At 45.1% G+C, this 115343-nt stretch carries 125 protein-coding genes and 2 riboswitches (1 of these 127 running past the window's edge); of the genes, 96 read left to right on the top strand and 29 right to left on the bottom strand.

Annotation, left to right across the window (positions count from 1 at the left end; all coding sequences use genetic code 11):
- Together NQ095_RS06205 and NQ095_RS06200 are read right to left on the bottom strand one after the other, a co-directional pair.
- On the bottom strand, nt 1-265 hold the 5' portion of the coding sequence (locus tag NQ095_RS06205) for a PTS sugar transporter subunit IIB (RefSeq protein ID WP_060671682.1). The gene continues 2 nt to the left of window position 1, outside the view; only the first 265 of its 267 coding nucleotides appear in the window; the start codon lies at nt 263-265; the stop codon is cut by the window's left edge — 1 of its three bases falls inside, at nt 1.
- A 19-nt stretch (nt 266-284) separates the two neighbouring features.
- Nucleotides 285-2384, bottom strand: a complete 2100-nt coding sequence (locus NQ095_RS06200; RefSeq protein WP_258262612.1) for a BglG family transcription antiterminator — start codon at nt 2382-2384, stop codon at nt 285-287.
- Between the two features lie 245 nt (nt 2385-2629).
- Here NQ095_RS06200 and NQ095_RS06195 point away from each other — a divergent pair, with 245 nt between their 5' ends.
- From NQ095_RS06195 to NQ095_RS06150, 10 genes are all read left to right on the top strand, one after another.
- Nucleotides 2630-2959, top strand: a complete 330-nt coding sequence (locus tag NQ095_RS06195) for an HIT domain-containing protein (RefSeq protein ID WP_258262611.1) — start codon at nt 2630-2632, stop codon at nt 2957-2959.
- A gap of 28 nt (nt 2960-2987) precedes the next feature.
- Nucleotides 2988-3407: an HIT family protein gene (locus tag NQ095_RS06190; RefSeq protein WP_258262610.1), complete on the top strand. Its 420-nt coding sequence runs from the start codon at nt 2988-2990 to the stop codon at nt 3405-3407.
- A 64-nt stretch (nt 3408-3471) separates the two neighbouring features.
- Complete coding sequence (locus NQ095_RS06185) at nt 3472-3732, top strand: PH domain-containing protein (RefSeq protein ID WP_258262609.1); 261 nt, start codon at nt 3472-3474, stop codon at nt 3730-3732.
- Nucleotides 3733-3897, top strand: a complete 165-nt coding sequence (locus tag NQ095_RS06180; RefSeq protein ID WP_258262608.1) for a hypothetical protein — start codon at nt 3733-3735, stop codon at nt 3895-3897. It abuts the gene before it with no gap.
- Nucleotides 3898-3922: 25 nt separating this feature from the next.
- On the top strand, nt 3923-4210 hold the full coding sequence (locus tag NQ095_RS06175; RefSeq protein WP_258262607.1) for a YesK-like family protein: 288 nt from the start codon (nt 3923-3925) through the stop codon (nt 4208-4210).
- 469 nt (nt 4211-4679) lie between these two features.
- Nucleotides 4680-5855, top strand: a complete 1176-nt coding sequence (locus tag NQ095_RS06170) for a beta-ketoacyl synthase N-terminal-like domain-containing protein (RefSeq protein WP_258262606.1) — start codon at nt 4680-4682, stop codon at nt 5853-5855.
- Nucleotides 5856-7586 (top strand): ATP-binding protein, encoded by a 1731-nt coding sequence (locus tag NQ095_RS06165; RefSeq protein ID WP_258262605.1) that lies wholly within the window; start codon nt 5856-5858, stop codon nt 7584-7586.
- A 129-nt stretch (nt 7587-7715) separates the two neighbouring features.
- A complete protein-coding gene (locus NQ095_RS06160) occupies nt 7716-8507 on the top strand; it encodes a phosphotransferase (RefSeq protein WP_258262604.1) in 792 nt (263 codons plus the stop codon).
- A 3-nt stretch (nt 8508-8510) separates the two neighbouring features.
- On the top strand, nt 8511-8981 hold the full coding sequence (locus NQ095_RS06155) for a GyrI-like domain-containing protein (RefSeq protein WP_258262603.1): 471 nt from the start codon (nt 8511-8513) through the stop codon (nt 8979-8981).
- Between the two features lie 12 nt (nt 8982-8993).
- Nucleotides 8994-9413 (top strand): YhfM domain-containing protein, encoded by a 420-nt coding sequence (locus tag NQ095_RS06150; RefSeq protein WP_258262602.1) that lies wholly within the window; start codon nt 8994-8996, stop codon nt 9411-9413.
- Nucleotides 9414-9494: 81 nt separating this feature from the next.
- Here NQ095_RS06150 and NQ095_RS06145 read toward each other — a convergent pair whose 3' ends face one another.
- Entirely contained in the window at nt 9495-9620 is a 126-nt protein-coding gene (locus NQ095_RS06145; protein WP_258262601.1) for a hypothetical protein, read from the bottom strand.
- Nucleotides 9621-9661: 41 nt separating this feature from the next.
- On the opposite strand from NQ095_RS06145, the gene NQ095_RS06140 reads away from it, so the two are divergent.
- From NQ095_RS06140 to NQ095_RS06130, 3 genes are all read left to right on the top strand, one after another.
- Nucleotides 9662-10249, top strand: a complete 588-nt coding sequence (locus NQ095_RS06140) for a histidine phosphatase family protein (RefSeq protein WP_258262600.1) — start codon at nt 9662-9664, stop codon at nt 10247-10249.
- Nucleotides 10246-10710: an NUDIX hydrolase gene (locus NQ095_RS06135; RefSeq protein WP_258262599.1), complete on the top strand. Its 465-nt coding sequence runs from the start codon at nt 10246-10248 to the stop codon at nt 10708-10710. The genes NQ095_RS06140 and NQ095_RS06135 overlap by 4 nt, the downstream gene beginning before the upstream one ends.
- Before the next feature lie 79 nt (nt 10711-10789).
- The gene (locus NQ095_RS06130; protein ID WP_258262598.1) at nt 10790-11263 is read left to right on the top strand and encodes a DinB family protein; all 474 of its coding nucleotides are present in this window, start codon (nt 10790-10792) and stop codon (nt 11261-11263) included.
- Nucleotides 11264-11364: 101 nt separating this feature from the next.
- Here the strand turns inward: NQ095_RS06130 and NQ095_RS06125 are convergent, their stop codons facing one another.
- Complete coding sequence (locus NQ095_RS06125; RefSeq protein ID WP_258262597.1) at nt 11365-11859, bottom strand: GNAT family N-acetyltransferase; 495 nt, start codon at nt 11857-11859, stop codon at nt 11365-11367.
- 87 nt (nt 11860-11946) lie between these two features.
- On the opposite strand from NQ095_RS06125, the gene NQ095_RS06120 reads away from it, so the two are divergent.
- Genes NQ095_RS06120 through arsC form a run of 3 tightly spaced genes read left to right on the top strand, consistent with a single transcriptional unit; the run spans nt 11947 to nt 14053 of the window.
- Entirely contained in the window at nt 11947-12300 is a 354-nt protein-coding gene (locus NQ095_RS06120) for an ArsR/SmtB family transcription factor (protein ID WP_258262596.1), read from the top strand.
- A gap of 19 nt (nt 12301-12319) precedes the next feature.
- Nucleotides 12320-13609 carry an arsenic transporter gene (locus tag NQ095_RS06115; RefSeq protein WP_258262595.1) on the top strand — a complete coding sequence of 430 codons (1290 nt, stop codon included), beginning with the start codon at nt 12320-12322 and terminating at the stop codon, nt 13607-13609.
- A 24-nt stretch (nt 13610-13633) separates the two neighbouring features.
- On the top strand, nt 13634-14053 hold the full coding sequence (gene arsC / locus NQ095_RS06110) for an arsenate reductase (thioredoxin) (RefSeq protein WP_258262594.1): 420 nt from the start codon (nt 13634-13636) through the stop codon (nt 14051-14053).
- A gap of 46 nt (nt 14054-14099) precedes the next feature.
- Here the strand turns inward: arsC and NQ095_RS06105 are convergent, their stop codons facing one another.
- From NQ095_RS06105 to NQ095_RS06095, 3 genes are all read right to left on the bottom strand, one after another.
- Nucleotides 14100-14966: a permease gene (locus NQ095_RS06105; protein ID WP_258262593.1), complete on the bottom strand. Its 867-nt coding sequence runs from the start codon at nt 14964-14966 to the stop codon at nt 14100-14102.
- A gap of 21 nt (nt 14967-14987) precedes the next feature.
- The gene (locus NQ095_RS06100) at nt 14988-15143 is read right to left on the bottom strand and encodes a hypothetical protein (RefSeq protein WP_258262592.1); all 156 of its coding nucleotides are present in this window, start codon (nt 15141-15143) and stop codon (nt 14988-14990) included.
- Nucleotides 15144-15213: 70 nt separating this feature from the next.
- On the bottom strand, nt 15214-15537 hold the full coding sequence (locus NQ095_RS06095) for an ArsR/SmtB family transcription factor (RefSeq protein ID WP_258262835.1): 324 nt from the start codon (nt 15535-15537) through the stop codon (nt 15214-15216).
- Between the two features lie 266 nt (nt 15538-15803).
- Here NQ095_RS06095 and NQ095_RS06090 point away from each other — a divergent pair, with 266 nt between their 5' ends.
- Complete coding sequence (locus tag NQ095_RS06090) at nt 15804-15935, top strand: hypothetical protein (protein WP_258262591.1); 132 nt, start codon at nt 15804-15806, stop codon at nt 15933-15935.
- Nucleotides 15936-16019: 84 nt separating this feature from the next.
- Here the strand turns inward: NQ095_RS06090 and NQ095_RS06085 are convergent, their stop codons facing one another.
- Complete coding sequence (locus NQ095_RS06085; protein WP_258262590.1) at nt 16020-16436, bottom strand: universal stress protein; 417 nt, start codon at nt 16434-16436, stop codon at nt 16020-16022.
- Nucleotides 16437-16715: 279 nt separating this feature from the next.
- Here NQ095_RS06085 and NQ095_RS06080 point away from each other — a divergent pair, with 279 nt between their 5' ends.
- The 6 genes from NQ095_RS06080 to NQ095_RS06055 all read left to right on the top strand — a co-directional run bounded on the left by NQ095_RS06080 (nt 16716) and on the right by NQ095_RS06055 (nt 21955).
- On the top strand, nt 16716-18194 hold the full coding sequence (locus tag NQ095_RS06080) for a SulP family inorganic anion transporter (protein ID WP_258262589.1): 1479 nt from the start codon (nt 16716-16718) through the stop codon (nt 18192-18194).
- A gap of 183 nt (nt 18195-18377) precedes the next feature.
- Entirely contained in the window at nt 18378-19652 is a 1275-nt protein-coding gene (locus tag NQ095_RS06075) for a neutral/alkaline non-lysosomal ceramidase N-terminal domain-containing protein (RefSeq protein ID WP_258262588.1), read from the top strand.
- Between the two features lie 177 nt (nt 19653-19829).
- Nucleotides 19830-20369, top strand: coding sequence for a GNAT family N-acetyltransferase (locus NQ095_RS06070; RefSeq protein ID WP_258262587.1), 540 nt, complete (start codon nt 19830-19832; stop codon nt 20367-20369).
- A gap of 17 nt (nt 20370-20386) precedes the next feature.
- Nucleotides 20387-20758, top strand: a complete 372-nt coding sequence (locus NQ095_RS06065) for an iron chaperone (RefSeq protein ID WP_258262586.1) — start codon at nt 20387-20389, stop codon at nt 20756-20758.
- Between the two features lie 18 nt (nt 20759-20776).
- Nucleotides 20777-21367: a YdeI/OmpD-associated family protein gene (locus NQ095_RS06060; RefSeq protein WP_375162814.1), complete on the top strand. Its 591-nt coding sequence runs from the start codon at nt 20777-20779 to the stop codon at nt 21365-21367.
- 24 nt (nt 21368-21391) lie between these two features.
- Nucleotides 21392-21955: a GNAT family N-acetyltransferase gene (locus NQ095_RS06055; RefSeq protein WP_258262585.1), complete on the top strand. Its 564-nt coding sequence runs from the start codon at nt 21392-21394 to the stop codon at nt 21953-21955.
- Between the two features lie 7 nt (nt 21956-21962).
- On the opposite strand, the gene NQ095_RS06050 is transcribed toward NQ095_RS06055, so the two are convergent.
- The gene (locus NQ095_RS06050) at nt 21963-23312 is read right to left on the bottom strand and encodes a polysaccharide deacetylase family protein (protein ID WP_258262584.1); all 1350 of its coding nucleotides are present in this window, start codon (nt 23310-23312) and stop codon (nt 21963-21965) included.
- A gap of 197 nt (nt 23313-23509) precedes the next feature.
- Between NQ095_RS06050 and NQ095_RS06045 the strand changes: the two genes are divergently transcribed.
- From NQ095_RS06045 to NQ095_RS06025, 5 genes are all read left to right on the top strand, one after another.
- Nucleotides 23510-24667 carry an FtsW/RodA/SpoVE family cell cycle protein gene (locus NQ095_RS06045; protein ID WP_258262583.1) on the top strand — a complete coding sequence of 386 codons (1158 nt, stop codon included), beginning with the start codon at nt 23510-23512 and terminating at the stop codon, nt 24665-24667.
- Between the two features lie 132 nt (nt 24668-24799).
- Nucleotides 24800-24976 (top strand): hypothetical protein, encoded by a 177-nt coding sequence (locus NQ095_RS06040; RefSeq protein WP_258262582.1) that lies wholly within the window; start codon nt 24800-24802, stop codon nt 24974-24976.
- 5 nt (nt 24977-24981) lie between these two features.
- Nucleotides 24982-25671, top strand: coding sequence for a zinc dependent phospholipase C family protein (locus tag NQ095_RS06035; protein ID WP_258262581.1), 690 nt, complete (start codon nt 24982-24984; stop codon nt 25669-25671).
- A 35-nt stretch (nt 25672-25706) separates the two neighbouring features.
- Nucleotides 25707-25967: a hypothetical protein gene (locus tag NQ095_RS06030; protein WP_258262580.1), complete on the top strand. Its 261-nt coding sequence runs from the start codon at nt 25707-25709 to the stop codon at nt 25965-25967.
- A 227-nt stretch (nt 25968-26194) separates the two neighbouring features.
- On the top strand, nt 26195-26557 hold the full coding sequence (locus NQ095_RS06025; protein ID WP_258262579.1) for a DUF4181 domain-containing protein: 363 nt from the start codon (nt 26195-26197) through the stop codon (nt 26555-26557).
- A gap of 45 nt (nt 26558-26602) precedes the next feature.
- On the opposite strand, the gene NQ095_RS06020 is transcribed toward NQ095_RS06025, so the two are convergent.
- Nucleotides 26603-28021, bottom strand: a complete 1419-nt coding sequence (locus tag NQ095_RS06020) for a DHA2 family efflux MFS transporter permease subunit (RefSeq protein ID WP_258262833.1) — start codon at nt 28019-28021, stop codon at nt 26603-26605.
- Nucleotides 28022-28275: 254 nt separating this feature from the next.
- On the opposite strand from NQ095_RS06020, the gene NQ095_RS06015 reads away from it, so the two are divergent.
- The 7 genes from NQ095_RS06015 to NQ095_RS05985 all read left to right on the top strand — a co-directional run bounded on the left by NQ095_RS06015 (nt 28276) and on the right by NQ095_RS05985 (nt 30840).
- Nucleotides 28276-28872 (top strand): TetR/AcrR family transcriptional regulator, encoded by a 597-nt coding sequence (locus tag NQ095_RS06015; RefSeq protein WP_258262578.1) that lies wholly within the window; start codon nt 28276-28278, stop codon nt 28870-28872.
- 21 nt (nt 28873-28893) lie between these two features.
- Complete coding sequence (locus tag NQ095_RS06010; protein WP_258262577.1) at nt 28894-29076, top strand: SE1832 family protein; 183 nt, start codon at nt 28894-28896, stop codon at nt 29074-29076.
- A gap of 93 nt (nt 29077-29169) precedes the next feature.
- Nucleotides 29170-29355: a hypothetical protein gene (locus NQ095_RS06005; RefSeq protein ID WP_258262576.1), complete on the top strand. Its 186-nt coding sequence runs from the start codon at nt 29170-29172 to the stop codon at nt 29353-29355.
- 118 nt (nt 29356-29473) lie between these two features.
- Nucleotides 29474-29674: a hypothetical protein gene (locus tag NQ095_RS06000; RefSeq protein ID WP_258262575.1), complete on the top strand. Its 201-nt coding sequence runs from the start codon at nt 29474-29476 to the stop codon at nt 29672-29674.
- A 32-nt stretch (nt 29675-29706) separates the two neighbouring features.
- Nucleotides 29707-30318, top strand: coding sequence for a YdcF family protein (locus NQ095_RS05995; protein WP_258262574.1), 612 nt, complete (start codon nt 29707-29709; stop codon nt 30316-30318).
- 18 nt (nt 30319-30336) lie between these two features.
- Nucleotides 30337-30561, top strand: coding sequence for a hypothetical protein (locus NQ095_RS05990; protein ID WP_258262573.1), 225 nt, complete (start codon nt 30337-30339; stop codon nt 30559-30561).
- Between the two features lie 42 nt (nt 30562-30603).
- Nucleotides 30604-30840, top strand: coding sequence for a DUF3953 domain-containing protein (locus tag NQ095_RS05985; protein ID WP_258262572.1), 237 nt, complete (start codon nt 30604-30606; stop codon nt 30838-30840).
- A gap of 10 nt (nt 30841-30850) precedes the next feature.
- On the opposite strand, the gene NQ095_RS05980 is transcribed toward NQ095_RS05985, so the two are convergent.
- On the bottom strand, nt 30851-31102 hold the full coding sequence (locus NQ095_RS05980; RefSeq protein ID WP_258262571.1) for a hypothetical protein: 252 nt from the start codon (nt 31100-31102) through the stop codon (nt 30851-30853).
- A 127-nt stretch (nt 31103-31229) separates the two neighbouring features.
- On the opposite strand from NQ095_RS05980, the gene NQ095_RS05975 reads away from it, so the two are divergent.
- Entirely contained in the window at nt 31230-31919 is a 690-nt protein-coding gene (locus tag NQ095_RS05975; RefSeq protein WP_258262570.1) for a hypothetical protein, read from the top strand.
- Nucleotides 31920-31952: 33 nt separating this feature from the next.
- Here the strand turns inward: NQ095_RS05975 and NQ095_RS05970 are convergent, their stop codons facing one another.
- Nucleotides 31953-32372, bottom strand: coding sequence for a VOC family protein (locus NQ095_RS05970; protein WP_258262569.1), 420 nt, complete (start codon nt 32370-32372; stop codon nt 31953-31955).
- Between the two features lie 82 nt (nt 32373-32454).
- Here NQ095_RS05970 and NQ095_RS05965 point away from each other — a divergent pair, with 82 nt between their 5' ends.
- From NQ095_RS05965 to NQ095_RS05820, 30 genes are all read left to right on the top strand, one after another.
- Complete coding sequence (locus NQ095_RS05965; protein WP_258262568.1) at nt 32455-33117, top strand: RNA polymerase sigma factor; 663 nt, start codon at nt 32455-32457, stop codon at nt 33115-33117.
- 143 nt (nt 33118-33260) lie between these two features.
- Complete coding sequence (locus NQ095_RS05960) at nt 33261-35222, top strand: PhoX family protein (protein WP_258262832.1); 1962 nt, start codon at nt 33261-33263, stop codon at nt 35220-35222.
- 142 nt (nt 35223-35364) lie between these two features.
- Nucleotides 35365-35874: a nucleoside deaminase gene (locus NQ095_RS05955; protein WP_258262567.1), complete on the top strand. Its 510-nt coding sequence runs from the start codon at nt 35365-35367 to the stop codon at nt 35872-35874.
- A gap of 127 nt (nt 35875-36001) precedes the next feature.
- Nucleotides 36002-36619, top strand: coding sequence for a kinase (locus tag NQ095_RS05950; RefSeq protein ID WP_258262566.1), 618 nt, complete (start codon nt 36002-36004; stop codon nt 36617-36619).
- Nucleotides 36620-36710: 91 nt separating this feature from the next.
- Entirely contained in the window at nt 36711-37964 is a 1254-nt protein-coding gene (locus NQ095_RS05945) for a HAMP domain-containing histidine kinase (RefSeq protein ID WP_258262565.1), read from the top strand.
- Between the two features lie 272 nt (nt 37965-38236).
- Nucleotides 38237-38659: a DUF4181 domain-containing protein gene (locus NQ095_RS05940; RefSeq protein ID WP_258262564.1), complete on the top strand. Its 423-nt coding sequence runs from the start codon at nt 38237-38239 to the stop codon at nt 38657-38659.
- 13 nt (nt 38660-38672) lie between these two features.
- Nucleotides 38673-39740, top strand: coding sequence for a DmpA family aminopeptidase (locus NQ095_RS05935; protein ID WP_258262563.1), 1068 nt, complete (start codon nt 38673-38675; stop codon nt 39738-39740).
- Between the two features lie 18 nt (nt 39741-39758).
- Complete coding sequence (locus tag NQ095_RS05930; protein ID WP_258262562.1) at nt 39759-40250, top strand: kinase; 492 nt, start codon at nt 39759-39761, stop codon at nt 40248-40250.
- A gap of 16 nt (nt 40251-40266) precedes the next feature.
- Complete coding sequence (locus tag NQ095_RS05925) at nt 40267-40698, top strand: cytidine deaminase (RefSeq protein WP_258262561.1); 432 nt, start codon at nt 40267-40269, stop codon at nt 40696-40698.
- 48 nt (nt 40699-40746) lie between these two features.
- A complete protein-coding gene (locus NQ095_RS05920) occupies nt 40747-41583 on the top strand; it encodes an MBL fold metallo-hydrolase (RefSeq protein WP_258262560.1) in 837 nt (278 codons plus the stop codon).
- 29 nt (nt 41584-41612) lie between these two features.
- The gene (locus tag NQ095_RS05915; protein ID WP_258262559.1) at nt 41613-42194 is read left to right on the top strand and encodes an AAA family ATPase; all 582 of its coding nucleotides are present in this window, start codon (nt 41613-41615) and stop codon (nt 42192-42194) included.
- A 22-nt stretch (nt 42195-42216) separates the two neighbouring features.
- Nucleotides 42217-42813, top strand: coding sequence for a GNAT family N-acetyltransferase (locus NQ095_RS05910; RefSeq protein WP_258262558.1), 597 nt, complete (start codon nt 42217-42219; stop codon nt 42811-42813).
- 60 nt (nt 42814-42873) lie between these two features.
- Entirely contained in the window at nt 42874-43443 is a 570-nt protein-coding gene (locus tag NQ095_RS05905; protein ID WP_258262557.1) for a class I SAM-dependent methyltransferase, read from the top strand.
- A 256-nt stretch (nt 43444-43699) separates the two neighbouring features.
- Entirely contained in the window at nt 43700-44986 is a 1287-nt protein-coding gene (locus NQ095_RS05900) for a histidine--tRNA ligase (protein WP_258262831.1), read from the top strand.
- A gap of 184 nt (nt 44987-45170) precedes the next feature.
- On the top strand, nt 45171-46001 hold the full coding sequence (locus NQ095_RS05895; RefSeq protein ID WP_258262556.1) for a glycerophosphodiester phosphodiesterase: 831 nt from the start codon (nt 45171-45173) through the stop codon (nt 45999-46001).
- A 111-nt stretch (nt 46002-46112) separates the two neighbouring features.
- Nucleotides 46113-47027, top strand: a complete 915-nt coding sequence (locus NQ095_RS05890) for a Nif3-like dinuclear metal center hexameric protein (protein ID WP_375162819.1) — start codon at nt 46113-46115, stop codon at nt 47025-47027.
- Nucleotides 47028-47289: 262 nt separating this feature from the next.
- Nucleotides 47290-47709 carry a MarR family winged helix-turn-helix transcriptional regulator gene (locus NQ095_RS05885; protein ID WP_258262554.1) on the top strand — a complete coding sequence of 140 codons (420 nt, stop codon included), beginning with the start codon at nt 47290-47292 and terminating at the stop codon, nt 47707-47709.
- Nucleotides 47710-47721: 12 nt separating this feature from the next.
- Entirely contained in the window at nt 47722-48915 is a 1194-nt protein-coding gene (locus NQ095_RS05880; protein WP_258262553.1) for an MFS transporter, read from the top strand.
- Nucleotides 48916-49141: 226 nt separating this feature from the next.
- Complete coding sequence (locus NQ095_RS05875) at nt 49142-49615, top strand: DUF2975 domain-containing protein (RefSeq protein WP_258262552.1); 474 nt, start codon at nt 49142-49144, stop codon at nt 49613-49615.
- Nucleotides 49616-49624: 9 nt separating this feature from the next.
- On the top strand, nt 49625-49846 hold the full coding sequence (locus tag NQ095_RS05870) for a helix-turn-helix domain-containing protein (RefSeq protein WP_258262551.1): 222 nt from the start codon (nt 49625-49627) through the stop codon (nt 49844-49846).
- A gap of 2 nt (nt 49847-49848) precedes the next feature.
- Nucleotides 49849-50676, top strand: a complete 828-nt coding sequence (locus NQ095_RS05865) for a DUF817 domain-containing protein (RefSeq protein WP_258262550.1) — start codon at nt 49849-49851, stop codon at nt 50674-50676.
- Nucleotides 50673-50927 carry a hypothetical protein gene (locus NQ095_RS05860; RefSeq protein WP_258262549.1) on the top strand — a complete coding sequence of 85 codons (255 nt, stop codon included), beginning with the start codon at nt 50673-50675 and terminating at the stop codon, nt 50925-50927. The genes NQ095_RS05865 and NQ095_RS05860 overlap by 4 nt, the downstream gene beginning before the upstream one ends.
- A gap of 26 nt (nt 50928-50953) precedes the next feature.
- Nucleotides 50954-51262: a hypothetical protein gene (locus NQ095_RS05855; RefSeq protein WP_258262548.1), complete on the top strand. Its 309-nt coding sequence runs from the start codon at nt 50954-50956 to the stop codon at nt 51260-51262.
- A 102-nt stretch (nt 51263-51364) separates the two neighbouring features.
- Nucleotides 51365-51649 (top strand): DUF3784 domain-containing protein, encoded by a 285-nt coding sequence (locus NQ095_RS05850; protein WP_258262547.1) that lies wholly within the window; start codon nt 51365-51367, stop codon nt 51647-51649.
- Nucleotides 51649-52515, top strand: coding sequence for an alpha/beta fold hydrolase (locus NQ095_RS05845; RefSeq protein ID WP_258262546.1), 867 nt, complete (start codon nt 51649-51651; stop codon nt 52513-52515). Before NQ095_RS05850 ends, NQ095_RS05845 begins: the two co-directional genes overlap by 1 nt.
- Before the next feature lie 109 nt (nt 52516-52624).
- Nucleotides 52625-53593 carry an ATP-binding cassette domain-containing protein gene (locus tag NQ095_RS05840; RefSeq protein WP_258262545.1) on the top strand — a complete coding sequence of 323 codons (969 nt, stop codon included), beginning with the start codon at nt 52625-52627 and terminating at the stop codon, nt 53591-53593.
- Nucleotides 53583-54362, top strand: a complete 780-nt coding sequence (locus NQ095_RS05835; protein ID WP_206853982.1) for an ABC transporter permease — start codon at nt 53583-53585, stop codon at nt 54360-54362. The genes NQ095_RS05840 and NQ095_RS05835 overlap by 11 nt, the downstream gene beginning before the upstream one ends.
- Before the next feature lie 162 nt (nt 54363-54524).
- Nucleotides 54525-54920 (top strand): transcriptional regulator SpxA, encoded by a 396-nt coding sequence (gene spxA, locus NQ095_RS05830; RefSeq protein WP_258262544.1) that lies wholly within the window; start codon nt 54525-54527, stop codon nt 54918-54920.
- 73 nt (nt 54921-54993) lie between these two features.
- Nucleotides 54994-55410, top strand: coding sequence for an RrF2 family transcriptional regulator (locus NQ095_RS05825; protein ID WP_034762217.1), 417 nt, complete (start codon nt 54994-54996; stop codon nt 55408-55410).
- A gap of 59 nt (nt 55411-55469) precedes the next feature.
- The gene (locus NQ095_RS05820; protein WP_034762219.1) at nt 55470-55802 is read left to right on the top strand and encodes an IDEAL domain-containing protein; all 333 of its coding nucleotides are present in this window, start codon (nt 55470-55472) and stop codon (nt 55800-55802) included.
- A gap of 59 nt (nt 55803-55861) precedes the next feature.
- On the opposite strand, the gene NQ095_RS05815 is transcribed toward NQ095_RS05820, so the two are convergent.
- Entirely contained in the window at nt 55862-56221 is a 360-nt protein-coding gene (locus NQ095_RS05815) for a hypothetical protein (RefSeq protein ID WP_258262543.1), read from the bottom strand.
- On the bottom strand, nt 56218-56445 hold the full coding sequence (locus NQ095_RS22555) for a DUF2651 family protein (RefSeq protein WP_371928716.1): 228 nt from the start codon (nt 56443-56445) through the stop codon (nt 56218-56220). Before NQ095_RS22555 ends, NQ095_RS05815 begins: the two co-directional genes overlap by 4 nt.
- Nucleotides 56446-56868: 423 nt before the next feature.
- Between NQ095_RS22555 and NQ095_RS05810 the strand changes: the two genes are divergently transcribed.
- From NQ095_RS05810 to NQ095_RS05800, 3 genes are all read left to right on the top strand, one after another.
- Nucleotides 56869-57882, top strand: a complete 1014-nt coding sequence (locus tag NQ095_RS05810; protein WP_258262542.1) for a C45 family autoproteolytic acyltransferase/hydrolase — start codon at nt 56869-56871, stop codon at nt 57880-57882.
- A 186-nt stretch (nt 57883-58068) separates the two neighbouring features.
- Complete coding sequence (locus NQ095_RS05805; protein WP_258262541.1) at nt 58069-59808, top strand: ABC transporter ATP-binding protein; 1740 nt, start codon at nt 58069-58071, stop codon at nt 59806-59808.
- Nucleotides 59805-61577, top strand: coding sequence for an ABC transporter ATP-binding protein (locus NQ095_RS05800; protein ID WP_258262540.1), 1773 nt, complete (start codon nt 59805-59807; stop codon nt 61575-61577). The genes NQ095_RS05805 and NQ095_RS05800 overlap by 4 nt, the downstream gene beginning before the upstream one ends.
- A gap of 117 nt (nt 61578-61694) precedes the next feature.
- Here the strand turns inward: NQ095_RS05800 and NQ095_RS05795 are convergent, their stop codons facing one another.
- From NQ095_RS05795 to asnB, 5 genes are all read right to left on the bottom strand, one after another.
- Entirely contained in the window at nt 61695-61898 is a 204-nt protein-coding gene (locus NQ095_RS05795) for an IDEAL domain-containing protein (protein WP_258262539.1), read from the bottom strand.
- Nucleotides 61899-62395: 497 nt separating this feature from the next.
- The gene (locus NQ095_RS05790; RefSeq protein ID WP_258262538.1) at nt 62396-64693 is read right to left on the bottom strand and encodes a transthyretin-like family protein; all 2298 of its coding nucleotides are present in this window, start codon (nt 64691-64693) and stop codon (nt 62396-62398) included.
- Between the two features lie 266 nt (nt 64694-64959).
- Nucleotides 64960-65202 (bottom strand): SdpI family protein, encoded by a 243-nt coding sequence (locus tag NQ095_RS22550; RefSeq protein ID WP_375162818.1) that lies wholly within the window; start codon nt 65200-65202, stop codon nt 64960-64962.
- 95 nt (nt 65203-65297) lie between these two features.
- The gene (locus NQ095_RS05780) at nt 65298-66950 is read right to left on the bottom strand and encodes an alpha/beta hydrolase family protein (protein WP_258262536.1); all 1653 of its coding nucleotides are present in this window, start codon (nt 66948-66950) and stop codon (nt 65298-65300) included.
- A gap of 394 nt (nt 66951-67344) precedes the next feature.
- Nucleotides 67345-69168, bottom strand: coding sequence for an asparagine synthase (glutamine-hydrolyzing) (asnB, locus tag NQ095_RS05775; RefSeq protein ID WP_258262830.1), 1824 nt, complete (start codon nt 69166-69168; stop codon nt 67345-67347).
- A gap of 396 nt (nt 69169-69564) precedes the next feature.
- On the opposite strand from asnB, the gene NQ095_RS05770 reads away from it, so the two are divergent.
- From NQ095_RS05770 to NQ095_RS05735, 8 genes are all read left to right on the top strand, one after another.
- Nucleotides 69565-70398 carry an STAS domain-containing protein gene (locus tag NQ095_RS05770; RefSeq protein ID WP_258262535.1) on the top strand — a complete coding sequence of 278 codons (834 nt, stop codon included), beginning with the start codon at nt 69565-69567 and terminating at the stop codon, nt 70396-70398.
- Between the two features lie 158 nt (nt 70399-70556).
- Nucleotides 70557-71105: a hypothetical protein gene (locus tag NQ095_RS05765; protein WP_258262534.1), complete on the top strand. Its 549-nt coding sequence runs from the start codon at nt 70557-70559 to the stop codon at nt 71103-71105.
- 129 nt (nt 71106-71234) lie between these two features.
- Nucleotides 71235-71567, top strand: a complete 333-nt coding sequence (locus tag NQ095_RS05760) for a hypothetical protein (RefSeq protein ID WP_258262533.1) — start codon at nt 71235-71237, stop codon at nt 71565-71567.
- A gap of 160 nt (nt 71568-71727) precedes the next feature.
- Nucleotides 71728-73764 carry a DUF4179 domain-containing protein gene (locus NQ095_RS05755; RefSeq protein ID WP_258262532.1) on the top strand — a complete coding sequence of 679 codons (2037 nt, stop codon included), beginning with the start codon at nt 71728-71730 and terminating at the stop codon, nt 73762-73764.
- Nucleotides 73765-73960: 196 nt separating this feature from the next.
- On the top strand, nt 73961-75868 hold the full coding sequence (locus tag NQ095_RS05750) for a PTS mannitol transporter subunit IICBA (RefSeq protein WP_309137616.1): 1908 nt from the start codon (nt 73961-73963) through the stop codon (nt 75866-75868).
- An 85-nt stretch (nt 75869-75953) separates the two neighbouring features.
- Nucleotides 75954-78023, top strand: a complete 2070-nt coding sequence (locus NQ095_RS05745) for a BglG family transcription antiterminator (RefSeq protein ID WP_258262531.1) — start codon at nt 75954-75956, stop codon at nt 78021-78023.
- Between the two features lie 5 nt (nt 78024-78028).
- Nucleotides 78029-79168 (top strand): mannitol-1-phosphate 5-dehydrogenase, encoded by a 1140-nt coding sequence (locus tag NQ095_RS05740; protein ID WP_258262530.1) that lies wholly within the window; start codon nt 78029-78031, stop codon nt 79166-79168.
- A 345-nt stretch (nt 79169-79513) separates the two neighbouring features.
- On the top strand, nt 79514-80161 hold the full coding sequence (locus NQ095_RS05735) for a 2OG-Fe(II) oxygenase (RefSeq protein ID WP_258262828.1): 648 nt from the start codon (nt 79514-79516) through the stop codon (nt 80159-80161).
- Nucleotides 80162-80203: 42 nt separating this feature from the next.
- On the opposite strand, the gene NQ095_RS05730 is transcribed toward NQ095_RS05735, so the two are convergent.
- Nucleotides 80204-81163 carry a DMT family transporter gene (locus tag NQ095_RS05730; RefSeq protein ID WP_258262827.1) on the bottom strand — a complete coding sequence of 320 codons (960 nt, stop codon included), beginning with the start codon at nt 81161-81163 and terminating at the stop codon, nt 80204-80206.
- Nucleotides 81164-81528: 365 nt separating this feature from the next.
- A riboswitch (Lysine riboswitch) is annotated at nt 81529-81705 on the top strand.
- A 114-nt stretch (nt 81706-81819) separates the two neighbouring features.
- Between NQ095_RS05730 and lysA the strand changes: the two genes are divergently transcribed.
- The 4 genes from lysA to NQ095_RS05710 all read left to right on the top strand — a co-directional run bounded on the left by lysA (nt 81820) and on the right by NQ095_RS05710 (nt 89374).
- Nucleotides 81820-83106 carry a diaminopimelate decarboxylase gene (gene lysA, locus NQ095_RS05725; protein ID WP_258262529.1) on the top strand — a complete coding sequence of 429 codons (1287 nt, stop codon included), beginning with the start codon at nt 81820-81822 and terminating at the stop codon, nt 83104-83106.
- Between the two features lie 108 nt (nt 83107-83214).
- Nucleotides 83215-84084, top strand: a complete 870-nt coding sequence (locus tag NQ095_RS05720; protein WP_258262528.1) for an ABC transporter permease subunit — start codon at nt 83215-83217, stop codon at nt 84082-84084.
- Nucleotides 84081-85139: an ABC transporter permease subunit gene (locus NQ095_RS05715; RefSeq protein ID WP_258262527.1), complete on the top strand. Its 1059-nt coding sequence runs from the start codon at nt 84081-84083 to the stop codon at nt 85137-85139. Before NQ095_RS05720 ends, NQ095_RS05715 begins: the two co-directional genes overlap by 4 nt.
- Before the next feature lie 521 nt (nt 85140-85660).
- Nucleotides 85661-89374 carry a S8 family peptidase gene (locus NQ095_RS05710; protein WP_258262526.1) on the top strand — a complete coding sequence of 1238 codons (3714 nt, stop codon included), beginning with the start codon at nt 85661-85663 and terminating at the stop codon, nt 89372-89374.
- 62 nt (nt 89375-89436) lie between these two features.
- On the opposite strand, the gene NQ095_RS22545 is transcribed toward NQ095_RS05710, so the two are convergent.
- Nucleotides 89437-89613 (bottom strand): ATP-binding protein DrrA1-3 family domain-containing protein, encoded by a 177-nt coding sequence (locus tag NQ095_RS22545; RefSeq protein ID WP_375162817.1) that lies wholly within the window; start codon nt 89611-89613, stop codon nt 89437-89439.
- A 115-nt stretch (nt 89614-89728) separates the two neighbouring features.
- Here NQ095_RS22545 and NQ095_RS05705 point away from each other — a divergent pair, with 115 nt between their 5' ends.
- Nucleotides 89729-89884: a hypothetical protein gene (locus NQ095_RS05705; protein ID WP_258262525.1), complete on the top strand. Its 156-nt coding sequence runs from the start codon at nt 89729-89731 to the stop codon at nt 89882-89884.
- Between the two features lie 383 nt (nt 89885-90267).
- Complete coding sequence (locus NQ095_RS05700; RefSeq protein WP_258262524.1) at nt 90268-90759, top strand: GyrI-like domain-containing protein; 492 nt, start codon at nt 90268-90270, stop codon at nt 90757-90759.
- 59 nt (nt 90760-90818) lie between these two features.
- On the opposite strand, the gene NQ095_RS05695 is transcribed toward NQ095_RS05700, so the two are convergent.
- Nucleotides 90819-91721 (bottom strand): LysR family transcriptional regulator, encoded by a 903-nt coding sequence (locus NQ095_RS05695; RefSeq protein WP_258262523.1) that lies wholly within the window; start codon nt 91719-91721, stop codon nt 90819-90821.
- A 118-nt stretch (nt 91722-91839) separates the two neighbouring features.
- Between NQ095_RS05695 and NQ095_RS05690 the strand changes: the two genes are divergently transcribed.
- Nucleotides 91840-93837: a YhgE/Pip family protein gene (locus NQ095_RS05690; protein WP_258262522.1), complete on the top strand. Its 1998-nt coding sequence runs from the start codon at nt 91840-91842 to the stop codon at nt 93835-93837.
- Nucleotides 93838-93882: 45 nt separating this feature from the next.
- Here the strand turns inward: NQ095_RS05690 and NQ095_RS05685 are convergent, their stop codons facing one another.
- Nucleotides 93883-94590, bottom strand: a complete 708-nt coding sequence (locus NQ095_RS05685) for a DUF1836 domain-containing protein (RefSeq protein ID WP_258262521.1) — start codon at nt 94588-94590, stop codon at nt 93883-93885.
- A 157-nt stretch (nt 94591-94747) separates the two neighbouring features.
- On the opposite strand from NQ095_RS05685, the gene htpX reads away from it, so the two are divergent.
- Nucleotides 94748-95629 (top strand): protease HtpX, encoded by an 882-nt coding sequence (gene htpX / locus NQ095_RS05680; protein WP_258262520.1) that lies wholly within the window; start codon nt 94748-94750, stop codon nt 95627-95629.
- 54 nt (nt 95630-95683) lie between these two features.
- On the opposite strand, the gene NQ095_RS05675 is transcribed toward htpX, so the two are convergent.
- The gene (locus NQ095_RS05675; RefSeq protein WP_258262519.1) at nt 95684-96955 is read right to left on the bottom strand and encodes a DUF5068 domain-containing protein; all 1272 of its coding nucleotides are present in this window, start codon (nt 96953-96955) and stop codon (nt 95684-95686) included.
- Between the two features lie 181 nt (nt 96956-97136).
- Between NQ095_RS05675 and NQ095_RS05670 the strand changes: the two genes are divergently transcribed.
- Both NQ095_RS05670 and rlmD read left to right on the top strand, forming a co-directional pair.
- Nucleotides 97137-98303, top strand: coding sequence for an N-acetylmuramoyl-L-alanine amidase family protein (locus NQ095_RS05670; RefSeq protein ID WP_258262518.1), 1167 nt, complete (start codon nt 97137-97139; stop codon nt 98301-98303).
- Nucleotides 98304-98461: 158 nt separating this feature from the next.
- Nucleotides 98462-99826, top strand: coding sequence for a 23S rRNA (uracil(1939)-C(5))-methyltransferase RlmD (rlmD, locus tag NQ095_RS05665; RefSeq protein ID WP_375162816.1), 1365 nt, complete (start codon nt 98462-98464; stop codon nt 99824-99826).
- Between the two features lie 142 nt (nt 99827-99968).
- On the opposite strand, the gene NQ095_RS05660 is transcribed toward rlmD, so the two are convergent.
- From NQ095_RS05660 to NQ095_RS05650, 3 genes are read right to left on the bottom strand one after another with little or no spacing between them, the layout of a single operon-like run.
- Nucleotides 99969-100562 carry a hypothetical protein gene (locus tag NQ095_RS05660; RefSeq protein WP_258262516.1) on the bottom strand — a complete coding sequence of 198 codons (594 nt, stop codon included), beginning with the start codon at nt 100560-100562 and terminating at the stop codon, nt 99969-99971.
- Nucleotides 100559-101584, bottom strand: a complete 1026-nt coding sequence (locus NQ095_RS05655) for an ABC transporter permease subunit (RefSeq protein ID WP_258262515.1) — start codon at nt 101582-101584, stop codon at nt 100559-100561. The genes NQ095_RS05660 and NQ095_RS05655 overlap by 4 nt, the downstream gene beginning before the upstream one ends.
- Entirely contained in the window at nt 101581-102438 is an 858-nt protein-coding gene (locus tag NQ095_RS05650; protein ID WP_258262514.1) for an ABC transporter permease subunit, read from the bottom strand. The genes NQ095_RS05655 and NQ095_RS05650 overlap by 4 nt, the downstream gene beginning before the upstream one ends.
- 208 nt (nt 102439-102646) lie before the next feature.
- On the opposite strand from NQ095_RS05650, the gene NQ095_RS05645 reads away from it, so the two are divergent.
- The 7 genes from NQ095_RS05645 (at nt 102647) to NQ095_RS05615 (ending at nt 111137) form a co-directional block, all read left to right on the top strand.
- Nucleotides 102647-104041: an amino acid permease gene (locus NQ095_RS05645; RefSeq protein ID WP_258262513.1), complete on the top strand. Its 1395-nt coding sequence runs from the start codon at nt 102647-102649 to the stop codon at nt 104039-104041.
- A 111-nt stretch (nt 104042-104152) separates the two neighbouring features.
- Nucleotides 104153-105598 (top strand): protein adenylyltransferase SelO, encoded by a 1446-nt coding sequence (locus tag NQ095_RS05640; RefSeq protein ID WP_258262512.1) that lies wholly within the window; start codon nt 104153-104155, stop codon nt 105596-105598.
- Nucleotides 105599-105649: 51 nt separating this feature from the next.
- Entirely contained in the window at nt 105650-106684 is a 1035-nt protein-coding gene (locus tag NQ095_RS05635) for a zinc-binding dehydrogenase (protein WP_258262511.1), read from the top strand.
- 184 nt (nt 106685-106868) lie between these two features.
- Complete coding sequence (locus NQ095_RS05630; RefSeq protein ID WP_258262510.1) at nt 106869-107441, top strand: cysteine hydrolase family protein; 573 nt, start codon at nt 106869-106871, stop codon at nt 107439-107441.
- Nucleotides 107442-107587: 146 nt separating this feature from the next.
- Entirely contained in the window at nt 107588-108217 is a 630-nt protein-coding gene (locus tag NQ095_RS05625) for a TetR/AcrR family transcriptional regulator (RefSeq protein ID WP_258262509.1), read from the top strand.
- A gap of 2 nt (nt 108218-108219) precedes the next feature.
- Complete coding sequence (locus NQ095_RS05620; RefSeq protein ID WP_258262508.1) at nt 108220-108921, top strand: ABC transporter ATP-binding protein; 702 nt, start codon at nt 108220-108222, stop codon at nt 108919-108921.
- Nucleotides 108922-108953: 32 nt separating this feature from the next.
- On the top strand, nt 108954-111137 hold the full coding sequence (locus NQ095_RS05615) for an ABC transporter permease (RefSeq protein ID WP_258262507.1): 2184 nt from the start codon (nt 108954-108956) through the stop codon (nt 111135-111137).
- A 69-nt stretch (nt 111138-111206) separates the two neighbouring features.
- On the opposite strand, the gene nei is transcribed toward NQ095_RS05615, so the two are convergent.
- Nucleotides 111207-112031, bottom strand: a complete 825-nt coding sequence (nei, locus tag NQ095_RS05610; RefSeq protein WP_258262506.1) for an endonuclease VIII — start codon at nt 112029-112031, stop codon at nt 111207-111209.
- 133 nt (nt 112032-112164) lie between these two features.
- Nucleotides 112165-112271, top strand: a riboswitch (SAM riboswitch).
- 92 nt (nt 112272-112363) lie between these two features.
- On the opposite strand from nei, the gene mmuP reads away from it, so the two are divergent.
- Both mmuP and mmuM read left to right on the top strand, forming a co-directional pair.
- Nucleotides 112364-113776: an S-methylmethionine permease gene (gene mmuP, locus NQ095_RS05605; RefSeq protein WP_258262505.1), complete on the top strand. Its 1413-nt coding sequence runs from the start codon at nt 112364-112366 to the stop codon at nt 113774-113776.
- A complete protein-coding gene (gene mmuM, locus NQ095_RS05600) occupies nt 113745-114695 on the top strand; it encodes a homocysteine S-methyltransferase (protein ID WP_258262504.1) in 951 nt (316 codons plus the stop codon). Before mmuP ends, mmuM begins: the two co-directional genes overlap by 32 nt.
- Before the next feature lie 69 nt (nt 114696-114764).
- On the opposite strand, the gene NQ095_RS05595 is transcribed toward mmuM, so the two are convergent.
- A partial coding sequence (locus NQ095_RS05595) for a glucoamylase family protein (RefSeq protein WP_309137615.1) occupies nt 114765-115343 on the bottom strand: 579 nt, incomplete at its 5' end.

Here is a 115343-nt window from a genome sequence, read left to right as displayed (position 1 = left end):
AGATATTTTGTTCCAATGCTGCACGCAATTCGTTCTTATCCATCAGGTTCCTTAACTTCACGACATTCTTACGGCCGTCTTCCAGGCTTTCGACGATATCTTCAGAGCCCAGGAATAGGTCCGCCTGTTCCGTCTTGGCTGTTGTCAGATCCGTGTGGGAAACTTCCGCTTCTTTCCCCATATCCTTTAGTGCTGCTTTCACGTTCATTTCCACGATCATGCTGCTTCCTAATCCATTTCCACATACGACTAATACTTTTTTCATTTTGATTTCCTCCTCAGATTTATACTTCTACTGTTTGATTGATTAATTCAATGATGGTTTCTTGATCATTTGCTGAGATTAACTTCTCGACGTTGCTTTCATTCGATAATAATTCCGTAAGCTGTGCGAGTGCTTTCAAGTGCGTTTGATTATCGATCGCCGCAAGCACGATGATGAGCTGGGCGCGATGCTTTTCTTTTTCAGAAAAGTAAACGGGTTCTTCGAGTCGCAGGAAGCTCATCCCCAGCTGTTCGACACCAGTCTCCGGTCGTGCGTGGGGGATGGCGATGTTCGGTGCGATGACGATGTAAGGACCCAGTTCCTTCACGTTCGTGATCATCGCCTCCACATAGTCCGGTCGGACCGATTGCTGGTCGACTAGGGGCTGACTCGCCACCTTGATGGCTTCCTCCCAGCTCGTGACACGATCTTTCAGCTGTATCGTCTGTTCTGTCAGTAATTCATTAAGCATAGGCTTTCTGAGCTCCTTTAACGTGGGAGTGGTTTGTTCTAAAAGCTGGACCAGTTCTTTTTTCAGTGCGTCTTCTTGATGGACTGTCGCGTGACGCTTGATCACGTCCATCAGAAGATCAGTCCGGTTCTTTTCGGTCGTCTTCGAATCGAATAGTTCATTCATCCGCTGCATGACCCGTTCCTTTTCTGAATTGGTCAGTATGGCGGGCACATGGATGACGGGAATGTCTTTTTCTTTTATATAATTCGTGGAAAAGATAATATCTGCCTCGTACTCGTTCGTTCGATACTCCCTCATAGAGAGAGTGGTGATAACATTGAGCCCGGCAATCAGATTCTCGAGCTGGGTCCGGAGCATGTTCGAAGTCCCAATCCCGTTTTCACATATGATAAGGGCCTTGAATTTCGTTTCGACCTTCTTCTGCTCTTTCGTCAACCATCCACCGAAATGCAGGGTGATATAGGCGGCTTCTTCATCTGGCACCATTTTTCCGACATACAGTTCCAGGTGCTTCATGACACGCTTCGTCAGATGAAAGATATCCGGATACGTCGTTTGAATGCTGTCAGACAGGTCATTCGCAATCGAGAGCCCGTACTTGAGCCGATAATATGTCGGTTTAATATGGGAAATCAAGTTTTCCTCGAGTCCCTTTTTGTCATCGAATACGACACAGGAGTAAAGCTGGAAATCATGGATCATCCGTTGAACGACTTTTTTCAGCCCTGACATTTCCTGTTCCGTATAGCGGGTGAAATCATCCTGCTGAACCTTGGATCCGAGCAGGTTCATCGTAATGAAGCAAACTTCGTCATCCGGGAAAGTGACGTCAAGCTTTTTGGTGATATGAAGGGCTGCCCTGTAGGCTTCTGTCTGTTTCAAGACTTCTTTTTCTGCGTCAGGCACCGAAATGTACTTGTGCAGTTCGATCCGCTTCATGATCATCAGGATCTGAAGGGACAGAATCTCGACCATTTCATCCGTCAGCGTCAATCCCAACTCCTTTTCCGCTTCATAAAGAATTTCTCTCACCAGGCGCCTTTGTTCCGTTTCCTGTGACCACGTATCGGCTTCCGGCTGGATCATCTTGTGAACCTCATTCCGGACATTCTGCCAATCGTGATGCGAGAAGATGCTGGCAAGGATCGTGGAAAGCATCGTTCGCTTTGCCTCCTCGGGACCGCTCAACCGGTAACCCGATCCTTTTTTATAGTACAAGTGCAAACCTGCTTCGTGAAATTCCTGTTTGATGTCTTTAATGACCTTTGCGATCGTCCCCCGGCTCATGCTCGTCAGATCCATAAAGCGCTGCATCGAGGCATCTTGTTCTTCCAAGAGGATGGATGCTTTAATGAGAACTTCACGCTCTTCTTTCGATAACTGATACTGCCAATCTTCGAAACTCTGATCCTTGGAAATCATCAACTTCGATTTCGAATCAGGGGGCAAAAACAACCCCTTCCCATGCTGACTTTCAATTGGTTCCAACCCTTCCGTCCTCAGCCAGTTGTTGATCTGATCAAGATCGTAATAAATGGTCCGTTGGGACAAATTCATCCTAGCGACAAGTTCCTTCGTCGGGACCGGGTCAGGCGAATGTTGAATGATGGATAATAAGTGTGCACGTCTTTTATCCAATACCATGAGGATCCTCCTCTAGTTAATTTTGCATATTTATATTCTTGTTTGTTAGATGATCATCTTATGAGTCTAGTATATGGGCATTTAATCAATAATGAAAGGGGTTTCACTGTGTAGAGTTCGTAAGGGGTATTTTTGCAAAAATGAACAGTGAGGTGAAGTAGGCAACAGCATAGGGATTTTGGATTGTCAAAGTGCCAGAGGTTTGAAATAATTGGAAGTAGAAACCGTACCCGGGAGGTCAAACCATGTCAAATGATTTTTATTGTGATGAAGTGTTAAGCGGAAGTACAGAAGTCAAAAAGGTCCTGGAAACAGACAATGTCCTTGCCTATTACCATACTAAGCCGTATTATCCCGTCCATATCGTAGCGATTCCCAAAAAACATATTCCTTCACTCCTTACACTTGAAGAAGATGATGACGAGTTATTGATTGAACTATTAGGCGTCATTAAAAAGGTAGCACGAATGGTTACAAGTGAGCATGGGGCGTGTAAAGTTGTCACAAATATGGGAGACTATCAGGATTCCAAGCACCTGCACTGGCATATTGTCTCTGGTAAGGCGTTGCGATAAGAACTAATAGTAAGAAAGGAGAATACTCATGACCAATCAAAAAACCTGTCCATTCTGCCATCCGGAAAAGGACATAGACCAAAACATCCTATTTGAAAACGAATCCTGCTATTTCCTGCAACATAACAAGTACCAGGACGTACTGGAAGGATCCGGCGTGATTGTACCGAAAAGTCATCACGCAAATGCATTCGAGTTGACGGAGAAAGAATGGAACGATACATACGAAATGTTACAACGGGCAAAGACATACTTAGATGAAACGTATTCACCAGATGGTTATACGCTTGGCTGGAATATCGGTGAGGTGTCCAATCAGTTTATTTTCCACGCTCACCTGCATGTGATTCCGAGATACAATGACGAACCGCTGGCTGGAAAAGGGGTTCGTTACTGGTTAAAGCAACCTGAAAACAAAAGGAAGAAAGAGACTTCAAATTCGAAATAGGGGAAAATTTGAAACTTTCTGCATTCTTATCTCGTAAATATTTATATAGATAGGAGTGATCAGAATGGAAGTAAAGGTATCGAGGAACAATGAGAACCTTCGTATCAAATGGCAGTTAAGTCAAATAGATATCCCTCTTTCAGAAATCAAAGACGTAACGCTGGATGATACATATGGTGGTGAAGTTAAGAAAGCCATCCGAATCGGATTTCCTTATGGGCACACAGACAGAATCGTCATCAAGACCCATTCGGAAAAGTATATTCTCTTTACAAGCAATGGTGGTTTGAAAGACAAAATCCTCTCATTCATGGAAGCGAGTTAGATGGGTTTCTGGATGTGGGTCGCTTTTTCCTTCCCATTGGTCGGCGGTATCGTTGCTGCTAACTCAGGTAAGAAAAAAACGGAAAGAAAACATGTGATTGCCCTGCTGTGGTTTATTGTAGTCGTGATACTCTTTTTCTTTTGGTGGTTTAGCAGAGGGATTTAATGAACATGCCGAGGGGGTGAATAACATGTTAATGTTAGAAGGTTGGCTGCCAATCATTGTGCTTTTTTTCATCTCAGCTTGCCTGATTGTGGTGATGGCCAGGTATACCCGTAATTACATCGTATTCAGTTTGTCTTCACTATTGGGCTTTGTCTGTCTCGGAACCATTCTTTACAGCATATTCATGGTCGGCGGCTGGGACGGGATGGCCATTGGTTTCTATGCCATTGCTGCGTTTCTTGGTCTTGCCATTGGAACGGTAATCAGCCCGTTCATAAAGAAGAAGACTAGAGCTGATGAAAGGGTGGGTTGATGATTGCGATATTGATTGCGATTGGTGATGTTATCGCTGCCGTTGCTGGATCCCTCTTGAGGGGAGGGAAGAAGTGAGTCGGGATGTACCAATGGAAAATCCCCGTTTTAAGCATCCTTTACGTGTGGTTTTGACTAATGTCCTCTTCATCCGCTGTTTTTTTTCGGGGACATTTTGAAGATACAACCTGTTCATACCATAATATGAGCCGGATTTTCCTCCTTATGATCCCGAATCTTATTATATAAACCGTTTGTTGAAAAATCTCTTTCACGTTCCATCACCATTCCACGTTTCCCTGCAGCTGGCTCAAACCCGTTTCTCTCCCAGGAAACGGGTTATTTTAGGTTATTTCCAAAAGTAATCCTAATTTACCATAAAATAACGTAAATTCACTAGGTATATATATATGGTTTTCTTTCGTTTTTCAGTAAAATAATAGATAGGTAGGCGAAAGGAAGTGGTGGGGATGGCAGGTGCGGTTATTACAGGGTATGGTATCATTGGTCCAAAGTTCTCAAGTGTTTCCCAATTCACCGAGGTCTTAATGGATAAGAAGATAGTCCTGGATCGTTTTAAGGTTAAGGGGAAGAGTATGTATATGGGAAAAGTGGAGGATGAGGATTTAACCGAAACGTGTAAGCGTATTCTTCCCCGGGGTGGCAGGCTTCCAAAAGCCGTCCAAATGGTCCTGTATGCTGCAGAGGAAGCCCTTTTGATGTCCCGTTTCCCGGTCTCGGATTACCGTGTCGGAGTGGTGATCGGATCGTCGGGGGGAGCGATATCGGATACGATCAAGGTGAGTAAGGGAAGTACACGAAGCAGCGTATTTTCAATCGGGAATATGAATTCCTATTCCCTTGTATCAAGTATCTGTGCCGCTTTTCAAGTGAATGGGATGTCGTTCAGCCTTGCCAATAGCTGCACCTCTGGTCTCGATGCGGTACAGTTGGGGAACTTGCTCATTGAATCAAATCAGGTGGATATGTGCATTGTCGGAGGATCCGATTCGACCTTGGATGATGTGATTGTAGATGGATTCAGTAGATTGAAGATATTATTTGAAGGCAATGTGGACAAGGGGCCACCTGGACCGTTTTCGACGGGAGAGGGGTTTGCCATATCAGAAGGAGCTGGCGTCTTGATCCTAGAAAGAAGAAATATTGCTGAAGAGCGAGGAGCCCGGGTTAGGGGAGAAGTCGGATTGTCGTATGTGAGCCAGGACGGCCTGTCCCCATACCAGTCTGATCCCGGGGGAAGGATGTTACTGAAAGCGGTCGATCACTGTCTATCTCAAGGACTCCCATCGTACATCAACAGTCAGGCACTCGGGATCCTTCAACAAGATCGTTTGGAAGCCGATATATATAAAGAAAGATTCGCGGTTCATTCCATTCCCATCACTTCCATAAAGGGAATGACCGGTCATCCCATGGGGGCATCAGGTATCTTTCAACTGATATCCGCTGTAATTAGTTTGGAAAAGCAGTTCATTCCACCAACAATAGGGTATAATAAAGAATATTTTTCGGACTTATCTGTCGTGGAGGATGCACAGCCGCACTCCATTGAACGTGTCCTGATCACTTCACAGGGATACGGGGGAATCAACAGCTGTATGATGATCGCAAAAGGGGAGAGGTAAATGGAGTTTGTTCTGTTAGTCGCAATTTCATTCATTCCTGTCATCATTTCAGGATCACTACTATTCTATTCAAAAACAACCTTAACCAAGGCGTTATCATTATTTCTATTGTTATTATGTTTATGGCAGATAGATATTGCCTTTTTGTACGCCAATGACTATTTTTCACCTGAACTGATCGATCATGCCTTCCGGATCTTCCGAATCGGTCCGATCATGATCATGCCGCTCATGTCTTATTTTGCATACTATCTTGTACAAAGTCATGATGAATTAAGGAAATACCGCCTGTTATTTAGTAAAGGGATTCTCCTGTTCCTCATTGGGTTCAGTCTCATTGTTTACGGGATCAATTTCACTTCAATCGGGGTCACCTCGTATACAATCGTCCCTGAAACAGCGTTCGCTCCTTCTCATTTGATGCCGGTGTATGGGATGCTTAACTCTACTTTTATCATCAATGTCCTATTGGTATTTGTTCACACGTTTTGCCTTCTTGGACTTACATTAAAATTGAATGACGCCTTTTTCCGTCTTTTTTATGCGAAGCTTGTGTTTGGCTCTTTCTTTGTATTCTTGAATGGGGTCATCAGCGGATTCGGCGTCTTACCTTTATATTATTCAAGCTTCAATTCCATCCTTGTAGCGATTCTCTTGTTTCTCGGCTTCTTCCAGATGCAATCGGAACAACTGAATGTGGCGAATGACAGTCTCTTGAAACAAAGCAATCTGCTGGAAGAAATCATGAATATCAATCCGAATTATTTGGTTGTCTTGGATAAAGATAATAGAATCGTGAAGATCAACCATTCCATTTGCGCCTTATTGATGATTTCGGGAGAACAGATGATGGGCATGAAATTCTCCACGTTCATCAAGACTCATCAACTGAAAACCACTCGTGGTGAATTGCAAAAGCTGACCCGTATCAACGGGGATGTCCATTATATTCAATGGGGATCGACCACTTTACGCTATCAAGATAAGGAACTGTACACGCTGTTTTACGGAATAGATTTCACCAATCAGAAGCAGAATGAACAGCTTCTTCTTACCTCTGAAAAGAGCAAAGTCATCGGCGAACTTGCCGCAAGCATTGCCCATGAAATCCGCAACCCTCTAACGACAGTCAGGGGATTCATCCAGCTCATGAAAGAAAAAAATGCAGAAAGTCCATTCGAAGGAATCATGCTGGAAGAAATCGATCGGGTGAATGAGGTATTAAAGGAGCTCCTTCTTCTTGCAAAGCCTGAAGCGAATGATACAGCAGATCTCCGGGAAGAAGACATGCAACTGAATGTGCATCAAGAGGTCAATCATGTCAGGATCCTGTTCGAGGCCGTCGCCACGGAACAGAACAAGAGGATCTACATGTCGAGTTCCCTTCCGTCCGACACTCAGGTTGCATTTCATGAATCGCATTTTAAACAGGTGCTCCTTAATACCATCAAGAACAGCCTCGAAGCCGTCAAGGAAAAGGGTAGCATCAAACTCAAACTCGACGAATCGAATGGATGCGTCAGGGTCCGGATCATCGACAACGGGAAAGGTATCTCCAAGAAGCGCCTCGACCGGATCGGGGAACCTTACTTCACCAATAAAGACAAGGGAACCGGAATCGGACTCACCATCTGCTTCAAACTTATGAATGACTATAACGGACACATGACAGTAAAAAGTAAATTAGGCTGGGGAACGACCGTAACGATGCTCTTGCCGAAGAAAAACTGATCCTCTTGTGAAAACGAGAGGTTTTTTTTCGTTGAAGTGAGTAGGGGATTGTGAAATCGTCTGACTTTTGAAATAATTGGGATTATAGGATCAAACTGGTTTTGTGGAAATAGGAAAGGGGTAGTCCTCATGTCACAGGAAGAAAAACTAACCGGTGGGAATGTATCGACCGTATACCGTTCCGGAAATACTGTCCGTCGGGAACTTAAGCCTGAGAGCGCCAGGGTTCACAAGCTACTGAATCATCTCGAAAAGAAAGGATTCCACCATTCACCGGCGTTTCTCGGCATCGATGAGAAGGGCAGGGAAATCTTATCCTTTATTGAAGGGGAAGCGGGGAATTATCCGTTAAAGGAATATATGTGGTCAGATGAGGCGCTTAGCGGAATTGCGAAGATGCTCAGACACTATCATGACGCGGTGAGCGATTTTCCAATCGACAGCGCCTGGCAGCCCATCGATCACACACCAGAGCCGGTTGAAGTGTTATGCCACAATGACTTCGCTATATACAACATTATTTTTAACAAACAGCAACCTGTAGGGATCATTGATTTCGATGTGGCGGGTCCCGGTCCAAGACGATGGGACATCGCATATACTCTGTACACGTGTGTACCCTTGAGCCGTGTCCGTTATTCAGAAGCGGGTGACGCTATGCACTACGACCGGGAACAGGATGCTGCGAGGATCAGAGAAAGAGTGTGGCGATTCTTTGAGTCATACGGCATTGATTACGGAATGGAAGATCTTCAGATGGTCCTTCGCCGATTGGAAGCAGTATGCCAGACCATCCACCGGAAAGCACGGGAAGGCGATCCTGCTTTTCAAAAGATGTTAGAAGAAGGGCATGTGGAACACTATCAGAAGGATATCGCTTTTATTCGGGAAAATCTTAAAGATTGGGTAGGGGAGGCGTAGATCATGTCAGAGGTCAAAAAGATTGAAGAAGTGAAATTAGTGGGGTTCAGGGTCGTTTGCCCCGGTGACAAGTACGTGGTGGAAATCCCGAAAGCGGCGAAGCAGTTGAAAGAAAGAGAGGGTGAAATTCATCATGCACTGCACCCTGATCAGCAAATAGGCGCCTTTATCGTAGAAGAATCGTCCCCGGAAGAAGACGGTTATTGGGTTGGATTGCAGGTAAGTGAATACAGTGACATTCCAGAAGACATGACAACCTTGACCATCCCTTCCCACACCTATGCCACGATTCTTCATCAGGGACCGAATCATCGCATCCGTCAGAGCTACGAGCAGCTGCATCAATGGATCAAAGAAAACGGGTATACCCGTTCCACTACAAGTTGGAATCTCGAAATCTATCAAAAAGAAAACCAGCCTGGGGACCCTTCTGATGTCAGTGTGGAATTATACGATGCCCTCCTCTTGGATTGACGAGGAATGTGGATGAAAAGAATGACCGTCATTTTACTTGCCATTTTATTGGTCGGCTGTCAGGACAACGAACCGAACATAGGTCACGAAAAACAAAACATCGTCGTCGAAAAGCAGGTCGGAGATGAAAATAAGTATGAAGAGTTTAACAAGGTCACCGATACAAAACAGGTGGAAGAGGCAAGGGGAATCCTCCATGATGCCCTTTGGAAGGATGCCCAAGTAGATTTCATCCGTCCTCCTGATTATCGATTTATTTATGAATTTAAAAATCCCAATATCGATGCTAAGGCCGTGCTGCACCAGGTGTGGATCAGTCCGAAGAAGGATGGGCTCGAAGTCATGCAGGGGCCTCGAGAGTATGCGCAGTTACCACAGGCTGAATCAGCCCGATTGTTTGAAATTTTGACAGGGGAGAGTTTAGGAGATTGAGCAGGGGATCGATGTTCGAGGTCCAGTGTTAAGAAAATTCGACAAACCTGCACGATTATCTCAAATCCGGCACGAATTTTTCTATTCCCGCACGATAATCGTGAAACCCGCATGAAAGTAGTTGAAACCGGCAGGATTCCTGTTTCCGGAGACGATTCTTAGTGCTACTAGGATAAGAGATTGGTAGATTCTCATTACGTTTTTCAAAAAGAGGACAAATTTATAAAATGAGAGGAGGAAATCTTGAATTGAATACCCACATCTATATGATAAGACACGGCGATTCACCTATAGAAGGTCCTGAACGTACACGGGGATTAACGGAAAAAGGGATAGCCGATGCCCATAAAGTTACCGAGCTGCTTATAAAAGAAGACATTGACGTCGTGGTATCAAGTCCCTACCTGCGTTCGATTCTGACTGTGGAAGGGGTAAGTCAGCATATCGGACAAGCTGTGATCGTGGAAGAAGACCTGAAGGAAAGGGTCTTTTCAACAGATGATCATCGGTTATCCGATCAAGAATTGTTGCCATTGCTGGAGGCGTCGTTCCGCGACCCGGATTTTGCCTTAGAGGGGGCAGAATCCAATGCCGAATGTCAAAGTCGGGCCATTTCCGTATTAAATAAACTTTTACAGGCAAATGAAGGAAAGAAGATTGCAGTCGGCACACATGGAGCCATCATGACGTTGATGATGGGCCATTATGACTGCCGCTTTGATTTAAGTTTCCTGCATAGTACATCAAAACCGGATATTTATCGAATGGAATTTATTGGTCTCGAACTTGTAAGGGTCCAGCGGTTGTGGACTGAAGCGAAGAGGATGATGAGATGAGCGAAGTACCAATCAGATGTACAGGAATCGCTGTCGTAATACTGAAGAAAGTGGATGATCAATACAAAGTATTGCTCGTCAAAAGAGCCGAGTCTGTTTTGGAAGATGTATGGTGCTATATCGGCGGAGGCATCGAAGAAGGCGAGAAAGCCTGGGAAGCCGCATACAGAGAGGTGGAAGAAGAGACAGGAATCACAAACATGTTCTTATATTCTGCCAATACCTTTGATCGGATCTATTCAATTGAAGGGAATTATGTATACATCGCGCCTGTGTTTGTGGGATTCGTACCAGATGATCAGGAAGTGGCATTAAACGAAGAGCATAACGACTATAGTTGGTTGTCCTTTGAAGACGCAAAGGGCATTGTGTCTTTACCTGGAAATGAGGAAGTACTAGCGTTTATTGAGAAGCATTTCGTAAAGAAAGAAGCTCCTGATTATTTGCAGGTTAGACGATGATAGGGGTTACTGGATTTTCATAAAATATGAAATACAAGCTAGGAATAAATTGAAGAACCATAAAAGGAGAGTGCAAAAAATGGATGTTTTCGAAAGCCAATATGAGTGGATCCGTCGTACCAGAGAATTATTATTCCGTTATTGTGAAACGATGTCCCAAGAGGATTATGTTAAAGAACTTGAATCGTTTGGAGGGGACTCCATCCGCAATCTGCACGTTCACGTGGCAGATTGCTATCGCGTATGGCTGGGAAGTCGTGCTCTAGGTCGGTCTCTTCCTAAAATCACTCCAGATTCCGCAAACACTGTAGAAGAAATGCGTGAAATTTTCAGGAAGACAGATGACCTTCTTCAGGAATTTCTTCAGGAGTTTAAAGGAGATTGGGAGCGTACTATTCTAGTATCCTTTGGGGGAGATGAGAGTGCTGAGATATCTGCATTATGGCTGTATACCCATACCGTCACCCACGAATTTCACCATAAAGGACAAATCGTGAAAATAGGAAGACAGCTGGGATATATCCCTCCGGATACGGACCTTATCGAGGCATAAGCGTTTATTCATGTGGTAGTCGGCAAGCTGATGTCAATCAATCAGATTGATCATCAGTCTTGCCGGAACAATCAAGCCTCAGTACTCAGTCCCCGGGATTTTCATTTTATTCCTACGATTTTACTCCTCCTCTCCAACAAAACCGTATCCCTCCAAACGCCATCCATCTTCCCGATCTTCTCACGGTGGCCGATAATTCGAAAGCCATGTTTTTCATGAAGTTTGATGCTTGCACGGTTTTCGGGGAATATCCCCGATTGAAGGGTCCAAAATCCTTCTTGTTCACTTGCTTCGATTAAGGCGCCGAGGAGTTGGCTTCCGATTCCCTGCCCAGCGCACCGTGCCGAGACGTACACACTCACTTCGGCTACACCCCTGTATACACATCGGCTTGAGACAGGACTCATGGCAGCCCATCCTACTATAGAATCCCCTAAACGGATAACAATCCGCCCTGCTTGTATATGATTGGCATCCCACTCTTCCCAGGAAGGGATGTCATTTTGAAAAGTTGCGTTCCCCGTAGCGATCCCTTCATGATAGATTTTGGCTACTTGATCCCAATCGTCCGGTTTCATTTCATCTATGTAAACCATTTTAAATCATCACCCCTTTATCATTACAATAATATAAAAACCCCTTGCAATCTATATATAAGTGAACTATTATATAAGCATATATTAATGTATGGAGGTGGAGAAGTGACGGTTGAACTAGACAAATCAGCAACCATTCTAAAGTTATTAGGGGATAAAACCCGGTTAACCATGGTGAAAATACTGGATACGAATGACTGTTGCGTGTGTGAATTTGTGGAAATCTTTCAAGCGAGTCAGCCTGCTATTAGTCAGCACGTCCGAAAATTGAAGGACGTGGGGATTGTGAGGGAGAAACGCCGTGGTCAATGGATTATTTACTCCCTTAATCGTGAGAGTGAATACTTCCCTATGATTCAAAGCCTCCTGGACCACCTGCCGAACCAGGACTTCAAGTTGAAGGAATTGGAGGAGCAGGGCTTACGCATATCTTGTGATTAATAGGAGGTAAAAAGGAATTATGACTATATTAGCATCTGTGATTTTTCTCATCACCCTTGTGTTCGTCATTTGGCAGCCTAAAGGGCTTTCCATAGGTTGGTCCGCAATCGGCGGAGCCATTTTGGCGCTGATCGTGGGGGTTGTCGATTTCAGCGATGTGGTGGATGTGACCGGCATCGTCTGGAATGCGACATTAGCATTTATCGCGATTATCATTATTTCTCTCATTCTTGATGAGATCGGATTTTTTGAATGGGCTGCCTTGCATATGGCAAGAGCGGCAAAAGGTAACGGAGTGAGGATGTTCGTCTACGTTTCATTGCTTGGAGCAGTGGTGGCGGCTCTTTTCGCCAACGATGGCGCGGCACTGATCCTGACGCCGATTGTCCTTGCGATGGTACGGAACCTGAATTTCAGTGAGAAGCTCGTCTTTCCGTTCATCATAGCCAGTGGATTCATCGCCGATACGACGTCCCTTCCTTTAGTGGTCAGTAACCTGGTGAACATTGTGTCCGCTGACTTCTTCGGAATCGGGTTTGTCGAGTTTGCTTCCCGTATGATCGTTCCGAACCTGTTTTCATTAGGGGCAAGTATTTTGGTCCTTTATCTCTTTTTCCGCAAGAGCATCCCGAAGAATTATGATGTTTCTCAGCTTAAGAAACCGGTGGATGCCATTCAGGATATCAAGATGTTCCGCCTTTCCTGGGCGGTGCTCTCGATTCTCCTTATCGGCTATTTCGCCAGTGAATTCATAGGCCTGCCGGTTTCCATCATTGCAGGAATCGTAGCCATCTTCTTCTTAGCGATGGCAAGAAGGAGTGCAGCCGTCAATACGAGAACCGTCATCAAAGGGGCTCCGTGGGCCATCGTGTTCTTCTCGATCGGCATGTATGTGGTTGTGTATGGTCTCCGTAATGTAGGGTTGACCAATGTATTAGCGGATGTCATCCAAATGACAGCGGATCAGGGATTATTTGCGGCAACGGTCGGAATGGGCTTCATCGCGGCCATCCTTTCATCCATCATGAATAATATGCCGACGGTGATGATCGACGCCCTGGCGATTGCCGGTACAGACACGACGGGTGTCACACGTGAAGCATTGATTTATGCCAACGTCATCGGTTCGGATTTAGGACCGAAGATCACCCCGATCGGGTCACTGGCCACATTATTATGGCTCCACGTCCTTTCATTAAAAGGGGTGAAAATCTCCTGGGGGACGTATTTTAAAACAGGAATCATCCTGACCATCCCAACCCTCTTCATCACATTGGTCGGGCTATATCTATGGTTATTAATCATCTAACAAACATTAAAGGAGAGATTCAACATGTCAAAGAAAACCATCTACTTCCTATGTACAGGTAATTCATGCCGAAGCCAAATGGCAGAAGGCTGGGCGAAAAAACACTTAGGTGACGAGTGGAACGTATACAGTGCTGGAATCGAAGCACACGGTTTAAATCCAAATGCGGTGAAGGCAATGAAAGAGGTCGACATCGACATCACGAATCAAACATCTGATATCATCGACACGGAAATCCTGAATAACGCAGACTTAGTCGTGACACTATGCGGAGATGCAGCGGATAAATGTCCAATGACACCTCCTCATGTGAAACGGGAACATTGGGGATTCGATGATCCTGCGAAAGCGGAAGGAACCGAAGAAGAGAAATGGGCATTCTTCCAACGTGTGCGTGATGAAGTGGGGGAAAGAATTCACCGTTTTGCTGAAACAGGGGAATAAAGAAGACAGAGGCAGCTGCAGTCAAGCAGCTGCCTTTTTCAATCCATCATACAAAGTAGAAGATAAACCCGGATACGGTAGACATGGTAATCACCGATAGAACAAAGATCATGACCAACTGTTTTTTGAAAATGGATTTAAGGAGGATCACTTCAGGAAGACTGGCTCCCGCTGAACTGATCATCATCGCCATGACAGGTCCGAGTGCCATCCCTTTCATGATCAGAATCTGTGAAATCGGAATCATACTTGAAAGTCGAATATACAAGGGTACCCCGACGACAGCGGCGATCGGTATGAGCCACCAATGCTCCCTCCCGAAGAAGCCGGAGATCCACTCCGTCGGAACGAGTCCATGTATGACGGCACCGATGGCTGCACCGATGATCAGATAGGGATACACACTTCTCATCAAGTCAATCGTTTCCTTCCAAGCTCCCTTCATGGAGAACTTCTTCGCTTCTTCATTGAACCCGGTCATCATGACGTTCTTGATATACTTTTCAAATCCTAATGCCTCGAGTAGGAAGCCGATGCTGACAGAGAAGATGGTCGTCACCACGGTATAAATGAGAGCAACTTTCCAGCCGAGGACAACCCCCATGATGGTGAGGATCGTGGGATCTAAAACGGGTGAAGCAAATAAGAAAATCATGACAATCCCAAAAGGCAATTTCTTTTTCAACATATTCACCACGACCGGTATCGTCGAACATGAGCAAAATGGAGAGATAAACGCAAATGCGATTGCAGCGGCCGCACCCCAGGCCTTGTTTTTCCCGGAAATCTTTTTCTCGATTTTTTCATAAGGGATGAATCCTTGTAATAAACTGATGGCAAATGAAATGACCACAAACAAAACCGTTAATTCCAGTGCAATTTCCAGAAAGCTTTTAACTGTCTCCCCCCACATATTGATCGTCCCCTTTCCTGATTAAACTGCCGGGCAGCAAGGGCTGCAGCATATTTGGTCTTCGATTTTCTTAGTGAAGAGGGATGATGCCGGTTTAGCGTGTTGCATGGCGACCTTTTCCCGCATGTCGACTCTTTTTTCCTTTAAGATCATTTCTTCTTTATAAAAGTTAAACATGTGTATCTCCTCCGTTAATCAAGATAAGTTGATTTATTAATCAAAAAAAATTGATATAATCTTTAAAAATTTAACAGGATGGCCTGAACATGCAGCATAATTCTGCTGAAAGCAGGTGGTTGATCTCTTCCTGGTTCAAGCTGTAATAGCTCCAAGTCCCTTTTGTTTCTTTCTTCACAATGTTCGCATCCAGGAGGATCTTTAAATGATAAGATAATTTTGATTGCTTCATATCCATTAATGGAGCCAGGTCACATACACACATTTCGCCTTTCAGCGTCAATATGTTCATGATCTGAAGCCTTTTCTGATCGGCAATGGCTTTGAACTTCTGTTCGTATGTTTCAAACATCTTTGTGCCTGATACGTCTTGTAATGGAATGTCGTTTGTCATCATTCAATCCTCGTTTCTTATCAATTTTTCTTGATGTAATCATCTTATATCCATTATTTTCATGTGTCAAGCATTAAATCAAATAGTTTTGATGTATCGGTATTATCTTATGTAGAGGACTGGATGTCGGTTCCTAAATTCAATTTTTTTTGATTTAGTTGCTATTCCGAAAAGCGGAACATATACTATGAGTATAAATCAAATAAAGTTGATGTATGCAATTAATCAAATTTATTTGATTTAAATAATGGAAGGGGATGGATGAAATGAATTTCATTAAGATTTTACTAGGGGATAAGAAAAGAGATTCCGAAGAGTGTTGTCAGATTGAGATAAAAGAAGTGGAACAAGAACGGGGTTGTTCTTCTGAAGAAAACGAAGAAAGCTCATGCTGCTAGTTTTTATACGGATACAATAGAAGAAATGCGTTGAGCTCTGCGATGAACGGAACCTCTTCGGCCAAGTGGGCCCAAGGGGTTCTGTCATTTTACAATCATCACAGGACACTTCACTCTTTTCGCGACTTTATGGCTCACGCTCCCCAAGACCATCTCCTGAAGGGTATTCAACCCTCTGCTCCCAATCACCACTGCGTCGAATTGCTGTTCGTTCGCATGCTTGACGATCGTGGGACCCGGTTCCCCGTGTAAATAATGCGTTGTATAGTTAATCTTCGCATGTTTGATTTTCTGTTCGATGAGTAAAAGCTTCTTCTTTCTATGATCAGCGGCATCGGTCCCCCAATGCTGCAGTACATCGTCTCTTGATTGTCTCCCATCGATGACATACACCACTTCAATGGTGCCGTTTTTTTGGCAGGAGGCAAGGGCGATGGCTTTTTCAGTTGCTCTAATAGAATGGTCGGACCCATCTGTTGCTAATAAAATTTTATTGAACATGAGTGAATCTCCTTTCTATGTTGTTTTTTGGATATGTAAGGTATTCGACTATCACCAACTAATCTCCTTTACACTCATTTATGTAAATTTAATGGAAGGATGTATCGTATGGTAAATGGACGCATTTATAAGTAAATGAAAGAAAATAAGGTTTGTGAACGTTTAATTGGAGGCTTCACAATAGGTAGGATTCGTTATATAATGGCCCTTGTGTTTAACGGACCCGACTTTCATGAGAGTTGAAAGTCAACAACAAAATTTTTGAAAAAGAGGTGCATAATGAATTTATCAACAATTAAATCTCAGTGGTTTGGAAACATCCGAGGGGATGTCCTGGCAGGAACGGTTGTAGCCATGGCTTTGATTCCGGAGGCCATTGCGTTCTCGATCATAGCAGGTGTCGATCCGATGGTCGGATTGTACGCTTCCTTCTGTATTGCCGTGGTCATTGCCTTTGTAGGTGGGCGTCCCGGAATGATTTCCGCTGCGACCGGTGCAACGGCTCTGGTGATGGTAAACCTTGTGGCCGATCACGGGCTGCAGTATCTACTGGCCGCCACCATTCTGACGGGGGTCATTCAAATCCTGATGGGTGTATGTAAGTTGGGACGATTAATGAAGTTTGTTCCGCGTTCCGTCATGATCGGGTTTGTGAATGCGTTGGCTATTCTGATCTTTACGGCGCAATTACCACACTTTGTCGGTGAATCGTGGGTGATGTATGCGATGGTTGCCAGTGCGTTGGCGATTATTTATATTCTCCCACGCTTCACCAAGGCGGTTCCATCTCCTTTGGTTGCCATCATTGCCATCACAGTGGTCGCTGTTTTTATCAATAGTGATGTGAGGACCGTGGGTGACATGGGGCAACTGACTCAGTCGTTACCGATTTTCTTGATCCCGGATATTCCGTTTACCTTTGAAACCTTACAGATCATCTTTCCCTATTCGCTTTCCATTGCGATTGTCGGATTGGTTGAATCTTTATTGACCGCATCCATCGTGGATGATATGACGGATACAACAAGTGACAAGAACCAGGAAGCAAAGGGACAAGGAGTTGCGAATATCGTTTCTGCTTTCTTTGGCGGGATGGCCGGTTGTGCGATGATCGGTCAATCGGTCATCAACGTGAAGTCAGGCGGGAGAGGACGTTTGTCTACATTGGTAGCAGGTGTGTTCTTGATGATCCTGATCCTGTTATTGAACGACTTCCTTGTCACCATTCCCATGGCGGCACTAGTCGGAGTGATGTTCATGGTTTCCATCGGGACATTCGATTGGTCATCCATTAAGAATCTTCATAAAACGCCATTAACGGATACGGTCGTGATGTTGGCGACGGTCATTACAGTGCTCTTGACACATGATCTGTCAAAAGGAGTATTGGTAGGAATCATCTTGAGTGCCATATTCTTTGCCTCCAAGATTTCGAAAGTGAAGATTACGACGCTATCCACCGATAAACCGCATAAAAAGGTGTATCGGGTATCGGGTCAGTTATTCTTTGCTTCCGTATCCGAGTTTGTGGAATCATTTGATTTCACGGAACAGGTTAAAGAAGTGACGCTGGACCTTACGGATGCCCACCTTTGGGATGACTCGGCTGTAGGGGCCATCGATAAAGTGGTCATCAAATATCACCAGAACGGTGTGAAGGTCACCTTGATTGGATTAAATGAAGAAAGCAATAAACTGGTGAACAGGCTGGCTGTTCACAATCAGCCCGGCGCTCTTGATAAAGCCGTCGGACATTAAACGGGAAGCTCTTTGTCTTGAATGACAAAGAGCTTTTTGTTATGCAGTTAGATTATTCTGTGAAGTCATATTTTAAAAGAAGATCTTTCTTGAGTAGTTTGCCTTGTTTTGGAATAATTAGAATAGAGATCGAGGGTTCTGCTACAAATTTTATGAAAATACGGTTAATAAGGAGAGGGAATATTGAGCAGAGCAGGAGTGTACAAGATTGATATAACACCCCCTATAGGCATCGATTTCATCGGGTACCACAGGCCCGAAGGAATTAGCGATATTGATGAACGGATTTATTCCACAGCATTCGTGTTTGAACATAACGATAATAAATCTATTTTTATCAGCGTAGACAACATTGGGATGCTGATTGAGGACACGTCAGTGATTCGTGAACGGATTGCGGCTGAATTGGATGTATCGTATGAAAAAATAACGGTCGTTTTCACTCATACGCATTCAGGACCAGCCACGGTCAGTAGCAGTGAAATAGTGAAAGCGTATAAAACCATTCTGATTGAAAATACGGTGAAGGCAGCTGTAATGGCTCATGAACGTATGCATCCTTCTGAAGTAGGCTGGAATGTCACTCTTGGAGATATCGGGGTGAATCGTAGAGAAGAAACGGCAGACGGGAAAGTGAAGATGGGGACCAATGAGAAGGGTGTGGTGGATAAGCGAATCGGGCTTATGGCCGTTCGACATCAGCAGGATCACTCACTTTCTGGGGCCATCGTATTCTGTACGGCTCATCCCAATGTCCTGAAATCGGATAGTGATTGCCTGTCCGGGGACTATCCTGGGGAGACGAGAAGAATCCTTGAACACATCCTTGGGTGCCCCGTCATCATCGTACAAGGTGCTTCAGGGAATGTGAATGCCAGATACCGCGGTTCACGGGAAGCAGTGGAGAAGATGGCATATGCCTTGAGTGGCGGTGTCTTGACGATGATTCCTTCCATTGAGTATAAGAAGATTTCCAGATTGCATACGAATTCGACCATCATGCCGATGCCATTAATCGAAATCCCGGAACCAGAGGGGATCGAAAGAATGGCCGCCAACGCCGAGGAACAATGGGGAGTCAATACAAGCAAATGGCATACGCATATGTTGGAAAAATATGAACAGAATGACAGGCACATCTCGATTGATGTAGAAATCCAAGCATTCCATATTAACGAAGGTTCGTTTTCCGGAATCCCCATGGAGCCCTTTTCAGAGTCTGCCCTTGAGATCCAGGGAAAATTGAAGAATCCCCTTGCCTTCTTTGGAGGCTACACCAATGGCTATCTCGGTTATTTACCTACAAAGGAAGCATACCCATATGGGGGATACGAAGTGGAACTGAATCCAGTCGTGTACGGACCGATCACAAATCTTTGGATGCCACCGGTAGAAGACACTTCTCAAAAAGTGGTTCACAAAGTACTCGAGATGCACAGAGAATCGGAAAGAGGGTAGACTTGTCGGACCTAAACCAACATGCCGAGCGGTCTCCAGAGGCTAATTTAACCGCAGTGCCCTTTTAAGAGACACACTTTCTCGTTTCTGCTTGATTTATATAAAGGAAAACCGATAACTAACAGAGAAATACCTACATAAGAGATTACACAAGCTGATGACAAGGGAATGATAGTGATGAATCTGCAATATGAAGTGATTCCTGAAGAACAAGCCGAGTACTGCCGGGATTTGTGCAATGAACTGATGCACTTCCAGAAGTCGAAAGCATTCATTGCGCGGGAACGGTTTGATACGATGAATTTTGACACACGGATGCTGCCATCGATTCGAAGTGCTGTACATAATTATCTGGTAATCGTGAAAGAGCCGGAAAAAAATGAAGTCATTGCCTATGTGTATACCAACATATCACCGAAGGAAGCGTATTCGAATGATTTTGCCACGTTTTTCGACCTATCATCTGTACAAAAAGAAAAGGTTGGCTGCCTTTCGCAATTTTATATTAAAGAGGGGTATCGGCAATTCGGCATCGGATCGAAACTATTCACCATGTCGATGGAATGGTTGAAAACGTTTGAAGACATCGAGGACTATTTTGTCTTTACTTCGAATGGAAACCATGAGGCACTGGCATTCTACAAGCGAAAAGGTTTCTCGGTTTCTCATGACATTTTGGACGGCTTTATCACAGTATTACGAAGCAAAAGGAAGTAGTGAAGGAGGAAATTGAAATGGAAGTCTTTTCAACTTATTTAGCCGGGATCGATCATCCCGATCATCGTACGCGGATGGAGGAAATCCTGACCTGGGTGCAGGAAACATTCCCACAACTGGAACCAGCCATCAAGTGGAATACCCCGATGTTTACGGATCATGGTACCTTTATCATCGGGATCTCAACTGCGAAGCACCATGTGAGTGTAGCGCCGGAAGAAGTTACAATGGTACATTTCGCCGACCGCATTAAAGAAGCCGGTTACAGTGCGACCAAAGGTTTGTTTCGCATCCCGTGGAAAGATCCAGTCGATTACAGACTGCTTGAAGATATAATTACCTATAATATTCAAGAAAAAGCTGAATTCACTGGCTTTTGGCGAAAATAGAGGAAAGGAGTGCTGCATGTGATCAAGCCAAATCGCAAGGTTGATGGATTCATTAAAAAAGCGAAGAAGTGGCAGGAAGAATATGAAAGACTGAGAAGCATCCTTCTTTCCTTTGAAGAGCTGGAGGAGGAAATCAAGTGGATGCATCCCTGTTACACGTTAGAAGGAAAAAACATCGTGTTGATGCATGGTTTTAAAGACTATTGTGCCCTCTTGTTTCACAAAGGGGCGTTACTCAAGGATCCTCAAGGGATTCTGATCCAACAGACGGAGAATGTGCAGGCAGCCCGGCAGATCCGGTTCACCAGCGCAGAAGAGATCATTGAAATGAAGTCGATCCTGGAAGCCTACATCCAGGAAGCGATCGAAGTCGAAAAAGCGGGTCTGGAAGTGGAATTGAAAAAGACGGAAGAATATCCGCTTCCAGATGAACTGAAGCAGAAATTCGAGGAAATGCATGAATTGAAAACGGCTTTTGAAAACTTGACGCCGGGTCGCCAGAGGGCATATATCCTTTATATTTCCAAAGCGAAGCAAGCAAAAACCCGGGAGTCGAGGGTTGAAAAATATGTGCAGCATATTTTGGATGGTAAAGGATTAAATGACTAAAGAATGATGAAAGCAGGAAACGAAATGAGCAGCTCTTTTCCAGTTATTGAAACAGCTAGACTGATGTTACGGGAAGTCCTTCCAGCTGACGCTCCAGATATGTTGACTTACCTCTCTGACAAAAAGGTGGTCCAGTATATGGGACTGCCACCATTTCAATCCGTTCTGGAGGTACAGGGAGAAATCGATTGGTATAAGGAAATCCTAGAAAGCGGTACGGGCATTCGATGGGGGATAACGTTGAAGGACGAAAGAAAGGTCATTGGAAGCTGCGGTTTCCTGAATCTGCATCCAAAGCACTTTCGGGCGGAAGTAGGATTCGAATTGAACAGGGAGTATTGGGGGCAGGGGATAGCAGGTGAAGCGTTGGACGCTGTTGTCAATCATGGGTTTACACACCTTAATCTTGAGAGAATTGAAGCCTTGGTTATACCTGATAATGACGCCTCGAGAAAACTGGTGGAAGAGAAAGGTTTTCACAGAGAAGGTCTTCTCAGACATTATGAATATACGTGCGGGCAGTTTGATGATTTACTCATGTACTCCCTTTTAAAAGGGGAAAATAAAGAAAAAAGGGATGAAGCATAAGAGGGCTTCATCCCTTTTTCATATTTCCATAGAAAGGGCTTGCGGCTTCGACTGCGAGTTTCGCCTGCAACTGGGAGACGGTGAGAAACTTATACCCTTCTTTCTCAAGCATGGTCAATAATCCAGGAAGGGCATCGGCGGTAGTGGAATGAACATCATGAAGGAGGATGATGGCCCCGGGAGTCAATTCCTTCTCTACGGTAGAGTGGATGGCGTTCACCTGTTTGTTCTTCCAATCAAGTGAATCGACGGACCATAAGACGAGAGACGATCCGTTATCGTGGGCAAGGCGTTCGACCTCTCCATCGATGGCCCCATAAGGAGGGCGCAGGACAGAGGGGAGCTGACCCGTGGTACTCATGATCTTCTGTCTGGAGGCGAGGACCTCCTTCGTCATTTGCTCCTTAGAGATTTTCGTCAAATCTTTGTGATGGTCAGAATGATTGCCGATTTCATGCCCAGCTTCTGCAACACCCTTTGCCACTTCCGGATATTTCTCTGCCTGGCTGCCCAGCATGAAGAATGTGGCATGAACGTCATGGTCTTTCAACACCTTAAGAATCCGTGGTGTGACGTTGGGGTCCGGTCCGTCATCGAAGGTTAGGGCGACGTATTTTCCAGGTTCAATTGATGCCTTTGCCACTTCCAAGGAATCCACAATTTTTTCATCCAGATAGGGAAGAATGGCATGAATCGGAATGGTCAACTCGGTGGGACCGGATTCATCGATCTCATTAAAGTACAGGGTGAGCGCTGTTTCGTTGAGGGACCAGTTCCAAGAGGCTGGATCCTGTAACGCCTTCTGCACTTTAGGTTCAGGATGTCCCATGAGGCGGTTCCGGATCATATTGCTCGCCTCTTTATTTATCTCCATGATGTCAGGCAGCTTGACGATCTTCTTTTCAGCAGCATTGATGGTAAACGTCTTTACGTGTTCTATACCCCTGACGTCATCCACCAGCTGATAGGAATGAAAGAGTATGTGAAAGGTATCATCTGTCGCTTTCACACTGTCTGCCTGAATGACAAGGTGAGCACGTGAGCCATTACCCAGCTGCCTCTTGTTTTCCTTCACTTTTTTTAAAAAGGCTTTCTTTTCATGGGTAATCCATCCTTGGATGGGATTTTTTATGCTCTTATCTTCCATTTTCGGTGTTTTGATGGACATCGTATATGTATCCACATTCTTGGTTTCCGTTTTAAAGTCAATGGTCAGAGGGGACGCATTACCTGACTCAGGCTCGAATCGAATGGCCTCGACAAGCTGCGCTATTCCATAAATGAATGAAATACCGATCACAGCCAACACCACCCAACCTGGCCAGCGTATCCTTCTGAAGGGAATTTTCTTCAACATCTCGTATCCTCTTTTCTGGTAAAAAAGTCATCCTTAAAAAGCGAAACAATTCCAATTATTTCAAATTATTCATGATAATTCAATGATTCTTTCACGATTTTTAAATAAAATGGGAAAGAGTGGATGAACCTGAAACTTCTTCACCCTTACCATCGTCTATTAAGAAGAGAGTTTTCAGGGACAGGTTAGGTGGGTTTATGGAAAGTAAGTGGAAAAAGTTCGATTTGGATTTAATGTTTCTTGTGTTTGTGTTTATGATCATCAGTTGCGTGTCGATTTACAGCGCGCAAAAATATTTGCCTTACGAAGACAATTTCGCTATGAAGCAATGTATCTGGTTCATCGGCGGGGCTATTTTGACCTCCATCGTGTACTACTTCGATTTTGAACAGCTTAGAAGGTTATCCCCTTATTTGTACGGTTTTGGCATCCTGTTGCTGGCCTTCCTGATGGTGGCCCCTTCAAGCATTGCGCCGATTATCAAAGGAACGAAGGCGTGGTTTTCCATCCCGGGATTTGGATCTTTACAGCCATCTGAATTCATGAAGGTCTTTCTCATTCTCTTTTTGGCCCATGTCATTTCCCGCCACAATGAAAAGGTCGAAGAGAGGACGTTAACTTCGGATGGATTTTTACTGTTTAAAGTCGTGGCGTTCACCTTCATTCCCCTGGGGTTCATCCTGAAGCAGCCCGATGCCGGAACCGGGATGGTCATCATGTGCATCATGATCGGGATGGTCTTTATATCAGGAATCAATAAATATATCCTTTTGCTCTTATCGTTCTTAGGGGTATCAAGCATCGCTTCGCTCGTCTGGGTGTTCATTTACCGGACAGAGGTATTGTTATCGTTTATGGGGCAGTATCAACTGGATCGAATCTACTCCTGGCTAGATCCGTTCGGAAACGGCCAGGGGATAGGCTATCAATTGAGATTATCCATTCTTGCGTCAGGATCAGGCAAGATGACGGGAAAAGGATTCAACGACGGGCAGGTTGCCGTTCCTGAAGCCCATTCCGATTTCATCTTCACGGTCATTGGAGAGGAATTCGGGTTTGTTGGATCGTCCATCGTCCTGTGCCTGTATTTCGTGTTGATTTATAAAATCATCACCATCGTCCTACGGAATAAAGGTCAATATGAAATCCTGATCGGGGCAGGTATCATCTCCATGCTGACCTTTCATATTTTTGAAAATGTGGGAATGGTCATCGGACTGGTCCCAATCACCGGTATTCCCCTTCCGATGCTCAGCTACGGAGGAAGTTCCGTACTCGGTACGATCTTCGCCTTGAGCATCATCAATAACGTGTCGGCTACCACTAATGTGTATATGTTCGGGAGTAAAGAGTAAGGAGGGATAGGATGAAAAAATGGTGGATTCTATGGGTGCTGTCAATTCCCATTTGGTTGATCTCATACGTCTATTCCATCTTCATCACGGGCAAAAAAAATCGCCTATTTACCCCAGTCTGAGTGTAAACCGATGTTCATTTTTACCCCTCAGGATGTTCAGTATTGCAGTGATATTTACCCGGTGGATGTGGTGCTCATTGCCTTAAAGACGAACCCGTTCACCTATATTTGGTTGCTGAGCGGCTTGTACTTGGTGGGGTTTATCGTATATGTGATCGTCAGAAAAATAAAGGGAAAAAGGAGCTGAACACATTGGCAACGTGGATGGTACATTTCAGAATAGCAGAGAATCTATTGAATAGAGGATTACAGGTAGCGGAGAAAGAATTTCTCGTCGGGAATATCGGTCCGGATTGCGGTCTGCCTGATCCTGAGACAGGAATCTTTTATCCTGACAAAATCGCCACCCATTTTAAAGATGACGGGGGCATAAACCCGGATCTGTTTTTGAAAAAGTACATAATGGAGGGAGAGGATTTCACCGATCCCCTCTCCTCCTTTTATTTAGGCTACTACCTTCATCTTGTGACCGATGTGGAGTGGAGCAGGATGCATCGTGAAAAGAAGAAAGAACCCGGTTATCAAGCCATACTCGGCACGCCCGAATACACAAGAAAGGTAAAAAGGGACTGGTATGGTTCGGATTTTGTATATTTACAAGAAAACGAGGATACAATTTTTCACCGGGTTTTCCAACATATTGAGAGTTTCCCGGATTACCTGGACATCTTTCCGGAAAATCAGATTACGAAACAGATCAAGCGGATCACGGAGTTTTATTATAGCGATTCCTATGCGTTTGCCTTGGAACCGGAATACAGGTTTAACTATTTAACTCCTGATGAAATTTCACAGTTTGTTGAGGAGACGACGGAGAAGCTGGTGGATATCATTCAGATAAACTTCCAAGAGAAGGTTATCTATGACTCTATAAAGAAATAATTCAAATGAAATAATGAGAGGAAGGGTGCCACAGCATGAAGGAAGAACAGGCAAAGAAGCATATTTATCTCATAATGGGTTATTCAGGACTCCTGCTCATAGGCTTGGCGGTCTTCAGGAATCTTTCCGTTGAAAAGGATCATGTTGAATATGGCTTCCTGACGTTCGGATCTCTTTTCCTGATCGTCTATTTCAAATTTGCAGATGACAAAATCGGTGCTACGAAGAAAGAAAAGGCGTTTTATCGAATAGGATTAGTAGGGGGGCTCTGGTTGATCGCGTTCTATACAAATTAGTTCTGTAGTGAAGGACTGGAGGCGAATGATGGATTTTATGATCAAAGTCTTGATGTACATGATCTTCTTAATAGGAGCACTATATTTTTATTTCGGAGGCACCAAAAAAGCCAAGAAAGCCCACTACACTTTTATTATGGCAATTAGTGTGGTGTTATTAAGCTACTATTATTGGTTCCACCTACACTTATAGAAACCAGATTGTAAGAAAGAGAGTGCCTTTAAAGGTGAACATCATCCTGAATGATATCTATCAATTTATTTTGTATATTGTGGTATTCATATTAATCTTTTATGTGAGTGAAAAAACAGCCAGGAAGAAATGGAATATTGTGAGGAGGCGTGAAGCACAGGAGATCAATTCCTTTCACAAATGGGGGAAACGGATTCTGTGGATCATTTTCTTTGTCACCTGGGTATTTTTCTCTTCATGGCTAAAAAGTCTTCTAATCATTATGGTCATTGGGTTATTTGACGCCTATATGCAGTGGAAATCGGGGGAGAAAGAATACATCATTACCCTTCTCGGACTGGTTATATTCATTGTATTTATTACGTTTGGGTATTCGTTCCATATTCTTTCTGAATAACAAGAGGGAGGCACCATCTGTCACAGATGATGCCTCCCTTTCATGCTAGTTAGAACGGGACGTGAGTGTCGCCTCGGGTGCCTGTTCTATCTTCTTGATGAAGAATGATAGAACCAAGCTGACGGCTCCGATGATCATGATGGCAAAGTAGGTATCGTTGATGCCCCCAATCGATGCTTCCATGATCATATGGGCTTTCGACGAATCTGTGCCTTCCATCATGATGTCTTGGAGTTGATCTTTCGTCCGGCTCGTCATGATCGTGACAAGGAGGGACGTTCCGATGGCCCCGGCTACCTGCCTTGCCGTATTGGAAATGGCGGTCCCGTGTGAATGGAGACTTGATGGGAGCTGGTTCAGCCCGGCCGTCTGCAGCGGCATCAGGAAGAGTGCCATCCCGATCCGGCGACCGGCATACATCAGGATCAAATGCATATAGCTCGTTGAATCAGATAAATCCGTAAACGTGTACGTCGTGACCAGTATGATGGTGATTCCAATCACTGAAAGCCATTTTGCCCCAAACCGGTCAAACAATTTCCCCACGGCAGGACTCAACAGCCCCATTAACAATGCACCGGGGAGCATCAGGAATCCCGCTTCTAACGCAGTGAATCCCCTGGCATTTTGGAGATACAACGGAAGCAGGATCATATCTGCATACATGACCATTGTAATCACGCAATTAATGAGAGTAGTCAACGTGAACATATTATACCTGAACGCTCTAAGGTCAAGAAATGGTCGATCCGTCATCAGTTGTCTCCATGAAAAGAGCCCAACGGCTACAATTCCGACAGAAAGTGTAAGGATGACCTCGATACTGCCCCAGCCTTCACTGCCCGCTTCACTGAACCCATAAAGCAAGGCACCGAATCCAATCGTGGAAAGGATCAAGCTGACGATATCCATCTTGCTTTCAATCGTTTCCGACACATTCCTGAGAAAAATAAATCCGCAGACGATGATGATCAGAATAAACGGAATCATTCCATAGAATAACGTCTGCCAAGGGAACACATCAAGGACATATCCTGTCAGTGTCGGCCCGATCGCCGGAGCGAAAATGATTGCCAGGCCGACGGTCCCCATGGCCGTCCCCCTTTTTTCCGGGGGATAGAGTTTCAGTACCACATTCATCAGAAGCGGCATGATGATTCCGGTGGACGCAGCCTGAATCAGCCGTCCCGTCAGTAAAATTGGGAAAGTGGGTGCGAGGGCTGAGACAACCGTACCGACAAGAAAGATCAGCATTGCACTCAGGAATAACTGCCTCGTCGTATAGCGCTGCATTAAAAAGCCGGTTACGGGAATCAGGACACCGTTCACGAGCATATATCCCGTCGTCAGCCATTGCCCTGTGGACGCATCAATGCTAAACACGTCCATGATCGTGGGAAGGGCGACGGTCATAGTTGTTTGATTAAATATCGTAAAAAAGGCACCAAGTATCATAATGGTCATGACGGGGCCTTTTTTTATGGAGCTTGTAACGGTACTCAATCCTTTCCACTTCCTTTCGTGCGATTAATTTACATTGTGTAGTATACTAAACAAAACATAAATTAAATTATAGAAGCTATCCCGAAAGCTTTCAATGAACAGTACGGTTGGTTGTGTTGATTAGTTTACATTTTGAAAGTCCTTGTTGATTAATCATGGGAAACTCAACGGAATCACCGAAATCGTCAATTAGTCTCGGGGGAAGGGGAGATGATATGAGTAACAAGAAGAAACAGACAGATCCGAGGATCCTCCGAACACGCCAGCTGTTGAAAGACGCGTTCGTCCAATTGCTGCAGGAGATGGATCTTGAGAAATTAACCGTCAATCGACTGACCGAAACAGCTACTATCAATCGGGTGACATTTTACCTGCATTATCAGGATATTTCGGATATGCTTGATAAGATGGCTGATGAGATGATCCTCGAGATTTCAAGCGTGTTGGGAAAACCGGAAACGGACGAGCATCCGGATCATGAAGAAAATATCAAGGTGCTGGAGAGATTCCTTGAACATATCTCCCAGAATGGAAAGTTTTATAAAACGGTCCTTGCGACCAGAAGAATCCCGATCTTCAAAGAGAGGATCTTAACCTTTTTTACCGACTGGCTCGTGACGAGAATCGAGAGCAGGGGAGAGGCGTCCTTCGTCCAAAAAGCCGGCATTCAGCAGGAGATCTTCATATGGTACGACGCTGCGGCGATCATCGGGACCATTGAATCATGGCTGCGCAATGATATGCCCTATACCCCTGCTTTTCTGGCAAGGCAATTTTACTTGATCCATACTAGAGGATTCGATCAAAAGTAAAGATGAAAGGAATGAATCAACATGACGAAAGAAGAATTGGAATACAAAGTAAACGAAGTGAAATTAGACTATATCCGTATCCAGGGGGACCTTGAGAAGCTCGAGTCCTTCGGCAGAAACACGGATATCCAGCAAAGGAAACTAGACGAACTCGAGACTGAGCTTTCAGATTTACGTGAACAGCTGGAAGCGATCGATGTTTGATGAATATTGAGGGGCAAATCAAAATAGGTATATAGAAAGACAAACGGTACAAGTTTCATCTTGTACTATGCTCTTTGATTGGGGCTGATTTCTATGTATCGAAACCGGGACAAACAGGTCAATATCGTCATTATGGTGCTCTTTTGCATCCTGATCTTTCATATCATCCGCATCATCCTCCATGTAAGAGTCTATTTCGTATACAGCATGGGGATGGGATACCTCCTGTTTCTGGGAATGATCATTTTTCTGATAGTATTCCTTTTATTTAAAAGATGAAGCAACAGGTACTTTTTCTTTGATGGAAAAGTGCCTCTTTTTGGTTTGGGTGAATTACATAAAGGTAAATTATGTTAAAATATAGAGAATGCTAAGGTCAAGCAAATGGAGGTTATCTATGAAAAACATGAATTCATTGGCTTTACTTGTGTCGCTCATCGTATTGGTCGGGTTCCCCATTCTATTTCTCTTCGTCTCTTTGTACACGGGAGATTGGCGATATCTCATGTGGAGTCTTGCGCCGTCATTTTTAGCGGGATTTACGGGGTTGATCTTTACCCTTCAAACGATTAAAAAAGAAAAGAGTCTATCGAAATAAATAACAAAAAAATGAAGACAGGGAGGGTCGGAATGCACATATCTAAATTAAATCATGAACATCTCACAAATGACCAAATGACACATCTATTATTCTCTTCTATTCATGACGATCAAATGAATGGTGATTGTATCTTTGTTGCAGGAAGCAGCAAAGCAGTGAAGTACCGATTGCCGAAAGCGGTGGAGCTTTATAAACAGGGAAGGGCGGATAAGATCTTGTTTTCCGGTGGCGTGAAGTGGCCGGGCGCCGAGTTTCCAGAAGCCCAGCAATTAAAGAAAGAAGCCATCTCATTAGGAGTCTCGGAGGAGGACATCTTAACAGAAGATGTTTCCTTACATACTCTTGAAAATGTGCTTGCTTCCCTACTCGTCCTGAATCGGGCTTTTCATCTGTACAATATACGGCGGGTACTCGTCGTAACATCTTCCTACCATATGAGGAGGATGCACCTCACATTGAAAACGTATATGCCGGACTGGATCTCATTCACCCTATGTCCTGTGGATGATGACAATACCAATGAAGATAATTGGTTCCTAAGTGAAACTGGCGTCAAACGCGTCAAAGGGGAAACGGAGAAATTGATTCGGTACGTGAAGCAGGGTGCTTTGGAGGATGAAGATATTTTATTAATAAAATAGAATGCCAGGAGGCAAAACATGACGAAAGAAAAAGTGTATCCAGCATTCTGGAGGTTTGCCACTTACTTTACAGGCTTTTGGATTTTGTATGGCTGCTTTATCCTATTCCAGGATTTAGTCATCGAAAATCATTTCGATAGTCAGCCGCTCTATCTGATCGGGGGTATGGCCATTATGTTGGTACGGTCAATGCAAGAATATAAAAGGGCACAGAGGCATGGGGAAGAAATATCACAAAAATAAGAGGAGTGATTTTTTTGTTCACGGAAAAGGAGGGATGAATTCGTGTTAAGGATATTAGGTACGGTTTTCTCTTTGGCGTGTTTCGTCCTGGCCATCTATTTACTGGTGATGAAGGAATATAGATGGATTGAACTTATGACGTTAATGCTTGGTCTCTCCATTGGAATCATGGGGATAGAAGAAATTTTGAAGGATCATAAGGGGAGGGGATGGTTATTACTCTCAACCGGCTTACTTTGCCTGTACTCTTCGATCCAAGGGTTTTTATATTTCCATTAACAGGACAGTCTCACTGATGACTCACCATCAACTTCTGCAAAATAACAGATACATAACGGTCCGAAGATTTGGAAATGACTGAGGGTTGATTCCATATATTCCTTACGATCATCAAGATCAACTGCTCCGTCGCCGTCCTGCATCCTGTCACCCGATAGCCTGTCCGGAACATAAATGCTTCATAATCCTGATAAAACCTCTTGAAAGAATGCTGATCCCTGGATAGTAAACAGGTCATCAGATCCAGTTTATTCATCTTCATGAAAACACCTCCGACTTTATACTCATGTATCCATACCCTTATTTAACCAAGAGATAACACTCTTTCCATCATTTATTGAATAAATCCTTATTAATGTGGTATACATATGTTAAAAGGTGGTGCAGAAATGTCTTTCAAAACAACTACGGTGGCTCTCCTTCTGGGCAGTTCGGTATTCTTAACAGCCTGCAGCGGGGACGGGGCTGCAAAAGAAAAGGACGAAACCAATCAGTCCATGGATGAAAACCAAATGGACACTTCTACGGACATGAATGAAGAGAACAGTTCAGAGGACAAACCCGGTGAAGATATGAACGCCGATAATGGCAGCAAAGAAGATGCCGGAGATAGCAGTGGAATATCAGATAGTAATACTGACAGTGATAACGAGGATATTCAAAAGCGGGAATATGATTCACCTGAAGAAGCGGCGGCTCAAATCGAAGGGTATGAGAAGGTCGATCAGACGAATATCGATCTTGGTCACGGAATCAAAGGACTCCAGGAAGGGGCTGCCGGTCACGAGTATTTATACTGGAATGAAGGTCGCTGGCTGATCAAAGTCGATTTCCCGACGGATCCCCAATATAAAATTGAAGGATATGACGGGGCAGAGGACATGGCAAAGAAAGTCGTAGACTATTTAGAGAAGAATTACTTACCAGCGCCTGAGGACAAAGGCGTGATCACGATCAACGGATTCAAGGAACATCCCGAAACTGTTGTAAAGTGGCAGAAAGGAAAGACCGTCTATACGATCACATCCAAAGAAAAAGAGCCATTCGATGCCCTCGAAACGGCTGTCGAATCATCATGAAAAGGTGACCGGGATCCCGGTCACCTTTCTTATTCAGCGATTCATTTCCTGAAGCTTTTTCACATGATCCGAGTGAAATGGGGATCCTTCCACCTCGCTCACCACGCTGAATGGATTCCGGTCCGGATCAAAGAAATCGAAAAAACGCATACCGCCGAAGTCATCGATTTCCGTCGTCACCACACCTTTGTCGTTCAATTCCTTATGAATCGCATCGACATCCTGAACGACAAAATTGAAGTAGCTATTCTTCTGCTTCCCTTTAATGACAAACTCTGTCGGCTGAGGGGTTTCCACTTCGATCAACCCAAATTGGGTCGAACCATTGGGGAGGTAAAAACCCGCACCCCCGTCCCAAGAACCAATTTTCTTCACCCCCAAAAGCTCCTCATACCAGGAGGATGATTTCTCAAGATTTGTGACAGGGACAAACACACTTCCAATTTTAAACATAGTATCCTCTCCTTATAAATGAAATTCCTATGTATAACGAATATAATGAAGAAAAAGTTACAAAAAATGTGAGGCGGTTGGAATGATTTTTGATGACCTGGAACATACGGTCAACAAACTGTATCGGTATTGCTTGAAACTATCAGGCTCACCCTGGCAGGCGGAAGATCTTATACAGGAAACAATGCTGAAAATCTATCAGTTAAAAAAACAGGACCCAGGTCGGGAGTTCACTTTCTCTTTTCTATACAAAGTGGCCAAAAACCTTTTCATCGATGAAAAAAGAAAGAAGAAGGAATTTCTTTCTCATCATGAAGACATTCGGGAAGTAAGCGATCCTACCGAATTCGACGCTTTGATTGAGATCCTTCTTGCTGCGCTGCCCCTGCAACAGGCGATGCTCATCACCCTGAAAGATGTATTTAACTATAAGACAAAAGAAATCGCTGCCATGCTCAGGGTCAGTGAGGAGTCCATCAAAACAGCTCTACACCGTTCCAGAAAAAAACTGACTGCCGTTCCGGAAGATCTGCCTGTTCCTGAATTCTCTAATCCACAATTGATCCAGGGACTCTCAACCGCAATCAAGCAGTCGAACCCTTCCCGGATCTTTCTATTCTATCGTCTCTTGGAAACGCGCCATTTTCAGACGACGAGATGTCAAGAAGCGGCAGGCTTTCATATGATCGACCCTGAGGGGAATATTCTGGAAGTTGCCTCTCTCCATCACCATCCCCCCGAATAACCCATGACTTTATGCATATGAATTGATATCGTACCGTAAACGAATATTTACATAGACTTAAATTTCCCCCTCTTGTATTCATACTGATTTAATCATCTCATGTTTTACTAGAGTAGTAGCAAATACATCGGGAGGTTTTAATGATGAAAAAAAGACTATCAATCGGATTATCGATGGCGTTACTTGCATCTTCATCCTTAACAGCAATGGCTCACGACCATGAAGGTCACGGTAAAAAGAAAGATTCACACAAGAAAATCGAGAGTGTTGAATTCTCTTCCATGAAAGCTCCTGACATGATTAAAAACATGGTAAAAACCTATACAACAGCCACGGTAAAAGTGACGTATAAAGATGGAACAGTAAAAGAATTACCCCTTAACTATGACCAGCTCTACCTATCAAAGGATAAAATCGTCTCCAACAATGGGGAAAAGATTCCTGCAGGAACACCAATCGATGTGAACGGTGATCCGATCATGGACAAAAGTGTTCCAGCGAATCCTTCCTACTTCATATCGGATGCTCCTGATTCAAACAGCCTTTTGACCAAAGGGAATCAATCATTCATGATATCCCACTTCGAATACGATTCTCAAAACAATGCCGGTGAGGAGATTTACGGTTTGCCTGCATCGATGACGCTGTCTGAACTTAATCACGATAAGAAAACGGGCAAGCTTTCGGTGAAAGAAGCACATAAGATTGATTTCTCCAGCGTAGACGGATTATGGAATCCGTGTAACGGATCCACAACGGATTGGGGCACGCACCTTGGTTCAGAGGAATATGAGCCGGATGCAAGAGACTTTGAAAACAAAGATTCCGATGCTTATAAAGAAGTCAGCAACTTTGCGAACTATTACTTCCATGATGAATCCAAAGCCAATCCTTACCATTACGGATGGATCCCGGAAATTTCCGTTTCACATGACGGGAAGCCTTCTGTTGTCAAACATTACAGCACTGGCCGCTTCTCTCATGAAATGATGCAAGTCCTTCCGGATAACAAGACGGCCATTTTCGGTGACGACGGCGGTAATACGATGATGTTCATGTATGTAGCCGATAAAGAGGAGGATTTCTCATCAGGAACTTTATATGCTGCGAAGTTCAACCAAACCGGTACAGAAAAAGGCGGATCTGGAGAATTAAACTGGATCAAGCTGGGACACGGTACAGACAATGAAATCAGAGATATGATCGACGGTGGAGTGACATTCAGCGATATTTTTGAAACAACGGAAGAACCGACCGAAGGATTTACGGCTGTTAAGACGAACTCTCATGATTCCGTTGAATATCTAAAAGTGAAACCAGGGAAAGAAAAAGCAGCAGCATTCTTAGAACCGCGCCGTTACGGTGCCATCCTTGGAGCGACTTCAGAGTTCAACAAAATGGAGGGTCTTGCCGTCAACGCGGAAGATCATAAAGCATACATGGCCATCTCTTATCAAGAAGGAAGCATGGAAAAGCAGGAAGGAGCCGTTCAGGACGACATTCAACTTCCGAAGATTGAATCGGGTGTCACATATGAATTGAATCTTCAAGAAGGTCAAGCAGATCGTGACGATGAGAAGATCGACAGTGACTATGTTCCAGCAAGCATGAAAGGATTCGTTTTAGGAGAGGACCTCTCTTCTCCGGATGCACTAGGAAACACGGCAAATCCGGATTTAGTAGCAAACCCTGACAACCTGAGTTTCTCAGAAGATCTGAATACCCTATTCATCGGAGAAGACAGCGGTATGCACACGAACAACTTCGTGTGGGCCTATGATGTAAAAACGAAAAAGCTTTCCAGAATCCTTTCTGTTCCGGTTGGAGCCGAAGCAACTGGATTAAGAGCGGTGGATTCAATGAAGGACTCGAATTATGTCCTAAGCAATTATCAACATCCAGGCGCAGATCTTGATGAGAAAGAAATCACAGCAGTCGATAAAAATGAATTGGAACAAGCGATGAAAGATACGCTAGGCATCATGGAAACGGGCGGAGTCGGCTACATTTCCGGTATCCCTGGTGTTGATACAAAAGGTGAACACCATAAAAGGCATCACGATAACAAAGAGGAAGATCGTAAAGATCACGATTCAGAAAATTAATTTAAGATGAATACAGGTCTGTCACCGACACGTTAGAGCATTAGCGTGAAGGGGGCAGACCTCTTTTTCATGAAAGAATCATTGAGTTATTAGTCTTAATTTGAAATAATTGGTATATGAGTGATAAATAAGGAGGGGGAAAATGCGCAACGATCGATTCTTTCTGGAATTGGCGCTTGAAGAAGCCGAAAAAGCATTAAACGATCAAACATATCCGGTGGGCGCTGTCATCGTGGATGAAAGTCGGAACATCATCTCAACAGGACGAAATCGTGTCCACTCTCACCAGGATGCAACGGCCCATGCAGAAATGGATGCCATCCGGAATGCCGGTTCGTCCATTTTCAAAGCGAAAATAGAAGGCGAAACATTAACGATTTACACTACTGTGGAACCGTGTCTCATGTGCACTGGCGGGATCCTTTTCGCTAAAATCAGGAGAGTGGTGTGGCTGCTGAATGATGGGGAAGGATTTGGCGGATATAAAAAAGTAAACACTGCCGGCATCTTTGAACGAAAACTTAACGAAGTCGACGTACTGGAAGAACCGTATGCCGATTTAAAGATGAAGCAGCTTGAACTCATGAGACGGTGGGAGGAGAGCCCCAATCATGTAGTGAACTTGCGAAATGCATTTAAAAAGGGAGGATGAAAAGGGTCAACCTTTCAGTGAATTCATTCTAATATAGTTGATCTTCTTAACGAAGAACTCATCAAAGCCTGAACAGAGACAGTAAAGTCGTACTTTTAAAATTATGATACATACGAGGGAAACGTTTATGGACAATGTAACCACACCCCTATTATCTCACTATCAACAACGTCATCTAAAACAGCGTCCCTTCATCGTCGGGATCGATGGGCTGGGTGGATCGGGGAAGACCACCCTTGCCAGAAGTTTGAAGCAAGAATTAAAGCTCGCAAGCTGTGACGCGGTCATCCTCCATATGGACGACTACATTGTGGAAAAGGGTGACCGGTATGGAACAGGGAACGAGGAATGGTATGAATATTACGCCCTCCAGTGGAATATCGAAGAGCTTCGTAAAAAACTTTTCCAAAAGTTACATAGAGGATGTGACTCTATCACATTACCATTCTATGAAGCCGTTTCGGACTCAGTCGTATCGAAACCCCTCCACGTAGACGGGGTAAGGGTGGTCCTGATTGAAGGCGTCTTCCTGCAGCGGAAAGAGTGGCGCGCTTTCTTCGACTATGTGATTTTTTTGGATTGCCCGACGGAACTCAGAACCGAAAGAGTCATCGGACGGGACACCTACCTCGGGGATGAGCAGGCCAGGGTCGAAAAGTATAAGAGAAGATACTGGCTGGCAGAGGATCATTATCTTCTTCACGAAAATCCTACCGGACAAGCAGACTATATTGAAAGAATCTGAAAATGTCGTAAATTGTTGAAATATTCTCTATCTTCATCTGTTTTTTTGTTAAAATAGAACTATATATAAACAGAAGGCGAATGGTGCCCAGATGAGTATAGTGAAGGATTTCCTTTTGCAGCTCGCGCTAATGATCATACCGATATTCAGTTATTTCACCTTTATTCTGGAAAAGGTAAAGAATGACAGCACGATCAAGATGTTCGTAACCCTGTTGTGGGGAACGTCCATCTTGTTATGCATGTCTTTTCCCGTGGAATATGCGGGAGGGGCTCGCCTGGATTTAAGATTTATTCCACTCCTTCTTGGTACCTTATATCTTGGGATGTGGCCGGGGATATTCCTGTCCGTCCTGATTATTTTATATCGCATGACCTCAGGAATCACGATGGGCATTTATACGACAATCCTTGTACTCGTCATCACCCTGCCTGTCATTTTGTATGTTCAACGAAAGTTTATCCGGGTGAAAAGGGATCGAAGAGTGATGATGGCAGCAGGGTTATCCTTCCTGTATTGCCTCTGTGGCATGACGGTGTTCAGTCTTTTGAATGGAATCTCACCCACCGTTTTGAACGTGCAGGGTATCCATCTTCTTTTTACCGTTGCCGTTACCTGTTTCTGTACCGTACTAATTGAAAAGATCCGTGAGACCCATCAGCTGAAGCTCGAGGTGCAGAATGCGGAGAAATTCAGGATGATCAGTGAGCTGACCAGTGTGTTTGCCCATGAAATCCGGAATCCCATGCAGGTGACCCGTGGCTTTCTTCAGTTACTCGATGAGCCGGACTTGCCTCATCATAAAAAAGAATATATCAAGGTGTCCATTGAAGAATTGGACCGGGCCAATGAAATCATCAACGACTTCCTGGCGCTCGGCAAGCCTTCCATGAATACATACGGGACCATCAATGTCGGTGAACAGTTAAAGCGTGTCACCACGCTCATTCAAACATTCAGTATAAACCAGCAGGTGGAGTTCAAATCCACTATAGCGGATGACTGCTGGATTAAAGCAAACCCTCAGAAGCTGAACCAGTCACTGATCAATATCCTGAAAAATGCCGTGGAATCCATGCCCGATGGTGGAACCGTATGGATCGCCTGTTATCGAACCGATGACGGACACATCAGAATCACCATCAAAGACCAGGGAATCGGTATGAACCCGAAGCAAGTCGAACGCCTCGGTTCTCCCTATTATTCTCTCAAAGAAAAAGGTACCGGGCTCGGGATGATGGTGAGCTACCAAATCATCCGTTCTTTCAAAGGGAGGATCACAGTGGAAAGTGAAGAAGGGGTCGGTACGGAGTTTGTCATTGAATTTCCGCGGGTTGAAACGTGAAAAACGACTTAGACCTTCATCAGTCAAAGTCGTTTTTTCTGCTTGTCCCTCATAAAGAAAATTCGACGTGGCTGCTCGATTCCATTCAAAACCGGCATGATTATGTCCAATCTCGCACGATTATTCTCAGTCCCGCATGAAAAATCCAGAACCGGCATGATTAGCAGACAAGGAATGTCTTTATGGGGATTTAGACCAATAAAGGATTGAGTTTACATGAATATTTTGAAATAATTGGTATGTAACTGAACACCTAGGAGGATAACAATAAGATGGATCATTTTTTATTAAAGAGTTTCCTATTTTTATCAATCTATGCACTGCTCATCTTCCTATTTAACGCAGGAATGAGAAAAATATTGAAGGTCAAGAGGAAGAAGAGGTTCTCGTATAACCATGTGAATGATCATCATAAAAAGCTGGATTGGATGATTCGAATTACATTCTTGATCCTCATCGTCGTTGCAGGTATCTATAATGCTTCCAATCTGGATCAAGACGGAAGAGTATGGTACTTGGAGCCGTATATGATGGTATTCGGATTGGTCCTGGTATCGGAAACAGTCAGGGCCTTCTTTGAAAAAAGGCATTCAGAGAATCCCAATGATTATAAATTCACCCTTTCACAACTAGCCTTCCTATCCATCACGTTACTGTTGTTCCTTACAACCGAATTTTTCGGAATATTCACCTAATGGAGGGGCCACGATGAAGAATGGTAGACCAAAAAGAATCCGGGACTACGGAGTGAAAATCGGCAAGTTAGAAACGGGTCCCAACAATTCTATTACTGATATTGAGGGCGTGACGGTCGGTCATATCACCCTTAGTGAAAACGATAGGCAAACTGGCGTCACGGCGATCCTGCCTCATCAGGGGAACCTATATAAAGAGAAACTCATTGCCTCCACCCATGTCATCAATGGGTTCGGTAAGACGATGGGGACGATCCAAATCAATGAACTGGGAACCTTGGAAACTCCCATTCTATTAACGAATACATTGAGCATCGGTACAGCCGCCGATGCCTTGATCGATTACATGCTCGAACAGAATCCTGAAATCGGCAGAACGACGGGGACCGTCAATCCCTTGGTGTGTGAGTGCAATGACATGTTTTTAAACGATATCAGGGCACGGTTCATTACGAAGGATCATGTCCGGCAGGCGCTGGAAAACGCCTCTTCATTCGTCGAAGAGGGGACGGTCGGAGCCGGTACAGGCATGCTCTGCTATTCCTTGAAAGGCGGAATCGGGACGGCTTCAAGAATCATGAAGATGGACCACGGGACCTACACAATGGGTGTTCTCGTCTTGACGAACTTCGGCATCCTGAGCGACCTGACCGTGAACGGAAAGACCGTCGGAGAAGAACTGAAGGAAAGAATCCTCCAATCCCGCGAAGAACAGGACAAAGGCTCCGTCATCATCATTGCAGGGACGGGCCTCCCCGTATCCGAAAGGCAGCTCAACCGGATCATCAAGCGGACGATCACGGGATTATCCCGTACAGGCTCCATCATTACAACCGGGAGTGGTGAAGTGGTCATCGGCTTCTCGACGGCAACGAAGATCCCCCATGACAAAACCACCCAATGCATGTCTGTCCCCATGATTCATGAAGAAGATATCGACCTTGCATTCCGCGCCATTGGAGAAGCGACGGAAGAAGCAGTATTGAATTCATTGATCACGGCAACGCACGTGGTGGGCAGGGATGGAAATGAAAGACCGGCGTTAAAAGATTTACTGAAGAAATATAGTATTCGACTATAAACACACCTGGGGGGAATTATGGAATCAACATTGATTATCATACGAGGAAATTCCGGCAGCGGAAAAACAACCACCGCCAAACGTCTTCAACAGCATCTGGGACGGGGGACGCTCCTCGTTTCCCAAGATGTCGTCCGCCGCGACATGTTGAAGGTACAGGACCGGGACGGCAACCTGTCCATGGATCTGATCAGGCAGATCACAGAATACGGTAGAGGGAAATGTGAGCACGTCATTGTGGAAGGGATTTTTTCCGAACAGCGCTACGGAGACATGATTCGGGAGTTGATCCAATTCTATAACGGAAAAGCCCATTCATACTACTATGATTTATCGTTTCAAGAAACCGTCCGCCGACATAACTCCCGTTCAAAAAGGACAGAATTCGGGGAGGATTCTTTGCGTGACTGGTGGAATGCGGAGGACTATCTCCGTGTGGATGGAGAAGTTCAATTGACGGATGAAATGACCCAGGATGAGATAGTGGAAATGATTTTAAATCAAATATGAAAAAAGGGAGTGCAACATGTTAAACGTTAAACCATTAGAAGACAGAGACTATGAACTGATCAAAGAAGCAGAAAGAGTAATAGAAACGAATTATCGGTACGGTCGGCATCACATCGGTTCAGCTGTCAGAGCAACATCCGGGAAGGTATATGCAGCTGTCCACGTCGAAGCAAACGTTGGCAGGATCACCGTATGCGGCGAAGCGATGGCCCTCGGGAAATCCATCTCTGAAGGAGACCATGAATTTGAAACGATTGTCGCAGTGGCGCACCCCCATCCCCATGAAGATATCGAGAAATGCTGGGTCGTCGCACCTTGTGGGATGTGCAGGGAATTAATCAGTGACTACGGTACCCATACCGATGTCATCTTATCGTATCATGGTGAATTGGTGAAGTGTAATGTGATGGAATTGTTGCCGGAGAAGTATGAAAGTGATGTTGAATAACCTTTCAATTCAATAATGAAATTTGCGGAAATTCAAAGGAGGCGACCCATGATTCATTTCAAAAACGACCATCTAACAGTTTTTCAAAGTGCACTATATCAGACCACATCAGCCATTATTCAAACCGAAGACGTCATGATCATAACCGATCCCAATTGGCTGCCGCATGAAGTCGCGGCGATCCGGGAGCACGTGGATAGAGAATTAGGTCACAAGAAGCTTTACATCATCTATACGCACAGTGATTTCGACCATATCATCGGATCGGGTGCCTTTCCCGAGGCAAAGGTGATCGCTTCAGAAGAATTCAAGCAACATGAACACAAAGTGGAAATTATGCAGAAGGTACGTGAGTTTGATCAGCGATATTATATCAAAAGGGATTACGAGCCCCATTATCCATCCGTTGATTACGCCATAACCGGCGATGGGGAAAAGCTCGAACTGGGCCACCTTACATTAACCTTTTACAAAGCACCCGGCCACACGCGTGACGGTCTATTCACCGTCATTGAACCAGTGGGCATCTTCTTATCAGGTGACTATTTATCCGATGTCGAGTTCCCTTTCATTTTCAGCAGTTACATAGATTATAAGGAAACATTGAAGAAGGCTGAATTAATCCTGCGAGATCACACGGTCCATGTTCATGTACCAGGTCACGGTTCCGTGACGGAGGACCCTGCTGAAATGGAGCGAAGAATGAAGGAATCTACGTACTATATAGACAACCTTCTACAGGAGAGTGAAAACGTCGAAGCCTTTTGCCGGGAACGATTTGCTTTTTTTGAAGGAATGAAGAATATCCATTCTCAGAACCTCGATTTGGCGAAAAACGAGGTGGGAAAAGCCGATCAGAGCCCTGATATCAGCACGAATTCATAGAAAAAAAGCAGCAAAGGTGGGGGATTTCATTGAAACTCGTTTTACTATTCGGACCTCAGGCCGTCGGAAAAATGACGGTAGGACAAGAATTAGAAAAAAGAACAGAACTAAAACTATTTCATAATCATATGACCATCGAATTGCTCCAGCCTTACTTCGGGTTCACTGAGGAAATGTGGAGAATCTGCAACATGCTGAGAGTGGAAATCTTTGAATCCTATGTGAAGACGGATCAGTACGGAATGATTTTCACTTTCATGTGGGCATTCAACGAAGAAGAGGACTGGAAATGGGTTGAGAAGGTTACATCTATTTTCGAATCCAACGGGGCAGAAGTCTATTTCGTGGAATTGGAGTCAGACTTGGAAGTACGACTGAAGCGAAACATCACACCGAACCGCGTGGAACATAAACCTTCCAAGCGAAATATCGAAGACTCCGAAAAACGCTTGCTTGCTTCCCTGGATACCCATCGTCTGAATTCTGTAGAAGGGGAAATAGAAAGAGAGAATTATATCAAGATCAATAATACAAATATGAGTGCGGAAGAGGTTGCTGACAAAATAATAGACGAATTTCAGTTAGAGAGAGGGACAGACCTCATAAAATGAATCAGGAAAAATAGGAGGATCTATGACAACCAATATCTTTCATTCCCCGCCGACATTAGAAAACGAAAAAATAAAATTGATTCCACTGGAAATTAAGCATTCCAAAAGTCTTCTGGAAGCGAATGACCCGGAGATTTGGCGTTATATGCTGAGGGAGATCACAACCATCGAAGAAATGGAACAATGGGTAGCAGCAGCCATCCGGCTAAGGGAGCAACAGACCGCCTTGCCTTTTGCCGTGGTGTTAAAAGAACAGAATAAAATCGTCGGCTCCACCAGATTGTTCGAAATCAATCTTACACAAAAATCGTGTGAACTCGGTTCTACCTGGTACAGCAAAGACCATCAAAGGTCACTCGTCAATTCCAATTGCAAGTATCTGATCCTCCAGTACTGCTTTGAAGTACTCGGGATGATGCGGGTTCAGCTTAAAACAGATGAACGAAATCTCCGTTCTCAGAAAGCCATTGAACGAATGGGTGCTGTGAAAGAGGGAGTGCTGAGGAAAGAAAGGATCCTGTCAGGGGGCTATGTCAGGAATGCCGTTGTGTATTCGATTATTGATGAGGAGTGGTATTCTATTAAAGAAGGGTTTGCTTTGAGGGATTCGAAGTATTGAACTGAATCTGCTTTTGAAAGGTATTTTGTATTAGATAGCGAAAAAAGTGAGGTACCCCTAATGAACAATCCCCCAACAGAAATCAAGGTCGTAATCGGGGCAGGAGAATATCATAACAACCCCGGCTGGTTGCATACCCAGGAAGAAGACCTGAACTTACTGAACGAAAATACGTGGCAAGACATGTTCGAAGAAAGCTCGATATCCGCTATTTTAGCTGAGCATGTTTGGGAACACCTTACATATGAAGAAGGGCTACAGGCAGCAAAGACTTGTATGAAGTACCTTAAGCCTTCTGGATACATTCGTTGTGCCGTACCTGATGGATATTTTCCTGATGAAGACTATCAAAGCATTGTGAAGATAGGAGGTCCAGGGCCCGAAGATCATCCTGCAGCCAGTCATAAGATTGTCTACAACTATAAGTTGTTAACTGAGGTATTTGAATCGGCAGGGTTTGAAGTGGGATTACTAGAGTATTGTGACGAAAACGGACGGTTCCATCAGTATGGCTGGGATGGTGCTGATGGGGTCATCTTCCGTTCAAAGAAGTTCGATCCAAGAAATCAGGGAGAAAGGCTAGTTGCACCTTCTCTCATCATTGACGCCTTTAAAAGGGGAAATCGATAAATCATCAAAGTTTATTGAAAACCATCTTCTGTCGTGATAACATAAGTGAAAATAAGAGGTGGATAAAAATGACTTACATCGACACGCAACGCTCATTCACACAATTCCATCATCATATCAAGTAACCTTGCTATCCGATTTTTAACAATCGCACATAGGAAGGTTATTTCCCATAGAACCGCATTTGATTAAGTTTTTCACTTAAATCAAGTGCGGTTCTTTTTTTTATACAAAAAGGAGGAGTAAAAAGATGAAAATGAAGAAAATGGATTATCAAAATGTTAAAGGGACGCAGGATTACTTACCGGAGTCGGAAATGATCAGAAGGGAAGTGAGAAGGACGTTGGAGGATGTGTTCATCCAATATGGCTGTAAGCCACTTGAAACCCCGATTTTGAATTACACTGAGCTACTTGCTTCTAAATATGCGGGAGGGGCTGAGATTCTGGAAGAAATGTACACCCTCACGGACAGGGGGGAAAGAGACCTTGCCCTGCGCTATGACCTGACAATTCCCTTTGCAAAGGTGGCGGCCATGAATCCGACCATCCCCATGCCGTTCAAGCGCTATGAAATTGGAAAAGTTTTCAGGGACGGACCTATCAAAGCGGGAAGGTTCCGGGAGTTTACCCAGTGTGATGTGGATATTGTGGGCGCAGATTCACAAGTGGCGGAAGCAGAGCTGATGCTGATGGCTCTGGATGCCTTTGGACAGCTCGATATGGAGGTGGAAATTCAGTACAATAACCGGAAACTGCTGACGGGCATGCTTAAAGTGTTTGGTGTGGAAGCAAATCTAATCAACCAAGCAGTCTTGACCCTCGACAAGCTAGAAAAAATTGGTGTCGATGCGGTGATTACAGAACTCTCGGACCTGTCCATCTCTGACAGCACTAACCGATTGATTCAACAGTTTTTAACTGACAGGGACAATAACCGATTGGACTATTTCGGATCATACGCCGAACGAAACAGCCAAATCAGTGAGGGGTTGCAAGAATTAAAGGAACTGACTTCCTACCTTGATTTCCTGGATATCAACAAACAATGTGTTTTTAATCCCTTTTTAGCGAGAGGACTGGAAATCTACACGGGGACCATTTATGAAATATTCTTAACCGACGGGTCGATCACATCAAGCATCGGGAGCGGAGGGCGGTATGATAATGCTGTCGGTGGGCTAGTGGGAACAGGTGAAAATATCTCAACCGTCGGCATCTCATTTGGATTGGACGTCATATATGCAGCCATCATTGCTTCCCAGCGAACAGTGAAGACGGCTGCCAACGTTGACTATTACGTCATTCCACTTGGTGCCGGGAAGGAAGCTTTACGGGTGGCAAATGGTTTACGGAAAAAAGGTTATATCGTCGAACTTGAGATGAGCGGCCGGAAATTAGGAAAGCTGTTGGAGAGGGCAAACAAAGAAGGGGTGCGGAATGTGATTGTTATAGGAGAAGAGGAGGTCAAGAAGAATCAGTTTAAAGTGAAGAAAATGGAAACCGGAGAGGAGGAAGTATGGGAGATGAGTGCTATGAAATAGGCTGCATGGTAAGCAAATAATACTACATCACAGTACTTTTTCCTTTTTTGTAAAAATCCCTAAGGAAAATGATCGATTTTCTTTCACACAACCTTCATCAAGATGGATACCAAACTCCATACTTACTTAACATCCCATCCCTAAACTGTAGTCGAATACATATTAGGGATAGGAGATGAAGAACATGAACAAAAAGTTTTTAATCGGAACAGGGATTGCCGTTTCATTGTTATTGAGTCCGTTCAGTCAGGCGTTTGCAGAAGAGCCGACAGCAGGGGAGAAAAAGCAGGTGGAGAATATTGCGCACCGCGGAGCTGCAGCCTATGCCCCTGAAAACACGATCGCAAGCTATGACTTGGCTGTCGATATGAAGGCGGATTATATTGAGATTGATGTCCAGCGAAGCGAAGACGGTGAATTGGTTGTCATCCATGATACATCAGTGGATCGTACAACCAACGGCACGGGAAAAGTGGCGGATCTGACACTGGAGCAAATGAAGAGTCTTGATGCAGGAAGCTGGAAAGGCGAACAATTTTCAGGAGAAGAGATCCCGACCTTTGAAGAAGTGCTGGATCGCTATCATGGAAAAGTGGGGATCTTAATCGAAATGAAATCCCCGGAACTTTATCCTGGGATCGAGGAACAAGTGGCTGATGCATTAAAGGAACGTCATCTCGACAAACCGCAAAACGAAAAAATCATTCTTCAATCCTTTAATTTTGACTCTATGAAAAAGATGGATCAACTGCTTCCAAAAGTCCCGGTCGGAGTTTTAGCTTGGAGTCATTCGCAAGCGACACCTGAAGAGTTAAAAAAAATCTCTACGTACGCAGAATGGTTCAATCCGAGCTATGGAATCGTCACAGAACAAGTAGTGAAAGATGTTCACTCCCTTGATATGCAAATCGGATCATGGACAGTGCGCAGTCATGAAGCGGCAGATTTCTTATTCGATATGAATGTGGATGCGATCATAACGGATTATCCGGATTATGTGGATCCAAGAAATTAATAGGTTGAAAGAAAGGAGCGGCAGATGCTGCTTCTTTTTTAATTTTTCTATTTACCTAATATAGGAAAATCTGTATAGTTAATCAAAAAACATGCTCATAGGGGTGATATGGTGGAAAAATTAATAGATATTATTCAACGGCTGGATCAGACTTTCGATATAAGAAGCTATGGGGAAGATCCCGCGTTCAGCCGGTTCATTCCCCAGGTGTACGAAGGGAAAATGGACTGGAAGGCGAAATTTGAACCTGTTTTCACTAAATTATTCAATGGACTGATGATTAAAGGGGAAAGTGAAGTAGAAAATGTGTTTCTCGCCGTTTTTCCGACAGATGAAGTATTGGAGGCATTCATACAAAACGGGAAGCCCGGTGATCTATTATTCATGCATCACCCTCTCTTAATGGAGTGTGGCGATCCGAAAGGCAACTGGGGAAGGGGGTTCGTCCCTATCAAGGAGTCCCTGATTGATCGGATAAGGAAAAAAGGACTTTCCGTTTATACTTGTCATGTTCCCCTTGATTATCATGTTACTCTGGGAACAAGTCAGGCTATGGCAGAGGCGATGAATGTCAAGATCACCAATCGCTTTATCCATGATGAAAAGCATGGATACATCGGCATCATCGGCGAAGTGAACGAGACGGATACAGACGAATTAATACTACAGCTGAAAGAAATCTTTGATATTCCGTACGTCGATTTCGAGGGAAGGGAACGGAAGATAAGAAAGGTCGCCATCGTAGCTGGGTGCGGTGATAAAGCCGCATGGATGCAAGAAGCTGAAGACAAAGGAGTCGAAGCCTATATTTCCGGTGAAATTCATTGTCACATCGACAATGATTACGGAAGAATGAGATACGAGGAAATGATTACGTATGCTGTTAATACGAAGATGTCGCTGATTGGTGTCTCTCATTCTGCTTCGGAGTATCTTGTACATAGGACATTGGTGAGGAGTTGGTTTGAAAGGGAGTTTGAGTTTAATAGTATCCGTTTAATCCCACAGAAAGAGTGGTGGTTATGACAAAATATTAAGAATTTTTCATTTTCTGCATCCTATACCCAACAGCCCTTTTCGTATTAATAGCTCTGACTTGGTTCGTCCAAGTTAATCTGCGTCTTACGAAGAAGGGCTGGTTTTGTTGGCTCTAAATGAAGAGAGTTACCCCCAATTAAATCTCCACATTCCCTATTCTCGACACCCCAACAATCATCTGTTACTATATAATAGTTACCCAAGATAACCATTACCTAAGATAACTATATACGAAGGAGGAACTACCAAAATGAAATCGGAACAACAGTTTTTTCAGGAGCTGATCAGGCTCTACAGGCCGTTTGAGAATCAATTGAACGTTCAACTAAATGAGCACGGTTTGCACAGGGCTCAGTGGACGATTTTATATAATCTCTACCATAACGGACCTGCCTCCAATGTGGAGATCTCAAATTATCAAAGTGTAGAGAAGCCGACGATTACGAGGACGGTTCATCAGTTGGAGGAAGCGGGCTATATCGAGCGTATTCCAGGGAAAGACCGTCGGGAAAAGCGGATGCAGCTGACGGAGGCGGGGATTGAAGTGTATGAGAATGCTCGCATAACCATCGACCGTTTTGAACAGACCATCATGGAAGGGATCAGCGAAGAGAAGCAGCTTGAGATGATGGAAATGATGAAAAAAATCAAAGGGAATTTGAACAGATAAGGAGTTTTACAGATGAGTCAGACACAGTCAAAGCTATGGACGAAGGACTTCACTCTCATGTCCATCGCCAACTTTTTTATCTATTTAATCTTCTATTTATTACTTGTCACCATGGCAGTATATGCCGTGGATGAATTCGGTGCATCGGAAAGTCAGGCGGGTCTTGTGACCGGGATCTTCATCATCGGGACCTTGATCGGACGTTTATTCCTTGGCCGGATGATCACGACCATCGGAAATAAGAAAATGCTGTTTGTCGGCATGGTCGCATTCATTGCTACCTCATGCCTGTATTTCGTGGAGGGCGGCATCAGTTTCTTGCTGCTTACCCGTTTTCTTCACGGGGTGGCACTCGGGATGGTCAGTACGGCTACCGGTACGATTGTAGCGGAAATTATCCCGACGAGCCGTAAAGGAGAAGGAATCGGATACTACAGCATGAGCATCACGCTAGCGACAGCAGTTGGTCCGTTCTTCGGTCTTTTCTTAAGTCAGCATGCAAGCTTTCAGACGATCTTTGCTTTCTGTCTTGCCCTTGGGGTCATTAGCTATATCTTCACCTTGTTTGTGAAAATCCCGGTCGTCAAGAAACCGGCTGGGAAAAAAGCGGAGAAAGAGCGTCTAAGCCTCTCAAGCTTCATCGAGCCAAAAGCATTACCGATCGCATTGGTCGTGCTGTTCGTTTCCCTTGCTTACTCAAGTGTTCTGTCGTTCATTAATTTCTATGCCATCGACATCGACCTTGTAGAAGCAGCGAGCCTGTTCTTTGTCGTCTATGCCGTAGCGATCCTTGTATCGCGCCCATTCACAGGCAGACTGATGGATGCAAAAGGTGCCAAGGCCGTCATGCTGCCGGCATTTGTGCTTTTCGCGGCGGGATTGTTCCTATTAAGTGCGGCTGGTAACACGATGATCCTGCTTCTTTCAGGTGTTCTGATTGGACTGGGATTCGGTAATATGCAATCTGTCACACAGGCGATTGCCGTGAAGGCCGTTCCACCTGAGCGAGTGGGGCTTGCAACTTCCACTTATTATATTTCCCTGGATGCAGGTCTTGGATTCGGACCTTATGTACTTGGCTTCCTGATTCCCTTGACAGGCTACCGTTCGCTGTACATGATCATGGGGATCCTCGTTGCTGCAACACTCGTACTCTATTACTTTCAAGAAAGAAAAAAAGCGCGCACAGTACTCGCGCATGAATAATCTTTTGCAATCTCTTAAAGGAGTCCGGCCAATTGGCCGGACTCCTTTTTGAGGGACGGACCTTCAAGTGGCTTATTCACTCGATTTTTTCAGTGTTGTTTGGGGTCCGTCCCTCATTAATCGTTTTTCTTAACAATAATTTTATATTAAAAAATAATAATTATTTATTGTAAAACAATAAATAACGTGTTAAATTCATACTATATTATCTAGTGAGGTGCTATGAATGAAACGGGAAACACTTTTTTTGAAGATTGCCCTTTTTCTAATTGGGGCTCCCATTGCCGCTTTGTGCTTGATCGGATTACCTCTGATCGCAATGGAAGCTGCGGGTTCGAAGGTAGCCTATGTCGTTTATGGGATGCTGGCCGTCATGTATGCATCGGCGATTCCTTTTTACACAGCGTTGTTTCAGGCGTTTAAATTGTTAATGTTGATTGATAGTAACAACGCATTTTCAGGGGCATCCGTGAAGGCGTTGAAGGTGATCAAGAAGTGTGCCATTGTGATCAGTCTCTTCTATGTAGCAGGATTGCCTCTCTTTTACGTACTGGCAGAGGTGGATGATGCACCGGGCATTATCGTGATCGGGTTGATCTTTATCTTCGGTTCAGCTGTCATTGCCGTTTTTGCGGCGGTTCTCCAGAAGCTACTGAACAATGCCATCGAAATCAAATCTGAAAATGATTTAACGGTCTGAGGTGAAATTATGGCAATTATAATCAATATTGATGTGATGCTTGCGAAACGGAAGATGAGTGTGACGGAGCTCTCGGAAAAGGTGGGAATCACGATGGCAAACCTATCAATCCTGAAAAATGGAAAGGCAAAGGCGGTTCGTTTATCCACCCTGGATGCGATATGCAAGGCCCTCGATTGTCAGCCGGGAGATTTGCTTGAGTATCAGCATGATGAAGAAGCGGAGTCATGATCATGAGAACGGTCAAACAACTTCTTCGTTTCGGCTGGGAGCAGGCTCTGTCCTGCTTGTTTCCTGTCGTCATCTTTGCGTCTTTGGCGTTGACTCAGATTATACCGCTTCCCTTACTGCCGAGATATGACTGGCTGCTCCTGATCTGTCTTGTGATGCAATGGGGAATGGTGAAATCGGGTCTTGAAACCCCTGATGAACTGAAGGTCATCACCCTTTTCCATCTGATCGGCCTTGCCCTTGAACTGTTCAAGGTACATATGGGCTCATGGTCTTATCCCGGAGAGGGCTATTCTAAACTATTCGGGGTCCCATTATACAGCGGATTCATGTACGCAAGTGTAGCAAGCTACCTGTGCCAGGCGTGGAGGAGGCTCGAGGTCGAACTGATCAAGTGGCCACCTTTCTGGGCAGTCGTCATCCTTGCAGCGGCGATATATTTGAACTTTTTTACCCACCATTATTGGATCGACATCCGCTGGTGGCTGTCGGTACTTGTCCTGATAGTGTTCAGGAAGACATGGGTCGCATACAAGGTAGGTGGGACACGTTACCACATGCCCCTCGCTCTATCATTTGTCCTCATCGGCTTCTTCATATGGATCGCAGAAAACATCGCAACCTTCTTCGGTGCCTGGGAATACCCGAACCAGACCGATGCCTGGAGCCTTGTCCACCTCGGAAAGGTCAGTTCATGGCTACTCCTCGTCATTGTCAGCTTTTTGATTGTGGCAACGTTGAAGCGGGTGAAGGGACAAAGTAGCGTTCATGCACTGAAAAAGCCAATGGGCCAAAGCCAATACCAATCGAATCAGGAGGGATCGGTTTGAAGAAGGTGGCTATCGCCCTTATGATGGCTCATTTCATCATTTTTATCTTGTGGATCATGAATTCAGGATACTTATTTTCGCCAATTGGAATCGCAGTTTGGATAGTCATGGTGATAGCAGGATTTTTTATTCAAAAAAAGCTGGATAACGTCATGACGATAAGAACGGTACTCGCCGTTTCAAATGTGTGGATGGTGTTTTTAATGGGTGCAACCGTGTTTATTTATTTTGCTGTAAGTTCGATGCCTTGACTGGCAATTGATAAGGGGAGAATTACATGAAAATACCTATTCCATACTGGGGTGTGGTGTTACAAATCATTTTTATTTTGTCCATCACTGTATTTAATTACATCCGTATAATCGTGATGCATCAGTATTCTGTATATCCAGTAGCATTTTTCGAATTGTCTATCGGTTTGCTTAGTGTCCTGATTGGCATTTATGGATTGATAAAAAAAAATAAGCCTGTCCTTTCATTCTTCAATACTAGCATCGGCCTCCTCATTTGTTTTTTCTTCTATGTTGTCTATTTATTGCCTGAAGCCGGGACCCCACCGCCCATTCCATGGATATATACGGAATAACGCTTGTAAAATCGACAGACCATAAAATGCTGCTGGAAATAATATGAAACCATTTTCCCGTTCATTCGTATAGGTAATTATAATAACCTTGGAGGGATCAATATGGACTATGGATTGCTGATCATCGGTATCGCTCTTGTCCTGGTTTCGTACTTAGTCGGCATCAAAAAACAAACATGGCTGCTTGCAGGCTTCAATGAGAAAAATATTAAAAATAAGTCACTGCTAGGAACGGTCACGGGTCTTTTTTTCTTCCTGCCACTCGGACTGATCGTGATCGTCAACAGTTTCATCGATTATCCCCAGGAAGGGACCGTACTTGTTGTCGCTATCTTCGTCCTGCTCACGACCGTGTATGTATTCATCAACAGGAGGCTGTTGGATTAATGGAAGAAAAGTACCTTAAGATCAATGATAAGACACTATTTATCAAACAGAAAGGAAAAGGGGAGCCAATGATCTTCCTGCATGGCGGACCAGGTGGGAGTCTTGACTATTTCCTCCCACAAATGGAGTCCCTGGCGAAAGATTTTCGAATCATTTTATATGACCAAACGGGATGCGGGAAGTCTGACGTGAATGAAGGTCATTTGTACTCTATTGATGATGAGATCAGCAATCTTGAAGAACTTAGAAAAGCCTTCAACCTGGAGAAGGTGACGCTGTTCGGCGAGTCATGGGGGAGTATTCTTGGACTTGCGTATGCAGCCAGGTATCCGGAGCGCATCGACAAGCTGATCTTGACCGCCGCTGTCGGCTTAAGCTCAGAGGACTACCGGGCGTTCAAACAAAGTCTTACCCGTAAGCTCGGGTTTCACAAGAAAGTGCTTCTCGGATGGTATTCTTTTACTTCCTTGTTCAGTGACAATGCCTCAACGAAGCTCGAGCAACTACTGGATCCCTACTATGTGTGTTCCCCCGATACATTACGAAAGAAAAAAGAAATTTTATACAACAAGGATGCACTTACATATATCGGAAAGGAACTCGATCAAAATTACAACCTGCTAACCTCCCTCACAGAGCTTCGTTCCCTTCCTATTTTGATTGCTCAGGGATCACATGATATTTTAACGCCTGAATACTTAAAACAACACGTCATGCACCACTTGCCAAATGCCACACTCTCCGAAGTGAAAGAAAGCGGGCACTGGACCATCCTTGAACAACCGGAACAGATAGTAGCAGTAACCCGGTCCTTCATGCGTTCTGAGAGTGTGCGTTCCACCGGGACAGGTCCCTTGGCTCAATAAGAGCCGGGGTACCTGTCCCCTTGGCTTTTTTCAGCACATTGGCGCACACAGATTAAAGGATAAACCAACCCCTTCCTCGAATAGAGATAGGTAGAATGGAGGGAAGCTGATGAATGGCAAGATCGAAGTGGAGAATTTGACTAAAACGTTTAAAAAGGGAAATGTCCAGGCGGTGAAAGGTGTATCGTTTCAAGTCGAAGAGGGGGAGTTTTTTGCTTTTTTAGGTCCGAATGGGGCAGGGAAATCAACGACGGTCCAGATACTGACGACGCTGATCAATGCTTCTTCGGGGAAAGTGGAAGTGGCAGGGTATGATGTCATCCGGGAGCCTGAACATGTCCGCCGTCATATTGGCGTCGCCCTTCAGGAAACGGGGGTCGATCCGGATTTGACAGGTCGTGAGATGGTTGAGCTCCAGGCGTACATATTCGGGTTCGGGAAGGAAGAAGGAAAGCAGCGCGCAGAGGAGCTCCTTGAGATCGTGGATCTATCGGAAGCAGCGGAGCGGAGGATCGGAGGGTATTCCGGGGGGATGAGAAGAAGGCTGGACCTTGCCCTCACTCTGGTCAATGAACCGAATATCCTCTTCCTGGACGAACCGACCACTGGACTTGATCCGTCAAGCCGTGCAGCGATCTGGAAAGAGCTCAGGAGGCTGAATAAAGAAAAGGGGACGACGATCTTTCTCACGACGCAATATTTGGAGGAAGCGGATTCCCTGGCGGATCGGATCGGCATCATCAATAAGGGAGAGATCGTCGCCATGGGATCTCCCAAGGAACTGAAGGCAGAGATCGGTCAAGATCTCATCACCCTCACAATGAAAGATCGGGACGAGATCGATCGCAGTGTGGAGATGATCCGCGCGCAAGTGGAGGGTGTCGACGTCCTCCCTCAGCAAGATAAGATTCTCGTATATGTAGAAGAAGGGACCAAGCAGCTGCTCGAGGTAGTCCGGATCCTCGATACAGAGAATATCGGCATCACGGATATTCAATTGTCTTCCCCTACACTGGATGATATCTTCCTGAAATTGACGACGGAGACGAAGGAAGGGGTGAAGAGCCGTGGGGAATAATGTCTTCAAGGACACGTGGCTCATGACGGTCCGGAACATCAAGACCACTCTCCGAAACCCGTTTTCATTCATACCTAACCTGATCATTTCTGCTTTTTTCCTTCTCGTATACGAGGGAGGATTGAGCGGTATATCTCAATTGCCGACCTTTGAAGGAGCCGATTATCTGGCATTTATTTTACCCGTGTCCATCGTCTCTGCTGCTATCGGTGGAGCAGGCGGAGCAGGGCAAAGTATCGTGAAAGATATTGAAACAGGCTTTTTCTCGAGACTTCTTCTCACTCCGGCATCGCGTCTTGCCATCGTCCTTGGCCCGATCATCGCAGGGATGTTGCAGCTTTTGGTACAGACGCTCCTCATCATCGGAATGGCGTTTTTACTTGGACTTGATGTCAAGACAGGTTTTGCCGGTGTGTTGTTCGTCCTGTTGATTGCGATCGGCTGGGGACTTGCGTTTGCCGGATATTCGGTCGGGATTGCCCTCCGGACGAGAAACGCCCAGGCTGCCCAGGCGGGTACATTTATTTTTTTTCCGCTGATTTTTTTGAGTACGACATTTGTTCCCTACGAGTTAATCGAAGCTCAGTGGTTGAAAATCGCCGCCACGATCAATCCGACCACGTATGTATTTGAAAGTATGCGTACTGCCCTCATCGACGGGTGGGTGTTCTGGGATCTGATGCAGGGGGTGATTGCCATTGTGATAGTATGTGCCATAACCATTACATTCGCGGCAGTCTCAGCAAAAGGTGCAGTATCACGTAAATAAAAATTGAATCCTTCTCTGGATGGGGAAGGATTCAATTTAAAAAAAACTGTTGACAATCCTAACTGTAAATATTATTATTACAGTGTACCCGGAAGAAGGGTGATATTTTTAAAATATAACTGTTACTTTTTTTATTACATTTAACAAGGAGTGTGTAAACACATGGTCAATCTATTTCTGACACCAAGCTGTACGTCCTGCCGCAAAGCGAGAGCGTGGCTTGAGGAACATTCTGTACAATATGTGGAGCGTAACATGCTGATAGAACCGTTGACACCTGATGAGATCAAATCGATCCTCCGCCTGACGGAAAATGGAACAGAGGACATCATTTCCAAACAATCAAAGGTGTACCAGGAGTTAAAGGTAGACATTGATTCGTTGCCACTCCAAGATTTATATACATTGATTAAAGAAAATCCACTTATTTTGAAAAGACCGATCATGCTTGATGAGAAAAGACTGCAGATTGGCTATAATGATGAAGAAATTCGCAGCTTTCTACCAAGAAAAATACGTAATTTTGAATACAATGAGCTACAGAAATTGGCCAACTGATCATAAACCGGTTTCTTGACAGTCTAAACTGTAAAAGTTACCATTACAGTAATATCCGTGAAGGAGGCAGGCCATGAATAGCGACTTTACATTAGCCATCCACAGTTTAACGTACCTGGCCCTGCAGACGGACCGCATGTCGACAAGCGATGCGATTTCGGAAAGTGCAGGGGTTCATCCCGTACGGATTCGCAAAGTCCTTAGCCTTCTGAAAAAGCAGGGATTCATTGCGTCGAAAGAAGGGACAGGCGGCGGATTCATCTTTGCCATGGACCTCAGCGATATTAACTTGTGGGATATTTATAAAATCACATCAGAAGGCGCCCTGCAGCCAAAATGCACCGCTACCAATGATAAGTGTCTCGTTGGCGCCAATATGAAGAATGTCCTGTTCCAGATTTTCCTCGGTGCAGAAGAAAAACTGGGGGATTACTTAAAGGACTATACGATTAAAGACATCGTGGAGATGATTCATCAGGAGAAAGCGTAGAAAGCTTTCTTTTTGACTAAATGTAACAAATAATATTACAGTTTGGAAGGTGAAAAGGAATGTCAAACGAGCAAACACTATTAAAAATTGGAGATTGGGTCAAAGGGAAATTACTTACCGGAGAACTGGTCATCGGCTATATTGAGAACCTGGACACCAAAGGAGAAGCTGTTAAAGCGAAAATCGTGACCAGCGATAATAAAACCATCGAAGGAAAGATTCTTCCCTTGTTAAACAGACAAATAAACAAAATTCCCGATACACATGTCAAAAATAAAGAACAGATCCAGTACTTGATCGACCTGGCCCTCGAAACGGGAGACGAGGAGTGGTTCCTGGAGCTGACAGCTAAATTAAATTCCATGCGGGAACTGGTTGAGGGTGTGAAGTGAATAGAGTAGTGTAAAGCTGAAGGGGTGGACTCTTCAGCTTTTTTGCATGTGGGGGGATTTCAACTTCTCTGCTTGTTAAAGACTATTCTGGATAAAAACAACACAATCATCGTATACACCCCAAACATACCTGCATACAGATAAGGCATGATGATATCACCCAGATCTCTAATCGGTTCGGGTGGATATAGACTGATACCAAAAGAAGCAAAAAGTAGATAGAAAAGACCCGTACTGAACGAAATCACAATGATATCTTTTCTATCCCAATTTTTCTTCCTTCTATAGAAAAGAAATACAACAATCGTGAGAAGGAGTGACCAAGCAAAAGAGCCCCATAAACTGTCAACTATGCGAATGAAAAGAAACGAAAGTAATGAGAGTAAACTAAATAGCATTCCTGAAAGATAGTTTTTCATATTGCCCCCTTATTTTCTTTTAAGATTTTTATCCCTAAACCAGAAAGAAAAGCTAAGCAGGTATACACAAAAACCCATAGCAGAAACGAATCGTTGAAAACAGTAAACGTGGCAACAAGCGCAGATAGAAGGACGAATATAGGTGAGACAAAGAGGTTTCTAAAGAAGAAATATCCCAGAATTCCTGCAATGATGGACAAAATCGGAAAGCCAACTAAAACCATGAAAAAGATATCCAATGTAAAAATCACCCCTTTTTGTGTAATATTACACTAGTTAGGCATAGTTATCAATTGGATTTTGAGGACCTTGTAGATCTTTGAATTAAATTTATAGATAAGCTGGTAAGCCAGATTGAGTTAACTATGGGAACGTCCGCCAATGGAGTAACATGAGCCTTACAAATGCAATTATGTTAAAGAAAATTCGACAAGCTGGCATGATGATCTGAAATCCCGCATGATTATTCTATATCCCGCTTGATCCTGAGTCACCCGGCATGAAAAATTCATATCTCGCTTGAAAGGTATAGAAACCCGCATGAATCCTCTCTTCCTTGTATATTCAATTAAGCAGTCCCAAACAAGCACAAAATGACAGGTGTGAAGCAATCAGAAGGAATAGGATGGAATCAAGGAGGGATTTACATGCCGGATTTCAAATTACAAGTCTTTCAAATGAGGGGCAACTCGTATGATATCGGAGTAGAAACAGGTGAAAAGATGAGAGATACTTCCATCTTACATATGCTTGGGTCATTCACCAAACAAGAGATTGATGTTCCTGAAATGAAATCGATTTATTCCTCGCTCGCCCCACACCTGTTGGAGGAACTAGAAGGCCTTGCAGAAGGTTTCGGTATCTCATCTCTTAAAGCAGCTGCCTTATGCAGTGGGTATGATGTACCGAAGACTGAAGCGATGGGGTGTTCCAGCCTTCTTACTAAGGAGTGTTATGTACGGAATTATGATTTTTCCCCAGATTTATATGATGGGGTTTTTAGTATGGTTCAGCCTAAACAAGCTTTTGCATCCGCAGGCTATAATCTTCAACTCCTGGGGAGGCATGATGGGGTGAACGAACATGGTCTGGTTGCTGGCTTGCACTTTGTCAGTCATGACGGCTACAGAAAAGGAGTCTCTCCGTGGGCGGCCATACGGATGGTCCTGGATACGTGTTCTTCCCTCGAAGATGCAGTTGCCTTGCTACAGGAAATCCCGCACTCAGCCTGTTATAACTTTTCCATCGGAGATCGAAATGGAAATATCGCCGAAGTGGAAGCGAGCCCTGAGAAGGTGGTAGTCAGGTATGGAGAATCCTTTCTGTCATGTGTGATTCATTTTCAGGATGAACATATGAAAAGGAAAAATCGTCCATCCATCGAAGGCTCCCTGGAGCGAAATGAACATCTACTGAATTTAAATGAAAAGCAGCTTTCCCATCTTCAACTGTTTCAGCATTTTAAAGACACCGACTCACCGATTTTCTTCACGGATTACGAGAATTTATTCGGCACCCTTCACACCTTTTCGTATTCCTATCATGAATCAAGAATCCTTACAACCATTGCCGGGAGCAATCAGGTGCTGGACGTGAACTTTCAGGATTGGGTGAATGGGGACGATATTAGCTGTATGGACCTGAGTGGGTATATTGAGTGAACACAGAAAAGCTGATCCCACGCCGGGGATCGGCTTTTTCTTCATCCAAAAGTCGTAGAATCCATCCGCCCCAACGACCGAAGATGTGAAATGGAAGGATGAATATACTTAATTTATACTCAATTCAAATTATAGTGAATATTTTCATCTGTTGGTATAAAATAGATTTTTGTGAGGGGGTTCAACATGAACTTATTAAAAACAACTTTAAATCATTTTAAGCCATATTGGAGGAAGCTTTTGGTGGCACTCCTGTTTTCCGTCATCGGCGGTCTCTTTACCATCGTCCCGCCGATTTTGGTGAAACGATTGGTGGATGACGTCATCGTCGGAGGGGATCTGAATTTTCTTGCCTGGGTAGTAGGCGGGATTCTCGGGGCGTATCTCGGCAAGTCCCTGTTTGAAACGATGCAGGAATATGTACAGGTGAAGATCGGGCTTGATGTGATCACAGATATGCAGATCCGGGCGTTCAGGAAGCTGCATCGTACTCCGATGTCATTTTTCTCGAAGACACCGAGGGGGGATATGCTCTTCCGTTTGACACATGACGTGGAATCCATTCAGAACCTGAATAATACGGTCGTACCAAGGATACTGCAGCAGGTGGTGGGAGCGGTCGCTGCCTTTTCCACTGTGTTTGTTTTATTCTGGCCCGCGGCGATCGTCATGTTTGCTGTTTTTGCCATTTATATCATCCCTTCCTTTACATTGGGTAAAAAAATGCGGAAGATGAGTGCGGTCCAGCGGGAGATGAGTGCAGATATGTATCAGCACCTGCAGGAAAGCATTGAAAGTGTCAGGTTGGTCAGGACCTATCAGACGCAGGATGTGGAAGTGGGCACCCAGGAGAAGAAGCTGAGTGATTGGAAGCAATTCTCGATCCGGGCAGCACTGATCGGCAAGGTGAACTGGCGCCTAGGGAATCTCTTTAATATCGCAGCTCCGGGTGTCGTCATGCTGATCGGTGGCTGGGCGATCTGGGACGGAACGATCACGATCGGTACGCTCATTGCCTGCCTGAGCTTCATTCCCATCATGTTTTTGCCGGTGAGATCCATGGCAGAGCATGCCTTGACGATTCAACAGGCGATTCCTGCCCTTCAGCGCATCTATGAATATTTCGATCTCCCGGAAGAACATGAGGAAAAGCTTCCTGCTTTTGGTCTTGTAAAAGGAAAAATAGACTTACAGAATCTATGCTTTTCGTACCCCGGGACGGATAAGCAGGTCTTAAAAGGAGTTTCTTTGTCTCTCGAACAGGGGAACCATATCGGGATCGTCGGAACGAGTGGCGGAGGGAAGAGTACGCTGGTCCAGCTGTTACTGGGACTGTATGAACCACAGCAGGGCTCCGTCATGATCGATGACAAGAATCTATTCGACTATAACCGCAACAGCTTCCGCCAGCAGGTAGGGGTCGTGTCCCAGGAAACATTCCTCTTAAATAGTACACTCCGGCAAAATCTGTTGTACGGAAAACCTGATGCGACGATAGAAGAACTCGATCAGGCTGTAGAAGCGGCAGGGTTGAAAGAGTTGATCCTTTCACTAGAGGAAGGGTATGAAACGATCGTCGGGGAGCGGGGATTGAAACTTTCAGGCGGACAGAGGCAGCGTGTCGCCCTTGCCCGAGCGATCCTGAGACAGCCTCCTGTCCTGATCTTCGATGAAGCGACTTCTTCCCTTGACGGAGAAACGGAAGAGCGGGTGCAGGCTTCCTTGGAAAAACTGATTCCTGGACGGACCACAATCACCATCGCTCACCGTCTTGTCACAGTAAGGAATGCGGATGTCATCATTCTTCTCGACGGGGGAGTCGTCGCGGAAAAAGGCACTCATGAAGAACTGCTTCAAAAGCGTGGGAAATATTATGAATTATACAGGGCTCAATACAGCGAACTTGAAAGGGAGATGATCGGATGAACACCGCGAAGAATCGCGACGGAAAAAGGGTTCTGAGCTTTCTCCGTCCTTATAAAAAATGGGTCATCGCTGATTCCATCGTCATCGCGATCAGCCAGGTGTTTTCAGCATTGATCCCGACTCTTGCCTTAAGCTGGCTCGTGGATACGATAATTCCGAATGAACACTATAACTGGCTTTGGGGACTGATGTGGCTCTTGATTCTATCTGCAGTCCTGGATCTTGTGATGATGGTGATCGACGAGTATTTCTGTCATCAAACCGCAAAGACCGTGACGAACTGGCAGAAGCTTCGTCTGTTCCGTCATCTTCAGATCGTCCCGTATTCTTTTTATCACCATAATTCCACGGGGGAGATGCTTGCAAGGGTATCGGATGATCCGGACACACTTCACAATTTCCTGGCGTGGGAAGGCTCCACTTTCATGGCAAGCGTGCAGGGGGTCTTCATTTATAGCCTGGTGCTCCTATGGATTCATCCTTATCTGATGATTACAAGCGTCGTCCTGGGGGTGATTTTCTACTGGACTTCCAATGCCGTAGGAGCAAGGACCCGATTGGCATCTGCGGATGCGAGGAAAGAAGCGTCGAGATATCTTGAAAGATTGAGGGAGTCAGTGACGGGAATCCATCTGTCTCGGGTCATGGGTGTATCGGAGAGTGAAGTGGACAGCGTGGTCTCTATCCGTGACAGTTTCGTCCAGCACTCGGTGAAAGAACTGAAAGCAAGGATGCAATCGGTCGTGGTCATTGCGAGTTATAACGGATTTGCTCTTGGGCTAGTCTATTTAATCAGTACACTCTTGATCTGGAATCAAGGATTGACAAGTGGCCAGATGCTGACTGCCGGTGGACTTGTGACGATTGCGGCTAATGAGATGCAGCGCCTGCTCAGAAACTGGCTATCTGTCAGAAGGACCGGTCCGGCGTTGGATCGTTCAGAAATATTGCTTGGTGAGGAGGTTTCGGAAGCTGAGGTGTCAGAAGGCATCGCCGGTGAACGTGCAATCGGCAGCATCTGTCTTCAGGACGTCGCCTTCTCTTATCCTGGTAACGATGAAAATGTACTAAAGGGTGTCTCCTTTTCCATCGGTGCAGGGGAAAAATGGGCGCTGGTCGGCCCGAGCGGATCAGGTAAATCCACGATTGTCGATCTCTTATTCAAGCTCTATGATACGGGAGTCGGCCGGATCGAAGTGGATGGCAGGGATATCAGGGAGTGGGATACAACGTGGCTGCGATCGCAGATGGCCATCGTCACCCAGGATGTCATACTCCGAAGCGGGACACTCGCTGATAATCTGCGGATCGGAAAGCAGGATGCGACGGATGGGGAACTTTTGCAAGCACTCGAAGACAGCGGACTCGGGGATTTGATCGAGACGCTGCCTGAAGGGCTTGATACATCGGTCGGTGAAAGGGGAAGCCTTCTTTCCGGAGGACAGAAACAGCGTCTGTCCCTTGCAAGGGCCCTTTTAAAAGATGCTCCCATACTTATTCTGGATGAAGCAAGCTCCGCCCTTGATCCCATCACGGAAACGAAGATCAACGAAGCCGTACTGCGGGCAGGAAAGAATCAAACGATCATCATCGTATCCCACCGGTTATCGACGGTCCTGTCGGCGGATCAAATCGTCGTTCTGGAGGATGGCCGGATTGCAGAGCAAGGGAAGCATGGGGATCTTCTCCAGAATCAAACAGGCGTCTATTCCAGACTGTTTGGCAGGGAAGCAGAGATCGGCGGGGCGACGATTGATTATGTGTCGTGAGGTCATGTAGGTTAGATTTAGTATAAAAGAAAACGATTCTTAAAACATAAAAGAGGACCCATTTCCAACTTCAAATCAGTAGGGAATGGTCCTCTTTTTATTTATTTTTATATTTAATTATTCCACACTCTGAATTTCCTTCAATTCCCCGGTCAGCCGCAGGAATTCTTTTTTGTTCCGGTTACATAATGCCTGGTCAATCCCTTGTGCGATTTGCTCTTTCCGAAATGTCAGCAGTGCCTCGTCCAATATCATTTCTGCAAATAGTGAATCCATGTGATTTACATCAGACTGTGGTGAGTTTAGCAAATACTTCTTCATGATCATCAGCTCCTTGACCTTTTTTCTATTATACTAACCATTTATAGAATATTCAAACATTTTATCAAAAAAATATTCTTGCCCTCAAACTTGGTTCAGGGTGTATTCTGCATGTCGGATCATTAATAGAGTAGATTGAGAAACCCCGACTCTTCCAAAATCGGGGTTTTCAACATCCTATTTATTAAAAAAAAGCAAAGACTTCAAAGGATTCTTGAACGTCTTCTTTGTTGGTTCATAATCAAACACGCCGCATGCCATAACAGATTAGCAAATGAAGGCATTAAAAAAGTGTTCATATAGATGAACACTTAGGGAGGAGATTGTCACGCCGCTTATGAAGCGTTACGCCAATCAAAAAGGAAGTATGTGCTTTCCTTCCAACTCTAATGTTAATTTATGAAACGGGTTTCATAGCAAGAGATATTTTTAATTAACAAATAAAGAATCAAATTGACGCAAAAAACTGGCAGCAGTAAATGCTACCAGTTACGGGTTTAAGGGCATCCGATGATAAATGATGTTGGATCGGTAGTAGCTGTGAACGGTACCAATGTTTCAAACGTTGTCGTCGTATTATCCGTTGCGAAGATGGTCCAGGTAATCGTGTTATTGATTTTATTGAGTACAGCGGTGATTTTTGCGTCAAAGGAGCGGGATGGACCGTTATTGATCCGGCCGTTGATGGTCCCTTCTACGATGGCTGTGGTCAGATTATTCTCGCAGGAGATGCTTGATCTCCTTCCTTGTGTGAATTGGAAGTTGTCACCGTTCGAGGCGTTGAATACAAAGTTGAAATTGTCGACGGCAGGGTTACAGATTCCTTGAATGCCTGATCCACATTGCACGACAGTAATATTTAACCGCCCCGTATAATCTTGTACGTGACCAAATCGTACAACACGTATACGTGCACCAGGTTGCGCTCCGCCCTGGGTATTTAATCTGAAACGGCATGGACATTCCGGTGGTGGGACCGGGCAGTTTAGGTTTACCGCAAAAGGACCGACGGATATACCAACTCCCCCGACAGCAGCAGTGGCTGTAATGTCTACAGTCCCTATCGCTCCCTGGTTAGGGATGATAATCGCAGAGTAATCCCCATTTGAATCCGTAATGGCGGGGTTAGGAGAGATGAAAGCGATACTTGGATCGACTGCAAAGAATACCGCTACATTTTGAGCTGGAGAATCCCCGCATAAAACCCTTCCTGAGACTGGTGCTCCATCACACCCTACGGTCCCTTGCGGAGGAATAAAGGTAAGGGATTCCCCGTCACAATCCAGACACTCTGCACGTACAAAGTTCGTATTAAATACTGGTATTCCAAAGACGACAGCTTCTGCCGTATATGGAACTCCTTCTTGAACCGGGGTGATTGGCTGAACCGTAACGACACTGGAGTAGGATCCATCTGGACCCGTGACAGGATTGGGTGTTTCAAAATTCAATAATGGACTGCTCAAGTTCACCGTTACACCCGGCACAGGCAGTCCTTGGCAAAGGACACGACCGGTAATGACTGCACGGCAACTGATCGGCCCAGGGTTGTCTAACTCGATGACGGGGTTCTCACAAACGCAGTTCACAGAGGCAATCCGTGGTTCCGAGGTCACTTCTTCTCCACCGAACATGGATGAAGCCTGGATGGTGATGGTTTCTGTCACGTTCAGTCCTGGCTGGATTGTAGCAGTAAAGATCCCATCAGCATTGGTGATGGCAGGGTTAGGGTTAACCGTAACGGATCCAGAAGACAGGACTGTGAAGAAGACAGGAGTATTGATGATTGGTTCCCTATTACAGGTGAACTGGCCGGTGATAGGACCTCCGCCGCACCCGATTGGTGACAGTGGCTGATTTAATGTTAACACTGGGATGTTGCACCGGACACAATCGACAAACACATTACCGGAAGCCGTCACTTCGATACCAGTAAAGGTAGCCGATGCCGTATAGTCCGCTTCCTGTCCTTCTGTATCAAAATTGATTGTTACCAGAGAAGAAAATTCTCCGTTCTCGTTGGTCACAGGGTTAGGGTTAATGATGTTCAAGACAGGTGATCCTGTGAGTGCAACAGGTACATTCGCCACTGGCTCACCGTCACATGTTAACCTGCCTGACAAGAAACCACGGCAACTGATTTGAGGTGGGCAGTCCAAAGTGATCTCCAGATTTTCGCAACCCGGACAATTCACTTCGTATTCTACGGGTTCGGAACGGAATGTATTTCCCCCAATTGTAGCTGTTGTTACGATTGTGACGATTTCAAGGGCTCCTGGAAATGGCAGGATCGCAGCTTCATATACTCCGTCATTATTCGTAAGTGTGGGATTGGGGGTTACAATGACTTTTCCGGACGGGGAGTCGACTTCAAATCCAATTTCGACATTCGGTACCGGCAATCCTTGACAGGTCACCCTGCCGGTAATGGGAATACCAGGACAAGTAACGGACTGTAATGGGGATGCGAAAGCTTGTACAGTTTCAGTGGAGGTGACGATCAAATTAGAGCAATTGAGGCACTCCACTCTTGCTGTGATGGTGTCGGTGATGGTTTCTTCAACCACAACGGCTCTTGCTGTGATACTGACATTAGGCGTAACGGGAGTATTACGGTCAACAATGACCGTCGTGGAAAACTCCCCCCTGCTATTGGTTACAGGGTTAGGATTCTGGAATGATAGTAGATCAGAAGGAGAGATAAGGTTGACCGTCACGCCCTCCAAGGGACGAAGATCACATCTCACTTTCCCGCTGATCGTGGCATCACAGCTGATTGTTCCTATTTTATCCAAAGTAATGGTAGGGTTTGTACATATGTCTCGTGGGAAAAGTCCTGGACAGCCAGGCGGAAAGATTTGTTTTGAAGCATTTGATGCTTTCTTTCTCACATCTATCACGTTCCTTTCAAAAAAGTTTATCCCTCCATAATATGTTTTGAAATGCGCGAAGGTTCTCTTTTCTACCTTTTTAAATCGGAAGTGTAGTGTATGAGTTTATTGAAGAATAGAGGAGGAGATACTTCCTCCTAAAAGGGTTGGCCACCTCAAACCATGCTCTCTTATATTTTAGTAGAATAAAAGTAAGAAACCACCACTGGAGGTAAAATAGTGATGCATGGCAAAAAGACTAGCATGGTGGTGAAGAGTTCTGTAAAGGGAGGCATCACTAGAAATATGATGCCCGACATGAACAAAGGAAACGACCAGAGAATCATCTGTTTAGATCCAAAGCGATTGATTTTTTTCCATGCTTCTTCTGATTTATAAGATTTAGGAAACCGGATTCCATACAGGGTGTTCATTTTAATTTTTTTCACTTAATCCAATAAATAGTAGGGCTGATACGAGGTTCACTAGTGAAACTCCAATATTATTCACTGTCATGACCGCCTTTTTGTTAGACCATAGGAGCTGATGAATTGCTTGTAATCCTATCCAAAAAGCCACGGATTTCCCTGTTGGCCCTCATTTCATTCTTCTTCTTAGAAAAACCATGACCTTCATCATTAAACAAGAGATACTCAACAGCAACACCTTTGTTTTTTAATTCATATACAATTCGCTCTGACTCCTCCGTCTTCACCCTCGGGTCGTTCTCCCCGTGGATGATGAACATCGGAGAATTCATATGGTCGATATAAGTAATAGGGGAGTCCCTTACAAGCTTCTCATAGTCTGTTTCAGGATTTCCCACCATTTGATCCATAAGGGTTCTCCAACTTGCCGGAACATTTTTCAGGAAGGTTAATAGATTCGATATGCCGAATATGTCAACAATCCCACAGAAATACTCTGGATGTCGTCCGGCGAGAAGCAGACTCATATAACCGCCATAGCTTCCACCCATCGCCACTATTTTGCCCTTTTCAGCAATTCCCGTCTGTATAAGCCATTCCATTCCAGCCACACAGTCGTGTCGAGGTCCGTCCCCCCAGTTCTGTTCCACCATCTTCTCGAATGTTGCCCCGTAGCATTTACTGCCCCGAAAGTTGGGGGCGAAGAAGGTGTAGCCGCTTTGGACGAGGTACTGAATCACAGGTCTGTATATCATCCGCTCTGCTTTCTGGGGTCCCCCATGCGGCCAGATGATGGTGACTCCATTCGCTTTCTTGGGTTTGTACAGCAGGGCTTCGATTTCCAGCCCATCAAGGCTTTCGTAGTGGACGATATCCGGTTTAATCATGTTCCCATCAGGTACGCCAAGTACTTTGGTATTGGTCACTTGTATCCAGCTGCCGTTCGTTTCCCTTTTGAAAATGGTATCCGTTTTGTCAGCAGAAATTCCAAGTACAAAGAGGTGTCCGTTCTTGGTGACCTTTGCTTTTTTGATGACATCGCAGGGAGTATCGATTCTCTCTCCCACGCCCGTCGATACTTCATAGACATAGAGATGATCCCTCACGCCTTTTTCCGACGTCATGACGATCGTATTCGATTGTTGATGGAACTGGATTGAAGTGATTTCTTCTTTATCTAATGTAAAAAGAGGGTGAAATTCATAGGTTGAAAGATTAAAAGAAGCAAGGTATGAAAATTCTTTTCCATAGTTCGTTGTGAAATATATATACTCCTTCGTCAAGTAAATACCCTTGATTGTATGAGCGGTGTTAACATCCGGTACCAGGGGCACTTTCGTATCACCTGTCTGGTAAAAGGCAGAGGTATGGGTGTTGGAGTAGGTTTCTGTATATACATAAGATCCATCGGACGAGGCAGCTGCCACGACGATCGGAGCTTTTTCGCCTTGTTGGATAAGGGTGGTATGGCCCGTTTGTAAATCGGTTTTGTAAATGTTCAATAATGGATTTTCATGATTGGTAGAGTAGTACATTTCCTGATCTGTAAAACAGGCGTGATAACACGTTGAACCGGATTCCTCCTCATGCAAGGGGATAGGGGTACCTCCTGCTATGGGCAGTTGATGCAATTGATGATTTTCATCGCCATCCTTCTCGAATGTTGCGATGATTTGATTATGATGGATATGGATGAGACTGCTATTCTGGTTGATGGTCGTTAATCGATAAGGGAACAGATGAGGAAGATCCATGGCCCAAAGATTAAAGGTCCCGTTAAGGTTCGTGCTAAATACGAGTCTGTCTTCGCTTTCATTAATAGTGAAAGTGCTGATTTCAGTAGTATGGAAATAATGTTCGGCTTCGGTTGCAGTGCGGATAGGTCATTCCTCCTTGGAAATAATTCAGTTATAGGTATATTATTCCATTTAATCAGGAGGTAGGCAAGGTGAAATCATTGAGGGTAAATGTCAGGAAAAGAAGCAATCCTGTTTTAATTAGTCTTGCCGGCCATCTGATAGGCAATAATCTTACATACTTCTACAACTATTTCCCCGGAAATTGATAAATAATTATACAATTCGACGCAGTTTCAGCACCAATGAACAGGAAAAGGAGCCAAGGGACCGTCCCCGTGGCTCCTGCACATTATATCGCCATCTTAATGTCGTACTCTTTCAACCATCCATTCACTTGGATTAAATAATCCAATAAACCTTTCGCGCTGGAATCAGGAAGGCTGCTTTTTCCTGAAGCAATATTCCTGACCGCTTCTTCATCGATCAACTCAAGAATCGGGGATGCCGGATCATCCAATATGGAAGTCATCCACTTTTGGACCCCTTCAAGATACGCATCATCCTTCGTGCTCGGATACGCACTCTTCCGTCTATTCCGCACATCATCAGGGAGATATCCTTCAAACGCACGGCGTAAGATACCCTTCTCGATGTCATCGATATTCTTCATCTCGAACGGGATATTCCACAGGTATTCAACAAGGCGGTAGTCGCAGAATGGCACGCGCACCTCGAAGCCCGTCATCATGCTTGCCCGGTCTTTCCGGTCGAGCATAAAGGGAAGAAAGCGGGTGATGAACATGTACGACATCCGTCTTTGCTTCGCCTCTACGTCACTTTCGCCTTCTAGCACAGGGAGCTCTGCGAGTGCTTCCTGGTAACGCTTCTGTTGATAGTCAGGGATATCCAATTTCTCCTTCAAGTCTTCCTTCAGGACACCGGCAATCCCGCCGATATTCAGGAGCCACGGGAAGACCTCTGCATCAAGAAATTCCTGTTGATGGAACCAGGGATAGCCCGAGAACACTTCGTCGGCGGATTCCCCGGATAACGCTACTGTCGCATCTTTTTTCATCTCTTTGAACAATAAGTAAAGAGATGTCTCGATTTCTCCGACTCCCGGCAGGTCGCGTGCCTTCATGGGAGTGAGGAGGTTATCCACGAGTTTTTCCGCGTCAAAGACAATAGAGGTATGATCCGTACCGACATGCTCGGATACACGCTTCACCCATGGCTCATCAAGGTCCCGTCTCAGGAAATCTTCCTTGAAGCTTTCTTCGTTGTTCACGAAATCAATGGAATACGTCGGAAGTGTTTTATTTTCCTTGTTGAATTCTTTCCCGGCGATGGCCGTCAGTCCACTTGAGTCCAGGCCGCCTGATAGCATGGACACGAGTGGCTTATCTGCGATTAACTGACGTTTGACTGTATCCTCGAGCAGCTCCCGTATCGTCCGCACCGTTGTTTCTATATCATCGGTATGTTCTTTGCTTTCAAGTTTCCAGTATTGTACGGTGTTTTGACCATTTTTGGTGACGGTCATATAATGACCTGCCCGGACTTCTTGTATATTTTTGAAAATGGCTTTTCCAGGTGTCTTCATCGGACCGAGGCCGAATACTTCGGATAAACCTTCCGTATCGATTTCAGCCTGAACGTCCGGGTGGGCAAGGAGTGCTTTGATTTCAGAAGCGAACAGGATCTCATCGTCCTTAATGGTATAAAATAATGGCTTGACCCCTAAATGGTCGCGACCAAGCATAAGTCTTTCTTTTCGCTCATCCCAGATCCCGAAAGCGAAGATGCCGTTTAAATGATGGACGCAATCCTCGTCCCATTCCAGATAGGCATGCAATAACACCTCTGTATCGGAGTTTGTTGTAAATCGGTGATTCTTCTCGATCAGTTCATTTCGAAGCTCAAGGTAGTTATAGAGCTCCCCATTATAAGTTAATGCTATAGTCTTCCCTTCATTCTGATAGAGCATGGGTTGTGTCCCTCCATCGGGATCGATGACGATCAGTCTCCTGTGCCCGAGTGCAGCGTGACCCCGAAGCCAGCTCCCTTCAGCATCCGGTCCCCGGTGTTCAATGGCATCGGTCATGTTTTTCAGTGTCCGTCCCTCATTGGTAAGGTCTCTTGACCAGTCAATCCAGCCTGCAATTCCACACATATTCCATACGCCTTCTTTCTTAAAGTTAATCATGGTGAGCGCTCACCATGAATTGGATTTTATCTATTGGTTATATTGATCCTTTTTACGGGGTCATGTTAAATGGTAAATCTCTTCTTCAGCAGGCGTCAAAGGATTGTGGCTGATTTCTGAGAAAAAATGTAAAAGGTCATCCGTTCCTGTCAGTTGATTCCTAAAAACTCATGTCCTTTGCCTTATAAAGGAAATGTGTTCTGGAAGTAGGTTTGGATAAACTTTTTCTTTCCTTTATGTCTCGCTCATAGTACATTACTTTTATAAGCATTTGTAGAATATCGCCTCGCAACGGACCGATGGACATCTGCGGTGTTTGAAGAAATGATCCCATTTCCATGTCTTATAGAAAGCAGGTCGATTATGAAGGTAGCGGAAAAGTTTTACGAATTTATGAGTGCACGTACATGGCAATTGACAGAGGATTGGTATGCGTCCCTTGATAAAAGTGATTCTTCTGGCGTGTATGCCTCAACGGATCCCCATGTGATTCAGACGTTAAAGCGGCAAAATCATGAATTTCATGAACGCTTTTGTGGTTTATTTAAGGATGTAGGGCAGGATGCACTATGTAACTTTGAACGTTGGATTGAAGAAATTGCAAAGGATGATGAACATTTATCCACGCCTACTCACTATATCCTTCGGGAATTCTTTCGAACACAGGATCAGTATTTAGGGATTTTACAGGAATTTGTCCGTCAGCATGGTGACGAGTTCCCGTCGGGGAGAATCGATGATTTCAGGGAGCTGATCATTAAAACATTCAGCATCGTCATCTCCACGTTTGCAGAAGAGAATTACGAGTATTCCCAGAGACGCTTGAAAGCACAGCAGGAAATGATCCGGGAACTCAGCTCCCCCATCATATTATTGAATAAGAAAACCGCTGTCCTTCCGTTGATCGGCGACATCGATACAGGCAGAGCAAGGTACATCCTCGAGCACACTCTTGCAGAATGTGTGGAAAAAGATGTCGAACACTTATTCATCGACCTTTCCGGTGTCATTATGGTGGATACCATGGTCGCCCAACAGTTATTCCAGATCATCGACAGCCTGAATTTGATCGGCGTGAAGAGTACCATTTCCGGAATTCGCCCGGAAATTGCCCAAACAGCGATTCAGTTGGGTATTTCATTTGAAAATATTTCGGTCACGTCGACTCTCGAACGTGCGTTAAATGAACAGGTATAACAGATAGAAAGAATGGGCGTTTATATGAACGCTCTTTTTTTTTATATGATTTCTCATACTTTGTTTGAAGTCATTCTATATAGGGGATTACCTCCATTATAGAGTGAATTTAGTAAGGTATGCCCTTGAATTTCATTCACCTTAGAAGGAGGGGTACCATGCAATTCGTCAAGATGATCCGTTTCCACCGCAATGGATTCACATGTGGATCACCTCCCAAACAAATGGAGAAGGATCCGATTTTCATTAACCGCGTTATACATAATTTGTTTCTTACCGATCAAGCGATATACACGTCAGAAATAATCATTCCGGAAGAGGCGGACCGTGATTGGTACGGATGTTTCTGCTATTTGGAGGAGAATAGCATGCAAACGGCAGGTACGAGGACGATTGGTTTCCTTCCCAGGGAAAGCACCATATGGGTGAGGAACTTAAGCCATTTTGGTGACGGCATCCCATACTACAACCGTTTCCTTCATCCATTGGTGGAGGATGAATCTGCGGGTGGAGGGAATATGATCACCGATACATGGATTAAGATGAGTGTTGAGGATGCATTGGAGCGAACCCGTCTTTGGAAGGAGAAGAGTGTAACCCTGCCTGATTGGGTCACCGAGTGTTATCTGACGGAGGTACAGGTGAAGAGGCTGATTTATCCATCCACTCATGAAAAGGTCATGGAATTTTGGTTGAGTAAAAATTAACACACTGGAGTGTCTGCCTGTACCATTTTTTTGTTATACTACATAGTAGTTAATCTTACAATCTAAGAAGACCTGAAGTGTAACGATCTTTCGTTCACTATCTATGTAATATATAAAAGGGGAATTCACTTGAAATTTGAAGAATTGAATCCGGATCTCGTGGCACTATGTCAGACAACTGATCCTTTTCACATGGCAGAAACCGTGATCGGCAGTCCTTTAAGAGGATTGGATATCCTCTCGTTGAAGGGGATAGAACGTAAGAAGAACCTTCCAGCCGAAGTGACCAACCTGTTGATCATCTATTTCTTTACAGAGGTGAAAGGCACGGTCTATCACCGGAACGCCCTGGCTAAATTGTATAATCATTGGGTATCGAATGAAGTGTTTACCTTTTCTAAAGCACAGGAGATGGTGAAGTTGGATATGCAATCCCAGTTGGGGGATATCGATCGATTATAATAGGTAGAAGAAGGTCTGGATCCAACGTGATCCAGACCTTCTTTTAGTATGATAGGTGGAAACTAACAGATGACTTAATCAATTTTTAAGAAAAGGATTGTGAAGTATTGGGAATTTTGAAATAATTATTAGTAGGAAAATGGAAGGAGGGAAGACAGCTATGGCGAAACTGGAAACCGGTACCGTGCCGGTCAGCAGGACTTTTGAAAGGGAATTGGAATCGATCATTGCCCGGTTCCAAGAGGAGAAGCATTCGTTCTATGCATTGAGTCGGGTTTACATGCATCATCAGGAAGTGGAGGATCTTTTTTACGGCTCCATTATCCGCCTGCAGGATGAGGCTCGTAAACGGAAGAAGGCTCACTCGGCGGCAAGAATTTTTCTGGAGGAGTGTCAAAAGGTATCGGAACAACAACCTTTGAGTTCAGATGATGATCCCTTTCACGCATTTCAGCAACTCGGATCGGCTGATAAAGAAGCGGTGGCGTTAGTCTATATGAAAGGGTGCGACCAGGATGAGGCCGCCCGTATACTTGATATCCCGATTGACGAAGTGAAATCCCGCTTATTCAGAGGCATACGGGAGCTTCGTGAAATGATGGGGAACGGCCCTGAGGTTGAAGGCTGCCACGAATATCAGAAGCATTATCTGGATTACTTAGGAAGAACGATGGATCGACCCGAAAAGGTGGATTTTGAAATACATATATATCATTGCACGGATTGTCAGGAAGACCTTGCTTCGTTTCAGGAAGTGACCCTCGCGCTTGCCAAATTGGCAGAAGAGACCCATCTCCCGCCAGATGTCATGGAGAAAGTCAGAAACAGGCTGGCTCAAAGGGAAGCACAGAGGCAGAAGCGGAGAAAGAAGCGGAAATCGATCCTGCTTTCCTTCGCGGGAGTGTTTGTACTCCTGATCGTTGCAGGATTTGTCACCGGTGGGTTTGCTAGTCTCTATTATTCTTATACGGAAGAAGATGAACAACTGCGCTCCATGCTCCAGCATGATCTTGGGGAAAGGCTGAATCTGGAAGCAGAAAGCGATGGGGTGAAGGTAACAATCAGGAGTGTTGTCGCGGATGACGTGCAGACGCTGGTCTTTTATGAAGTGGAAGATCTTAAAGGGGAAAATCGTTATATGATGAATCCTTATGAAGGGGTCATCATCGAGAACGAATATGATGTCATGAAGATGGACCAGCAATCCACGTTCTATTCCCCTCCACGTGATCAAGAAAACCTACATAATGATAAGGAAAATGTCTACAGGGGAACCATTAGTCTCCTTCCGGTTTCAGTGGATAAAGGAACGATTAAGCTACAGATTGCAAGACTCATGCAATTACCCGATGATCCTGCAACCAGTGAATTTGGTGGGGGGGAAATGAGATTTGCTGAAGGGGGATGGAGTTTCGATATTCCATTCGAAAAGAAGCCTTCCCGTGTCCATAAGCTGGATAAGAAATTGGAAGTTGCCGGTATACCGGTCCGATTGGATCAAATGACGATTGCCCCGACCGCGACGGTTCTTGAATATAGCTTTCAGGAGCGTGAAAAGAGCGGGCGGATCGACATGATGACCTTTGAAACGATTGAATCGAAAGATAAAAAGTGGAAGGCGGATCAATTTGGTGGCATGATGTACGGGGCGTCTTCGGACAATGAGGGTTGGAATTCCTTTAAAACGGCCTTTGACACCCTCTATTTTGATGATCCAAAGAATGTTACCATCCGATTCGGATCTGCTCATCTATTCGTGAAGGATCAAAAAGTCATTGAACTCGATGTAAATAAAGAGTTGCCACATACTACCGAGTATCTCGGCAACACGATCACCATCGATGACATCAAAATCGGTAGCCCGACACAAGTGACCCTTACACACGATTTGCCGAAAGACCGTGAATATGAAAATGTGAACTATATATATTATCGGACTTCGGAAGAAAAGGAGGATTACTACTCAATCGGAGTAAGTGGCGGGGATGGCATATTGATGGACAAGGATGGAAAGAAGTATGAGCCGGGTTCATATGAGTATGAGAAATTAGACCAGCCCCGTTACTTTGAAACGGAACAAACCATTGATTTTTACAACGATGGCTCCAATGATGACGTCATGCCGACCGAACTTGTCATAGACGGCTACACTACCACCCAATATCTGGACGATCGGGTGAAGGTGAAGCTCGATTAACCGCGTGAAGGGAACAGTACCATGCTGTTCCCTTTTTTCTTGGTCCACCACAGGAATATCTTCCCCAATCAGAGAAACAATAGGTTTGTCGTCACCAGGGTGACAAAGTTAGTTTTCATCATTCTTGAAACCCCCGTGCTGTAAGGACTATCATTAAAATAAGAAATCATTATTTATACATGAAAGGATGAGAGAAGTGGCGCAATCCAATATGAAAGTTGCGGTACAAAAGTTTGGTAACTTCCTCAGTTCTATGGTTCTGCCGAATATAGGTGCATTTATCGCTTGGGGTTTAATTACAGCGTTGTTCATACCAACTGGGTTCTTTCCAAATGAAAGCCTTGCCAAACTGGTCGGGCCGATGGTTACGTATCTGCTGCCGTTATTGATCGGGTATACAGGAGGTAAACTCGTACACGACCAGCGCGGTGGGGTCGTGGGTGCAATCGCGACAATGGGTGTCATTGTCGGTGCACCGGATACACCGATGTTCTTAGGTGCCATGGTCATGGGGCCGCTCGGAGCATATGTGATCAAGAAGTTTGACGGAGTGATCGAAGGGAAGATCAGGGCAGGATTTGAAATGCTTGTGAATAACTTCTCGGCGGGTATCCTTGGGGGAATCCTTGCGATTCTGGCCTTCTTAGGTGTCGGACCTGCAGTGGACGCATTCACAAGTCTACTCGTTGAAGGTGTTGACTGGCTGGTTGCAGCAGGACTGCTTCCTTTAACCAGTATCCTGATCGAGCCTGCTAAGATTTTATTTTTAAATAATGCCATTAACCATGGTGTTCTGTCACCAATTGGGCTGGAGCAGGTCCAACAGGGTGGAAAATCGATTCTATTCTTATTAGAGGCTAACCCGGGACCAGGTCTTGGTGTCCTGCTTGCCTTCATGTTGTTCGGAAGAGGGACAGCGAAACAATCAGCACCAGGGGCAGCCATCATTCACTTCCTTGGTGGGATTCATGAGATTTACTTCCCATATGTATTAATGAAGCCGATGCTATTCATCTCCGTCATCCTTGGTGGAATGAGTGGAGTCTTCACTCTTGTATTATTGGGCGGTGGACTGGTATCACCGGCATCACCAGGGAGTATCATCGCGATTACGGCAGTTACACCTCCTGAGGGGATGGCGTATCTGGCTAACTTTGCAGCGGTCCTGGTTGCAACAGCCGTGTCCTTCATCGTGTCTGCCATCGTCTTGAAATCAAGTAAAGCGACAGACGAAGATATTGAAGGTGCAACAAAGAAAATGCAGGAAATGAAAGGCAAGAAGAGTTCCGTTGCCGGACATGTGAGCAATGGGACAATGCCTGAAGAAGTAAACAAAATCGTCTTTGCTTGTGATGCAGGTATGGGCTCAAGTGCCATGGGGGCTTCCCTTCTTCGTAAGAAAGTGAAGGCGGCCAATCTGGATGTCAGCGTAACAAATACATCCATCAGTAACCTGCCATCGGACGCTCAAGTCGTCATCACTCAGGAAGAACTGACGCCTCGTGCGAAAAATAAACTTCCGAATGCGTATCACATTTCTGTGGATAACTTCCTATCCAGTCCTGAGTACGACAAGCTGATTGCGAGTCTTCAAGACGGAATCACGGATGAACAGGCAGAGGTTGTCGAAGAGGCAGAGGAAGAAGCGGTGAACGCCGAACCGAATGCAGACCACGACGATGATCTTCTCCTTGAAGAAAATATCTTCATGAATCAGTCATTTGCCACGAAAGAAGAAGCGATCCGATTCGCTGGAGAAGCTCTCGTTAAAGCAGGGTACGTGGAAGAGAGTTACGTAGATGCTATGATTGACAGAGAAGGAATCACATCTACGTATATGGGTAATAATGTAGCCATTCCACACGGTACGGAGGACGCGAAGAAAGCCGTCATCAAATCCGGATTCACCGTCGTTCAAGTTCCGGAAGGCGTGGACTTCAATGGTGAGAAGGCGAAGATGATCTTCGGTATCGCCGGTAAGGACGGCACGCATCTGGAAATCCTTTCAGGTATCGCCGTTGTCTGCTCCGAGCAGGAAAACGTCGACCAGATGGTGCAGGCGAAGTCAGCCAAAGAGCTGAAGGACATCATCAACAGCAACTAGAGTAATCATTCAGAAAGGCGGGATCCCTGCCTTTCTGTTCTCATTTGTTTTGAAAAAAGCTCATGATAGGGGAAGAGGGGGAAGTATGTTTATTACATCAAGGGAAAAATCCATTATTGAATTGATTGTAAAAACATCTGGTAAACATACCGTGTACTCTCTTTCTGCGTTTTTGAATGTGAGCGGAAGAACCGTACAGCGAAATTTGAGATCAATCGAAAGCATTTTAAAACAGTTTCATCTGGAATTGAAGAGGACAGCCAATGAAGGTCTGTTCATCGACGGGAAGAATGAGCACATCTATCGTTTAATGCAAAATCTCGCGGATGTGAATCCGACCGACGAAACCCCTGAGGAACGAAAACTGAATCTCCTGATCATCCTTCTGCATGAAGGCCCTTCTTTTAAAAAGCAGGTGCTTGCGAGTCAGCTAGGAATCAGCGTGACGACCTTGTCTTCTTATTTGGATGAGCTTGCCGATTGGCTTCAGAAGTACGGGATCACCCTGACGAGGAAACGAGGGGTGGGGGTGGAGCTTATGGCGGAAGAAGCCGACAAGCGTCATGCCCTGGCAAGTTTTTTCCTCGTCCATTTTTATGAAGACATCATCGAGACCCTTTATGGGATGCAAAAGGGCCATCATCTTGATGAATCTGTTCTCGGCTATTTTAAACCGGACTATTTACTCGCCGTCGACCAAGTAGTGAATCATCATTTAGCAGACAAGCAGATTACGTTGACGGACAGTGATTATATCGGTCTTGTCGTCCATATCTGCCTGACAATGCAGCGAACGGAAAAGGGCTTCGGATTAGAGGGAGGGGAACCATCTGAAGAAGGGACATCAGGTGGGTTCCAGTTGATGGACACGATATGCAGTGAACTGAAACAGCGGCTTTCTGTTTCAATAAATCATCTGGACGTCCAATTCTTGACGGTCATTTTGAAAGGATCAAAGGTGCAGGATCCCGAAGTCGTTTACTATGACAGCATCCTCCTTGGGCATCTTATCAAAAATGTCATCAAGGATGTGTCGGCAGACCTCCACGTGGATCTATCCGATGATTTTTCCTTGTTCCAGGGCCTCCTTGCCCATATGGGACCGTCCATCTTCCGTCTGCAGCAGGAACTGGACCTTTTCAATCCCCTCACGGATGAGATCAAGAAGAAATATCCGGTCTTATTTCTGGCGGTGAAAAAGAGTCTTGAAATGGAGTTTAAGGATATTTCGTTTCCGGATGATGAAGTGGCGTTTATCGTCCTCCATTTCGGATCGGCCATGCTGATGAATGAAGAAAAGGTCAACATCCAAGCAGTGGTCGTATGTCCGACAGGAATCGGGACGTCCAAGATGCTCGCGAGCCGCATCCAGCGGGAACTGAGTATGATCAACAAGGTGGAAATCCTGTCGATCAAGGATTTTCAGAATGCTGACCTCGAGGATTACGACATTGTCATTTCCACAGTCAGACTTCCTTTTACGGAAGTGGAATATATTCTGGTGAGTCCATTATTGAGTGAGAAGGACATCGGATTCATCCAAAGCTATCTGCAGAATAATGTAGAGAAGCTGACGAGGAAAAAATATTTGAAACCTTCACCGAAGTCTGACGGGAAAGCCGAAGTGAGAATGCTCCTTCAGGAGATTAAAGACGTCCATTCCAGCATGGAAGCCATTCTTACCAATTTCCGCGTGTACCGTAAGCACTCGACGGGAAACCATGTCAGGATCCTGAGTGAAATGGTGGAACAGGCAGACAGGGACGGACTTCTACAACACCCTCAAGCGGTCCTGGACCAACTGATGGAAAGGGAGAAGAAAGGCGGACTTGGCATACCGAACACGAACATGGGGCTTTTCCATTGCCGTGATGATAACGTAAATAAGCTGGTCTTCCAGGTGGCCCATCTGGATGAACCTTGTAAGATCAAGGGGATGGATGGTGCGGAGATGGAGATGAAAAGCCTTCTCCTGATGATTGCTCCGGAAGAATTAAGCAGGCGGGAACAGGAAATACTCAGCCTGATCAGTACCAGCTTAATTGAAAATCATAGATCGATGATGATTTATTCTTCCACGAACGAAGCGATCATCCTGAAGAAACTGGAAGAAATCTTTCTGGACTACTTACAAACTAATTTGATAAAGGAATGATAATCTTGAAACAAACCGTACATTTTGGTGCAGGAAACATAGGCAGAGGGTTTATCGGAGCATTGTTTTCCCAATCAGGTTACCACGTGACCTTTGTCGATATTGCTGAACAGGTGATCAATCATCTGAATGAGGAAGGACGCTATCAGGTAAAACTCGCAACCGAAACGATGGAAACGGAAACGATTGAGAATGTGTCCGGCCTGAACAATCTTCATCAGGAAGGGGAAGTGATCGACACGATTGGCCGATCCACTTATCTGACGACGGCAATTGGACCGAACATCCTGCCACGGATCGCTCCAATGATCGCAAAAGGGATCGCTAAGCGAGTGGCAACTTCAGATGAACCATTATACGTGATCGCATGTGAAAACCAGATCGGTGCAACGGATATTTTGAAAAAGCATATAATAGAAAATCTTGATGAAGAAACGGTCACGGAGCTTGAAGGCAAAGTCTACTTCTTCAATTCAGCAGTGGACCGCATTGTTCCGATGCAGGATCAAGGTTCTTTGGACGTCCTCGTTGAACCATACTATGAGTGGGTGGTTGAAACGACGGAAGAAATCCCGCCTGTTGAAGGAATGACGATCGTTGAAGATCTTGCACCATTCATCGAGCGGAAGCTGTTCACAGTGAATACAGGACACGCGGTCATTGCATATCTTGGTTACCTTCAAGGAAAATCAACGATCGATCAAACATTGGCCGACGAAGCCATTGCCGAGCAGGTCAAAGAGACATTGAAAGAAACAGGTGCCTACCTTGTGAAGCAATATGGTCTGGATGAAAAAGAACATTTGGCTTATATTGATAAAAACATCGAACGCTTCAAAAATACCTACTTGAATGATGATGTCACCCGTGTGGGACGTGCGCCGATCAGGAAGCTTGGTCCCGATGACCGCTTGATCCGCCCGACCACCGAAGCTCAAAAAGCAGGACTTTCCTATTCATATCTCGCCAAAGCGATTGCAGCAGCATTACTGTTCGACAATCCAGAAGACGAGCAAGCCATGGAAATCCAGGGCATGATCAACGAGCACGGCCCTGCATATGTGTTGAAAGAAGTGAGCGGACTGGATGCGGATAGTGAAATCGTGAAGGAAGTATTGGTTCAGTACGAGGCATTGAAGAAATAAATTTGTAGACTGTCGGATGGGATCCGGCAGTTTTTTTTATGAGTTTTGACTACGTGTCATTTCTGTGACACCCGTGAACCCACACCAATCATAAACCCGGTAAACTTCATTATTTTTCAGTATGAATAAGAAAAAATAAAGATAGAATTCCCTCCATCACGGGTGTAAAATATAGTAAAATACACTCTCATATTTTGACATCAGGAGGAAACAACAGAATAAAATATTCAGTTATGCCTATTGTTGCTATTTATTTTTCCCAGTCCGGAAGATTCAAAGAATGCTTCCACCAATGTAAGAATTCAGAATGTTTAAAATACGATAAGAGGTTGATGAAAGTTGGCAATGAATACGACTGAAATAGCTGTAAAGGAACAAACGATTTTCCACCACACCGGAAATAAGATCAAGACCGAAGACCGGGATATCCAGATCATCGCGAAAATGGAGGAGCCCCTGATCGTCGTGCTTGGCAATGTGTTGAGTCATGAAGAATGTGATGAACTCATCCAATTGTCAAAAGATCGTGTCGAGCGCTCAAAAATCGGGAATACCCGGACAGTCGATGGACTGAGAACGAGCAGTTCAGTATTTTTGGAAGAAAGTCATGACGTCGTGACACGAGTTGAAAAGCGAGTCTCTCAGATTATGAATATACCTGTTGAGCACGGGGAGGGTCTTCAAATCCTGAACTATAAACCGGGTCAGGAATACAAGGCTCATTTCGATTTCTTCTCGGCATCGGCACGGCCAGTGAAGAATCCGAGGATCAGTACCCTCGTCATGTATTTAAACGACGTAGAGGAAGGCGGGGAAACCTACTTTCCGAAACTGAATCTCTCTGTTTCTCCTCAAAAAGGAATGGCGGTTTACTTCGAATATTTTTATGATAATCAAGAGTTGAACGACTTGACGCTCCATGGTGGGGCACCGGTTGTCATCGGGGATAAATGGGCTGCGACCCAGTGGATGAGAAGGCAGGCATTTAAATAATTGGAATGGAGGAGTATCCCAAGGATGGGATGCTCCTCCTTTTTAGCTTGCGGATTTCACCGGTTTCACCAATCGGGCATTCATTTTTTTTACGTTCACGGTGTGAATGATCATTCCGGCGATGATCAGGAAGATTCCGATCAATGTGAATCCTGACGGAAGGGGAATGGACAGGATTGCCGCTTCTCCCATGATGACGAACAGGATCTGTGTCGACTGGGTCGCTTCCACTGCCGCAAGCTTACCTGGGTGATGCCTTGCCATGTTCGTCGCAAGGAAAAAGAGGGAAGTTGCAATCACACCGGAACAGATGGCCACGATAAAGGACTGTGTCACTTGGCCAGCGGAAGGGACTCCTGCATTGAAAAACGCAAAGCTCCCAAGGATCAGCCAGAAGGGTGTGCTTGCAATCGTCATCCCGAGTACCCGTTGGAACGTATCAAGCTTTCCTCCGCATATCTCCATCATTTTACGGTTCCCGAGGGGATAAGCGAATGCCGCGATGATCACAGGTAGGACTCCTGTGATCATTTCTGAAGGAGACAATCCACCGGCATTTTCCTGTTGGATGAAAATCACCCCGATTAAAATGATCGAGGAGATGGCGAGAGCCCTTTTTTGAATGGTGTGCCTCCGTCTCACAGGTCCTGAAGTGAAAAACAAGGGAGCGAGAAGGATCCCTGCCACTATCGTGAATTGCCACGTGCCCGCAACTAGCCAGCCAGGTCCGTACGCTGCCGCATAGGTTAAAGGACCATAAAATAGGACAAACCCGACGAAGCTCCACGTCAGCCATTGGTATGGCTTCTTCCTCATTTCAATCCACACTTGATTTATATTCTTCCTAAAACCTACAATAAGGAAAAGGAAGGGGAGCATGAATAGAAAACGCAGGGATGAACTCCACATCCAGCTTCCACCGGCAAGTTCCATGGAACGGTTCAGGATAAAGGTGACGGCAAAGAACATAGATGAAATGATACCAAGAGCCAGTTCTTTGATGGGAAGCACTCCTTTCTGATTCATATACTATAGTTTATTTAAACTTCATTTTAAAAGAAAAAAACTCACTAAGGAAGGTGAAAATGGTTGTTTCCATCGTTCATTGGTCATTTGTGCAGGCTTGAGCCTATCAGCTTCACTTCATTGCGAGGAATTCGTCCTTGATTGCGTCATTTTCGAGGGGATTGCATCATTATGGATGGAATTCCTCGTTTTCAAATTTATTGCGTCATTTTTAATAGTTTATGCGTCTTTTTGAAATAAATGGTAATACGAGCCTCGGAAATCTACGCTACATCCAAAAACCAATTGACATCCGTTTCACGAGAATGATATAGTTATGCCAATAAAATATACAGTCACTCTCTGATAATAGAGGCGCGAGAAAGATGAGTACCTTCTTTGAGAATAATGGATTCCGGGATAAGTTGGGAAAGGCAGATCGCCGAAGCAGAAAATAGCCAATTCTATTTTTTGTTGGGCCAGCATTGAAGAAATGCTGGACTGTCACAATGCAAAAGTTGTGGAGCACTATTGAAGAGATGTTAATACATAGTCTTCATCTTGTTTCCGTAAACTTTGATGAAAAACCGTATGAGCATCTGCTTCATACGGTTTTTTTGTGTTTTTTTAGAGAGTCCAAAGGAGTTAGGGATATGAGTACAGTTGATGTGAATGTTCAAGGAGATTTAACGATCGGTGGGATGGGTACAGGTGAATTGGTCGAAAAATATGGCACTCCCCTGATGGTTTATGATGAGGGGATGATCCGCGGGAATGCGAAATTGTTCCGGGATGCGTTCAATGAAAGTGGCCTGAAATATCAGGTGGCGTATGCGAGTAAGGCATTTCTTTGTAAAGAAATGGTGCGACTTGCAGAACAGGAAAACTTATCTCTGGACGTCGTCTCCGGCGGGGAATTGTATACGGCATTGGAAGCAGGATTCCCGGCAGACCGCATTCATTTCCACGGGAACAACAAGTCCGAAGAGGAGCTGCTAATGGCTCTTGAAGCTGAAATCGGCTGTTTTGTCGTCGATAGTTTCCTCGAACTTGAACTGCTGCATGACCTGGCAAAAGAGCGGGAGCAAGACGTGCAGATCCTGATAAGGGTCACTCCGGGGGTGGAAGCCCACACCCATGAATACATCACGACGGGGCAGGAGGATTCGAAATTCGGTTTCAGCATTTCAAACGGACAGGCGGCCACGGCGATTCAACTAGCGATCAGAAAGCCATACTTCTCCTTGCTCGGCCTCCATTCCCATATCGGATCCCAGATTTTCGAACAGGATGGGTTTGATCAGGCGATTATGGTGCTAGCTGATTTCATGCAGCGGATCCGGATTGATTTGGACGTAACAATGCCTGTGCTGAATATCGGTGGCGGATTTGGTGTCCGGTACACGGAAGAAGACAAGCCTCTGCCGATTCCGACCTATGTCAAAGGGATAACGGATAGTGTGAAAACCTATTTCGCCAAACATGAGTACCCACTCCCGGAAGTATGGGTGGAGCCGGGGCGAAGCATGGTGGCGGAAGCAGGTACGACGTTATACAAAGTGGGCTCGAAGAAGATCATCCCGGATGTGCGTACGTATGTTGCGGTTGATGGAGGGATGACAGACAATATCCGTCCGGCCCTGTATCAGGCGAAGTATCACGCAGTACTTGCCAACCGACCGAATGAGGAATGTACGGAACTAGTGAGCATCGCGGGAAAATGCTGCGAGTCGGGAGACATGCTCATCTGGGACCTGATGCTGCCGCCGACGAATTACGGTGATATCCTGGCTGTCTTCAGTACGGGGGCATACGGGTATTCGATGGCGAGTAACTATAACCGGATACCGAGACCTGCTGTTGTGTTTGTGGATAACGGGGAATCCCGGGTTGTGATCGAACGGGAGACGTATGCGGATCTTGTAAAGAAAGATCGATAGGGAAAGGTGTGGTGGGGTCCATAGGGGTTCCACCTTTTTCTATGGGATTCTTTGGATTATTATGGTAATGTTGAGGTAACATTATCCAAGAAATCGGAGGATCAATCTATGAATCTCAAATCGATCGGTTCCATGGTGCTGAAATTTGTCTTCGTTCTGTTCGGGATCATCCTTCTGACTGGCCTCATCGGTCTATTCAATGAAGGCGTGGATCTCAGCCTGAAACAATATATACTCAACATTGTGGAGATTTCAACCTCCCTCGTCCATTCTGAGGAAATGACCATCACGAATGAATCGAACAACTCGTATCCGATGTTCCCTGCCTTCTGGGAGCCATATTTCTATTCAGTTTCGATCTTTTTGTCGGCCTTTCTTTTATCCGTCCTCTTGGGCATCTTCCTTGCGTACCTCACACATTTATTGCCCTCCCGCTGGTCAAAGTTCATCCTTAGGGCGACCAATCTTCTTGAGTCCACACCCGATATCTTCATCTTGATCGTCATTCAATACAGCGTCATCCTCATCCTGAAAGAGACGGGGGTACTCTTGTTTCCGATCGTCGGCTCGCAGGAAAAAGTGTATCTCGTACCGGTTGTTACCCTGTCCATCTTACCGACGATCATGTTGTTCCGGATCATTTATCTACTGGTGAACGATGAATATGGGAAGCCATATGTAGAGCTGATCAAGAGCAGGGGGATGTCCAAGCATTCGATTTTCTTCATCCATGTCCTGCGGAATATTGCATTCAGCTTATTGAATCATTCCAAATCGATCATTCTCTTTCTCTTATCTTCATTAATTGTGTTTGAGAGATTATTTAATATTTATGGCATCACTCATTTCATCCTGTCATTCTCTCAAATGGACGTGATTTGTTTCAGTTTGATTATGTTTTATCTGCCTGTTTTTGTCCTGCTCATCCTCATCAGGATTTTCGTTGACCGGAAAACCGGACAGAAGGTGGTGATATGATGCTGAAAAAATTGATGAAGAATCCGGCATTTTTAATGGGGTTTATGTTTCTGATCAGTATGTTTGCAGTAAGTCTTATTTACTATATGGGGTGGGGGGATGAGGTGCCGAAACTGGATCTGGTGAAAGATGAAGAGGGGGATTTTCTCAGCCCTCCATACTCCCCGGTAGAGTATCCACCACTTGGCACCGACAATTTTAATCGGAATATCTTCCTTCTCATCATCGTCGGGGCAAAATATACAATAGGGGCAGCGCTAGTCATCATGTTATGCAGGGTATTGCCTTCAGTTTTAATTGGACTCGTGCTTCATTTTTACTTGAAACCGTTCAGAAGAATCATCGATCACATTGTGGATGCCGCAAACTATTTTCCACCGACCTTATTATCGTTTTTATTATTGAATTGGATGTTGCTGGATGGGCCGTTATATAATCCAGAGGGATTCCCCTATGATTTTACCGATAAAACCGTTTTTTACCTGGTCATTCTTATCGTTATTTCACTTCCGAGTCTGACCCTGCTATTTGCGAATGAGTATGACCGGATCATGGGTCAGGAGTTTATTGATAGTGCAAAAGTTCTGGGTGCAACGAAGCGTCATTACATCAGGAATCATATTCGTCCTTTTATTCTTCCGCAAATCCTTCTCGTGTCGATTCGGGAATTTATGATCATCATGCTGTTGATTGCGCATCTTGGGGTTTTGAACATTTATATCGGGGGATCGTCACTCGAGGTCGACCTTTTTGACAATCCGTTCCTGGCTTCCCTTTCTCATGAATGGTCGGGTCTACTCGGCGGCTGGTGGCAATTCCTGTGGACGACCTATCCGTGGATATCCTTCATTCCTGTCGTTTTCTTTACCTTGACGATCCTGTCGGCGAAGCTGATGCTGATCGGGGCGACACAGGTGGTGGAAACCATGGTGGAATCTTCAAAGGATGACTTATCGGCTGAAGAAACCCAAACCCGATACCTTAAAGACAAAGAAATGTTCCAACTTGTGAAAGAGGCGAAGAGAGAGGGTGCATCTAAGGGTCAGTGCTTATAATCTGGTAAAAGGTATGAGAAAGAAGGCAGCATCCCAACAGACGCTGCCTTCTTTCTTTTGTGTTTCAACCTACAATACCGGTTCAAGGGGATAGCGGGTAATATACGTCGATACCATGAAGTTTTTTACGAATATTTAAGAGGACTTTAGTCTTCTGAGAATGCCATTGTAAGGGGTGAATTTCGTTACTCTCCACTTTGTATCCTACACTCGCCATTAGTTCCTGTATCCAATTTCATAGATTTATTTCCTGCTTTTACGGGAGCTGAGAATCTCTAGTACTCTCGTCCCGAAAAATAACCCCAATTGAGAAATCCATGTGTACACCCTTACAATTTAATTAACAAACATGAGGATCAATCGACTTCCAGAACATAACAAATTCAAATTCAATCAATGAGGCGGTGGCTTACTATTTTTCCCGTAGTCTATTCGATGTTGGGACTACATACTTTATTCTTTTTCCTCATCCAGATTCTACCCTAGGCAAATCAATACCTTAATAGAATAGGAGAATGATTATGAAAAAGCTGAACGTGAAACCACTGTTGGTCGGATCGATCGCTGCGACGATGATTGCAGGTTCGATGTTCCAGGTGGATGCCAAAGGCGTACCTTCGAAAGACGTAAATCCTGAACAGTCAACCGTTAATGTAAAAGCCGGTATAAAAGGGGAGCATACCATCACCCTCATAACCGGAGACGTGGTGAAAGTCTCTACTTTAAACAATGGAAAACAAATCATCAATGTGGAGCCGGCAGAGAAGAACGGCGAAGGGGTCAGGGTCATGACGATCAAAGATGAAACCTTCGTCCTTCCGAACTCTGCAATGCCTTATATGTCAGCCGGTAAGCTGGATGAAGATTTGTTTAACATTACAAAACTGATCGAATATGGTTATGATGACAAAAACACTGATTCTGTACCGGTCATTGTCGAATACAAAAAAACCAAAGCGAAATCGATCAACGCTGCACCAAAGGGAGCCAAGAAAGTACGGGAATTGGAAAGTATCCAGGGAGCCGCGCTTTCAGCAGAGAAAAAGCAGGCTGAAGTTTTCTGGAATGACGTCACGGTTCAAAGTGCTGAAAAGCAAGCAACGTCCCAATTCGATAATGGCGTAGAGAAGATCTGGCTGGACGGACGTGTCGAAGCAGCCCTTGATCAAAGTGTCCCGCAAATAGGTGCAGATCAGGCTTGGGAACAGGGATATACCGGTGAAGGGGTCAAAGTGGCGGTCCTGGATACAGGGATTGACTCAGAACATCCGGATATCACCGGTCAGATTGATGAGGCAGTCAGCTTTGTTCCGGGAGAAGAAGTAAAAGACGTGAATGGTCATGGTACCCACGTGGCCTCCACGGTACTTGGGACAGGTGCAGGTGACGGCAAGCATAAAGGGGTTGCTCCTGATGCCCGTTTATTGGTCGGTAAAGTGTTGAGTGATCAAGGGTTCGGACAGGATTCCTGGATCATTGACGGGATGGAATGGGCATCTGATCACGCGAAAATCGTTAACATGAGTCTTTCAAGCGATATGCCGAGTGACGGGACGGATCCCATGGCAGAAGCCGTCAATCAATTGACGGAGGAAAACGGGACATTATTCGTTATCGCCGCAGGAAATAGAGGCGGTGAAGGGACAATCGGTTCTCCGGGAGCGGCTGATTCGGCATTGACGGTCGGGGCCGTTGATAAGAATGATCAGCTCGCATGGTTTTCCTCCAAAGGTCCTCGCTACGGAGATATGGGGTTGAAACCTGATTTGTCTGCCCCAGGTGTAGATATCGTGGCGGCCCGTTCCCAGTATTCAAGTGGAACAGGCGACTATAAAAGCCTGAGTGGTACGTCGATGGCCACGCCTCATGTTGCAGGGTCTGCTGCAATCTTAGCTGGAAAACATCCGGACTGGGATGGTAAAACATTAAAGCAGGTGTTGATGAACACAACGAAAAAGCTTGACGATTACCAGCCATATCAGGTTGGAACCGGCAGGGTTGATGTCCCTGCAGTGTTGGCTTCGAAAGTAAGAGCGACAGAATCCGTTTCATTTGGATTTTTCAAGTGGCCACATGATCAAGCAAAACCAGTCGAAAAGGAGGTAACGTATACAAACGAGAGCGAGAAGGATATCACTCTAGAACTGGAATCCACTTTTACAAATGCAGATGGGAAAGAAGCTCCCGAAGGCATGCTGACATTTTCACAAGACAGCGTTACGGTTCCAGCAGGTGGGACAGTTGACGTCAATGTGACGTTGGATTCAACTCTGGGTGAAGCGGGCTCCCGTTACCAAGGATTCCTGACAGCGAAAGAGGATGGAAAAGAGCTTATCAATACAACGATGGCCATGGTCAAGGAGGAAGAACGTTATCCACTGACTCTGAACGCTACCGATCGTGATGGGTCGGAGGGACTTGCGTATGTCGTCCTGTTCAGTGACAAAATGGAGCCAGAAGTCGTGGCTGTTAATGGAACACTCGAGCTTCGATTGCCGCCTGGCACGTATTCCGCCATGTCACTTATGGATGTGGATACTGAGACAGATGATATGGGGGTTGCGCTTGTAGGGGATCCTGAAGTGAAACTTGATGGGCCGAAAACAGTGGAACTAGATGCACGGAAAGCTAAAGAAATCAAAGCAGTCGTACCTAAGAAAACAGAAGCGAACTATAAGCGTCTCGAATATCACCAAACCATCGGGGATATGCCGATGACAAGTCTATACCTGATGCCTGTGTGGATTGATAAACTGTATGCTGTTCCGACTAAAAAAGTGAAGAGTGGGTATTTTGAGCAATTGACCCGCTGGCGTTTGACCAAACCGACCTTGACGATTGATTTCAAAGGAAAAGAATTAGATGATATCCCATTTGCGGGTAGTACGAGGTTGGATGGGAAGTATAACCTGTCCACGGTCTATGCAGGAAAAGGGAACGCTTCCGACTTTGACCGCTTGAAGGCAAAAGGAAAAGCGGTCGTAGTCGATCGAAATGCAGAAGTGAGTGTGTCAGAGCAAGCTGAAAATGCTGCAGCAGCTGATGCGAAACTGTTGATTGTTGTAAACAATGACGATAAAGAGTTCAGTGTGTATGCAGGAACTCCTGATAATACGGATACTCCGGTTGCCGTTGCAGGTATCAGTAAAAGTGAAGGAGACAAGCTCGTTAAAGCGGTCCGTTCAGGAAACGTAAAGCTAAAGGTTGAAGGAACAGTCGATTCCCCATACCTTTATGATTTAATGGATGTACATGAAGGTTCAATTCCGAAAGATTTGACTTATGCACCAAAAGGAAAGGAACTGGCGAAGATCGAAACCAACTACACGTCACCTGTTGAAACGGATGGAGGGGAATTCCGTTATGATCTCCGTCCACATACGATGAGGGCTATAGGCTTCTTACAAACAGTCTCGTTGCCAAGCGCCCGTACTGAATATGTTTCGGCAATAGAAGATACAGAATGGTATCATCAGGCAAATGTACTTGATGAGGGCTGGCAGGTACGACAACCGTTGATGACGTATGATGGAGGAGAAAAGATCACTGAGAACTGGTTCTCACCAGTCGTCCGTCCGAGTCTCGGAGATGGGTACTGGCCTCCAAGAAGACAGGGTGACTCGCTTCAAATTAATGTTCCTGCATGGGCTGACGGCGGGAAAGGGAACACCGGTGGAACGGAATGGGATGTTTCTAATCAAAACCAGACCTCTCAACTATACAAAGGGGATACCTTATTGAAAGAAGGGCAGGGACAGGCGCTGAACGTATGGGACATTTTACCTCAAGAACGTACCCAATACCGATTCGTCACAGACGCCAAACGGGACGAAAACCGCTGGAACACCTCCACCAGAACCCATACAGAGTGGACCTTCTGGACAAAAGCGACTGAGAACTGGATGGAAGACCTTCCATTCCTGATCCTTGACTATAAGGTGGATACAGATGTGAACGGGGATGCACTGGTGAACCGTCCAACCAACCTCGAACTTTCTGTCGGTAAGGTAGAAGGGGCAATCGGTTATGGAAAGGTTGAAGGATCCGCATTGGAAGTATCCTTCAACGAAGGGAAGTCGTGGAAGAAAGTGAAGCTGGATCGTGATGGAGATACATTCAAAGCGGTCATCAATAATCCTAAAAATGCCAAGAGTGTGTCATTAAAAGCAAGCGCCTGGGATGATGAAGGGAACAAAATCAGTCAGGAGATTGTGAAGGCTTATGGGTTGAGATAGATTGATAGGAAGAAGATGCCGGAATGGATGGCATCTTCTTTTTATTTTTAAGCGTCAAATAACTAGGCTTCTAAGAACATTTCTTCCAGAGAAGGTTCCTCCACCTCTACCCTCAATATATCTACTCTTACATTATTTAAAGCTCGGATAATATCCGCAATCTTTTTCTCAGAGGATACACACATTTTAAAATGACTGTCAGCTAATTCTAACTCGGTGCCAGGGCACGAGGTAAGCATTATTGTTCCTATTTGAACTTTTGAAAGTAATGCAGGATGCAACATTCATTGAAACATTTTAAGTACATATCCGTATATAAGGAAAGACGTTCTTTATAAATGAGGAGTGGAGAAAGTGAAAATCAGTATGTTTAGAAGCATGACAGAGACAGGTTTAAATAGAAAAGTAAATCAATTCTTGGAGGACAGCAATGTCGAAGTCATAAATATTAAATTTTCAATGACTATTTTCGACTGTGGGGCACTCGTGATGTATAAAGAGAAGGAGTAAGTGAGGTGAGTAGTATGGTTATATGGGATTCTATTGATGAAAAGAGGGAGTAAATGAATAATCGGTTTAGTCGTATTTTCTTTCTTCCGGTATTGGCGGGTAAGTGGATTCAGAGAAGGATGGGAAAAGGGGTGAAAGGAGTAATCAGTTATGTGATTTTCTACTTTATTGTAACGGGTCTCCTTTTCATTATAACGGATGAAATAGATACTTTTTTCATTGATCAAATGTTTTACTTTTTTAATACATATCTACTTTTGGGCATGTATTACGTCTTTTTTTATTATTGGAGAGAATCAAAAGAATGATCGAGACATAAGAGTTAGAGCCATGGAGAAAAATAACATTCACTACTTGCCATATTTATGAGGAGGAAGTGCCATTTGAAACCTGAAATTGTATCGCTGCAAGCTAAGAAATTTATAGGGAAATCCAGGCGCATGACGTTGGTGGAGGACTCTACAAAAGAACTCTGGCAAAGCTTCATGCCACATCGAAAGGCGATTTCTCATCGTGTAGATGAAAAACTTTATAATATGAAGGTATTCGAACCAGGGTTTGATGTAAAGCAATTAACCCCTTCAACACCTTTCGAAAAATGGGCAGCAGTAGAGGTGAAGTCATTTGAAGATAAACCTGTAGCGATGGATACATACACCATGAAAGGTGGACTATACGCCAAATTCCTTCACCATGGCCCAGCCAGCACTTTCCACGAAACCCTGGAATACATCCACACCGAGTGGATGCTTGCATCAGAATACAAACTAGACAATCGCGAACACTTCGAACGCTTCGACGAACACTACAACCCTTCGGACCCCAACGCAGTAGAAGAGGTGTGGATCCCTATCAAGAGAGGGACGGACCTGTGAATTTGAGGTGAAACCCAATAGGGACGGGCCTTCATTTGTGAAAATGAAGGTCCGTCCCTTTATAATTCGTTCAGTTTCATGCCAATTTTATTGAAGTAGTTGATCATGAATGGGTGGAATTCTTTGGCAGTTTTGGTGAGATGCCTTCGTTTGGACCAGCCGAGGCCGATGGTGCGCTCGCAGGTTGGGGTCTTGATCCGTATTTTGTGGGGGAAGGGTGTCCGGCGATTCATCCATGAGATGGCTGGGATGAAGGCGATGCCTAGACCCTGTCTGACGAGGTCCCCGATGACACCGGGCTCATCTCCTTCGAAAGAGATGACAGGTGAGAATCCTGCCTGCAAACAAATATCATCGGTCAGGTTCCTGAGGCCGTAGCCTGTGTTCATGCTGATGAACGGTTGATCCTTCACCTCGATCAAATCAATTTCATCCCTGTCTTCCAACCGGTGACCTGGAGGGACGATGAGAAAGATCTCCTCTGTCATCAGAGGCTCCCAAACGATATCTTCATCATCTTCCAAGGGAATGGAGGAGATGCAGTAATCGACTTCTCCATTCTTTAGTTGCTCCTTCATTTCAGACATGGAGTGCACGAATTGCTGAAATCGGACGTGGGGGTTTTCTTTCAAGAACGACCCGACCAAATCCGGAAGCACCCTGGGAATCGTGACGGCCATACGGATGGTGTGCTCCTCAAGATTCATTGCCTCCAGAATCTCTCTTTTCCCTTCCTTGATTTCCATGAATACACGTTCCACTCGACTCAGAAACAGTTTCCCATACCGGTTCAACCTAATCTGACGGTGTTGTCGTTCAAATAAAGGCACGCCAAGATCCTCTTCCAACCGGGAAATCGTTTTACTCAGAGAGGGCTGGGCGATCCTTAATTCCTCCGCGGCCTTAGTCATATGCTCAAACCGTGCCACGGTTTGAAAGTAGTGCAGCTGCTGTAGTTCCATACAATCACATCCTTACATAGACTGAAAGCTATATATGTATAACTAATTATGTATTATACATTATTATTTAATCCACGTATGATAAATGGATGTAAATGAGTATGAGAAGGAGTTTGTTATGAAAGGATTCGCATTAATATTTCAAGATTTAAAAGCAATGTTAAGCCATAAGCACAGAAGAATCGCCCTCGGCTTTCTTCTTTTAGTTCCATTAATTTATTCGGGATTATTCCTGTCAGGTTACTGGAATCCATACGGCAAGCTTGAGCAACTACCTGTAGCCATCGTCAATGAAGACGAGGGAGCCGTAATGGAGGATGAGCCGATAGAAGCTGGGAAAGATTTTGTTAAGGAACTGAAAAAGTCAGAAGATTTGAATTTCAAGTTCGTTTCCCCTACTAAAGCTAAAGAAGGCCTTAAAGAAGGTACGTACTATATGGTCGTCACCATCCCAAAAGACTTCTCGCAAAAGGTGAGCACATTAATGGATGAACATCCCAAGCCAGCCGAACTTCTGTACAAGGACAACCCTGGTAAAAACTTCGTAGCCTCTCAAATAAGTTCGAGTGCTACAGAAAAAATGAAAAGCAAGCTGTCTGATACGATTTCCAAATCCTATGCAGACGGAGTGTTTTCAAAGTTTGAGGAATTAGGTAAGGGATTAACGAAGGCGAGTGACGGAGCGAGCAGATTGCATAATGGAATTGCAGCTGAAAAGGCAGGAATGAATTCACTTGCAACTGGGATCAACGGACTAGGAGAAGGATTCCGCGAGCTTCAAGCTGGTAGTGAAAAACTCTCAACAGGTGCAGATTCCCTTGAGAGTGGTCTCCAGCATTTACACTCAAGTTCAGTCCAATTAGCCGGTGGGATGAAGAGCCTGTCACAAGCAGGTGAGAAAATGAATACGGGCACAGAACAACTGGCGAGTCAAACGAATAAGCTAGCAGGTGCAGAGGATCAGCTCAAACAGCGACAATCGGAAGCAAATGTCAATGCGGAGAAGCTTGCGAGTCAGCTTCAATCGTATGAAGAGTCACATCCGGAGGCGAAAGGTGATGCTGAATTTGAACGTATTCAAGAACTATCAAGAAATTTAGCATCATCCACATCGGAGCTTGAGAACGGGCAATCGAAGCTTTACCAGCAAACAGAACAGCTTGCAGGTGGACAGAATCAGCTGCATGCAGGGTTCTCCCAGCTCACAGACAAACTGAACCAGGCATCTGAGGGAGCTTCAGAATTAGCGTCCGGTTCGTCTACACTTTCTTCGGGGATTGCCGACTGGAACAAGGGATTCACAACCTTGACTGCCGGAATCGGCCGTATATCAAACGGAAGTAACAAGCTTTCTTCAGGGGTCAGTACTTTAAATCTGGGACTGACCGATCTTGAATCCGGCTCAGGGGAATTAGCTGATAAACTCGCCGATGCAGCAGAAAAAACGTCAGTGGTTCATTCAACAGAGGAGCTATCGTCCATGTTCTCTGATCCCGTCCATCTTGTGAAATCCAATGTATCCAAGGTGCCGAACTATGGAACCGGAATCGCACCTTATTTCTTGTCATTGGCCTTATACGTCGGCGGAATCATGGCGGCGAATATACTCCCTCTTGGCAGACGCAATGATCTTCGCGTGAACGGGACGACCCATTTCATCAATAAATGGGGATTGGTGTTTGCCATCGGCTCCATTCAGGCACTCATCGTCGACGCGGTCCTTCTCTTTGGTTTCCATTTAGAAGTCGTGAATATACCGTTGTTTATTCTATCAAGTGTCATCGTTTCTTTCACATTTATGACCTTTATCTTTATGCTGATCACCGTATTCGGATTCGTTGGGAAGTTTCTGGCGGTCACCTTCCTCGTCCTGCAGCTGGCAACATGCGGAGGGACATTCCCTCGAGACTTGAATACGCCGATTTTGCGCATCATCGGGGAGAACCTACCGATGGCTCACTCGTTGAGCAGCTTCCAGGAAGTCATTACATTAGGTGACTTCACGCAGCTTGCGCACCAGCTGTGGATCCTGTTTGGATACTTGGCTGTGGCCGGGGGGATTGCCTGGTTTACCACCCACGTGCAACATTCGAAGAAAGTCGAAGTCGCGGAATGATTTAAAAAATGCCTGCCCCCCAAAAAAGGGGACAGGCATTTTTTGTTAAGATAAGGCATCCATTACATATTTTTTCGTTACAGCATGATAAAACCCAGCTTGCACTGTCAGCACCGATACGATCATGACATTAAGGACTTTGGTGAGGTTTTCCTCCGCAATCCCGTCAAATGTTTCCAACATTACTCGGCATTCTTCCTTGATGAATCCGTCAATATGCTCGTTTACCGAACCATCAGCACTTTTTATGGAAGGTAAGGATTGATGATGGATCTGATCGAAGACGGATGCATAGGCAAGATAAAGATCCGTGGGATTGACGATGTCGTCGGTGCGGTCCTCGATATTATTGAACACGAGAGTCAGAATCTTACGGATGGATTCAAAATCAAGCGTCGCTTTGAGGTCTTCGACGATGAATAGCATGGCAGCCTGTTCGGTGGTGTATTTTTTACCGAGTTGGGGGGAACCGATCAACCCTCTTACATCCCGCTTCACCCAGTTCTGTACGGTGCTTTGTGGAAAGTTGGTGAATTCGATCAGGTTTCCCAGGGAGACGATCTCATTAAGGGAAAAGCCTATTTCGCCTTTGGCGGATTTGAGTATTTTTTGAATGATTGGTGGCAGTTCATCCTCATTATGGATATTCCCCCACGCATCGTAAAGGGCATGGTGTGGGGTCCTGCTGCTGGTGCCGTTCAGAGAGAGCAACAGGTCTGCCATATTTTTGCGTGTCAGTTTAAACGTTTCCATCGTGATTACCCCGTCTCATTTGCAAATATCTCCTTCTATACTACTGGTTAGGTGGAGTCCCGTCAATTTCACCTTTTGCTTGTATTTTGCCCATGAAAGATTTATAATAGGTTCAGATACAGGTTCATTTGAACTTGAAATAGGAGTGAGAATCAAGATGGGAAAACGTATATTTTACTTCCTGTTAACGAACGTTTTAGTACTACTGACGATTAGTATCATTTTTTCCGTCACAGGAGCGGGGAATTATATCACTGCTACAGGTGGATTGGATTTAGGCGCACTGCTTGTATTCAGTGCAATCATCGGTTTTTCCGGATCGTTCATCTCTTTAGCGATGTCACGTTGGATGGCGAAGAGGATGATGGGCGTCCAGGTATTGAATCCAGATGGCGCTTTATCTTCTGAGGAACGTGCCGTGGTCGAGAAGGTCCACCGCCTATCAAGAGCTGCAGGGCTCACGCATATGCCGGAAGTGGGAATCTATCATTCTCCTGAAGTGAATGCCTTCGCTACAGGTCCTTCGAAGAAACGCTCACTTGTTGCCGTTTCAACTGGATTGCTTCGTGAAATGGATGATGATGCAGTGGAAGGTGTCATTGCCCATGAGGTAGCCCACGTTGCAAACGGGGATATGGTGACGATGACCTTGCTGCAAGGTGTGGTCAATACATTCGTTGTCTTCCTGGCACGGATCGCAGCATGGATTGCGTCGCGTTTTGCAAGAGAAGAAATGGCACCGATCGTGCATTTCATTGCCGTGATTGTCTTCCAGATCGTCTTCTCGATCTTGGGAAGTCTGGTTGTCTTCGCTTATTCACGCCATCGTGAGTATCACGCAGATAGAGGCGGAGCAGACCTTGCCGGTAAGGATAAAATGGTCCACGCCCTTCAAATGTTAAAAGCTTACTCAAGCCGCATGAAGGGTGAAGATGATACAGCCATCTCTACATTGAAAATCAATGGACGTCGTAAATCGGCGATGTTTTCGACTCACCCGGACTTGGATGAGCGGATCAGTCGTTTGCAGGCAAAATAATAGATGATGAAAAAGGTGCCAGATCCCGTTTGTGGGGTCTGGCACCTTATTATTTTAGCGTGGCAGTTGGAAATTAACCGTTTTCTCTCCAAATAGATACTCTTTTTCACCAAAGAAAGGACCGATCTCCATATCGAATTGTTTAAATAATTCAAATTCATCCTTTCGAAATAAAAACACAAAGTATCTGTCGGCTTCTTCACCTGCTTTAACCTTCTTTGGCTCAGAGGGTTCTGCAAACCCATTATTGCGAGTATAACCCCGGTCCTCATCAATTGTGACTTTGGCGGATAGATTGAATAAGTTTAATTCTGAATCAGTATTATTTTTGACTGTTGTTTTGACTGTCAGTGCGACCATTTCGTCCTCTCCAAACCTGGATTCATTCCCGGTTGTAGGGATAACTTCCGTGTATTGCACACCAACTAATTTGATGTCGACGGCGTCTTCGATTTTTTCTGTTTTATTGATATCATTCTTCTCGAAGATCATCTTCTTATCGGCAATATTATCTGTTGTCATGCTGTCCGGGTAAAATTGAGGTGCGCTTGCCGCTGCTTCAGCTTGTTCTCCGCTGTAAGTAAATTCAAAGATCTTCTCAGGCATGAATTCTCCGGAGCCTTTGAAATCCTTACTTTGAGAAGCACTGGATTCCAAAATGAATTTTGGTTTGACGTTTTTCATCATATTGTATTGTTCTTCAGTCATTTTATATGTAATTAGACCTGACGTCTTTTCTCCATCTTCATACATATTATTATTTCCGTCAATTCCAGACTCATAAGTCTTTGGTCTAAGACCTTTGCCTTCTTCAATGAAGTTTCTAGTATTGGACGGAACGTAGGTTAGCTCATCTTGAAGGCGGATATTGGTTGTCCCATTAAAATATACTGGTTTGCCAGATTGATTGTCTACGGTCATTAGGGCTGTAACGATGTACCCTGTGTTGGAACCATCAAAACGGTTGGCAGTAGATTGATCCATATCTGTTACCTTTGCGATCTGATACTCATCAACGGTTACTTTAAATCCGTTTTCGTCACTTTCAAATCCAGGGCTGCTATTGGTATACAGGATTTCTGCCTTACCGCCGGTCTCTTCTTCAATATATGGGTTCAAAACATCTCCATCGCTACTAGTTCCAGTATCTTCCTTCACATCTTCTTTAACATCCTTTTCTGTATCAGAAGATGTCTCTTCCATTTTTGGTTTTTCTTCTTCTTTTGTCTTTTTATCTTCCGTTGCCTTTTCACTATTTCCACAAGCTCCGAGTAAAAGGGCTGATAGAAGGATAGATGATAGAATCCAAGACTTGTTTACTGCCAACTAAACCACATCCTTTTTTTGTTATAACTACATACCTTCAATAATTATCCAATTTTGGTAATCTATAAACCTTTTTAGTAGTAAAATGTGGAATGTTTCTAATATAGCCTGTTTTATCCCCCCTCGCCGTGACCATTTGTACAAGCTATGAATATTTTACTAGTAAAGGAGGATACAAAATATGGCAAAAGCTAGTGATTATTTAATAGCATTGGATGATGGTCACGGTCTTGGGACAGCAGGTAAACGGACGCCTTATATTCCGTCGATTGGAAGGCAGATCCGGGAAAATGAGTTCAATGAGAAAGTTACCTTATATTTAAAATTGGAATTGGAGAGATGTGGATTCCGGACGCTGTTAACGGCTCCGACAGATGCAGATACTCCGCTTCAGGTGAGAACGGATATCGCGAATTCCATGGGGGCGGATGCATTGGTTTCCAACCATTATAATGCCTTCGATGGGAAGTTTGACGGCCCGGGGAAGGATGCAGAAGGCCATTCGCTCCATATATATTTCAATGATGCAAAGGATCGAAAACTTGCTGAGAATATCGCAAAGTACTTGAAGCAGGGCACGAAGCAGGTGTACCGGGGAATCATTGAGCAGAATCTTCATATGACGAGGGAGTTCAATGGGCCTGCGGTTCTTGTAGAGAACGGCTTCATGGATAATGAGAGGGAAGGGCTGCTCATGATCAATGAAGATTTTCAGCGTGAAACGGCAAGGGAGCAGGCACTGGGAGTGTGTGATTTCTTCGGGGTGTCCTATGTGGCTGCAGGTAACGGCGGAAACGTCGGATCACCTCCCGTTTCCGGTGGGACAAGCAGCGGGGATGTTGTCGGCAAGCGCGTTGAGAGTATTTATAAAGGAGCAGAAGGTCTTGACTTCTACAGCCGGCCGACCTTCGATGATACCTACCGTGCCGGAATATTGAAGTACGGGTATGGATTTCCAACGATTGTACGGAAGCTGAAGGTGGAAGGTGCCGATATGTATGAAGTCATAAACTCCAGGGGCTATGTGTTTTATGTGACGGCATCACCGAAATATGTGAAGGTGGAAGGAAGTGGACAGCAGGGGGGACCAGTCTCACCGCCACCTGCAACAGGAGGACCGATTGCCATTGGGGAAATCACCATCATTGGCGTCGCGAATGCCGCCATCATACAAGATCGTCCGGATCGCCTCGCATCAAAAGATCTGAGTACCATCAGAAAAGGACGGACCATCCCCGTCACGGGATCCGTCAGAGGGAAAAACAGCAGCTCAGGCTATTGGGAAGTCGTCTACAACGGAAGAAGAGCTTATATCACCGGGGAATTCGGACGTTACAAAGCCTATTAATCTATTTACACAGTGAAGGAGCCTTGCAATCAAGGCTCCTTCTTTGTGCACCCTGGCCCCATGTCCCTGTTGCATTCCGCCTCTATTTTTAATAAAGTATAGAGTTAGAGAGCAATTTGAAGGAGGACGTAACATTGTCGAATATCAAACCAGAAACGATGGTTGCCACTATAGAAGAGTTAGATCAAAAGGGTTCCGGACAGGCTGTAATTTGGCGTGAGAATGAACTGGGGAATCCGAAGAAGCTGAGGCTGACGATCCCCCAGACCCTGCTTGGGGAAAAGGTGAAAGTGACAGTCGACCAGCCGGACAGAAGAAAACGGAAAGCGATGGCGGATGAAATACTTGAGCCGAACCGAGAACGCATAGCTCCACCTTGCCCGCATTTTGAACGATGCGGCGGTTGTGTGTGGCAGCATTGGGACTATGAAGGTCAGCTGAAGCACAAGACGGATCACGTGAAAGAAGCTCTGAAGGAACAGGGCTTTGATCCCGAACTTGTCCGTGCCACGATGGGGATGGACAATCCTTGGCGTTACCGCAATAAAATGGAGTTTACCTTCTCACCGGAGGGAGCCCTCGGCTTGCATGAACAAGGGAATTTCCGAAAGATCATTTCTCTTGAAACGTGCCTGATCGCAAGTGAGGAGATGGTGGAAGCGACGATGGAAGTCGCTGATTGGGTGAAGGATCATCATTTACAAGGGTATGACAAAGACAAGCATGAAGGATTACTGCGCCACTTAATGGTCCGCCAATCATTTGCGACAGGCGAATTGATGCTTGCCTTATTCGCAACGGAAGCGCCGGACTCTCATCCGCAAGCCGTTCGGGACTTGGTCAAGCGTGTCGGCGAGAAATTCCCTCATGTAAAAAGCTTATTATGGCTGGAAAACACGGCATGGGCAGACCGTACTCAGGCGGAGGAGATCCATCTGTTGGACGGACGTGATTTCATCTATGACGAAATGGACGGCTACCGTTTCCGTCTTTGGTTTGATACGTTCTTCCAGACGAATCCGACCCAGGCACAGAAGCTCGTGGACCTGGCGATCGAAATGAGCCAGCCGAAAGAAACGGAAAAGATGATCGACCTTTTCTGTGGGGTAGGGACATTCTCCCTTCCATTCGCAAGCAGAGTAGGTGAGCTTGCAGGTATTGAAATCGTGGAAAGCTCCATCGAATCGGCGAAACGGAATGCTGATGATAATGGGATCTCAAATACTACATTCCTTGCGAAGGATGCACGGAAAGGAATCGACCAAATGCTCGAAACTTTTGGCCACCCGCAGCTGTTGATGCTGGATCCTCCGCGTTCCGGTGCAGGAGGGAAGGTGATGAGAAGGATCGGACGTGCGAAACCAGAGCGGATCGTGTACGTTTCATGCAACCCGGATACATTCGCGACGGATATTAAGGAGCTTGAGCCATTCGGCTACACCCTTGATGCAGTTCAACCTGTTGACCTGTTCCCTCATACAGTGCACGTGGAATGTGTCGCGACACTGACATTGAACTCATAATAGGAACTACTCATGTTCCCTTCGAAGAAATCCCTGACGCCAAACTCAGCGTCAGGGATTTTTCAATGCTGAGAGGGACGGACCTCCCATTAATGCTTCAACCATGAATTTTAGTCATGTATAGAGGTCCGTCCCTCATTTCTCACTTCAGTGCCCTGGATTTGTTCGGGATGTTGGTGAGATTCCATTTGGCACCGTCCCCTTTTGGGTCTGTGATACTGACGATTGGGGCGACTTTGATCATCCCGGATAGCGTGTTGCCATTATACTCGAAATCGAGGTAGCCGATGTTCCGGGCGATGTCCTCTCCCCAGAAGCCGTAGATTTCCTGGATCTTGGATTTTTGGATGGCGGGGTTAAAAAGGACCTCCAGCTTGTAGCGGGATTCCGGATTGACCCGGTCCACTTTGATTTGGAAGTTTCCTTTATCGTCCACTACCCCGGTGCTTTCCGTGACATATTCATCCGTTTCTTCTCCCTGCCAGTTGATGACCCTGGCGTAAGATTCCATTTCACCATAATCTTTGAGGCCAGCAAATATGATGCTGTCCTCTGGAAGATTGGATTTCCCTTCAACGATAAGTTCTTTTCCTTGAAGGGAGACGGTACCGCTCATTTCAATCCTGACCCCGGACGGAGCTTCTGGTTTTTGAGGAAGTTCCGTTGCCATTTCAACCCTGCATCCGGTCAGTACGGTGAGAATGGCAAAGAGAATAAATAGAAGTCGATTTCTCAATGGAATTCCTCCCTTGAGCGGTTTGTAAACGTGAATGGGTCATCAAACATGGACGAAGGTGGCGTCTGTTTGGAAAGGGGCTTTGCTTCTCCGACAGGGTGGTTATCTTCAAGCAGAACCTCTTTTAAGAATCTGGTCACTTCATTGATGCAAAAGATGGATATCGCAAAAAATAGTAGTGGTGTCAGCACCAACCACGTATGAAGAAAGACCATTTGAATATTGATGCTCATCGTCGCTGCCCATTCATTTGTATAAGAGAAGTATTCAGGTATGTGCTCCAAGATCCCGAACTCCGCTATCTTCAACCCTCCCAAACAGATATGCAGAACCCCGAGTTGAATGAGAAGGTATAAGGTCTGTGATATTTGCTCTGAAAACATGACAAGGGCATGACGGCTGAACTGTGGACGCAGGTGCCGCTTGATTATATAGTATTTCGATGCCCCGATTTGTCTCGATACACTAACGAAATCATTCTTTAAATACTCCTTCATTTCTTCCCCAATATACAAGCCGAGAGAAGGGATCACGATGATGGCGATCACGAATACTTCAATGACCAGAAACCTGAACGAAAACATTGCCTCTGCTTCAAAGGCAAGTTGCAGGGGAGTGAGGAGAACGAAAGCAATGATTGCAAGGGGGATGAAGTTGAATGTATCGCCGATTCCCTTAATCATCTGCCTGGCCCAATCAGGGAGAAAAGCATATATCATACCGAACGCGAACCCACCGGCCATGCGGAGGAGGGCGATGATCATAGCCGACAGCAGGGTATACTTCGCACCGGACAATAGTAAATAAAATAAATTCCGCCCGAGTTTGTCACTCCCCAGCGGCTTCATTTCCTCCATCGTATAAGGGGGATCCGCGATGATCTTCCCTGCATCATCCTTCAAATAAGGGGGGCCCGGTTCCAGTAGCTCCGGATAGACGGTGGGCACGATGAAGCTTGCTGAGATCAGAATCAGAAGAAAACCTAAAGGCAGCCAGAAGCGTGGTGATTTAAACACTCTCATGTACTGATCTCCTCTCCCGATAACCATTTCTTTAGAAAAACGGCTCCCAAAGTAAAAATAAGAAAAAACGGTATGTAAATCATCAGCATCCCGACGAAAAACGCACTTGGCGTATTCCTTGAAACATCGAGAAGTACATTCATAAATCCGTTGATATTAAAAAGGATTTCGATGATCAACAGATTTGAAAGCATCAAAAGAAAGATCGGTTTAATATGGAAATAAAAGTGTAGCCACACATTTCGAAATAAATGAACCCATATCGTATAGGCTTTTGAAAACCCCTTAGAATAAGAGTACTCCACATAAGGCTTTTCTTCTTCTTCTCGAAGCTGGAATAAGAAATGCTTTGTTAAAAAAGCAATCGGCATGATGGCAAGACAAATAATCGGAAGCAGATAGATCTTTTCATCGCCTAAAGTATAAATATCAAAAAGCAAAATATCCGTTTTCTTGAAAAACCAGACGATAAACAGCTGGATAATCACGATGATCATGACGTCGGGAAGGGAATCCAGTGAGTCGAGTAAACGGAAGCAGAAGCGATATACCCTCTTTGGCAGAAACATAAATAAATAGCTCAAAAGGGAAGACGTGAAGGCAGCCAGGAAAAAAGCCAGAACTAAAAGTGAGAATGAGTAACCGAACAATTGAAAAAATAGCGGGTAAAGCGGATAGCTTTTGTAGTCCATGGTATCCCCTACTTTGAAAATGAGAGAAGTGGGATGGAGCATTTCACGTCCGATTTCCTGAAGGGTTTGAAGATATTTCCCCAGCATGATGACTAATTCAGTATCGTATGCAAGCAGAGAACCTGCGCCGCTGAAAAGGAATAGACCGATACATGTAAGCAAGAACTGAATGGGTAGACCGACAACATTGAATCTTTTCAGTGGAAACACCCCCATTATCTTTTAGGTCAATTATAACGATTTGTTACAATAATTTCAAAATAATTTAAATTTTTACAATTGTGTTATTCTATCGGGTATTAGCTATTTGTATAGTAATCCCATCTCATGAAAAACCTATGGGTATGTATACATAGGAAAGGATGGTTGGATGAAAGACGAGCATTTATTGACCCAGACGGTAGCTCATCACCAAAAGAAAAAGCAGGAGAAAAGGGAAGGAATCAAGCTCAGCTGGTGGCAGCTTTCCCTGATTGGGATCGGATCAGTGATTGGGGCAGGGTTCTTTCTGGGGACAGGGTTATCCATCAAGACGGCCGGACCTTCCATACTCATCGATTACATCATCGCCGGATTGACGGCGTATTTCGTGTTTAGTGCCCTGGCGGAAATGATCACGAACGATCCACAAAAGGGGACGTTCCGAATTTACGCGAAGAAAGCATTCGGACATTCTTTCGGGTTTGTTTCAGGGTGGATGTACTGGCTATCAGGTATCCTGATCATGTCCAGTGAAATCGTGGCGTTATCGACGTTCACTCAGTTTTGGTTTCCAGAAGTCCCTTTATGGATCTTTTCCATTCTTTATGCCGTCCTCGGGTTTGGCATCAATCTTTTGGGGGCGAGCAACTTCGGCAAAATTGAATCGGTTTTTGCCGTAATCAAATTATCCACTTTGCTTATTTTTATTGTGTTCGGTGCTCTCCTGTTATTTCACATTATCACGCCTTCAGAGCTTGCGTCGGCCAAGGATGCAGGCATCTCACCTTTCATGCCTGAGGGAATAAAAGGAACCTGGGCGGCACTGATTTTTGTGTTTTTTTCATTCGGGGGAATTGCCGTTCTTGGAATTGCTTCCCATGAATTGCGGGACCAGAAAGATGTCCCTAAGGCAGGGAAGGGGACATTGTTTTCATTGGTGACGGTGTATGTTCTTTCCTTGTTTTTTGTCATGAGCATGGTGTCTTGGAGAAAGATCAATGAGTCAGAAAGCCCGTTTGTTACGGCGCTCTCGGCTTACCACATTCCGTTCCTTGATTCGATTTTCAATATCATCATTATCAGTGCGGCCTTTTCGACGATGGTAGGGGCCTTATTCTCTATCACGAACGTGATGATATCCCTGGCTGTTGATGGGGATGCACCGAAGGGATTCGCTGAAAAAAATGACCGGGGAGTGGCTGTGAAGTCCTTGATGATCACTGCGGTCGGGCTAGGGATATCAATTCTGTTTTCCTTCCTTTTGCCCAATGAAGTGTATGAATATATCACCACTGCAGCAGGAGTCATGCTGATCCTGAACTGGGGCATTATCCTTGTCTCCCACATTAAGCTCCATCCCTCCTATGACGCATCGAATGGGAAATTTAAGATGTTTGGTTACCCCTTTACTTCATATTCAGGGATCGCTCTGATACTCCTTGCGATTTCAGGTGCCATGGTCCACGTGAATCAACGAATCGGGTTGTTCATCTCACTGGGATTGATCCTTGTGATTTATCTGTCGTATTGGGGTGTTTTCCGCAGGGGCCATAAAGGACATTAGCGGAAAAGAAGGGTATAATGAAGGGGAGATAAAAGGGAACTTCACCAAAAAATCATAGAACAAAGTCTATGGTTTTTTGTTTTACTTAATGAAAAGGAGGAGAGGAAGACTATGGAAAAGCAAGCAGGCTGGAAACTTGAAACCAGTTATAGAAATCTTCCCGGAACATTTTTCACTCGTCAGGATCCGGAACCGGTGCGTGCACCTAAGCTGGTTGTTTTAAATGAGCAGGTTGCTGAGTCCCTGGGGCTCGATGTCGAAAGACTTGGAGCGGATGTACTATCGGGCAATGAAATCCCAGAAGGAGCCGATCCCCTTGCTCAAGCCTATGCCGGCCATCAGTTCGGACATTTCAATATGCTGGGTGACGGACGCGCTGTGCTGATTGGGGAGCAGATCACGCCAGGGGGAGAACGATTTGATATTCAGCTTAAAGGGGGAGGAAGAACCCCTTACTCCCGTGGAGGGGACGGTCGTGCTGGACTCGGTCCCATGCTCAGGGAGCACATCATCAGTGAAGCGATGCACGGACTCGGGATTCAAACGACCCGGAGTCTTGCTGTGGTCACTACAGGAGAACCCATCTACCGGGAAACGGAGCAGCAGGGTGCGATCCTGACCAGGGTGGCTGCCAGTCATCTCCGTGTCGGGACGTTCCAGTTCGCTTCAAGATTCGGTGGGGTGGATGATCTGCGTGCCCTTGCTGATTATGCCCTCGAGCGCCATTATCCAGATGGCCTTGATGCACCGAACCGTTATCTTTTCCTTCTGAAGGAAGTCATCAAACGCCAGGCTGCCCTTATCGCAAAGTGGCAGATGGTCGGTTTCATCCACGGTGTCATGAACACAGATAATATGACGATCAGCGGGGAAACGATTGATTACGGGCCATGTGCCTTCATGGATACGTATGACCCGAAAACGGTCTTCAGTTCCATCGATGCACAAGGAAGGTATGCATATGGGAATCAGCCGCCGATTGCTGGATGGAACCTCGCCCGCTTTGCCGAAAGCCTGCTTCCGATCCTCCATGAGGAACAGGAAGAATCCTTGAAACTTGCACAGGATGCGGTACTTGAATTCCCTGAGTTGTACGAGGGTCATTGGCTGAGTGGCATGAGGGCGAAACTGGGATTATTCAATAGTGAAGAAGGAGATCGTTCCCTTGCTGAAGAACTGCTGGATCTCATGAATAGGCATCAGGCAGACTTTACGAATACATTCCGGAGCCTGACACTGGGGCGTGAAGAATCAGACTTGTTCAAGACTCCTGATTTTGCGGTTTGGAAAGAACGATGGAAGGAAAGGTTAGGGAGACAGGACGAGACGATGGAAGCTTCCCAACAGCGGATGCGCACGAGCAATCCGTCGGTCATCCCGCGCAACCACAGGGTCGAAGAAGCGCTCAAGGCAGCAGTCGAAGAGGATGATCTCACTGTCATGAACGACTTGCTTGCGGTTCTGAAAGATCCGTACGCTTACTCTGCAAAACAGGAAGAGTACTGCACACTTCCAAGTCCGTCTAACCGTCCGTATCGTACCTATTGTGGAACGTAAAGAAGTGGGTTTTCGGCAACACTGGAAAAAAAACGGAAAGGCGGGACACACATGAAGGCTGTTCAAGTTACGGGGTATGGGGATGTCGACATGCTCGAAGTAGTGGATATTCGAATTCCGACCCCAAAAAAGGGAGAGGTCCTTGTCAAAGTAAAAGCATGTGCCATCAACAATACTGAAATCTGGATGAGAGAAGGCGCCTATGGAACGGAAGAAAAGTCTGGCTGGCGTCCTGAAGGTGTGCAGTTCCCACGGATTCCCGGTTCGGATATCACCGGTGAAATAGTAGAAGTGGGTGCCGATGTTTCTGAAACCTTGTTGGGGAAATCTGTTGTCCTTTTCCCATTCACATCAAGTGGTGCGGAAGGAAGCGAACATATATCAGATGATATGTCATTCATCGGCTCCGAATATGACGGGGGATATGCTGAATACGTCGCCTGGCCATCGGAACTCTGTTATGACATGCCTCTCTCCGCGTATGAAGAAAGTGCCGTGTTTTCCGTCAGCGGTTTGACGGCATGGCATATGGTGGAACAGATCCAGGCTCAGCCTTCGGAAACGATCGTCATCACCGGTGCCAATGGCGGTGTGGGATCATTGAATGTTCAAATTGCATCCAAGGTTTTCGGATCAAAGGTCATTGCCCTAGTGGGGGACTTGGCTTTAGAAGACAAGATGAAAGAGCTCGGTGCCACTCACGTCTTGTCCTATAAGTCACCAAACCTTGCCGAGGAAATCGTTGAGGTAAATGGAGGTCCGGTCGATTCCGTGTTGGATGTAGTAGGGGATGCACTGTTCGAAACATCCCTTGAAGTCTTGAAAAAAGGCGGTAAATTCTGTATATCAGGGTCAGCCGGTGGTCAGAAAACGCAACTCGACTTCAGAACCCTTTATTTAAAGCATATCACGTTCTATGGTTCGGTCTTGGGAACAAGAGAAGAGTTCAAACGGATGCTTGATGCGATCTCCGAAGGGAAAATCAAGCCGGTCATTGACCGGACGTTCCCACTGGAACAAGCGGGTGAAGCACAAACCTATTTTAAACATTCAGGAAAACTGGGAAAGATCGTCCTACTTCCATGACAGACATGCTATGAAGCTCGGAGTCATATGTGACTCCGGGCTTTTTTTGCATGTGTTAAAGGATTGAACGGTGGTTAAGCCGAACTATACATATATAGACTTTAAAGGGGGCGGTTCATGATGAAAAAGACTACCGAACGACATCCATTTAAAAGAGGACTAAAATCGTAAAGGGGTTTTATATGTGAAACAGGCATTACTAGTCATTGATGTGCAGCAGGAATTAGTGGAAGGAAACGAGAATGAGCAAGCTGTCTTTCAAAAAGAAGAACTGATCGAGACAATAAACAGCGTGATCATGCAAGCAAAGGAAGCGGACGCCCACATCGTCTTCATCAGGGATAAAGACGTCGCTGGCGGTACCGGAGAAGGGTTTCAGGTGCATCGGGACCTTGAGATTCCGGATCATGCAGCGGTATTTGATAAGCTTGCCACCAATTCGTTTTACGGGACGCCGTTACTCTCATTCTTAAAAGAAAAAGAGGTGGGGCATCTCGTGATGGCGGGCTGTCAGACAGAGCACTGCATCGACACGGCTGTCCGTTATGCGACGGTCAGCGGATTCGATGTCACCCTGGTGGCTGACGGCCATTCCACCAAGGACTCTCAAGCCTTGAAGGCGGAGCAAATCATCGCCCATCATAATGTTGCTTTAAGGGGACATTACAATGTGGATCACTTCTCGGATGTGAGGCCATCCAATGAAGAACTGTTCCAGCCGAAGCATGATGAGTATCGGAAAGAATATGGAATGTAAAAAAGTACGAGCCCACTTCATTTGATGAAGTGGGCTTTATTATTTCTGAAACAAGCACTGTTTGACAATCAATATCCTTCCAGTTAAAATATGAATGTATTCATAAATGAACGCGTTCATATTTTGTGATCAAAGGAGCAGTGACTATGGCAGGATTACGTGAAGATAAGAAACGGCAAACCCAGCTGAACATCATGGAATCAGCGAAGAACATTTTCTCTCAAAAGGGATTCGAAACGGCTTCCATGGCAGAGATTGCGAAGGATGCAGGTGTGGGGACCGGGACCATCTACAATTATTTTCCATCTAAGGGGGCTTTGCTGCTGCGGATTTTCACAGAAGAAGCGGGGGGGATGAAAGAAGCGCTTCAAGATCCGTTTTCCTCAGATGAGAGTGGAGATCTGGTAGAAAGTGTGATTGGGGCCATGCAGGGATTTGCAGAATTTTTTCAGCATTATCCGAAAGCTTTTTGGCGCGAGTTGTTTCACGTGATGACGGGAGAAGTGGAAGAGAGCATCCGGTTGAGACAGGGGTTATTCGGCATTGATGAAGAGATGATGAAGTGGGTCATGTATATGATTGAAAGCCATTCAGATTGCTTTGCCGTAGAGATTGATCCAGAAGAAGCGGCTTACGCCATCTATAGTGCAGCCATGTCCGATACGATGTTCTACATGTATAACGAAGAAATGGATCTTGAAGCTTATAAGGAACAACTATCGAGGCACATACGATTTTTATTTGCAGGGAAAATAAAACCGGGAAAGAAGGAATGAACATGAGCACCTTGAGCATCAATGGAGTTCATAAAACCTATCAAAGCGGCCAAACCACCTTTCATGCACTGACGGATATTCATGTAGAGGTGGAGGAGGGTGAGATAGTCGTCATCCTCGGTCCATCGGGTTCAGGGAAGTCCACGTTGTTGAATGCCATTGGCGGCATTGATGCAATTGATTCCGGGACCATTGAGGTCAATAAGAAAGATATCGGCCGATTGAGTGATCGAGACCTTGTGGATTATAGAAGGGAAGACGTTGGCTTTGTCTTTCAAATGTATAATCTGATCCCGAATTTAACGGTCTATGAAAATATTGAATTGACGGCGAATATCAGTCGGGAGGCATTGTCTATTCCGGAAGTGATTCATGCTGTTGGATTGTCGGGGATGGAGGATCGCTTTCCTCGTGAATTAAGCGGAGGACAGCAGCAACGCGTTTCGATCGCCCGTGCCGTCGTGAAGGCTCCGAAACTATTATTATGTGACGAACCGACTGGAGCATTGGATTCAGTCACATCGAAAGAAATTCTGCAGTTGATCGAGAAAGTGAATAAAGAATTTAACACGACAGTCCTTATCATCACCCATAACCAAGCAATCAAAAGCATGGCGAACCGGATCATCACACTGAAAGATGGGAAGGTTGAATCCGACTTTGTCAATGAACATCAAACCTCAGCTGAAGGGGTTGAGTGGTGATGCCTCTTCGGAAAAAGCTTTTTCGGACCATAATGGAAAAAAAAGCGCAGTTTTTTTCTGCGTGGTTTCTGATTGTCATCAGCTCGATCGTATTTTACGCATTCACAGCAGCCGGAGCAAATCTCATTGATAATTTACAGATGTTTTTTAACGAGAATAAAGTAGAAGATGCTCAGTTCATGACACAACAGCCTTTGAAGGATATCGAAGAAATGGAAAAGGAGAGTGGGGCAGAGATCGAGCAAAGGGTTGCAACCGATCTTCCATATAATAAAGATTCGACTCTCAGGTTGTTGGATGAACCGGATGAAATCAATCTTCCCACTGTGGTGGAAGGGGAAACCCTGTCTTCGGACCGCGATATATTAGTGGATAAAGGCTTCGCCAAAGCCCATGATGTGGCGATTGGAAACGAGGTTGAACTGGGAGGGGAAACGTTCCATGTTACAGGATACATGGCGATTCCGGACTACATCTATCCATTAAAGGATGAATCTGGCTTCCTGAAAAATCCTGATGCATTCGGTGTCGCCGTCGTGAAACCATCTGTATTTTCAAAGTGGGAAAATCACCGCATTTACTATAGTGTACGTCTATCGGATGCTTCCCCGGAAGAATTGAAAAAGCAAATCAATCAATCGAATCAAATCATCAAATGGACAGATAAAAAAGATAATAATCGCATTTCCTTCATCAAAGGGGATATTGCTGGTGTCAAAAAGATGGGACAATTTCTTCCGATAGGTATTCTGTTCATTAGTATGGTGATCATTCTTATATTATTGTGGCGCTTAATGAAGAAAGAATATGTACAGATCGGTACATTGTATGCCCTCGGATACAGGAAAAGGGAAATTATCCGTCATTATCTTTCTTATGCCGGAATTCTTGCCACCACAGGAAGCATGGTCGGTACAATCCTTGGCTGGGTATTCCTGCATCCCTTGCTATCCACTTTCTCGGCTTATTATAATCTGCCCGTACTGGATGTGAAACTGCATGTGGGATATTTACTTGTGAGCATTTTTCTGCCACTTGTACTGTTCATCCCGTTCACCTACTACTTGGTTCACCGTGTCTTGAAGATCCCGCCGGTGAGTTTGATAAAAGGTGGGGAACGAAAGGTTAAAGTGAGCAGGCTGGAGCGGATGTTTAAAATGAAGAAACTGCCGTTCCGCCGGAAATTTGTAATCAGGGAAATCATGAGAAACCTTCCCAGGGCACTGTTTTTGATCATAGGTGTGATGTTTGCGACATTATTATTGTTGTTCGGGTTCGTCACCAAGAATTCGATGGAGTACCTGGTGACCGATAATTTTCAACAAGTATACGACTATGAGTATAGCTATCTATTCAATGCTCCACAGACTATAGAGCCCGAATCGGGACAGGTCGGATCCGTTGCACCATTTACCACAGATGAGGAGAGCGTCATGATCACTGGCCTGAAGCCGGATAATACAGCCATTCAATTGCAGGACGCAAGCGGAGAAAGGCTAACATTCGATTCAGTGGTCATGAATAAATCACTCTCAGATAAATTAGGGATCCAAGAGGGGGATTCGATTCATGTGACAAATGAATTGACGGACCAATCCTTTACGCTCACCATTGATCACATCGCTGAATCCTATCTCGGAAATATGATCTATATGCCACTCGATGAATTCAACCGATTAAATGATTATCCTTCGGGAAGTTATACGGAAATTTATACAAACAAAGAACTCAACTTGCCGGAAGATCAGATTGTCTCGGAGACAAAATCATCCGATACGATTGACGGTTTCAAGGAAATGATTAAGCCGTTGAACTATGGTGTGGCAGCGATTGCCCTTGTTGCCGCCATCATTGCGGTCATCATCATCTATATATTGATCTCATTATTAATTGAGGAAAATTCATTCAAAATTTCACTCATGAAAGTCATCGGCTATCGGGAGAAGTCGATCATGAACATGATGATCGGCTATAATATTTGGTTTATCATCCTTGGGTATGTAATAGGCGTTCCTGTGACTGTTTTCTCGATTTCAGCCTTTATGAATTCGATCACTTCAGAAATGAATGTGACGATTCCTGTCACGCTGGATTGGATGAGTGTCCTCATCAGTTTTAGTATCATCATCATTTCGTATTATGTATCACTGTGGCTGAATCATCGGAAATTAAAAGGGATTTCAATGAAAGAAGCGATTAACCGGAGTACGGAATAGAAACTGTGGTTTGACGTTAAACTGATAAAAGGGTACGTGGCATTAAGGTGCCGCGTACCCTTTTATCTATCATTCGATTCCTTGACAAACCGGACAATAATACAGCCTTCTTGACGCGGCCACCGTCTTTTCGATTTCGCTTCCACAGATGAAGCAAGATTCCCCTTCCCGGTTAAAGACCCAGTGACGGTAGCGGGAACGCTTTACTCCTTGGTCTTTCAGTTTCTGCGCAAGGTCGGGATCATTCGTGATACCTCCAGTTTCATACGATTGCTTAACTAAACTCATGACCGCATGGGCTGCTTTGTTTAATTGATCCTCTGTACAGTCGACAGGCCTGAGGGAAGGATGTATACCGGCAACAAACAAAATTTCAGATCGCAAATAATTACCGATTCCGGCGACAAATGCTTGATCAAGCAATAATATCGCCCATTTGCGGTTTCGGAATCGTTTGTCCTTCATCCGCCCCACCAGCTCATCTACGGATACCTCTTCGCTTAAAAGGTCTGGACCGACTTTAGAGATGAATGGGTGTGATGGCACCTCTTCATCTCTGAGAACCTCGATATCCGACGCACTATAGAGAAAGGCGGATTTTTTCTCGTTATGAAGGGCCAATCGGAGTTGGCGATTTGTTTTCGGATAATTGTAGGTGTTCCTGATATACCATTTTCCGTAAAGTTGATTGTGGGAGTAGATGGTATATCCATTGTCAAAGCGGATGAGCATGGCTTTTCCTTTCGTATCGACTCTTGTCACGATAGACCCCTTCAGCAGATCTTCATAGTCTTCTAAATGAGGGAAGGCAAAATAAACATCTTCCACCGTATTATTTTTAAGAGCACGCTCAACGTTATCGGCTGCTCTTCTGATTTCGGGACCTTCTGGCATGGCAGTTTCTCCTTTTTTACTATAGTTGTTCCCTTTTTATTCCTTCGTGTAACCATTGGATGGGCTCGGCTACCCATCAGTTTCATGGTCTTGACATTATTCCGATATATTGATAGAGTTTTAAAAAAATATTTTCTTATCCAGAGAGGTGGAGGGACTGGCCCTTTGAAGCCTCAGCAACAGGTCTTTGAAGATACTGTGCTAATTCCAGCGGGTGATTCAAACCCTGATAGATAGGAGCAATCTTTTATTTGTCGGTGACGCACTCGTTCAGGGTGCGTTTTTTGTTTGTTCACCCATTCCTCAATCAACTTAAAAGGAAGGGTGTTTGTATGGAAAACAGAGCACAGGGTTTCAAAAGAAAGATGAAGACACGGCATTTAGTGATGCTGTCTCTTGGAGGGGTGATCGGAACCGGGCTTTTCTTAAGTTCGGGGTATACCATTCATCAGGCTGGACCGTTTGGGACGATCCTTGCTTATTTGATCGGGGCCCTGGTGGTGTATCTAGTGATGCTGTGTTTAGGCGAGCTGTCTGTCCATATGCCGGAGACCGGATCCTTTCATAGTTATGCTGCAAAATTCATTGGTCCGGGGACCGGTTACACGGTGGGCTGGTTATATTGGCTGACATGGACGGTGGCATTGGGGTCGGAGTTCACGGCGGCAGGCTTGATGATGCAGCGGTGGTTCCCTTCGATTAGTGTATGGATTTGGAGCGCGGTCTTCGCTGCGTTGATTTTTTTCTTTAATGCATTGTCAGTGCGTTTTTTTGCTGAATCTGAATTTTGGTTTTCTTTAGTGAAAGTGATTGCGATTGTGGCGTTTATTGTGATCGGGGCAGGGGCGATCGTCGGGTTCATCCCTCTCGGTCATTCAGAGCCCGCTCCATTTTTCTCGAATATCTCCAATTCAGGGTTATTTCCGAACGGGGCATTTGCCATCTTGATGACCATGCTTGCCGTCAATTTTGCTTTTTCAGGAACAGAATTAATCGGGGTAGCGGCGGGAGAAACAGAGAATCCATCAACATCGATTCCTAAAGCCATCCGCACTACGCTTGTGAGATTGATCCTCTTTTATGTAGGGACGATTGTCGTATTATCGGCATTATTACCGAGCCAGTCAGCGGGTGTGTTGGAAAGCCCTTTTGTCGCAGTGCTTGGGCGGATTGGAATTCCTTATGCAGCCGATTTAATGAATTTTGTCATCATCACGGCTATCTTATCAGCGGCAAATTCAGGTTTGTATGCTTCTTCCAGAATGCTATGGTCGCTGGCAGATAAGCAAACCATCTCACCGATTTTTGCCAAAGTGACTGATAGGGGAGTACCTATTAATGCGATGATATGCAGCATGCTTGGAGGGGGACTTGCCCTGCTTTCAAGCATCATTGCACCGGGGACCGTCTATATCGTATTGGTTTCGGTCTCAGGTCTAGCGGTAGTCATCGTGTGGATGAGCATTAGTGCTGCCCAGTTTCTATTTCGAAGACAGTACTTAAGAGAAGGAAACGATGTGAAAGACCTGGCTTATCGGACGCCGTTATATCCAGTCGTTCCGATTGCGTCATTCCTGCTTTGTCTCGCTTCCTGTATCGGCATTGCTTTTGATCCCACTCAGAGGATCGCCCTATATTGTGGAATCCCGTTTATCGCCTTTTGCTATGGAAGCTATTATCTAACACAATATATGAAGAAAAGAGGAAAAGATTATGTCGAATCAACTGAAGCTGAATCCCATTGAAGCGATTTTACAAGCACATTCCCTGATTATTTTGGATGGAGCATTGGCCACAGAGCTGGAGTCACACGGCTGTGATTTGAACGATCCCCTTTGGTCTGCCCGTGTCCTCCTTGAAAAACCGGAAGCGATTGAGAAGGTTCATGCTGATTATTTCCGTGCAGGAGCCGATTGTGCGATTACAGCCAGCTACCAGGCAACGGTGGATGGTTTTCGAAAGCGTGGAATAGAGAAACCGGAAGCGCTGGAATTAATCAAGAAAACAGTTGCTCTTGCCAAGCAGGCCCGGGATGACTTCTGGGAGGAAGAGAAGGGAAATAAGAATCGTCCGAAACCAATCGTCGCCGGTTCTGTAGGACCTTACGGGGCATACCTGGCAGACGGCTCTGAATATGTGGGAAACTATGGGGTAAGTGATCAACAGCTAGTAGATTTCCATTTTCCGAGGATCAAGGCATTAGTGGAGGCGGGTGCTGATGTGCTGGCATTTGAAACCATCCCATCCTTGCAGGAAGCAAAAGTCCTCGCTTCGCTTTTAAAAGAATTTCCGGAAACTTGCGCCTGGTTGTCTTTTTCTTTAAAGGATGGAGAGACGATAAGTGATGGCACGGGGATGGAGGAGTGCGCGCGGGTGTTCAATGATAATGAACAGATCGCTGCGATTGGTGTGAATTGTACACCGATTCCTGCGGCCAAGCAGGTGATGAGCGTATTATGCAGACACACTGACAAACCAATCATCGTGTACCCGAACTCAGGTGAGACTTACGATGCGGGGACTAAAACGTGGCATGGGGAGGAAGCGCGTTGTGCGTTTGATGAGGATTCAGTAGTTTTGTACGAAGCAGGTGCCCGTATCATTGGTGGTTGCTGCCGGACAGATCCCGGGGATATTGAGGCGTTGGCGAAGAGGTGGAGGTAGTCCATGCATTTACATACAAAAAGCCCAAGAGATGTATCACTTGGGCTTTTTGTAAGATTATCGATACTATTATTGAATAGAAAACGTCTCTTTCATCAGTAAGTCCTCAGGAGATTTCCCGATTTGATCTTGATGGAAGTAATCCCGTATGACACCATCCTTTAAATAGTTGACGATTGAGATCATCGTCATGCCTTGATCTAAAGCGAGGTAGGCGTTTGTTACTTCTCCTGTTTCCACATTGACTGAATCAAGGAATCCGTATTTTCCGTACATGTCGAAACGTTTCAACGCCTGGATGTTTTTGAACGCTTCCATTGGGGCGTACTCCAGTGCAAGGAATGTGGCATGAGGTGTGACAGTGCCATCTGACTTATAACCGTCCATCCCGAGAGGTGTAGCGGCAAATTCAGAATAACTATCCGGTGTGGCTGCAGGTGACATGCCCCAGGCTGCATATCCCTGATCTTTCGCATATTGAATCTGGATGTCGACATGACGCTTGTTGTTCAAGCCAAGTGCATTTTTTCCCAGTTCTCTTTCCTTCAGTACCAGCTGTGGCATCAATGCTTCAAACATGCTACCTCCCCAGCTTGGTACATATTTAGTGCCCTTGTAGCTGTAATGTCCTTCGAAGACCTCTACACC

Origin of the sequence: Rossellomorea sp. SC111, assembly GCF_024733565.1 — a bacterium.
GTDB lineage: Bacteria > Bacillota > Bacilli > Bacillales > Bacillaceae_B > Rossellomorea.
The sequence above is the reverse complement of the archived record's forward strand: the minus strand, read 5'-3'. Positions and strand labels throughout refer to the sequence as shown.

Bases quoted from the DNA above. Each gene is read 5' to 3' on its own strand.
- NQ095_RS06200 (WP_258262612.1), bottom strand. From the start codon at position 2,384: ATGGTATTGGATAAAAGACGTGCACACTTATTATCCATCATTCAACAT.
- NQ095_RS06195 (WP_258262611.1), top strand. From the start codon at position 2,630: ATGTCAAATGATTTTTATTGTGATGAAGTGTTAAGCGGAAGTACAGAA.
- NQ095_RS06190 (WP_258262610.1), top strand. From the start codon at position 2,988: ATGACCAATCAAAAAACCTGTCCATTCTGCCATCCGGAAAAGGACATA.
- NQ095_RS06185 (WP_258262609.1), top strand. From the start codon at position 3,472: ATGGAAGTAAAGGTATCGAGGAACAATGAGAACCTTCGTATCAAATGG.
- NQ095_RS06180 (WP_258262608.1), top strand. From the start codon at position 3,733: ATGGGTTTCTGGATGTGGGTCGCTTTTTCCTTCCCATTGGTCGGCGGT.
- NQ095_RS06175 (WP_258262607.1), top strand. From the start codon at position 3,923: ATGTTAATGTTAGAAGGTTGGCTGCCAATCATTGTGCTTTTTTTCATC.
- NQ095_RS06170 (WP_258262606.1), top strand. From the start codon at position 4,680: ATGGCAGGTGCGGTTATTACAGGGTATGGTATCATTGGTCCAAAGTTC.
- NQ095_RS06165 (WP_258262605.1), top strand. From the start codon at position 5,856: ATGGAGTTTGTTCTGTTAGTCGCAATTTCATTCATTCCTGTCATCATT.
- NQ095_RS06160 (WP_258262604.1), top strand. From the start codon at position 7,716: ATGTCACAGGAAGAAAAACTAACCGGTGGGAATGTATCGACCGTATAC.
- NQ095_RS06155 (WP_258262603.1), top strand. From the start codon at position 8,511: ATGTCAGAGGTCAAAAAGATTGAAGAAGTGAAATTAGTGGGGTTCAGG.
- NQ095_RS06150 (WP_258262602.1), top strand. From the start codon at position 8,994: ATGAAAAGAATGACCGTCATTTTACTTGCCATTTTATTGGTCGGCTGT.
- NQ095_RS06135 (WP_258262599.1), top strand. From the start codon at position 10,246: ATGAGCGAAGTACCAATCAGATGTACAGGAATCGCTGTCGTAATACTG.
- NQ095_RS06130 (WP_258262598.1), top strand. From the start codon at position 10,790: ATGGATGTTTTCGAAAGCCAATATGAGTGGATCCGTCGTACCAGAGAA.
- NQ095_RS06125 (WP_258262597.1), bottom strand. From the start codon at position 11,859: ATGGTTTACATAGATGAAATGAAACCGGACGATTGGGATCAAGTAGCC.
- NQ095_RS06120 (WP_258262596.1), top strand. From the start codon at position 11,947: ATGTATGGAGGTGGAGAAGTGACGGTTGAACTAGACAAATCAGCAACC.
- NQ095_RS06115 (WP_258262595.1), top strand. From the start codon at position 12,320: ATGACTATATTAGCATCTGTGATTTTTCTCATCACCCTTGTGTTCGTC.
- arsC (WP_258262594.1), top strand. From the start codon at position 13,634: ATGTCAAAGAAAACCATCTACTTCCTATGTACAGGTAATTCATGCCGA.
- NQ095_RS06105 (WP_258262593.1), bottom strand. From the start codon at position 14,966: ATGTGGGGGGAGACAGTTAAAAGCTTTCTGGAAATTGCACTGGAATTA.
- NQ095_RS06100 (WP_258262592.1), bottom strand. From the start codon at position 15,143: ATGTTTAACTTTTATAAAGAAGAAATGATCTTAAAGGAAAAAAGAGTC.
- NQ095_RS06095 (WP_258262835.1), bottom strand. From the start codon at position 15,537: ATGACAAACGACATTCCATTACAAGACGTATCAGGCACAAAGATGTTT.
- NQ095_RS06090 (WP_258262591.1), top strand. From the start codon at position 15,804: ATGAATTTCATTAAGATTTTACTAGGGGATAAGAAAAGAGATTCCGAA.
- NQ095_RS06085 (WP_258262590.1), bottom strand. From the start codon at position 16,436: ATGTTCAATAAAATTTTATTAGCAACAGATGGGTCCGACCATTCTATT.
- NQ095_RS06080 (WP_258262589.1), top strand. From the start codon at position 16,716: ATGAATTTATCAACAATTAAATCTCAGTGGTTTGGAAACATCCGAGGG.
- NQ095_RS06070 (WP_258262587.1), top strand. From the start codon at position 19,830: ATGAATCTGCAATATGAAGTGATTCCTGAAGAACAAGCCGAGTACTGC.
- NQ095_RS06065 (WP_258262586.1), top strand. From the start codon at position 20,387: ATGGAAGTCTTTTCAACTTATTTAGCCGGGATCGATCATCCCGATCAT.
- NQ095_RS06055 (WP_258262585.1), top strand. From the start codon at position 21,392: ATGAGCAGCTCTTTTCCAGTTATTGAAACAGCTAGACTGATGTTACGG.
- NQ095_RS06050 (WP_258262584.1), bottom strand. From the start codon at position 23,312: ATGTTGAAGAAAATTCCCTTCAGAAGGATACGCTGGCCAGGTTGGGTG.
- NQ095_RS06045 (WP_258262583.1), top strand. From the start codon at position 23,510: ATGGAAAGTAAGTGGAAAAAGTTCGATTTGGATTTAATGTTTCTTGTG.
- NQ095_RS06040 (WP_258262582.1), top strand. From the start codon at position 24,800: ATGTTCATTTTTACCCCTCAGGATGTTCAGTATTGCAGTGATATTTAC.
- NQ095_RS06030 (WP_258262580.1), top strand. From the start codon at position 25,707: ATGAAGGAAGAACAGGCAAAGAAGCATATTTATCTCATAATGGGTTAT.
- NQ095_RS06020 (WP_258262833.1), bottom strand. From the start codon at position 28,021: ATGACCATTATGATACTTGGTGCCTTTTTTACGATATTTAATCAAACA.
- NQ095_RS06015 (WP_258262578.1), top strand. From the start codon at position 28,276: ATGAGTAACAAGAAGAAACAGACAGATCCGAGGATCCTCCGAACACGC.
- NQ095_RS06010 (WP_258262577.1), top strand. From the start codon at position 28,894: ATGACGAAAGAAGAATTGGAATACAAAGTAAACGAAGTGAAATTAGAC.
- NQ095_RS06005 (WP_258262576.1), top strand. From the start codon at position 29,170: ATGTATCGAAACCGGGACAAACAGGTCAATATCGTCATTATGGTGCTC.
- NQ095_RS06000 (WP_258262575.1), top strand. From the start codon at position 29,474: ATGAAAAACATGAATTCATTGGCTTTACTTGTGTCGCTCATCGTATTG.
- NQ095_RS05995 (WP_258262574.1), top strand. From the start codon at position 29,707: ATGCACATATCTAAATTAAATCATGAACATCTCACAAATGACCAAATG.
- NQ095_RS05990 (WP_258262573.1), top strand. From the start codon at position 30,337: ATGACGAAAGAAAAAGTGTATCCAGCATTCTGGAGGTTTGCCACTTAC.
- NQ095_RS05980 (WP_258262571.1), bottom strand. From the start codon at position 31,102: ATGAAGATGAATAAACTGGATCTGATGACCTGTTTACTATCCAGGGAT.
- NQ095_RS05975 (WP_258262570.1), top strand. From the start codon at position 31,230: ATGTCTTTCAAAACAACTACGGTGGCTCTCCTTCTGGGCAGTTCGGTA.
- NQ095_RS05970 (WP_258262569.1), bottom strand. From the start codon at position 32,372: ATGTTTAAAATTGGAAGTGTGTTTGTCCCTGTCACAAATCTTGAGAAA.
- NQ095_RS05965 (WP_258262568.1), top strand. From the start codon at position 32,455: ATGATTTTTGATGACCTGGAACATACGGTCAACAAACTGTATCGGTAT.
- NQ095_RS05960 (WP_258262832.1), top strand. From the start codon at position 33,261: ATGAAAAAAAGACTATCAATCGGATTATCGATGGCGTTACTTGCATCT.
- NQ095_RS05955 (WP_258262567.1), top strand. From the start codon at position 35,365: ATGCGCAACGATCGATTCTTTCTGGAATTGGCGCTTGAAGAAGCCGAA.
- NQ095_RS05950 (WP_258262566.1), top strand. From the start codon at position 36,002: ATGGACAATGTAACCACACCCCTATTATCTCACTATCAACAACGTCAT.
- NQ095_RS05945 (WP_258262565.1), top strand. From the start codon at position 36,711: ATGAGTATAGTGAAGGATTTCCTTTTGCAGCTCGCGCTAATGATCATA.
- NQ095_RS05940 (WP_258262564.1), top strand. From the start codon at position 38,237: ATGGATCATTTTTTATTAAAGAGTTTCCTATTTTTATCAATCTATGCA.
- NQ095_RS05935 (WP_258262563.1), top strand. From the start codon at position 38,673: ATGAAGAATGGTAGACCAAAAAGAATCCGGGACTACGGAGTGAAAATC.
- NQ095_RS05930 (WP_258262562.1), top strand. From the start codon at position 39,759: ATGGAATCAACATTGATTATCATACGAGGAAATTCCGGCAGCGGAAAA.
- NQ095_RS05925 (WP_258262561.1), top strand. From the start codon at position 40,267: ATGTTAAACGTTAAACCATTAGAAGACAGAGACTATGAACTGATCAAA.
- NQ095_RS05920 (WP_258262560.1), top strand. From the start codon at position 40,747: ATGATTCATTTCAAAAACGACCATCTAACAGTTTTTCAAAGTGCACTA.
- NQ095_RS05910 (WP_258262558.1), top strand. From the start codon at position 42,217: ATGACAACCAATATCTTTCATTCCCCGCCGACATTAGAAAACGAAAAA.
- NQ095_RS05905 (WP_258262557.1), top strand. From the start codon at position 42,874: ATGAACAATCCCCCAACAGAAATCAAGGTCGTAATCGGGGCAGGAGAA.
- NQ095_RS05900 (WP_258262831.1), top strand. From the start codon at position 43,700: ATGAAGAAAATGGATTATCAAAATGTTAAAGGGACGCAGGATTACTTA.
- NQ095_RS05895 (WP_258262556.1), top strand. From the start codon at position 45,171: ATGAACAAAAAGTTTTTAATCGGAACAGGGATTGCCGTTTCATTGTTA.
- NQ095_RS05885 (WP_258262554.1), top strand. From the start codon at position 47,290: ATGAAATCGGAACAACAGTTTTTTCAGGAGCTGATCAGGCTCTACAGG.
- NQ095_RS05880 (WP_258262553.1), top strand. From the start codon at position 47,722: ATGAGTCAGACACAGTCAAAGCTATGGACGAAGGACTTCACTCTCATG.
- NQ095_RS05875 (WP_258262552.1), top strand. From the start codon at position 49,142: ATGAAACGGGAAACACTTTTTTTGAAGATTGCCCTTTTTCTAATTGGG.
- NQ095_RS05870 (WP_258262551.1), top strand. From the start codon at position 49,625: ATGGCAATTATAATCAATATTGATGTGATGCTTGCGAAACGGAAGATG.
- NQ095_RS05865 (WP_258262550.1), top strand. From the start codon at position 49,849: ATGAGAACGGTCAAACAACTTCTTCGTTTCGGCTGGGAGCAGGCTCTG.
- NQ095_RS05855 (WP_258262548.1), top strand. From the start codon at position 50,954: ATGAAAATACCTATTCCATACTGGGGTGTGGTGTTACAAATCATTTTT.
- NQ095_RS05850 (WP_258262547.1), top strand. From the start codon at position 51,365: ATGGACTATGGATTGCTGATCATCGGTATCGCTCTTGTCCTGGTTTCG.
- NQ095_RS05845 (WP_258262546.1), top strand. From the start codon at position 51,649: ATGGAAGAAAAGTACCTTAAGATCAATGATAAGACACTATTTATCAAA.
- NQ095_RS05840 (WP_258262545.1), top strand. From the start codon at position 52,625: ATGAATGGCAAGATCGAAGTGGAGAATTTGACTAAAACGTTTAAAAAG.
- spxA (WP_258262544.1), top strand. From the start codon at position 54,525: ATGGTCAATCTATTTCTGACACCAAGCTGTACGTCCTGCCGCAAAGCG.
- NQ095_RS05825 (WP_034762217.1), top strand. From the start codon at position 54,994: ATGAATAGCGACTTTACATTAGCCATCCACAGTTTAACGTACCTGGCC.
- NQ095_RS05820 (WP_034762219.1), top strand. From the start codon at position 55,470: ATGTCAAACGAGCAAACACTATTAAAAATTGGAGATTGGGTCAAAGGG.
- NQ095_RS05815 (WP_258262543.1), bottom strand. From the start codon at position 56,221: ATGAAAAACTATCTTTCAGGAATGCTATTTAGTTTACTCTCATTACTT.
- NQ095_RS22555 (WP_371928716.1), bottom strand. From the start codon at position 56,445: ATGGTTTTAGTTGGCTTTCCGATTTTGTCCATCATTGCAGGAATTCTG.
- NQ095_RS05810 (WP_258262542.1), top strand. From the start codon at position 56,869: ATGCCGGATTTCAAATTACAAGTCTTTCAAATGAGGGGCAACTCGTAT.
- NQ095_RS05805 (WP_258262541.1), top strand. From the start codon at position 58,069: ATGAACTTATTAAAAACAACTTTAAATCATTTTAAGCCATATTGGAGG.
- NQ095_RS05800 (WP_258262540.1), top strand. From the start codon at position 59,805: ATGAACACCGCGAAGAATCGCGACGGAAAAAGGGTTCTGAGCTTTCTC.
- NQ095_RS05795 (WP_258262539.1), bottom strand. From the start codon at position 61,898: ATGAAGAAGTATTTGCTAAACTCACCACAGTCTGATGTAAATCACATG.
- NQ095_RS22550 (WP_375162818.1), bottom strand. From the start codon at position 65,202: ATGAACACCCTGTATGGAATCCGGTTTCCTAAATCTTATAAATCAGAA.
- NQ095_RS05780 (WP_258262536.1), bottom strand. From the start codon at position 66,950: ATGGATCTTCCTCATCTGTTCCCTTATCGATTAACGACCATCAACCAG.
- asnB (WP_258262830.1), bottom strand. From the start codon at position 69,168: ATGTGTGGAATTGCAGGCTGGATTGACTGGTCAAGAGACCTTACCAAT.
- NQ095_RS05770 (WP_258262535.1), top strand. From the start codon at position 69,565: ATGAAGGTAGCGGAAAAGTTTTACGAATTTATGAGTGCACGTACATGG.
- NQ095_RS05765 (WP_258262534.1), top strand. From the start codon at position 70,557: ATGCAATTCGTCAAGATGATCCGTTTCCACCGCAATGGATTCACATGT.
- NQ095_RS05755 (WP_258262532.1), top strand. From the start codon at position 71,728: ATGGCGAAACTGGAAACCGGTACCGTGCCGGTCAGCAGGACTTTTGAA.
- NQ095_RS05745 (WP_258262531.1), top strand. From the start codon at position 75,954: ATGTTTATTACATCAAGGGAAAAATCCATTATTGAATTGATTGTAAAA.
- NQ095_RS05735 (WP_258262828.1), top strand. From the start codon at position 79,514: ATGAATACGACTGAAATAGCTGTAAAGGAACAAACGATTTTCCACCAC.
- lysA (WP_258262529.1), top strand. From the start codon at position 81,820: ATGAGTACAGTTGATGTGAATGTTCAAGGAGATTTAACGATCGGTGGG.
- NQ095_RS05720 (WP_258262528.1), top strand. From the start codon at position 83,215: ATGAATCTCAAATCGATCGGTTCCATGGTGCTGAAATTTGTCTTCGTT.
- NQ095_RS05715 (WP_258262527.1), top strand. From the start codon at position 84,081: ATGATGCTGAAAAAATTGATGAAGAATCCGGCATTTTTAATGGGGTTT.
- NQ095_RS05710 (WP_258262526.1), top strand. From the start codon at position 85,661: ATGAAAAAGCTGAACGTGAAACCACTGTTGGTCGGATCGATCGCTGCG.
- NQ095_RS22545 (WP_375162817.1), bottom strand. From the start codon at position 89,613: ATGCTTACCTCGTGCCCTGGCACCGAGTTAGAATTAGCTGACAGTCAT.
- NQ095_RS05695 (WP_258262523.1), bottom strand. From the start codon at position 91,721: ATGGAACTACAGCAGCTGCACTACTTTCAAACCGTGGCACGGTTTGAG.
- NQ095_RS05690 (WP_258262522.1), top strand. From the start codon at position 91,840: ATGAAAGGATTCGCATTAATATTTCAAGATTTAAAAGCAATGTTAAGC.
- NQ095_RS05685 (WP_258262521.1), bottom strand. From the start codon at position 94,590: ATGGAAACGTTTAAACTGACACGCAAAAATATGGCAGACCTGTTGCTC.
- htpX (WP_258262520.1), top strand. From the start codon at position 94,748: ATGGGAAAACGTATATTTTACTTCCTGTTAACGAACGTTTTAGTACTA.
- NQ095_RS05670 (WP_258262518.1), top strand. From the start codon at position 97,137: ATGGCAAAAGCTAGTGATTATTTAATAGCATTGGATGATGGTCACGGT.
- rlmD (WP_375162816.1), top strand. From the start codon at position 98,462: ATGGTTGCCACTATAGAAGAGTTAGATCAAAAGGGTTCCGGACAGGCT.
- NQ095_RS05655 (WP_258262515.1), bottom strand. From the start codon at position 101,584: ATGAGAGTGTTTAAATCACCACGCTTCTGGCTGCCTTTAGGTTTTCTT.
- NQ095_RS05645 (WP_258262513.1), top strand. From the start codon at position 102,647: ATGAAAGACGAGCATTTATTGACCCAGACGGTAGCTCATCACCAAAAG.
- NQ095_RS05640 (WP_258262512.1), top strand. From the start codon at position 104,153: ATGGAAAAGCAAGCAGGCTGGAAACTTGAAACCAGTTATAGAAATCTT.
- NQ095_RS05635 (WP_258262511.1), top strand. From the start codon at position 105,650: ATGAAGGCTGTTCAAGTTACGGGGTATGGGGATGTCGACATGCTCGAA.
- NQ095_RS05625 (WP_258262509.1), top strand. From the start codon at position 107,588: ATGGCAGGATTACGTGAAGATAAGAAACGGCAAACCCAGCTGAACATC.
- NQ095_RS05620 (WP_258262508.1), top strand. From the start codon at position 108,220: ATGAGCACCTTGAGCATCAATGGAGTTCATAAAACCTATCAAAGCGGC.
- NQ095_RS05615 (WP_258262507.1), top strand. From the start codon at position 108,954: ATGGAAAAAAAAGCGCAGTTTTTTTCTGCGTGGTTTCTGATTGTCATC.
- nei (WP_258262506.1), bottom strand. From the start codon at position 112,031: ATGCCAGAAGGTCCCGAAATCAGAAGAGCAGCCGATAACGTTGAGCGT.
- mmuP (WP_258262505.1), top strand. From the start codon at position 112,364: ATGGAAAACAGAGCACAGGGTTTCAAAAGAAAGATGAAGACACGGCAT.
- mmuM (WP_258262504.1), top strand. From the start codon at position 113,745: ATGTCGAATCAACTGAAGCTGAATCCCATTGAAGCGATTTTACAAGCA.